This window comes from Bacillus altitudinis 41KF2b (assembly GCF_000691145.1).
Classification (GTDB): Bacteria; Bacillota; Bacilli; order Bacillales; family Bacillaceae; genus Bacillus; species Bacillus altitudinis.
The window spans coordinates 170540-285882 of record NZ_ASJC01000005.1 but is presented as its reverse complement, the minus strand read 5'-3'; the positions used below and the strand labels follow the sequence as shown (position 1 = coordinate 285882).

Sequence of the window (115343 nt, the reverse complement as noted above, 5' to 3'; positions counted from 1 at the left end):
CGCACGGCCCAGTAAGTTCCCCAGCCATACACACCGTCTATTTTTCCATTGTAAAAACCATTGTATTGGAGCCTTGCCTGGAGCTCGACGACATCTTCTCCTGTAGCTCCCCGCTGAATCACTTGATTCGTGAAAGCTTCACTTTTTTCAGCTGTCATCAATGAAGACGCGAGCAGAACAATTGAGAAGATAAGGACGATTTGTTTCATGAAACGAGCTTTGTCCATATTTGATCCTCCTGTACTTTTGATGTTTGAATATATGTTTCTTCCGATCCCTATTTTTATACATTCATCACAGGAGGGAATTGGATGGAAAAGACAAAAAACGCCCTAAAGACGTATAGGACGTTTTCCAATTTAAATTTGTACCATCTTCACCGCACGGGCTTTTTTGGCTTTCCGCAGACCAAACCACCATAAAAAAATCATGAACGGCAACATAATATATCCCCAATTTTTCATGCCAAGAAGAATGAAATCATATAAGCCATGAAAAAGGATAGGAAGTATTAAAGAGAGAATCAGCCATTTTCGCTGCTCTTTTTTATCGGAGAAGCGAGCTTTACCTATATAAAACCCCATCACCACACCAAATAAAGCGTGGCTTGATACAGGCAGCAAGGCACGTGTAAACGCGTACTCTACCCCATGACCCACTAAGTACAGAATATTTTCAAGTGTCGCAAATCCAAGCGAGACACTTGTTCCATAGACAATCCCGTCATAGTGTTCATCAAACTGTACGTGCGCATAGACACTGACCATTAAAATAAACCACTTTAATGATTCTTCTAAAAAACCCGATGTCACAAATGAAATCACGATAGGATTCGTAGCGATATTTTCCTCTTGGAGGACATACTGAATAAACATGGTTGGAAACACAAGTATGACACCTAGCATAAAAGATCTGATGACCATATGAACCGGCTCATTGTCGTATTGATCTTTCAAATAAAAATAACTTAAAAGTGCGATGCCGGGAGCTAAACCTGCTGAAATGATTGCGATCATAATCAGACCTCTTTCCCTACATTATCCTTTATTATCGTACCACGAATCACCCCTTTTTTATATGACTCGAGCCCATTTTCCCAAAAATAATCTTCTATATAATCCCAATTTACATAAAAAAGAACTGAATCCCTTAGAAGGACCCAGTTCTTTTTTTACCCGTTGATTCTTTTGTTGATTTCTTCTGCAATTAACCCACCATGAAATCTTCCATTTTCAATGAAAATTTCGTTGGCGTTGTTACCAGCTGCAATGACCCCTGCAATGAAAATACCTTCTACATTTGTTTCCATTGTTTGTTCATCAAATGCTGGGCGGCCTGATTCTGGATCGATTGTTACACCCATTTTTTCTAAAAATGAATGATCAGGATGATAACCTGTCATCGCAAACACATAATCACTTTTCACTCGATCCGTTTGGCCCTGCTGGTTTGTAAAGACAATATCCTGTTCTGTTATTTCTTTCACCTCTGCACCGAACTCCATTCGAATGGTGCCATTTCGAACAAGCGCTTCAAACTCTGGTAAAATCCAAGGTTTGATGCTGGATGAATATTCAGTTCCTCTATATAAAACCGTCACCCTGCTTCCGCATTTCACAAGTTCCAGGGCAGCATCAACACTAGAGTTCTTCCCGCCGATCACCGTCACATCTTTATCAAAGTAGGGGTGTCCTTCTTTAAAATAATGATACACATGAGGAAGGTCTTCCCCTTTTACATTCATATAGTTAGGATGATCATAGTACCCAGTCGCAATCACAACATAGTCACATGTATAGACGTCTTTTGATGTATTTACCGTAAAACGGCCATCTTTTTTCGTCACAGCGTTTACCTTTTCAAAAGCATTCACACGAAGGCTTTTTCGTCTGACCACCTCTCGGTAATAGGAAAGCGCCTGAATACGAACGGGTTTCCGATTTTCAGTGATAAAAGCGACGTCACCGATCTCAAGCTTTTCACTTGTACTGAAGAAGGTTTGGTGTGTAGGGTAATGATAAATACTGTTGACCACATTGCCCTTTTCAATCACAAGTGCATCAATCCCAATTTGCTTGAATGCAATGGCAGCTGATAGACCGCACGGGCCTCCTCCTATTATGATCGCTTTTTCTTGTTTCATTTGTTCCACTCCTGTCGTTTCACTGCAATAACAATTGCTGGGCTGTTTGATTCTTTGCATGATTCCATAAAAAAATCTCCTATTTAAGGATAGGAGATTTTAAGGCGCGATGCAAATAAGTCGCTTAAATCCAGCCTCTGAATCGAGAAGCTTCAGCCATTTTACGTACACCGACCATATATGCTGCTAGTCGCATATCAATACGGCGGTTTTGCGCCATTTCATAAATATTATTAAATGATTTCACCATCATATCTTCTAAACGAGTTTCTACTTCTTCTTCTGTCCAGTAGAACCCTTGGTTATTCTGAACCCATTCAAAGTAAGAAACAGTCACTCCACCCGCACTTGCAAGTACGTCTGGAACAAGCAGTACACCACGATCTGAAAGAATTTTTGTCCCTTCCAATGTCGTTGGTCCATTTGCTGCTTCTACGACAATTTTGGCTTTAATGTTCGCCGCATTATCTTCTGTAATTTGATTTTCAATGGCTGCAGGTACTAAGATATCACAATCTAGCTCAAGCAGCTCTTGGTTTGTAATTGTATCATTAAATAATTTAGTGACGGTTCCAAAGCTGTCACGTCGGTCAAGCAAGTAGTCAATATCGAGACCATCTTCATCATACAAACCGCCGTAAGCATCTGAAATTCCTACGATTTTCGCTCCGGCATCATACATAAATTTAGCCAAGTAACTTCCTGCATTTCCGAATCCCTGAACGACAACACGAGCCCCATTGATGTCAATTCCTTTTTTCTTCGCCGCTTCTTTGATACAGATCGTTACACCTTTTGCCGTTGCAGTATCACGTCCATGTGAGCCTCCAAGAACAATTGGTTTTCCTGTAATAAATCCTGGCGAGTTAAATTCATCAATTCTAGAATACTCATCCATCATCCATGCCATGATTTGAGAGTTTGTAAACACATCTGGTGCTGGAACATCTTTTGTTGGTCCAACGATTTGGCTAATTGCGCGAACATATCCGCGGCTTAGTTTTTCAAGCTCCCTAAATGACATTTCTCTTGGATCACAGATAATACCGCCTTTTCCTCCGCCATAAGGAAGATCCACAATACCACATTTTAAACTCATCCAAATTGAAAGCGCTTTTACTTCTTTTTCAGTAACGTTCGGGTGGAATCGAATTCCGCCTTTTGTTGGACCGACAGCATCATTATGCTGCGCACGATAACCAGTGAAAATTTTCACCGATCCATCATCCATACGTACTGGAATTTTGACCGTTAATAGGCGAATTGGCTCCTTCAGCAATTCATACACTTCTTGCGGATAGCCCAATTTATCAAGCGCTTTATGTATGACGGTTTGAGTTGACTTTAAAACATCTAGCTTATCTTCTGCGTTATGAGCGGCGTTTTGATCGGCTGCCATTAAAATAAACCCCCTAGAAATCTTTCATGATCTACTGCTCCCTTTCAAGCAATAGTATACACCTTCGTACTGGTAAAGCAAAGGTAAAAAGCGTTTTTTATCAAAATAAAATATCAGCGTTTATAAATATAAAAATGGATATAAAAAAATACTGTTGTTTCATCACAACAGTATTAAATATAATAGAAAAAAGTGATTAAAAATACAGTTGAATCGTTTTCACTGCATCTTCCTGCATGATCACTTTTCCGTATTCTTTTAACCGGTGAATGGTTAATGTCGTCGGAGAACCGAACTCCGCTAAAATAGAAATGACCGTATCTGCAGACAGTTCTTCGAAATCATCTAGGCTGAGAAAATATTGACCTTCATAATGGTAAACTGTACCCCCTAAAAGTCCAATACGACTTAAACTATGGGACAGTTGAATCACATCTTCAAACGAGGCAAATTGATAGAGCACATGCTTGCTCTCGTCGAGCTTGACTTGCATCTCAATGTAATCTTCATCAAACTCATCATCAGCATCTTCCTGCTGACTCTTTGTCACAATGACGACCATCCCCTGCGCCTGAAGAGAAAATACTTCAACAGCAATCGGTCCATTCGCTTCAAAACCGAGCTCCTGATTCGCTTCGTTCATCATGTCTTTAAACAGCTGATGAACTTTGAACGAATCTTTCCAAAGGTCTTCTTTCGTAAGACCTCGGTCTGTCAGATCATCTAGTGTGAGAAAAATTTTGATTTTATTATAATTCAGACGCTCTAGCCGCATAACGTTCCCTCCTGCCTCTTCTAACACACATCATACTGTAGTATATGAGATGATGAGTCATAGGTTCTTAATTTTGTATTCAGTTTACACTGTGTCAAGACGGAAGACAAGCATGAAGCTATGCTTACGGTGACTTTTATGGAAAATATTGATGGGGCATCAACTTAGCGCGTTTTTAGCGGCATTAAATAGATCAGATGGGTTTCTGGTTCTGCTCCAAGACGCATCGGAATCTTTGTTGTTCCGTAACCATTACTAATCAGAAAGAAAGCACCTTTGACTTGGCCTGTTCTTCCTTTTTCATACGGACCAAATTTCCCAATACGAATTTGACCCCCATGGGTATGACCGCTCAAAACAAGATCAATTCCCTCTTCTTCACTCATCAAATGATGCACATCTGGGTTGTGTGATAAAAGGATATTCACGTCTTCTTTGACAAACTCCGGCCGTATCGCTTCATAATCTGCTTTTTCAAGCCGGATATCATCGATTCCGCCTATTTTAATGGGCTGTCCTTCAAAATTCCACACAGCCGTCTCATTTTGCAATGTCGTCACCTGATAGGTATGGAGGAGGTCTTTGAGTTTTTGCTGATGCAGCTCATGGTCGTTATTCCCCCACACAAAATACACCGGGGCAATCCTTGCTAAACGTTTCACATTTTCTTCAACTCTAGCATAAGGGACTCCCTTTTCAGCTAAGTCCCCGCCGATCATAATGACATCAGGCTGCTGCTCTTTTACTTCCGCTAATAAAGTATCACTAATTAGACGGCGATGGGTATCAGAAATAAAGAAAATGACTGCAGGTCGATCTGACTGAAGTCCTTCTATTGTAAAGTAATGCTTTTTGATGTTGTTTTGTTTTGCCGTTTTCACCATTTTCGCTGTTACACACACACCTGTTGTCACAGCCGCTATGGCAGCAGTAAATCCGATGGCATATTTCATTATGAATGACTCCCTTGTATCAGCTTTCTTTTATAAGACGCTTGAATGAAAAAAGACGTTTCAACTGTTTAAACGTCTTTTGCTCATTTATTTACTTTCATAATAGAGATTGATATCATATTGCGTCTGCATGAAGTGGAAAACGGCCTCGCGCTCTTTCCATTGATTTGATTGAGGCCATAAATCTGTGCTTTTCTGTATAATTTCACATCTGAGCTTATGATATTCATCCTCAGCCTTTTCTTCTTTTTTCTTATAATAATACGATGCGTAAAAAGCAAACACTTCAGCCATGATCCAAAACAGAAACACCTCATGGCCAAGCAATGTGGCAATCATCGCTTCCGGCTGCAGGGAGCCCCCGCTATTAGCTGTTATCACAAAATAAAACAGAAGAATCGCAAGTGATAAAAGGGCTGTCCATTGCCACCTTTTGCATTGTTTTGCAAACCCCTCGTATTTGCGCTTCCTTTTGATCAATGTTTCAATCATTTTCTGTGTCGGCTGATCCATATAGCGGCTGATTGCGTGCAATGTCATCACATACACCCTTGTCCCTTTTTTCTACATATGTATGTGCTTTTCGATTCATTCATGTCAAATATTAATTTTCTAATGGGATATTCAATACTTGTCCGCTGTACACGCTATTTCCTTTTAAATGATTGTAAGCTCGAATTTTCTCTTCCCCTGATCGGTTTTGATAATACTTCATGGAAATTCGATACAAGTTTTCCTCTGGTCCAACAGTATGCTGCACGACACGAACAGGTTTTTCTTCCTGCTTCTTCTTCTCTTCTGCTTCTTTTCGCTTTTTCTCTTCCTGCTGTTTTTGAAGAGCGAGCTGTTGCTGCTCACGCTTTTTTGCAGCTTCGGCCTTTTCACGCTCAGCCTTCTCTTTAGCGGCTTGTTCTTTTTTCTTTTGCTCTGCTTTTTCTTTTGAACGCTGCTTTTCTTTATCAGCATCTTTCTTTTTCTTCTCATCATCAGACGCATCCGCTTTGTCAGCGCTTGAATCATTTTTTGTTTCAACAAGTGCTGACGGGACTGGATCTGTGTCAGCACTCGATGTTTTATCAATATAAACACCTTGATTGTTGTTATCGTTAATTTCCTTTGATGTGTAATAAATCAACAGGAAGAAAACCGTGACGACAATAATAGGAAAGATAATAGCCAGTGTCGTAAACAATGGATTACGCACCTTTTTGGTTCGCTGCTTTTTATATTCATGAAAATCTTCTCGTGTAGGAAAGTGAGAGTCATCTGAAGGATGCACTTTTTCTTCTTCAAGATTTTCCTCTACATCATCATGGATGTTTGTCAGCTGCTGCTTTTTTCTCTTCATTCTCGACATTTCTTCCATGTTCATCCCTCCCCCAATATTTAAAACGAATTTGACATGCAAAGACTAGGTCAATGACAAAGTGTGTCATGACAGGAACGAATAAATTTCCTGTCCACTCGTATAAAAGTCCTAAAAAAATACTAATAGAAACCACAAGGATAAACAAGAGTATTTTTGACAAGTAGCGAAAGTGAAGAAGTGCAAACACAATGCTTGCAATCTCCAGTCCAAATTGCTGCTGAACGATCCCGCGAAATAAAATTTCTTCTGAAAAGGCAATGAGCAGCGTTAACCAAACAATATGCAGAATGCTGCGGTTTTTGAACATTTTTTCATTTAATCCGCCATCATCATACATATGAGCCGGAAACACCTTCATGACAATAGCGTCGACAATAATCACAAGCAAAGCGCCGCCAATTCCGTAAGTCAGGATACGCATATCTCGGATCTGCCATAAGGCTGTAAAATCAGTCCAATGATCAAACATAAACATCCCTAGTAAAAAAGAGACAATCAGCATGAGCAGCTGTGTGAAATACAACTGTTCTACTACTTGTCGATCGGTTAATTTTTCAATAATACGGCGATGTTGTTCAATCAATGCTGCGCCTCTTTTGTCAGGTGAAACAGACGATCCAGCTCGGTCTTCCAGTGTTTCATTTCATTCAGCTCCAATGGTTGATCTTTTTTTTCGTAATCAGACAGGTCAAGTCCGCATGAAGAGCAGCAGTTCCCAAAGGAAGCGTCCTCCGTTAGATCAAGCTGCTCATCAAAGTATGATAACAGAGATTGCCTAAAGCAGCGATGGTCAGTGATATGCTCTTTAAACTGCCACACTTTTTTTAGCTTTTTTGTTTGTCTATCCTGCAGCTTTTCTTTCAGCTTCTTCATGAGCAAACGAGGCTGTTCAGTTTGGTACATCGTGTAATAATGCGAGAGCATTCGCGCGCGCGTCTCCTGAAGCCCTGCTTCCATCAATTGTTCACGTAATTTCTTTTCATCATTGATCGGCATATGTGATAATCGGGCTAAGAAAAAATCAATTTCTGGATCATCAAAACCTTCTGCTTGAATCAAATGACTTTGAATATCCGCATCCTCTTCTGTATATAAAAGAACGCTCACACTATTTTTCCCGTCCCGTCCAGCTCTTCCAATTTCCTGCATAAATGCTTCAATTGACTGAGGCGGACTCATATGAATCACAAAGCGTATATTTGCTTTATCAATTCCCATTCCAAAAGCACTTGTACAGCAAATGAGATCAATTTGACCACTGATAAATTGCTGCTGGATCAGCATGCGGTCTCCTGGCTCCATTCCACCATGATAAAACTCTACACGTTGATGCGTTTTTTGTTTCACCAAACTTGAAATATCTTCTGTCATTTGCCGGGTCGGACAATAAATCAGCCCGGGCCCTTGAAGGGTTTCCACAAGCTCCAGTGCTCGTTTCTCTTTTGCTTCTTTCGTTTCATGCGCCTCTTTTAATAGTGCAATATTCGGCCGGTTGACTGAATGAATATGAACATCTGGATGCTCTAGCCGCAACGTTTGCACAGTATCTTTTAAGGTTTGTTTCGTTGCAGTTGCCGTTAGTGCTAAGGCGACAGGATTGCCGAGCGCTTCCCTCCATTCCCCAAGCTTGGAGTATTCCGGGCGGAAATCATGTCCCCATTCCGATATACAGTGAGCTTCATCTACAACGAATAGACCAACATGCATCGCTTTGAGCTGCTCTACCAATACCTCTGACATAAGCGCCTCAGGTGCGACAAATAAAAATTTATATGATGGCAAATGCCGAATAATATGTCTTCTTTCTTGAAAAGACAGTGTACTGTTAAGCGCAGCTACTCGCTTTTCACCGCGCATTTTCATGCGTTCCACTTGATCTTCCATGAGTGATAAAAGAGGTGAAATGATCAGCACTAACCCGTCTGTCAAATAGCCCGGAATTTGATAACAAAGTGACTTCCCGCCACCAGTAGGAAGCATGGCAACCGTATCTTTTTGTTGAAGTACACTTCGAATAATGTCCTCCTGACCTGTTTTGAAGGCATCATAACCAAAGTATCGCATCAGCGTCTGATGAAGCTTATCCACTTGCTTTCACCATCCTTGTCAATGCCAATCGTATTTGAAAATAAGTAAATGAATGCTCGAGACTTTCTTTGATCAGCTTCATCTTGTTGGTTTGGAGCTGACCGGCTACCTCATGTATCGCCTTTTGAGCTTCACTGCTGACATATGGTTCAATCAAGAAGCTCGGCTCATGTATCGAGAGCTCCACAATATGATCTTCAATTGTCGCTTTTTTTAATGAACGAATATGAGCAATTTGATCAATACTGAACCCTTTTTGTACAAGCTCAAGCGTTTTATGAGTAGAGGTGGTCAGCACACGTTTGAATTGAAGATCATCTATCATTCGCTGGATGATCGGTGCCTCACCTTTTTGCGCACATTGAATAAAATAATGGAGCACATTCCAAAAAAGCAAGTAAACATACCATACATCTTCTTTCATCCATTCCGCCATTTGCTGGTACGTCCGTCCGATTCTTTCATTTGAAGTCAATGAATAAACAAAAAGCAGTGCCTCTTGATCAGTTAAATGAGCAAGAAGTGTTTCAAGCTCATGATGGATATCTTCAGAAAGCTTTTTCTTCTGGTGATATTGAGAGAAGAAGGATTTCGTCCAGTTTTGAACCGATATATCTCTTTGAATCGGCACATAGTGTTGTGACCGCGCTGCATGATGTGAAAGGACCTGCACAAGTAAAGACAGCCTCATCCATAATATTTTTGCTTTATCATGATACTTGGCACCATCAAAATAAACTGGCATCGGTTTTTCAGCAAAACGCTGACTTAGCATACTTATTCCTTCATCTGTGGCAATGAATGTATCCTCCGTCTTTCTGATTAAGTGCTGCTCTAGCAGCCTTTTTACAGAGCGATTCAGCTGATCCCTCGTAAAAGCTGGATAGCAGCCGAAGTAGCTAGAAAGCTGAAACAAACTTGCATCCTGTATCGTTTGTGATGATTTTTTCCCTTTAAAAAGATGGTAGACAGCACTAATGGAGCGTTCGCCGTTCAATTTATGTACGCTGTCCATCAACATGACATCCAAGTAATGAATCGTCATTGACCAAAGCACCTGTCTTCCTGACAAAATTCGAATATTTTCTCCCTTTATTTTAACAGATTTCATTGAAGAAGAAATGTTTAAACTCAATTAATGGGGGAAAGTTATGAACAAACCCTTATGTGATAAGCATTCTCAATCACTTTACAGTTGAAATGTGAATTTAAAATCATTACAATAAGGTTTGAGGAAATTGGTTTTTTATCGGTGAAACTAAAAAGGTTAAACCATTTGTTCCATCGAACAATCTGGGAGGTATTTTTTTAACATGGCAAAATATACAATTGTAGACAAAGACACATGTATTGCTTGCGGCGCATGCGGTGCAGCTGCTCCAGACATTTATGATTATGATGATGAAGGCATTGCATTTGTCACGCTTGATGACAATCAGGGGACTGTAGAAGTTCCAGAAGTACTTGAAGAAGATATGCTTGATGCATTTGAAGGTTGCCCAACTGACTCAATCAAAGTTGCGGACGAAACTTTCGATGGTGATCCACTTAAGCATGAATAGGATAAAAGCCCCTTTAAAAGGGGCTTTTTTTATATTAACTATTTTGAAGTCGGCGTTTATTTTCAAACCATGGACGCATTTTGACAAAAATGAAACTAAAGACGATGGTGATGATGATTCCTTTAATCAGGTTAAAAGGCAAGATCCCTGCTGTAATGGTTGCCTTTAGCACATGATCTGACAGGACGGGTGCATTCAAAAACCATGTATAAGCAGGAAGGAACAAGAAATAGTTTAAGATGCTCATCATGACTGTCATGAGTAATGTTCCGAGGATCATGGACCATGCTAACCCTCTTGCTGATTTAATCTTTTTAAAAATAAAAGCCACCGGTAAGATGAATAGTACACCTGCTGTAAAATTCGCTACTTGATCCACAGGCACACCGGACATGCTACCATGAATGAGGTAGTGCAGTAAATTCTTTAAAGCTTCAACAGCAATCCCAGCACCTGGCCCATAAATTAAAATCGCAATAATCGCAGGAATATCACTAAAATCAATTTTTAAATACCCAGGCAGCCCAGGGAAAGGGAAATTCAATAACATTAATACAAATGCGATACTGCTAAGCATGCTGATGACAACTAAACGTTTTACTTTACTTTGATTCAATATTCTCTCTCCTTTTCGATCAAATCTTTCGAAAAGAGGATTGTTCAATTTTAGCCACAAAAAAACCGCTCTGAATACATACACAGGAGCGGGAAATTTAGGCTACACAAATAAACGTATAAACAGACATGTTTTCAACGTTTACGAACCTCCATCTTCTCCCATCCAGACTATACTGTCGGCTTCGGAATCACACCGAATCCTGCCAAAAAAGGCTCGCGGGCTTAGAGACTATGCCTCATCACCGCCGGTAGGGAATTACACCCTGCCCCGAAGATTGATCATTATTCAATTCGACATCATTATATATGATATATGAGCATTTGTACAGATAAAAATCCTGAGCAATTTCATCAGTTTTAAGAAATCGTAAAAAACCTAAAATTTATAATGACAAATGCGTAAAAATTGGGTATCTTTTGTTTAAAGGTGTCCATTCTTGATCAAGACACTAAAAAATGTTCGTGTTTTCTTTTTCGCTTTACTGCTTTAATTTGATTGACACAGTGAAAAGGAATATGGTAAATTATCAGATATTTATGACGTTTATTTTAGGAGGAAATCTTACGATGTTTCGAGTATTAGTCTCAGATAAGATGAGCAATGATGGTCTTTTACCACTATTAGAATCAGATTTTGTTGAAATTGTTCAAAAAAATGTAACAGAAGCAGAAGATGAATTACACACGTTTGATGCCTTACTTGTCAGAAGTGCCACAAAAGTGACAAAAGAACTTTATGAAAAAATGACTTCATTAAAAATTGTTGGCCGTGCCGGTGTGGGAGTCGACAACATTGACATTGATGAAGCAACAAAACATGGTGTGATTGTCATCAATGCACCAAATGGGAATACGATTTCAACGGCAGAGCATACGTTTGCGATGATCTCATCTCTCATGCGTCATATTCCTCAAGCGAATATTTCTGTTAAATCAAAAGAATGGAACAGAGGCGCATATGTCGGTGCTGAGCTTTACGGAAAATCTCTTGGGATTGTTGGCTTAGGCAGAATTGGAAGTGAAATCGCCCAGCGTGCAAGAGCATTTGGCATGACCGTCAACGTATTTGACCCTTTCCTCACAAAAGAACGTGCCGAAAAAATTGGTGTCAATGCAAAATCACTTGATGAAGTGCTTGAAGTATCAGATATTATTACGGTACATACACCTTTAACAAAAGAAACTAGAGGACTTCTCAATAAAGAAACAATCGCAAAAACGAAAAAAGGTGTTCGTCTAGTGAACTGTGCACGCGGCGGTATCATTGACGAACGCGACCTTCTTGAAGCACTTGAAAATGGTCATGTCGCAGGGGCTGCTCTCGATGTATTTGAAGTAGAACCACCTACTGAGAATCCACTTGTGGATCATCCAAACGTCATTGCCACTCCGCATCTTGGTGCATCTACAAAAGAAGCACAATTAAATGTAGCGGCACAAGTCTCTGAAGAAGTTCTTCAATTTGCAAAAGGACTCCCGGTCATGTCATCTATTAATCTACCAGCGATGACAAAAGACGAGTTCAAGAAAATCCAGCCTTATCATCAATTTGCAGGAAAACTTGGACGTCTTGTTTCTCAATCGATGAGAGAACCTGTAAAAGAAGTCAGCATTTCATATGAAGGATCTATCGCAAAACTCGAAACATCATTTATTACAAAAAGTCTGCTTTCTGGCTTTTTGAAAGAGCGTGTCGATTCGACTGTAAATGAAGTCAATGCTGGTATGGTGGCAAAAGAACGCGGCATTAGCTTTAGCGAGAAAATTTCTTCAAGCGAATCTGGCTATGAGAACAGCATTTCCATTGAAGTCAAAGGTGACCTTTCCACCTTTACATTAAAAGCAACGTATATCCCGCATCTAGGTGAACGTGTCGTTTCTATTAATGGTTTCAATATTGACTTTTACCCAGATGGACACCTTGTCTATATTCAGCACACTGACGCACCTGGTGTGATCGGTCAAGTTGGAAAGATTTTAGGCGACCACGATGTGAACATTGCGACAATGCAAGTAGGCCGTAAAGAAAAAGGCGGCGAAGCCATCATGATGCTTTCTTTTGATAAGCACCTTGAAGATGAAATTGTCCAAACGTTAACTAAAGTGAGCGATATTCTTTCTGTACGTCTGATTGACCTATAAAAAAATGGTAAACCTCATGCTTTTGCATGAGGTTTATTTTGTTGAAACGATTAAACGTTCACCTGTACGTATGAGATTCTTTGTCAGTGCATTGATTTTCTTCAATTGATCAACGGTCATTTGATGTGCTTTAGCAATGGACCAGAGCGTGTCCCCTCGTTGTATGACATATGTATGTTTCTCATATCCATCTACATGAAGGGCTGGCTCTTGGAAACGATCTCTTGCAATGATTGTGAGCGGATCTACTGCATCTTCTTTACTAACTGACCAATTACCCCTGTGCACCTCAAAATGCAAATGAGTGCCCCTAGAAGCGCCTGTGTTGCCTATGATGCCGATCGGCTGCCCTGTTTGTACATGGTCACCATTCTTTACAAAACGCGCATTTAAATGCGCATAGACGGTTTCATATCCATTTGGATGCCGAATAAATACAACTTCACCATATGTAGCAGATACATAGGAACGAGTAACCACACCTTCGCTAGCAGCAAAAATGGATTCTCCTTCTGGTGCAGCAATGTCTAACCCCTTATGCGAACCACCTCTTGTCCCAAACAAATCAGTGACTTCACCTTTGATTGGTTCCACCCACTCGGTTGTTTTCTCTGCATGGGCAAACGGTGATAAGGTCAAGAACAAGAAACAGCTAGCACATATGTAGCAATACCTTTTCATCAGTGACTTCCCTTCTTTGAAGTTCTTTTCATGACAGCTTAGTATACCTCAAGGAAGCCCTTTTCTATACATGAAAAAAGAACGCATAAGTTGCGTCCTTTAGCGTTCTTTGATAACAACTGGGTTTGGCAGTGCCGGTACCTCTAGCGGTTCTTTTAATTCATATGGGCCTACTTGATCTGTTCCTGCATTTTGTATCGTGACATCTGTAAAACCGAAATCTTTCGCTGTGAGCAGCAGTCCTTCAATAAGTAAAATATGATCAATTGAGTCCGTTAATTGTGCTGATGCTCCAAACGTGATGGTTGCATGTTTTCCTTTTGATGTCACTTTTTTAATAGGCTCTTCTTTAATGAGTGGATCGAGTCCTGCATCATTCGCCCGCTTCATCGCCTCTACTGCATCTTTATAAGAAGGATAATCATCTTTTGACGGCACCAAAAATGTCCCACTCTTATTTTCTAAAACGTAGTAAGCGTGCTTTGTTTGTTTATTAATTGAAATGGTACCAAGACGGCCATTCGTCCCTAATTGAAGGTGCGAGCCATTGACAGACTTGACCTGTACTTGTTTATATTGGCTCCATTTTAACGTTTCTTTGACCATGTCTTTAAAACGGTTGGCTTCTTTTAATGTATCAAGAGACAAATCATTTTTCAGCTGAAAAATCAGTGTATCCCCTTTTTCACTCACATCCACCATATCCATATAAGCTTGAAGAGGTTTTGTCATTTCAGGCAGCTCCAATTTTTCATATGTATCAAGAAGCGCCTGCACATTATCATGCTTATTTTCTTTTTGAATACTGATTGGGACAACTTGAGAAGTGGATTCATCTATGTATGAAATCGTCATATACTTTTCTTTGTCAGATGCGTAAGCAACATGTGAAGGATCATTTGTGTTTTTTACCGCCTCTAATGTAGCGTTCACCTGTCCTTTTTCAGCACTCGAATCCATTTTCAATTTCTTTATATCTTGAGCAGCCGGCTGAAATAAATGAGGAGAAATCAAAAACGCCATAAATAAGACCACAACGGTTGCGACCGCTGGACCGATCCATCTGGCACTTTTCTTTTTCTTCCCGCTTGCCATCAGCATTTGCTGGTAAATCTGCTTAGATGAACGGTTGTCCTCCACCTTTGGAAGCTGACTGAGTAATACTTTAATTCGTTCTTCGCTCCAATTGGACCTGTTCGTTTTCATTCACTAGCTCCTCCTTCAAAAGCTCCATATGTTTTCGGAGCACTTTCAGGCCTCGGTGCTGCGTTGTTTTGACTTTGCTTTCCGAGAACTTTAGCGCCTTGGCCGTCTCCATGATTGAGTAGCCTTGGATAAACCTTAAAATGATGACGGCTCGTTGATCAATGGTGCAATGATCAAGTGCGGCATAAATTTCTTTGATATTTTCATCCTGTACAGCCAATTCATCTGGGAGCAGGTCTGGATCTTTTACATCCTGTTTATCCCAATCAAACGTGCCGAGCACCCGTTGTCTGATGGTTTGCTGTTTGCGAAACCAGTCAATTGCCACATGCCTTGCAATTGAAAACAGCCATGTTTTCTCGCTGCTTCTTCCTTCAAAAGTTTTATATGAGTGAAGTACCCGAATGTAAACCTCCTGCACGAGATCCTCTGCCTGATTTTTATCTTTTACCATATAAAATAAAAATTGGTACAAATCTTGATGGTACGAATCATATATTTTTTGAAAGGTTTCATGCATAGGAAACCCCTCCGTTCACTTATTTTTGTCGAGTGACTCTCACAAAACGTTACATTACAACTTTATGACAAATATATTACAAGATCGACAATTTGGAAAGGGCTTTTAGTTTAACTTCTCCTTAAAAATATGAAAATAGAAAAAACACTTCATTTTCTTTCGAAAAGAAGTGTTTCTCATGTAACAAGATTCTTCGTCAAGATTAGACGAGTTCCTGCTTTTTTTTCGGAATATAGAAAGTGAAGTGAGTACCTGTTCCAGCTTTACTATGTGCATGAATGGAGCCTTGATGTGCTTCTACGATGTTTTTCACAATCGCAAGACCCAGCCCCGTACCGGAACGTCCTCTTGTTCTTGCTTTATCTGCTTTATAGAACCGTTCAAAAATAAACGGGAGATCCTCTTCAGGAATGCCGCTTCCCGAATCTTTCACATCCATCTTGAGCCCATTTTCCACCGATTGAACTGAGAAGTGAACTTCTCCGCCTTCTGGTGTATGACGAATGGCATTATCGATGAGATTTGTAAAAACCTGTTCTATTTTATCTGGATCAAATACAAAATACGGTTCTTCTACTTGAATTTCATACGTCAGGTTGATTTGTTTTTCTTTCGCAATTCCAAGGAATTTACGGTAGATTTTTTCAGTCAGCTCTTCTGTATCAGTTGATTCAAGATTCAGTGTAATATGACCAGCTTCCATACGTGCGAGATCGAGAAGATCATTCACAAGACGCCCCATTCGAAGTGATTCGTCATAGATAATTTGGGCAATCTCTTTCTTTTCCTCTTCTGATCCGGCAATGTCATCGACAATCGCTTCACTATAGCCCTGCAGCATAGCAATAGGTGTACGGAGTTCATGACTGACATTTGCAATGAAGTCTTTTCTTAGCTTATCCAGTCTTCTCTCTTCTGTCATATCGCGAAGCACCGCAACCGCCCCTCTGACATCTTGCTGGTTATAAAGCGGAGACATGAGAAGAACCCAAGTACGCCCTTGCAGCGTGACTTCGATCATTTGCTCTTTTTCCGTACTGACGGCAGTATGAAACAATTCACGCGCTTCTGGCGGCAGTTCATCCCCATCTTTGATCTTCATATTTTGCTCGTAATACCAAGCCTGCAAGAATCTTTCTGCAGGAGGATTTGTCATGAGGATCGTTCCATCAATATTGATCGTGATGACACCGTCTGCCATACTGCTCAGAATGTTGGACAAATGTTCTTTTTCTTGATTTAAAGCGGTTATATGAAATTTAAGCTGCTTACCCATTTGATTAAAGGCGATCGCCAGTTCCCCAATTTCATCTTGCGTTAAAATAGGAATCTTTGTATCAAATTTCCCTTTCGCCAAATCTTGTGCTCCCTCTCTCATCTTTCTGAGAGGGTAGGTGACACGAGTGGATAAGAAGAAAGCGAAAATTGTCGTCAGCACAATCGCAATTCCGGCTGCGAGGAAGATATAACGCGTCGTATGTTTTGTTGTCTGCTCTACAGCGAGGAGGGATTGAGAAAGAAAGACCATCCCTTTCTTTCCGTTCGCCTCGTAAGGAACACCTACTACAATGCGCTCATCCTTCTGATTGCCTGTATCAGATTCAGCTCGTTTACTGATTTTTTTTCGTTGTGTCAGTGCTTTGTTCAAATCTTTGTCTGCTTCAATTTGTTCTTTTGTGATCGCAGGAAGCTTCCCGCCTTTTTCAGACGAATACCATTCTAGTCCATCCTCTTGAACAATCGCGATACTTGTCAATTTATCAGCTAGTTCTGATGTAATCGATCTTGCAAGTGATTGATCCTCATGGCTTTCTAAAATGACTGCTACTTTGTTGGCCATTTGTGTTAAATCAGACTTTGCTTCTTCCACATGGTAATTCTCAATGAACTCTAAAAGAAGCACAGTTAAAATCGATAAAACAATGAGCACGAGGAAAAGAATGGTTAACCATAGCTTTCCTACGACACTTTTCCACAGCTTCATTCAGCGCCGACCTCAAATTTGTACCCGACACCCCATACTGTCACGATTTTTTTCGCTGCTTCTGGTGACACTTTATTTAGTTTTTCGCGAAGCCTTTTGACGTGGGTATCCACTGTTCTCAGATCCCCAAAGAATTCATACTGCCACACTTCTTTGAGAAGCTTTTCCCTGTCATAGACCTTATCCGGCGTTTTTGCCAAGAAGTACAAAAGTTCGTATTCCTTCGGCGTGAGGCTGACTTCTTTTCCATCTGCTGTGACCCGGTGTGCATCATGATCAATGGATAGATGAGAAAACACAAGAACATCTTTTGTGGTTGTTCCAGTATTGAGATATGACGTTTGAGACGATCTTCTTAACAGTGCTTTCACACGAAGAACCACTTCACGCGGACTGAAAGGTTTGACAATATAATCATCCGTTCCTGCCTCAAAACCTTGCACACGGTTGGCTTCCTCACCTTTTGCTGTCAGCATAATAATTGGTGTGGCTTTTTTATCTCGAATTTGATTACACACTTCGATCCCATCTGTCCCAGGCATCATTAAATCAAGCAAAATGAGGTCATAATCGGTTTGAAGTCCTTTTTGAATGGCCTCATCCCCATTTTCCGCTTCATCAATTTCATAATTTTCCCGTTCTAAATACATTTTTAAAAGGCGGCGAATTCTTGCCTCATCATCGACGACTAATATTTTCGTTTGAGTTGTGTGTTCCATTAGACAATCCTCCTGCTTTCTCCGTTGTTACATACATTTTAACAAAAAGCCGAATCGAATCATAAAAGTTGGCCTTTTTCATGCGATTACGCGTAAGAATGAAGCCCCGCAATCACTAGGTTGACAAAGATGAGGTTAAACATAATGATCGCAAATCCGATTACAGCAAGCCAAGCGGACTTTTCACCATGCCAGCCTCGTGATAACCGAAGGTGGAGATAGGCGGCGTAAAATAAAAATGTAATTAAAGCCCATACTTCCTTCGGGTCCCATCCCCAGAATCTAGTCCATGCAATTTGTGCCCAGATCATCGCAAAAATAAGACCGCCTAACGCAAATACAGGGAATCCTATGGAAACAGCCCTGTATCCAATTTCATCGACTAAATCAAGATTCACCTGTCTTACGAGCGGCTGAAGCAGCGCACTTAGTCGTTTGCGAATGATCAATCTTAGCAGTCCATAAATGATTAGCCCAACGCCAAATGACCACAGCACTGTATTCACCTTTCTACCTGAAAAAACAGGCGGCAGATCAACCACAGGCTCTAAACGATCTTTTGTGATAAGTTCTCCTTTATGAGGTCCTACTAAGGCAGGCAGCTCATAGACCATGACGCTCTCTTCTTTATTTTTATCTACCCAATTAAATTTCGCTTCATACCCTGTCATTCTAAAGATGGACGTGACAGCGATAAATGCAAGGGTGACCACAATCATAAACATGACCAGCTCTAAGCCAAAGGTTTTCTTCCCCGGTTTTGTTTGATCGACATGCTTCAAAAGAAAAATCACACCTGCCACAAAACTGATCGCCAAAATGGCTTGACCAAGCGCTGCTGTCGTGACGTGAATATATAGCCAATTACTTTGAAGCGAAGGAATCAGCGGTGAAATATCCGATGGAAACATGCTTGCATAAGCAATGATTAATAAAGCGATTGGAAGTGTGAATAAACCTAGCACAGACACTTGATAGACAAAATATAAAATAATAAATGCGAGCACCAGCATCATGCCAAAGGCTGTGGTAAATTCAAACAGATTACTGACTGGTGCGTGACCAGACGCGATCCACCTTGAAATAAAATAGCCAAATTGACTCAAAAAACCAATGATGGTGAGCGTTATGCCGATAAGTGCCGCCTTATTTTTGCGCGGACCCTCTTCTTTCTTTTTTCCTTTAATGGCCCCTCCAAAAAAAGGAACTGCCGCTAAATAAAATAGAAAAGCTGCAAATAACAGGTTTTCACTGACTGCCGCCATCTAACCCTTCCCCCTTGCTTTTGCTGATACTTGTTGTATCAGGCAGTTCTTTTTGATCCACTGGCTGTTTGATGCCACTGCCGTGCAGCAACACCTTAAGATCAGACTTTAAGCCGAACCAGTTTTTGTTTGTATGTCCTGCCACAAATACTTTTCCATCCTTTGCCGACAGCCAGATTCTTCTATGCTGCCAGTACATCCCTTGTACGACACCAATCATAAAGATGATTCCGCCAACAATAAGTACCCCGAGTGTTAAGTCTTTTCGAACCGTTAAACCTGTCACGTTTTTTGTTTCAACCCGGTCAAATTTCATTTTATAAAGATTGTTATCAGAACCCTCTACTGTCTCTTGAATCGCGACAAAACTTTTTTCACCTTTTGGTTTTTCAGGAGAGATCATTTCAAATACGAACGCAGGATTATTCGGATTCCTCGTTTTCGTACTAGGTGTGCCATCTTCGTCAAAATAAAAATCAGGCAAATAACTCATCACCTTGACTTTGTAACCGCTACCAAGATCATATTCTGACTTAGGCTCCAGCAGATTAATCTTCACTGTTCCGAAAGATTTCTCAGTATCTTTTCGAATCAGCTGAAAGACCATTTGATCGAGTTCATTTTGTTTAAAATCCACTTGATATAATGAGAAATTGTCAAACTTAAGCGGTTCATTCACTTTAATATCGTGTTCTGTTACCTGCTTCAGCTTGGGCTTTTCACCAAAAACAACTTCCCCTTCACGTTTGTATAAAACGGCATCGGTTTTATAACTTTTGACGACTTGACCATCGCCAGCCTTTTCAATCGCATTTTCAAAGACTTCTTTTTCTTTTTCAGATTCATAGCGGTCAATTGAAAACTCGTTATTCTTTAAGAAGTATTGGCCTCCCGTCCCTGGGATTGGTGCCGTTTCGCCTTCTCTTACCCATAATGTTTCATCCACGTACATTCCCGGAACAAACCGGAGCATGGATCCAATGAGAAATATAATTAATCCAATATGATTGACGTAAGGTCCCCAGCGGGAAAAGCGGCCTTTTTCAGCTAAAATATGTCCATCTTCTTCTCTTACGCGGTAACGCTTTTGTTTCATCTTACTAACGATGCCTTCATATGTATGTTGATCTAATGTTTTGTTTGTTTCGCTGAAAAGACGCTGCCTTCTCATAAAGCCTTCTTTTTTGACAACCCCTTGATTTTTGAGTGCGCGATAAAGTGGAATCACTCGATCAAGGCTGCAAATCACAAGGGAAATTCCGATAGATGCGACAAGGGCTAAAAACCACCAAGAATTATAAAGATCATGGAATCCAAGGATGTAATATAACTTGCCAAACGACCCATATTGCTCCTCATAATAAGTGGAAGCTGATGCACCTGGCGGAATAAACCGCTCCTGCGGAAAAATAGTTCCTAGCGAAGAAGCTAACAGTGTGATGACAATGAGCCACACACCCACTTTTACGGAAGAAAAAAAGTTCCATACTTTATCAACAATCGTTTTGTTGTATGTTTGCGAGCGTCTTGCACTGCCGTCATATCTCATATCAAGCAGCTTTGATGAATTTTTCTCTTTTACTGAAATGGGATTCCCGCATGATTCACATAGAACAGTACCGATTGGATTAATATGTCCACACTCGCACTTTACCTCTTTCATTCTATGACCCCTTTGGTTTAATCAAATTCATATATTCATAGACATTACGTTCTGTCATCGTCCCCTTTATGACTTTGATTACTTTGCCTTCAGGATTAATTAAAAATGTGGTTGGCAGCGGCGTAATATCATATGCCTCTGTCACTTGACGATCTTTGTCCATGGCAACAGGAAAATTCACGCCATAAGCATCCATAAAGTTCTTCACAGCAATATTGGATTCCCCCACATTCACGGCAACAATTTCGACACCGCGATCCTTGAACACTTCATACTGATTTGCCATATAAGGGAATTCCTGCTTACATGGACCGCACCATGTACCCCAAAAATTGAGAAAGACGCCTTTGCCTTTTAAGTCCTTTAATTCAATCCGTTCCCCATCTACCGATTGAAGGACAAAGTTCGGCGCAATAGATCCTTCTTTGACTTGATCCTGTTTGGCAAATACTGAGTTATACATCGTATAACATAGTGCAGCAAGCATCACGAGGAGAATGCCCGTCCGTATGAAAAATCGTCTTTTCTTCATCTGAAGTACCCCTTCCCCATAGACATTCAGGTAAATTATAGCATTCTCCTTCTTTTGATGCTTCTTCATTTTTTGAAGTTTATGTGAAAATTAAAAAGCGCTTTTCCCATGATCCGCAATCGCTCTTAGGCGTTTTACTTCATGCGGCGTCAATTCTCTGCAATCTCCTGGTCTCATACCTTCAATATGAAGGAAAGCATATTGCTCTCTTTTGAGTTTTAAAACGTCGTGGCCGATTGCTTCAAACATGCGGCGAACCTGTCTGTTTCTGCCTTCATGGATGGTTAATTGCACAATACATGTTTGCTTTCGTTTATCAATTGAAAGCATTTTGGCACGGGCAGGTGCTGTTTTTTTATGGTCTAACATGATTCCTTTTTCTAACTTTCTAAGCAATTCTTTTGAAGGGATGCCTTTTAGTTTCGCTGCATACGTTTTATCAATTTGATATTTCGGATGCATGAGCTTATGGGCAAATTCGCCATCATTTGTAATCAAAATTAAACCGCTCGTATCATAATCCAACCGGCCGATTGGATACAGACGCTGCGGAACATCATCAAAGAAGTCTGTCACGACTTTGCGTCCTTTATCATCCTCGGCAGCTGAAATGACGCCGCGCGGTTTATAAAGCATAAAGTAAACCGGTTCTTCTCTTTCAAGCTTTAAGCCATTGACTTCAATTTTATCTGAAGAGCCCACCTTTACTCCGAGCTCTGTCACTGTTTCACCATTAACGGTAACTCGTCCTTCTTTAATTAATTCTTCAGCCTTTCGTCTAGAAGCGACGCCGGCATGGGCAATTACTTTCTGTAAACGTTCCATTTGTCTTTCACCTCATGTACTATCTTACTTGCTTGGCTTGAAACAAACAAGCATTCGTGGAAAAATAAGCGTTTCATCTGTCTAATTTCAACAAAAAAGCTGTTTTCCATCCACGAAATAAAAAAAGCACCTGATTAGGCGCCGCTAAATAACAAACTGACGATAATAATCGATGCAATGATCCCAATCAGGTCTGCTAACAGCCCCACTTTCAGTGCATCTCCCATTTTTTTAATACCAACTGCTCCAAAATAGACGGTTAAAATATAAAGGGTCGTATCTGTTGACCCTTGCATAACGGCGGCAAGCTTGCCGATAAAAGAATCTGGACCATAAGTCGCAATTAAGTCTGATGTCATACCAAGCGCCGCTGTTCCTGATATAGGGCGTATCAAAGCTAGCGGCACCACTTCTGTAGGAATACCAATCGCTGTAAACACAGGTTTCAATAATTCCATGACAAAGTCAAGGGCACCTGATGCTCGGAAAATCGTAATGGCGACAAGCATACCGACTAAATACGGAATGATTGAAAAGGCAATTTGAATGCCTTCTTTCCCGCCTTCTACAAATGTTTCGTACGTCGGTACTTTTTTAATCGTCCCTGCAATCAATATTCCTGCGATGATCAGTGGAATCAAAGCAAGTGACAGCCAGTTAATAAATGCCACAAGATCACCCCCGCCTGCTTCTGCGATAGTGGAAATAGCGATCAATCATAATCGCACCGATACCTGAAATAAGTGTCGCCAAAATGGTTGGACCTACAATATCTGTTGGCTGATCTGCGCCATAGGTCATACGAATGGCAATGACAGTCGTTGGCACAAGTGTGATAGAAGATGTATTGACTGCTAAAAAAGTGATCATAGACCGGCTCGCCTCATTTTTTCCGCCATTTAATGCTTTCATCTGCTCCATCGCCTTAATCCCAAGTGGAGTGGCGGCATTGCCAAGGCCAAAGAAATTTGCCATGAGATTAGACAGAATATACCCCATCGCTGGATGATTCGCAGGAATCTCAGGAAATAGTTTTGAGATAAAGGGCCGGCATAATTTACTAAAGAAATGTAACAACCCCGCTTCTTCTGCGATCTTCATCAATCCTAGCCAGAATACAAGAACACTAATCAACCCAATTGAAATGGTGACCGCTTCTTTTGATCCTTTAAAGACCGCTTCGTTCACTTCATGCATCGTTCCGTTAAACATTGCATAGACAAGACCGATGACCGTGAGGAATACCCAGATCAGATTGACCATGAAGATCCGCCTATCGATGTCTGAAAGACAGACTTAAACATTTCTTGAAAGCTTTTTTGAGGCATTCGGTTGCGTTTATTTTCATAAAAAATGGGGACTTGCTCAATCACCTGACCATCCAGTAAGAACGTCATTTTCCCTACTACATCTGGGATCGCTTCTTTGTTTTTCTCCCATTTCTTTTCAGGCGTCAGCATTTCCGTTTCGATTTCCACTAGTTTTTTCTCATCTTCATTTAAAAAATAGTCCACATCCCGCTTAATAAACGCTTTTTTTTCGTAAAAAGTCCCTTTTAACGAAGCGAGCCTGCCTTTTTCAGCAAGCACATACGTTTTATAGTGATCAAATGCATACTCAAACATTGAGATATGATCCTTCCAATCATCCGGTGCATTAATCGTCACAGCAATGAGCGCAGCATCTCCTTTTGCAGCTGTGGAGACAAGCGTGCGTTTTGCAAGTTTTGTATATCCTGTCTTCCCTCCAGTCGAATATTGATATAAACCAGTGAGCAGCTTGTTTTTGTTTTTCCAATAACCTTCGATTGTTTTTGCTTTATAAAAGGTGGTACCGGCAATTTTTTGATATTGCTGATGCTTCATGGCGTATTTCGTTAAGATTGCCATATCATAAGCTGATGAATAATGGTTTTTATGATCATCGAGTCCATGCGGATTTTGAAAATTCGTATTCTCCATGCCTAGTTCAGAGGCCTTTTGGTTCATCATAAAAATAAACCCTTCTAAGCTGCCGCCAACATGTTCTGCAATGGCAACAGCTGCATCATTTCCAGAGCGCAGCATGAGCCCGTATGTCAAGTCTTCTAAACTCACCTTCTGTCCTTCCTTTAAATAAATCGAAGAACCTTCCGCTTGAATCGCACGTTTTGACACTTTGACCATGTCGTTCATTTTTCCTGATTCAATGGCTAATACAGCCGTCATAATTTTTGTGATACTGGCGATTCTTCTTTTTTCGTGCTCGTCCTTTCCAAATAGGACTCTGCCTGACTGTCCATCTATTAAAATGGCACTTCTCGCACTCACCGATAATGAGACGTCTGCTTGAGCGTGTGAGGAAAAAGGCAGTAAGAGTGTTAATAGAAGAAGGACTGCTGTTCCAATTTTTAAATAGGGCATGTTCATTCACGTCCTTGTCCGTTTTGTACAAGTGTATGCGCGGCTGAAAAAGTTATGATGCCTCGTCCATAAAAAAAAGCAACTCTCATATAAGAGTTGCCTTGTCTTCTTTATACCATTTTCATTTGCTGATGAGATGTTGTATATTCCAGCTCTTCTCTCATCGTTAAAAAATCTTTTTCTAATGAAGAAAACAAACGTTTGACCTCAGCCGATACTTCATAATGGAAAACAATGCAGCTTTTTCCTGTGTAGGCTGAGCGGCTATCTTCATACCATGTATCCTTTTTTGGTGTAAAAAATTCTTCAATACATTGATGATAAATACGATGAAGCGTCTGCTGTGCGGCTTGCTGCGGGAATGTCTGCTGCTGCCTGATTTTCCTACAAACCGCCGCGGCATCCTCGCTATAAACTGCAAGCTTCCGCAATGTACTTAATATGTCACAATAATAGGCTTCCGCTTCCGGGTTTAATCGTTTCAAGCTTGATAAGGTAGCTTCGTTCAGAAAATCATTCACTTCAACTGCAACCTTTGATAAAAAAACGCCTGCTTGATCAACTTGAGCCTTTACATTCATATGTGCCATTTGTTTCGTGTTTACCTTCCCCTCATGGCTTTGTCACCATTTTATCTTTCAAATAAAGATTTTAGACCTAAAATCTTTGTTATATTTTATCATACATTTTTCCTTATTTTGAACTATTTTATCTCTTCAAATGTTTGATTGAAGTTTTCAAAAAAGAGATCAGCCTCTTCTTGCACCCCATCTGCTTCCACATTCTCTGGAAGTGGCGGTAATTCATCTAAGGCTTTTAAACCAAATTGCTCTAAAAAGGTAGGTGTTGTCCCATAAAGGATCGCTCGTCCCGGTCCATCGGCACGTCCTACTTCACAGAGCAGTGCTTTGGCAACTAAACTATGCAGCACTCGTTCTGATTTAACGCCTCTGATCTCCTCGACTTCGCTGCGTGTAATCGGTTGTTTATACGAGACAATGGCGAGCACTTCTAGCGCTGCCTGTGACAAACCTTTCGATGGTGTCTCTACTAATTTTTTTAAATATACGCTGTATTCTTTTTTCGTCAGCAGCATGTATGAATCTGCATATTCAATGAGCTCAATTCCTCGTTCTTGTTTTTGATATTCTTCCTTTACGGCAGACATAATATCAAGCAACGCTGCCTCATCAACTTCAAGAACAGACATGAGCTGTTTTCTTGTTAAGCCTTCGTCACCTGCTGCATATAGCAGCGCTTCTAAGATGGCTTTCCAATTCACGATATCAAGCGTCATGAATCGTTTCACTCCCTATGATATAAATATCTTCAAAGTTTCCTTCCTGCTCTAGCATGATTTGATGGCTCTTCATCAATTCGAGAACAGCAAGAAACGTCACGACAAGGTGTTCCTTTTGATCATGTTGAAATAAAGTCATGAAATTGGTTCGCTTTTTTGTTTTTCTTAAATGGTTCATAATCTCATTCATTTTGTCTTCAATCGGGATTTCTTGTCTTGTAATCTTTGATGGTGCAGGTTTTGTTATTTTTTTGCGGTTCAATACCTTTTGGAACGCACCTAACATATCATACACCGTGACGTGTAAGTTTGTGTCCTTCGCTTCTGCTTCTTTTGCAAATTCACTTAAATCACTTGGTGGTTTTGTGAAGGCGTTTTGCCGCTCTTCTTCACGTTCCTTCAGTTCTTGCGCTGCATTTTTATACTTGCGGTATTCAATTAATTTGCCAATCAGCTCATCACGAGGGTCCTCTTCTTCTTCCATCAGGTCTTCATCAAACAGCTCTTCCTCTTGTTTTGGAAGAAGCATTCTGCTTTTAATGCTGAGGAGAGTTGCAGCCATCACCAAATACTCACTTGCAACATCCAGTTCAAGCTCCCTCATCGTGTGGACATATAATAAATACTGCTCCGTAATTTTAGCGACGGGAATATCATAAATATCAATTTCCAAACGGTTAATTAAATGTAAAAGCAAGTCCAAAGGACCCTCAAACGAATCTATTTTCACCTGATATTCCAGCATTCTTTTCTCACCATTTCTACTGTCTTCTAAGTACCGTTTTCATCGGCTAACCTTTAGTATAAGACACCATAAAGCTCTCGTCCAATATAATTTCGACCATGAGGCAGCAGGCAAAAAAAGAAAAACAGTGGATTCGCCCATACCAATGAGGGCATTTATACATAGAATACCATTGTAATCAGAACTGATAAAAAAGGAGGCCGTAACATTATGGGAGATGGTTATTACTTCGGCGGAGGATTTGCGCTTATTGTTGTGCTGTTCATCTTGCTGATCATCGTTGGCGCGGCTTGGGTTTATTAAAGAAACAGAGCGTCCTTTCATAAAGGGGCGCTCTTTCTTCTTTTCTTTTCGGTATGTTAGACTGATAGTGGAAAAGGAGATGACCGCTGTGTATCCTAAAGCGTACGTGGCTTTTTTACATGAATTTCATACGACAAGAGATTATTTTGAGTGTCATGAAATTCTTGAAGAATTTTGGAAAGAAGATCCTCCTCATCAGCGCAAAAAGTACTGGGTGGGTCTCATTCAGCTTGCTGTTGCTTTGTATCATCAAAGACGAGGAAATGGAAAAGGAGCAAAATGGCTGATTTCAAACAGCCTTCATATATTAGATTCGGACCGGAACGTACTAACAGAATTAGGTCTTGATGAAGAGGCATTTCTTTTACTGCTGAGAACACTGAAAAAGAAAATCGATGAAGACATGCCCTACGAAAGTGTGATGCTGCCAATCCGAGATGAAACGCTTCTTTCTTTATGCCAAGAGATGGCGGAAAAAGAAGGCTTAACCTTCGGACAGGAGAGCAACTTATCCCATACATTCTTAATTGAAAAGCATAGACTGCGTGATCGGACGGACGTATTGCTTGAACGTGAAAAACAGATGGAACGTAAAAAAAGCAGAGGCATATAACCTCTGCTTCAGCGTGTAGACAAACCCTCGCATTCGGTGTCAGTCCTGCGTGCCGGTGCTCACGAATATCGAATTCGCTCCGCTCCAGTACTCGTCCTTCCTAGACTGCAAAGGTTTTCTATCACGCTGAAAAGAAGACAAAGGGCTAAAATAAAGTTCATTTTAGCCCTTTGTCAACAATCTAAAGCAGAGGCATATAACCTCTGCTTTTACATGTGTGATATTTAGTTTGTTTCACTGTGACACTTATGAAAGAAGCCTTGCGTTAATTCATTTGGAATGAGTGTTTTCGTTTTGAATACTTCTTCCACGGCTAATACCATTTCCTTGCCGATGCCTTGGTCACGATGGGACGGATTGACACTAATATGTTCGATTTGTACTTGGTCGTCTGTTTTCAGCACACCAATCGCACCGACGATATCCTCACCATCTTTCCAAAGGAACAGCTGCCGATCTTCATCCATTTCATACGACTTTATCGTCTGCTGAAGCTGTTTGACGTCTTTCTCACCCGGCATAAAGGACAGGAGTCCCATGGCAATTTTTTCAAAAGACCTCTTGTAACGAATTAACATATATACCCCTCAATATTAAAATTATCCTATTTTCCAGCAAATGTCTTATGAATCACTTGCTCATCACACATTATAAACACTTTTAGGCGGTTTTTAAACTCTTTTTCATCAAATTAACGAAACGTTCGATTTAGGTTAGCCATTTCAATAGCAGCTGCAGCCGATTCACTGCCTTTATTTCCAGCCTTTGTACCGGCTCTTTCAATGGCTTGTTCAATAGATTCTGTTGTCAGTACACCAAAGATAATCGGCACCCCTGTTGAGATGGCACTTTGTGCGATTCCTTTAGCCGCTTCATTACAAACATAATCGTAATGTGATGTTGCCCCGCGAATCACGGTTCCAAGTGTAATGACTGCATCATATTTTTTTGTTTCTGCTAGTTTTTTTGCCATATACGGAATTTCAAAAGCCCCTGGCACCCACACGACATCAATATCGTCACCGTTTGCTCCGTGTCTGAGCAATGTATCTTCTGCCCCATCTAGCAATTTACTTGTAATAAAATCATTAAATCTAGCGACGACGATTCCAAACTTTAATCCTTCTGCTACTACATTCCCTTGTATTGTATTCATATGTTCATCATCCTTTTTTGTGATTTTTATTTTGTTTTCATTGTCGTTGTTTGCTTGTTTATATATGCCTGCAATGCTTCAATCGTCAGCATCTTTAAATCGTGTTCTTTTTGAATTTTTTGTAGTTCGGGTACGCGGGCCATGGTGCCATCTGCATTCATAATTTCACATATGACACCCGCTGGCACTGAACCCGCAAGTTTAGCAAGATCAACAGCCGCTTCTGTATGACCTGGTCTTTCTACTACGCCTCCCTCTTTCGCAATAAGAGGGAAAACATGACCTGGGCGGGCAAAATCTTCTGGTTTTGACTCTTTATTTAACATGGCCAAAATGGTCGTTGAGCGCTCAAAAGCACTTATACCAGTTGTCGTTGACGTATGGTCGATGCTCACTGTAAATGCTGTATGATGTGCATCCGTATTTCGCTCGACCATGGGATGCAGATCCAAGTGTTTCGCAATCGAGGCATGAACTGGTGTGCAAATAAGACCTCTTCCATGTAAAGCCATGAAGTTAATGACTTCCGGCGTTGCATGCTCAGCAAGTGCCACAAAGTCTCCTTCATTTTCTCTGTCTTCATCATCTACTACGATAATGATTTCTCCTCGTTTCAGGGCATTTACTGCCTCATCAACTGAATGATACATACAATCGCCTCCTAGAATCCGTGCTCTTTTAAAAATGATGGGGTTAATCGTGATGGCTGCTTTTCGTTTTGCTCTTTTGTTAAAAAGCGATAAATGTATTTACCGATCATGTCACATTCAATATTTACTACATCCCCCATAGATTTAGTCGGGAAAATAGTTCCTTCAAGCGTATGTGGAATGATAGAAACTGTCACATGAGCATCTCGCAAATCGAAAATAGTCAAGCTGACGCCGTCTATTGCGATCGATCCCTTTTTTGTGAGCATATCTGTGAGGGTCTTGTCCATTTTCAAATCATAGTAAATGGCATTACTCTTCTTTTCTACACGGGTAATCACAGCCGTTCCATCAACATGGCCTGAAACAAAATGACCGCCGAATCGTCCATTTGATGACATCGCTCGCTCTAAATTCACTTGGCTACCTGGCGCAAGCTGATCAAGTGATGTCGCTTTGACCGTCTCAGGCATCACATCTGCCGCAAACTGTTCTTTTGTGAAGCTTGTGACAGTGAGACAAACGCCATTGATGGCGATACTATCGCCTAGGTGAACATCTTCTAGTACACGACTGCACTTGATGATGATTTCCATGGCATCTGCGGATCTTTTGCTCAATGACTGAACTGTACCCACTTCTTCAATAATCCCCGTAAACATGTGATCCTCCCTTTCTCTTTCTTTTGTATTTCTCACTTTATGAAAAAGCGATGTTTGGGACATGTGATCGATTGAACACCTTCGTCGCTTTTTATGGTCCATACAAGATGAGGGATCACCTAATAAACACTGCATGCGATGACTATATTGACATACAGAAAGCCCCGGAAAAATTCCGGGGCTGTGGTTTTTTTGCATTAGAAATAAAACTATGATCAACACATATTTTTTGTTCATACATAGCTTTCGTTATCCTTCTCCCATCCAGACTTTCACTGTCGGCTTCAGCTTCTCACTGAATCAACCGTTAATAAATTAACGGGTCACGGGCTGTAAAGCATTTGCTTTATTACCGTCGGTCGGGATTTTCACCCTGCCCCGAAGGATACAATCGATATTTAGCTGTCCTTAGGGGCTATTATAGCGATCCTTGTGGTCAAATGCAACAATCAAGATTTATTCACTTATTCATAAAAAAGCCTCCCTATAGGAAAGGAGACTTGTTAATTGACGACTTTTACTACTTTTATAAGACCGTCTATTCTTTTTTCATTACTAAAGTATGCTTTAATACGATCGCCTTTTTTCAGATCGGCCACATCATCTTCAAATTTCTTCCCGTTAAAAATGATTTTCGTGCCATTTTTGGCTTGACCGTAATACTCATCACCATCAATTTTTGTAATGGTATATTCATAGATTGTGTAATCTTTATCATTATTCGTTAAACTTTCGCCAATGGCTGTTGGCACATCTTCAATTTTCATGCCATTCATGTATAAATAACCTGCGCCTAAACAAAGCAGTAAAACAAATAAGATTGCGATTTTCAATTTGATTTTCCCCATATTTAGAACCTCCATCATCTGCACTTCGCCTATTTGTATGTTCTATTCCTTCTTTTGATGAAATAAAACCAAAAAAGCTGATTTTCATTAATGGTTACTTATATAACGATTCAAATGGACTTTTGGTTCCACCTTTTCATCATTACATATGATACGAATATGCGTTCTTTATTAAGGGGGTCTTTTTTCCTCTTTATCTGTTAGCAGGATGAATAAGATAGACGAGCTTTTTGATTATATTCTTTTCTCTAGTGCGAATAGATCTTCCTCTAACAATTGAGATCTTTGAACAGCGATATTTCGGCTGTCACGAACCCCTTGATTATAATAGTAGCTTCCAAGATATTTTGTGATAAATTCTAATATATTAATGGCTGCTAATTCACCAATCTCCTCTTCTCGTTCTTCGGCAAAGTAACGCTGAATGGCAATCATCATCTGGTTTTTTTCTTCTTTTGTTAATGGTTTCAAAGTATCTCCTGCTTTCTTTCAGCATGATCACACGCTTTTTAGATGTGCACTTCCACTTATTTTTAGAGCTACATATGGTGACACTCACGAATACGAATGTTTGTTCTCTTATCATATCACAAAAACGTGTCCATCACACCCTAAAAGAAAAAGCGTGTTTTAATCAATGGATCAAAATACGCTTTCTTTATATAGACTATTTATTTCAATATGGATAGGATCGTCGCTACAGAATGATCTACAAATGAACGCTCTGGGCGAGATTTCATGAGAACTGTAAGTCCAATAAAAGAAACAACCAGCGCCTGTGCTAAGGCTTTGGCATTCAGACTGCTTTCGAGCTCACCCGAGCGAATACCTTGTACAATTTTTTCTTCAAAAATGACCGAAAGATACATCTGATGCTCTCTTGTGAGAATTTCAAATTTCTCTTCGTGTGGGGCAAGCTCGACTATTGTATTGATGCAGAAGCACCCTTTACTCGGCCCATGTCCATATTCCTCTTCTACTAATTCAGCAAATAATGTATGAAATGCTTCCTTTACAGATAGATTGTTTTGAAGTTTTGTTCGAATGTGGGCAGCATGCTGAGTTGTATATTTGCGTAATGCTGCTTCAAACAATTCCTCTTTATCACCGAACGCTGAGTATAAGCTTGGCCGCTGTATTCCCATTTTTGCAGTTAAGTCGCTTAATGTAGTCGCTCTGTACCCCTTCTCCCAAAAAAGCAACAAGGCCTCATCTAACGCTTTTTCCTCATCAAATTCCCGTTGTCGAACCATTATCAACCCTCATTTCTATCATAAAAATCTCTTCACTAAATCAATCATCTATTTCTTATAACGTTTTTACTCATCGGTACATTATCATTTTATTTTATTGACATATCATTGTCAAACCGACTACGATCTTCACTATATCATCTTGACTTTAAAACGTTTCTATGGTTATCCTTAACAGGAATCATTCTATATCGATCAGTATATTATACTTTTCAGTACAAAAGGAGCGGATGACATGCATGAAAAAAGAAAAGATGAATGCCGTTGAACATTCTGATCTGGAAACGACTCATTTACAAATAACCACCCGATCAACGATGACTCGCAATATGGCTCTACTGTTTGCGACATCCTCCGGGATGGCAGTTGCAAACATATACTTTGCACAGCCATTATTAGACTCCCTCGCATCCGAGTTTGGTATCAGCTATTCAGCCATTGGTATGGTCATTATGATTACTCAGCTTTGTTATGCGCTAGGACTGCTACTGATCGTACCACTTGGTGATCTGTTCAACCAACGGCGGCTCATTGTAGCTCAAATGCTAGCATCCGTGTTATCTCTCGTTCTAGTCGGTATCGCCCCTACCGCCAACGTCCTGTTCATAGGACTAGCTGCGGTGGGACTGCTTGCTGTAGTCACTCAGGTACTCGTAGCATTCGCAGCGACATGGGCCGCTCCTGAAGAACGTGGCCGCATAGTGGGCTTGGTTCAAAGTGGAATTGTGATTGGTATTCTTCTCGCACGCACGTTTGCTGGTGTACTAACCGATCTCGCCGGCTGGAGATCAGTCTATCTCGTTTCCGGCGTGATGATGCTGATCATTACTGGCATGTTGTACCGGTATCTTCCGAGTGCTGACAGCAAGAGAGTCTCCATATCCTATGTGAACTTGCTCGCTTCAATGTTTATATTGTTCAGACAAGAACGAATTCTACGTATTCGTGGCGTACTGGGTTTTCTGATCTTTGTTGTGTTTGGCACGCTGTGGACTTCACTTGTGCTACCTCTCAGCACTACGCCATACAATCTGTCACATACGGCGATTGGTGCATTTGGTCTTGCTGGAGTTGCCGGAGCATTAGGTGCCGCTCGGGCTGGAAGCCTTGCTGATCGAGGCTTAGGACAGTTAACAACGTGCATCGCCCTTGTCCTATTACTCTTTTCATGGTGTTTTATTTTTTTCACTGAATATTCCCTCATTTTATTAATCGTTGGTATCGTCATTCTTGACCTATCTGTGCAGGCCGTTCACGTGACCAATCAAAGTATGATTTTCATGGTCCAGCCTGAGGCGAGAAGCCGGCTGACTGCTGCTTATATGATTTTTTATTCCCTCGGCAGTGCGCTCGGTTCTATTGTATCAACTAACATATACGCAAACGCTGGCTGGAATGGGGTATGTCTATTTGGAGCCTCTATCAGCGCCTTAGCCCTTTTATATTGGATGATCACCTACCGCTTCACGGCACAGATCACAGGAACATCAGATTTAAAATAAAAAACACCGCAATTAAGCGGTGTTAATGGATTAAGCATCGACAACTTCGACTTTTTCCATCCCTTGACCTTGTTCCATGTCAAGAACAGCCTCGATACCAGATGTTACTTTGCCAAAAACAGTGTGAACACCGTTTAAGTGCGGCTGTGGGTCATGTACGATAAAGAATTGGCTGCCGCCAGTGTCTTTACCAGCGTGTGCCATTGATAATGAACCTCTCTCGTGCTGATGAGGGTTTCCTTCTGTTTCACATTTAATTGTGTAACCAGGTCCTCCAGTTCCATTACCGTTTGGATCGCCGCCTTGGCTTACGAACCCTGGGATCACGCGGTGGAATTTCAATCCGTCGTAGAAGCCTTCATTCGCTAATTTTTCAAAGTTTGCTACTGTACCTGGAGCAGCCTCTGGGTAAAGTTCAAACTCAATTTTCTTTCCATTCGTTAATTGTATGTATCCTTTTTTCGCCATTTTTCACATTCTCCTTTCAGGTTAAACAACGCTCATTATAGCACATTTTCGGTGATGTTAAACATCCCCTGCTTACCTAATGTGATTTACCTCTTTTGCCATCATTGATAAAATAAAAGAGCTTGATCCTTTTCTCCTAAGGAAATGATCACAGACTGAGCAAATCACTTCATCATCTTGGAGGTTTCAAACATCTTTAAAAGAAAATTGAAACGTCAGACTGATTTGTTACGTCTATATGATGGAGTACGATTCAAATCATGTACTCAAAAGATGAGTTTCTCACCATCGAGAAACGCTTTCGACTTGAAGGAGGTCAACATGTTTAAAAAAACAATGCTTGGTATGATGGCAGCGCTCCTTTTACTGATTGGTGCGCCAAAAGTCAGCTTAGCGGATGCAGCTGTCGGCGATGTCATCGTCACACTCGGGCAAGACTTAACACCGGCTGATCGCCAGAAGGTGCTTGACGAGTTGAATCCACCTGAAAATGCGACAAAAATTGAAGTAACCAATAAAGAAGAGCACGAATATTTAGGAAAGTATATCCCTCGTTCTTCTATCGGGACGAGAGCCTTATCATCTTCATCCATCACCATTGAAAAATCAGGTACGGGTCTGACCGTGGATACACATAACATTAAGACCATTACAGATGAGATGTATTTAAATGCTTTAATGACCGCAGGCGTGAAAGATGCAAAGGTTGTCGTGACGGCGCCGTTTGAAGTATCAGGTACAGCAGCACTGACAGGTCTATTAAAAGCCTATGAAGTGTCAAGCGACAAAGCCATTCCTGAAGATGTGAAACAGGTAGCAAACGAAGAGCTTGTAACAACATCGAAACTTGGAGACTCTATTGGAAAAGACAATGCTTCTGCCCTGATTGCAAAAATCAAAGATGACATTGCCAAAAATGGAGTTCCTAAAACAACAAAAGAAGTGGAAGAAAAAGTAGATCAAGCCGCTTCTGATTTGAACTTAAATCTAACGCAAGACCAAAAAGATCAACTTGTCTCTCTCTTTGATAAGATGAAAAATATCAATATCGATTGGAAACAAGTCGGATCTCAAATTGATAAAGCAAAAGACAAGATTACAAAATTCATAGAATCAGATGAAGGGAAAAACCTTCTACAGAAGATTTGGGATTTCTTTGTCTCTATTTGGAACGCGATCGTCTCTGTATTTACTGGTGGAAAATAAATGTCATAGAAAAAGCTGCCTGATGATCAGGCAGCTTTTTTTAAGTCGATGATTTCACTTTTGATTGATAAGGTAAATCCAATTTGACAATGTCCTCATATGTCTCACGCTCAACGACAAGCTGCGCTTCCCCATCTTCTACAAATACTACAGCCGGGCGCGGGATGCGGTTATAGTTGTTTGACATGCTATAGCCATAAGCTCCTGTACAAAAGACAGCTAACAAGTCTCCCTGTGATAACTCTGGCAGATCAATATCCCAAATGAGCATATCTCCACTCTCGCAGCATTTTCCTGCAATGGACACAGTTTGATCATGCGTTTGGCTCATTTTATTGGCGCTCGCTGCTTCATATTTTGCTTGATATAAAGCAGGTCGAATGTTATCACTCATTCCGCCGTCAATGGCTACATAATCGCGAATGCCAGGTACATGTTTGGATGAGCCGATCGTATAAAGAGTGGTTCCCGCATCTCCAACAAGGGAGCGACCTGGCTCAATCCAAATTTCAGGCATCTTAAACTCATAGCGGGCTACATTTTCTTTCACCGCTTGAATAATTTTCTCCACGTATTCAGTTGCTGGAAGTGGTTCGTCCTCTTCTGTATAACGGATGCCAAAGCCTCCGCCTAAGTTCAGCACTGTGGAAATAAATCCAAATGATTCTCTCCATTCATCTAGCTTCAAGAAAATCTTATCTGCCGCAAGGACAAAACCAGCTGTATCAAAAATTTGTGAGCCGATATGACAATGAACACCTAAGAGCTCGATCACTTCTGATTTAAGCACTTGTTTGACCGCTTCGTCTGCTTGTCCATTATGAAGATCAAAACCGAATTTTGAATCTTCTTGACCTGTTGTAATATAGTCATGCGTATGTGCTTCAACGCCCGGCGTGATGCGGAGGAGTACTTTCACCTGTTTTGACAGCTCTTGTCCAAGCTGTTCAATGAGGTTGATTTCATAGAAATTATCAACAACAATACAGCCGATTCCATGCGCTAATGCCATATTTAATTCTTCTCTGCTTTTGTTGTTACCATGGAAATGAATTTTTTCTACAGGAAACCCGGCACAAATGGCTGTGTGCAGCTCCCCGCCTGAAACGACATCAAGTGATAAGCCTTCTTCTTTTGCCAGCTGGAACATGGCAATAGAAGAAAACGCCTTACTCGCATATGCCACCTGAGCCTTTAGTTCTTCTTCAATAAATGCTTTCTGAAAGCTTTTTGCACGCTCCCGTATTAAAGCCACATCATATACATAAAGTGGTGTCCCATACGTTTCAGCTAAAGAAACGGCATCAACACCACCAATTTCTAAATGTCCGAGTTCATTTTGTCTGCAAGTGCCGTGTAAATACAATGTCATTCCCTCTTTCTCCGCCTCGGCTGAAAAAAGACAGCTGCACAAGCTGCCTTTTGCCGTTTCTCAAAGTTAAAAATACAATATCACAATCTTCAGCCACTTTCAACGAGCGTTAAGAATTTGGCGGAATTTTTGATCTGTTCTGAGGGTGAACGATGCTTGGCCTTACTTTTGAGCCAGGAACAGACGTCCGAATGAGCACTTGCCATAAAGCCTTTCCATTAAAAGGAATAAACGGCCACATATAAGGCGTCTGTAAGGAACGAATGGATGTTAAATAAATAAGTAACAGCGTAAAACCGATGATCAGTCCATTCAGCTTAAAGATCGCTACTAGTGCTAATATGATCAGTCGGATAATTTTATTAGCGACACTCAGTTCATAACTTGGAGTGGTGAATGTGCCGATAGCTGCTAGCGAGACGTATAATATGACCTCTGGTGTAAATAAACCGACATCAATCGCGATTTGTCCAATTAAAACGGCCGCAATCAAGCCCATGGCAGTCGACAAGGCGGTCGGCGTATGGATCGCCGCCATTCGTAAAAATTCCACCCCAAAATCAGCAAGGAATACTTGGAGAATGACAGGAATATGGGAGGGTTTGTTAAATCCAATATAGCTTAGATTGTCTGGCAGAAGATTCGGTTCTAGAATAAAAAGAAACCAGATCGGCAAAAGAAAAGTAGAACATAAAATGCCTAAAAAACGCACCCATCTTAAAAATGTCCCAACTGCTGGCGCCTGGCGGTATTCTTCAGCATGTTGAACGTGATGAAAAATAGTGGTTGGTGTAATGATGACACTAGGGGATGTATCCGTAATGATAATGACATGCCCTTCTAATATATGGTTAGCGGCTACATCTGGGCGCTCGGTGTATCGCACAAGCGGGAAGGGATTATATCCTTGCTTAATGATAAATTCTTCTATTGTTTTATCAGACATCGTCAGTCCGTCAACTTTAATCCCAGACACTTCTTTTTCGATAATATCAACAAGATCAGGGTCAGCTATGTCTTCAATATAACAAACACAGACGTCTGCTTTAGAACGCTCGCCTACTTTAAGCATTTTGTATCGCAATTTTTCATCCCGCACTCTTCTGCGAATGAGTGCTGTGTTCACAATGATGTTTTCAACAAAGCCGTCTCTTGCACCTCTGACAACCTTTTCTGTATCCGGTTCCTCCGGCATTCTGCCAGGGTAGCTCCTGACGTCAATAATAAATGCGTAATTTTCACCTTCGACAACGACTGCCACAAGTCCAGACAACACTTGATCCACTGCTTCATCAAGCGTTTCAACTTTTGAGACTTGCTGATTGACAAGACGGTTTTCTACCACACGTGCAAGATCATCTGATTCAGGTTCGTTGTCATTGATTTCAATCAGTTCTTTTAATAAATAGATCACATATTGTGTATCACATAATCCATTTACATAGTAAAGCTGGATTTCCTGATCATGGACATAAATTTTCCGAACGCCAAGGTCAAAGCTGAGACCCATCCCGACATTGTCTTTGAAAAAATCTTCATTTTTCTTCGGATCTCGGTACACGTGTACCTTGTCTTTCTTCATGGAAACCGCTCCTTTCTAAAATTAATTCGACTGCCTTCATTGTGATGGGGGACCCTTTGCTTAGATCATCTTTCCGTCCCATCTTGCCAATATCTCCAATGCCGACAACAATCGGAAGCTGTAGTGAATCGAGACAATACACTGTATCTCCACTCATTTTGTGTGGTTCCATTTCTGGAAGTCCATGTTTGTCAACGCCGTATTCTGTCAGTTCACCTTCCCGGTCAATGGAGACATGTACCTTTGTCCATTCCGCTTGATGGGTTTTAGATGCCACTGCAATGGCGCCAATCACTTCAATTTCAGGGTGACGTGCTACGTGCTTCATCGCCGTCTCCCCTGTTCCTTCACCTGTTAAGCCAGAATCATCAAACATGACAAACACTGGGTCATACGGCGTTTTTAAAATCATCTGGACCAGTTCTGGTCCTGTTCGTTTGCTCGGATTCCCTTTTGAGCTGGAAATACATCTTCCGCCGACTTTCTTTGCGACAAGCTCAATCGTTTTGGCAGCATATATATCTCCGTCTGTCACTAAAATGACTTTGCGTCTTTGCCCCATATTAGGTTATCCTTTCGGTTTAAAGATAAGTGCAATGATAAATGAAAATAAAATTGCAGCTGATATTCCAGCAGAGGTTAACTCAAAAATCCCAATTCCGATTCCAATAAATCCGTGGACATCAGCCTGATGCATCGCCCCATGAAGCAAGCTATGACCAAAGCTTACGATAGGGACGGTAGCACCCGCTCCTGCAAATTCAATAAATTTATCATAAATACCAAACCCGTCTAAAATCGTCCCCGCCACAACAAAGGTGGTCATGACATGTGCCGGTGTGAGTTTCAGTACATCAAGTAAAAGCTGGCCGATCACGCAAATCAGTCCGCCTGCAACAAAAGCAATCAAATAATCCATTAGCTTTCTCCTCCTGCACGCTCAAATACAACTCCATGCGCAATGGTTGGAATGGTCTCTTTTTGCTGAACCATCATTGGGCTGAGAAGCGCCCCGGTTGCCACAACCAATACTCTTTGCAAATTCCCTGCTTTCATTTCTTGAAAGATGTGACTGAATGTCACGACAGCTGAGCAGGCACAGCCGCTGCCTCCAGCGAATACATTTTGATCAGGTGTGTATATGATTAATCCGCAATCATCATGCTTCCGTCCAAGCTGAATGCCATCTTCTTTGAGAAGATCCTTTAAAATAGGCGATCCAATTCCAGATAGATCTCCTGTTAAGATGAGATCATAATCATCTACTGTTCTTCCTAAGTCTTCTAAATGTTGTTTGATTGTGTCTGCCGCTGCAGGCGCCATAGCCGAACCCATATCGAATGGATCTGTAATCCCAAGATCCATCACCCGTCCGACGGTGGCACTTGTAATTTGAATTTGGGAAGGTTCTTGGCTGATGACGACAGCACCGCTCCCTGTCACTGTACTTGTTGCTGTATCGGGTTTTTGCCCGCCATATTCTGTTGGATTACGAAATTGCCGCTCTGCTGTCGCGTTGTGACTGCTTGTGGCAGCAAGCGCTCTATTGGCAAAGCCACCATCTACTAGCGCTGAGGCAATGGCGACTGATTCCATAGATGTGGAGCAGGCACCAAATAAACAAAGAAACGGGATTTTGAGTTCTCTTGCCACATAGTTGGCTGTCACGTTTTGGTTCAGTAAATCTCCTGCCAGCAAAAGGTCAATATCACTTTTTTGCAAATTCGCTTTTGATAAGGCCATTGATATGGCATCATCCATGAGCTGCCTTTCAGCCATTTCCCAGTTCTTTTGATAACAGTGCATTTCATCATAAGTTTTATCAATGAGATGACCGATTGGGCCTTCTTTTTCTTTCGGTCCTGCAGCTGTTCCTTCCGCATTCACATAAAGCTTGTGTTCAAATACCCAAGATTGCTTACCTGTTAGTTTCACGTTTTATTCCTCCTACGAAAACATCTTTTCCAAGACGTATCGAATAATCCCTACGACATATGCCGAGACGACACCAAACACAATGACGTTCCCAGCCAGTTTAAACATGTTGGTCGCTACACCTAACACAAGCCCTTCACTTTTATGCTCAAGAGCCGCACTTGTCATACTGTTTGCAAATCCTGTCACCGGTACAGCTGATCCCGCTCCAGCAAACTGGCCGATTCTATCGTAAATACCAATACCAGTTAAAATAGAAGAAATTAAAATAAGGGTTGCCACCGTTGGATTCCCTGCTGTCTTTTCATTAAAATCGAAAAAGGTAATATAGAAATTTTGCAATCCCTCGCCTATCGCACAAATCAAACCGCCGACAAGAAAAGCCTTGATGCAGTTTAGTACATAAGGAGGTTTCGGCTGATACGTTTTCACTTTAGATGGATAGTTCTCTTTTAAACTTGACACTTGTTGTTCCCTCCACATTTTTAAATATAAATAAGCCAATGAAATAACGAGCCAAACACCTTCCCTAAGACGATGGCCATGAGCAGCAGCACAATTTTCCCGTCCATTCCAATTCTTTTCGTTAAGATAGGAAGTACATTTAACACTTCAGTGAGTGCGGCTGCAAGCATGCCGACAAAAATGCCAGATAAAAGACCGATCGGAAGCGCTAGCCATTTGGATAAATGCAAATGGACTTGACTTAAAGTAGCCCAGCCGCCAACGACCGCTCCACTTATCACGGCAGCCTCATATCCTTGAATGAAACGCTGCGTTTTCGTTAATTGCATTAATCGAGGGATAATACCAAGCACTGTGAGAAACGCCACAAATCCTGCCCCTACCGTTAAACCGCCGCCGAGCCCAACAAGCACCACAAAAAGCCATTTACCGATCATGAATATCTTTCAATGTTTCTTTGTTTTCATTGAGTGCGACATAATGATCAAGATCGAGCTGATATTTAAACATTTCCACTTCAAGCGGACTTGGCTCTTCGTTTAAACGCTTTTTAAACACATGATTGAAAAATAAAATCATGCCAAAACCGAGTCCAAAGCTATATGGAATTTGTAATAAATAAGGATGCTCAACCGTGTTTCCAGTAATCATCTCGTAAAGGCGGATATGAACAAGCCGCATACTAACATCCTCATGGAAATTCATGATGGCAAGGGCCGCTCCGACAAATAAGAGGAGCCATACAAACACGAATAATACGGGGGACAGCTGGCGTTTGCCTGTGTCTATTTCAACAATGGCTTCTGAGCCTCCGACCGTTTGAATGTCGATGTCAGGCCACGCTTTTTTGATCGTTTTGACCACATGCATGATATCTAACACAACGATGTGACGATCCTTTTTGCTGACATGGTATATCGGCATTTTGCTCAACTTTTGCACAGCACTGTCATCTCCAGTGATTTGGGCAATATCCTCTAAATAAATAAGCTGATCATTACCAGTCTTAATCCGATGGCGCAGCCGAATAAAGATTTGTCCGTCCATCCAAGTCACTTCCTATACGATGGGTTAAAAATAGTATGTGGTGAAAAATGGTTCTCATACTGAAAGAACTTGATTTACCGGTAATTACCACACAAAAAAAGCCAGCCGAATTGGCTAGCTGTCTTTTTGATCCATTTGCATTTGGATTTGTTTTAAAATCTTCTTTTCAAGCCGTGAGACTTGCACTTGGGAAATTCCGAGTCTTTCTGCTACTTCTGATTGTGTTTGGTCTTTATAATACCTTAAATAGACAATCAGTTTCTCGCGCTCTTCTAATTCTTTAATCGCCTCTTTCAGCGCAATTTTATCAAACCATCTTTCTTCTGAATGATCGGCAATTTGATCGAGCAACGTAATCGGATCGCCGTCATTTTCATACACGGTTTCATGAATAGATGATGGTGAGCGGACCGCTTCTTGAGCGAGGACAACATCCTCAGGTGTGATGTCCAGATATTCAGCGATTTCCTGAACAGTCGGCATTCGTCCATGAGATTTAGACAATTCGTCCCTTGCCCGCCTAATTTTATTTCCAAGTTCCTTTAAGGACCTGCTGACTTTGACGGTTCCATCATCACGAATGAAACGCTGAATTTCACCAATGATCATTGGAACGGCATAGGTCGAAAACTTCACATCATAAGACAAATCAAATTTATCAACAGATTTCAGCAGGCCAATACAGCCTATTTGGAACAGATCATCTGGTTCATATCCTCTATTTAAAAAGCGCTGAACAACGGACCAAACAAGACGCATGTTTTTTTCTACGAGGAGGTCTCTTGCTTGTTGATCTCCGTCTTGGCTTTTTTTGATGAGCTGTTTCACTTCATCATTAGACAGCTGTGCTTTTTTTGCTTGCTTTTTTACCTCCACATCCATATGAGCAGCTCCTTAATTACAAAGCGCTTTGCTTTTTGATAGATGCTTTGTTAAGCGGATCGTTGTGCCCATTTCTGGAGATGAGTCCACCATGACATCATCCATAAAGTTCTCCATGATCGTAAAACCCATCCCGGAACGCTCTAAATCTGGTTTCGTCGTAAAAAGCGGCTGCCTTGCTTCCTCAAGATCTGAAATGCCCATGCCTTCGTCTCGAATCGTCAGATACACAATATGGTCATCCAGTGTGACGCTAATGTGCACCTTGCCGTCTGGATTCCCGTCATACCCGTGAATGATCGAGTTCGTGACCGCCTCTGATACGACTGTTTTGATTTCTGTTAGCTCATCTAATGTTGGATCGAGCTGAGCGATGAATGCTGCCACCGTTACTCTCGCAAAGGATTCGTTTTGACTTAAAGCAGAAAAAGTCAGATTCATTTCATTTGTCATGATGCCACCCCCAATGTTTGCAGCGCAGTTTGCTCTGAAGGCTCCATACGAATAATTTTAAACAAGCCGGACATATCAAATAAACGGTTCACCGCCGGCGAGATCGCACAGACGACCATTTCACCGCCAAGCTGTTTAATTTCTTTGTATCTTCCTAAAATCACTCCGAGCCCAGAGCTGTCCATAAACGATAAATCAGCTAAATTCAGCACGATGTGGCGAATGTCCTCTGTTTCCAAATAATTCGTCACCTTTTGTCTCAATGTCTCTGCGGAGTGATGATCAAGCTCCCCTGTCAACCGAATGCAAAGTACGCTCTCTTTTATTTGAAAATCAATACCAAGGCTCATCTTTTCTTCCTCCTTGCTCTATTTTCGGATAAAGAATGTTTCTCTTTCTTCACATGCAAATCCTTCACCATGACAAAACTAGTGATCATTCGTCACATTTAGATGTTCTTTTCGTTCATAGCAAAAAAGACTGCCAGTTGCAGCAGTCTTTCACCTTTTACTTCCATTTAACAAATTCGGCCATAGCCCGTTTGAAGAACGTCCAAACACCGGCTTTTTCCATATCTTCTTTCGCTTCAACAGGACTTTCATGAAGCACTTTTCCATCTTTTTTCAAGATGATGGTGCCAAGTTTCGTTCCTTTTGAAAATGGGGCTGTGACATCTTGAGTTAATTTAATTTCTTTTTTGATCTGATCGACATTTTCGCCTTTTTTCGTTAGAAGAGAAATCGGTTCAGACGTGACAAGCTGAATTTTTTTCTTTTTCCCTTTGCTCACTTTGATCTCTGCTACGTCTTGACCACGCTTGTACAGAGGATGCGTTGTATATTGACTAAAAGCGTAATCCAGCATTTTGACGACTTGGGCGTTTCTGTCTTTTGGTGTACTTGCGCCGAATACAACAGCAATGACGCGCATATTCCCTTTTTTAGCGGATGCAGTTAGACAGTATTTCGCCTCGCCTGTAAACCCTGTTTTCACCCCATCCACACCTGGATAAAATTTAATGAGACGGTTTGTATTCACAAGCCAGAATTTTTTATCCGTGTTCTGACGAAGATAGTCTTCGTATACACCTGTGAACTTGGTGATCTCTTCATATTTCAACAGCTCTTTTGCCATTTTTGCCATATCATGAGCCGTGCTGTAATGATCTTTTTCAGGAAGTCCTGTTGGATTTTGAAAGACCGTTGAGGTGAGTCCAAGCTCTTTTGCCTTTTTGTTCATTTGCTCAACAAACTGTTCTTCAGATCCAGCAATATGTTCTGCCATGGCAACTGAAGCATCGTTTCCTGACGCAATCGCAATGCCTTTTAGCATGTCTTTAACCGTCATTTCTTCTCCCGGTTCAAGGAAAATTTGTGAGCCTCCCATAGATGCTGCATGATCGCTCGTTCTTACTTTATCAGTCATTTTTAATTTTCCTTGATCCATCGCTTCCATGATGAGAAGCATCGTCATGATTTTGGTCATACTTGCAGGGGCAAGCTTTTCATCACTGTTTTTGTTGTAAAGCACTTTTCCCGTGTCACGTTCCATTAAAATCGCTGATTTGGCTTCATGCGCCAATTCTGATGTTTGTTTTTCTCCTGGCTTTTCAATCTTTTCTTTTGCCATCGCTGATGGTGGAACCATTGAGATAAGGATCATTAAAGTAAACAATGCACATATATGACGTTTCAAGTGGCAGACCTCCATTATCGTAATCCTTTCTATTTTTTCCTCATAAAGGCTGTTTTATTCAGAGATCGTTTGATTGCCATAAAAAAAAGCCCTCTGTTTCATGAACAGAAGGCTTTTTCACACGATCTATGAGAGTTGTTTGACAACATCTTTCACTAAATCAAGGAAACTTGCTTTCACTTTTTCCGTCACTTCGATCACTTCATCATGAGAAAGCGGCTGATCTAAAATACCTGAAGCCGCATTAGAGATGCATGAAATACCAAGTACTTTTATGCCTGCATGACGTGCTACAATCACTTCTGGCACAGTCGACATACCGACTGCATCAGCGCCAAGCGTTCTGAGGAAACGAACCTCTGCCGGTGTTTCATATGAAGGGCCAGTCATTCCTGCGTAAACCCCTTGCTGCACAGATATGCCTAAATGTTTAGCCGTTTTCTCTGCAAGTGCCAGCAAATCTTTATCATACGGTGCAGACATATCAGGGAAACGAACCCCTTGACTGTCGTTTGGTCCAATTAACGGATTGGTCCCCATCATATTGATATGATCTGTAATCAACATAAGATCGCCAGGATGGAAGGACGTATTCACACCGCCCGCTGCATTTGTCACAATACATGTTTCAATGCCGATTTCTTTCATTACACGGACAGGAAATGTCACCTGCTTCATATCATACCCTTCATAGTAATGGAAACGTCCTTGCATGGCACAAACGACCGTGCCTTTCAGCGTTCCAATGACGAGCTGGCCTGCATGCCCTTCTACTGTTGAAACAGGGAATCCAGGAATATCTTCATATTTCAATTTGATTGGATTTTCAATCTCATCGGCTAAAATGCCAAGACCTGAACCTAAAATCAATCCAACTGTTGGTACATATGTCGATGCTTGTTTAATATATGCCGCCGCTTCTGAAAACTGTGCTCCCACGTGATTTCCCCCTATTTGAGTTTAGATAAAAAGCTTGTTCCGTATTTTGGCAGCGTTGATTTAAAATTATCTGCTACCGTTGCCCCAAGATCAGCAAATGTTTTCGCTGTTGGTAGCTCATTCGCTTCTTGATGCTTTTTGCTGTAAGCAATAAGCGGAACGTATTCTCTTGTATGATCTGTTCCGTGATGAACCGGGTCATTTCCGTGATCTGCTGTGATCACAAGCAGATCATCCTCTTTTAATAGATCAAACACTTCAGGTAGACGTGCGTCAAATTCCTCTAGTGCCTTACCGTAGCCTTCTGGATCTCTTCTATGTCCATAAAGCGCGTCAAAATCGACCAGATTTAAGAAGCTCAGCCCAGTAAAGTCTGATTTCAGCGTCTCAACTAGCTTGTCCATTCCATCCATGTTGGATTTCGTTCTGAGTGAAGAGGTGATTCCTTCTCCATCATAAATATCAGAGATTTTTCCGATCGCAATGACATCTAGTCCATCATCTTTCAATTCATTCATGACGGTACGGTCGAATGGTTTTAATGCATAGTCATGACGATTTGGTGTTCTAACAAATGCCCCCGGCTCCCCGACAAATGGACGAGCGATGATGCGCCCTACCATATATTTTTCATCTAAAGTCAGTTCACGTGCGATTTCGCAAATGCGGTAAAGTTCGTCTAATGGCACAACTTCTTCGTGTGCAGCAATTTGCAGCACAGAATCTGCTGAAGTATAAACGATTAAATCGCCTGTTTTCATATGCTCTTCGCCAAGCTCATCAAGAATTTCTGTACCAGACGCTGGTTTATTTCCAATGATGCCGCGCCCTGTTTTTTCTTTTAATTCATTTAACAGTTCATCTGGAAAGCCGTCTGGAAAGACTTTAAATGGTGTGTCGATGTAAAGACCCATGATTTCCCAATGCCCTGTCATTGTGTCTTTCCCGTTGGATGCTTCTTGCATTTTCCCATAATACGCAAGCGGTTTTTCGTCCGCTGGAATTCCTTTAATTTCTTTAATATGACTTAGCCCAAGCTTCGCCATATTCGGCATATGAAGCCCGTTCATTTTTTCAGCAATATGTCCAAGTGTATCTGCACCTACATCATTAAAATCAGCAGCATCAGGTGCTTCCCCGATTCCTACTGAATCCATCACAATGAGGAAAATACGTTTATACTGATAATCAGGCATAAAAAAGCGCCTCCTTCAATATTCTTGTCCTTTCACCTTTCACAACTGGAGAGGTCAGACATCTCAAGTATAAACCGTTTTCAAGTCAATTGACAACCATAAACGGTCCAAACATAAAAAAGCATGATACACGTTCACCGTGCCATGCTTTACTTATGCCCTTGGATGGAATTTGTGATACACGTCTTTTAATCTTGTTTTTGTGACATGTGTGTAAATTTGTGTAGTAGAAATATCGGCATGTCCGAGCATTTCCTGTACGGCTCTAAGATCCGCACCGTTTTCAAGCAAATGTGTCGCAAATGAATGTCTGAGCGTATGAGGCGTCAATTCTTTTTGAATACCTGCTTCTATGGCTCGTTTCTTTAAGTTCTTCCAAAAGCCCTGCCGCGACATTTTTTTTCCGTGATGGTTCAGAAACAAAGCATCGGCCGGCTGTTTTTTGAGCAGCTTGTTTCTGCCTTTTTCTATATACACTTCAATCGCACTTGCAGCAGCTTCACCAATAGGCACGATCCGCTCTTTTCTTCCTTTTCCAAAACAGCGGATAAACCCCATGGTCAGATGCACATCTGCAAGAGTCAGATCAAGCATTTCACTTACGCGAATACCTGTTGCATATAAAAGTTCGAGCATGGCTTTGTCACGGTAGTCAAATGGTGTTTGCTGCTTAGGTGTATCGAGCAGTTTTTCTACCTCATCTAATGATAGAACTTTCGGTAATTTCCGCTCTGTTTTTTGTGATTCAATGTTCCATGACGGGTCATCTGTTGTCACTTTTTCACGGAGCAAAAATTGATGAAAGGAGCGTATCGATGATAGATGACGGACGGACGTTTTACTCGATTTCCCCTCGTCTTTTAACTGTTTTAAATAATGAATAATATGAAGGCGTGTGACGTCTTTTACATCTGTCAATTGTTCATGCGTCATTAAAAAAGACAAATAGCTCTGTAAATCTCTTTTATAAGAGACAATGGTATTTTCAGAGAGTCCTCTCTCTACTGTCATAAAATGAATAAAGTCGGATAATTGATCCTTCAATGGTTTCTACTCCCCGTTTTGATAAAAATAAATCAATCGATCCTGCCAGCTGTCTTGTTTCGGCTGATCCATTTCCATCACTTTTATCGCTGCACCTTCTGGTTTATCATAACGATGATAGCTTTCATATTCTGAATTTATCCATATCATAGCATAATAGAACAGGACGGTAAAACCAGTGAACAAGATAAATACTTTCATTACTTCCCCTGTTGTTTTGAGCCATTTTCGCATGTTCTTCATGTCCTTTCTCGTGTTCTCATTACTTCAGCATATGCCAGGTGGGACAAGGAATATACAGCGAACATGCAAAAAACCTTTTCATTTTGAATGAAAAGGTTCCAATTCGGATTATTTGCCGGATTCATCATCATGACACCGGTGGCAAATACCATGGAATGTCAATCTATGATCCTTAATTTTAAATTTCCAGTCGCGTTCAATAATCTCTTCAACATCTTCTAATAAATCATCTTCTATCTCATCGACTGTCCCGCATTCCATGCAGACAAGATGGTGATGGAAGTGAGCGGCCCCTTCTTTGCGAAGATCATATCGCGAAACGCCGTCTCCAAAGTTAATTTTATCAACAACTTTCAGTTCAGTAAGCAATTCTAACGTCCGATAAACAGTAGCAAGACCAATTTCAGGAGACTTCTCTTTTACGAGGAGGTATACATCTTCTGCACTTAAATGGTCTTCTTCATTCTCAAGCAGTACTCTTACTGTTGCTTCACGCTGTGGCGTGAGCTTATAGCTGGAAGAATGAAGCTGTTTCTTAATTCGATCAATCCGATTTTCCATTGACTTTCCCTCCTACGCCACATTACTTGATCATTATATCAAATGATGTGCAGAGAGCCAACTATAATCATTTTAAATTGATAAATAAATTGATTATTATTTAATAACGATTATAAAATCATCAAAACAGAACACCTGCCAGCTTTTTCATCAACATGAATGATAAGTATGATTCAAAAAAGGACGAAAGAGCAGCGAGGGTTAAAATCATCAGTAGAACAGAAGCATACCGGCCAAACCAATGGATTGGCGCTTGACTGATGGTTTTTTTCATAAAAAGCTGACCAATTAAACGAATGGAGAACGCAATCGCACAAGTTCCGATCACTAAATACGCAGGAATGAGCAAGATATTTTGAGGAAGCACCGAGACAAAAGATAGAAAAAAACCGCTAAGCCCCATTTGATTGACCAAAAAACCGACAGTAAACCCAACTACAATCCCTTTTAAAAAGATCATAAGAAAAATAAGCGGCAGGCCAATGATGGAAATTCCGAGTATCCACATGAGGCCCAAATATTTCATATGATGTAAAAAGCTTTGCAAAAACATTTCTTTTGATTCTGCTGCTTTCTCATTCGTCAGTTGACCAAAAAATTGATTTAAATAGTAGAATAAATCCTCTTTCTGACTCATTGTCATACTATTGACGATAATGGCTCCAAAAATGACGCCCATTAAAAATAGTACAGAAACAAACAAATAAATCGATAAATGATCTTTCACGTGCTGAAGAAGATGTTCTTTCCAAGACTTTTTCCGCATGCGCCTTCCTCCCAAATAGTAAAGGTTACTAGATTCTATGAGAGAGCAGACGAAACATGACAGTTTTATAAAAAGAAAAACGAGAAAGCAGCTGTACACTGCTTTCTCGTTTCCTTTATCGTGCAGCTTTTTGTACGTTCACAAGCCCAGCGCCATAATAAAAAGGTTCGCCAAGTTTTGTTGCCGTTTTTGTCAGCCTTTCACGCACTTCATCATTTGTCAGATTCGGATGTTTTGATAGAATGACTGCCGCAGCACCAGCTACATGAGGTGATGCCATAGACGTTCCACTCTTATATCCATATTCGTTATGAGGAATGGTACTTAATGTTGAAACACCTGGTGCTGATACTTCCACTTCTTCCCCAACAGAGGAATCAAAGGCTCTTTGCTTTCGTTGATCCACAGATGCGACTGCCATGACAGAGCTGTATTTGGCCGGGTAATCTATCGTATTAAGTGACCCGTAGCTCCCAGCATTTCCTGCAGATGCGACAATGAGAATCCCGTTGTCATAAGCTCGATCTACCGCTTCTTTCAGCGCCTCCGATTCACTTGCTCCCCCCATACTAATATTGATAACATCCATCTCATTCTCAATCGCCCATTCAATGCCTTTAATGATCCAGCTATAGTAGCCGTCACCATTTTCATCTGCCACTTTCACCGCATAGATCGAAGCTTTTGGTGCCACACCAACGACGCCTACTTTATTATCTAATGCTGCGATCGTGCCTGCAACGTGGGTTCCGTGTTCATGCGGGTCAATGAGCGGATCGGACTCTGTTGGAACAAAGCTGACACCACCAGTTACATGTAAATCTTCATGCTTGCCGTCGATTCCACTGTCAAGAACAGCTACTTTGACATTCTGTCCGGCATATCCTCGTTTATGTACCTTTTGTGCTTTAATGCTTTTGATACCATAAGGGACGCTTTGACCGCTTGTTTTTGCTTTTTGGTCTTCCTCAATAAAAGTAACTTCTTTTGCTTGATGTAGTTTTTCTTTTGATGCTTCGTTCAACGAAACTTTCATCATATCTATTTTCTCTATTGATTCTTTCACATGACCGCCGGCTTTTTCAACAAGCTGTTTTTGTGTTTTGTCTTGAACGGAAGAAGAAAAACCGATCATATACTCTTTTTTTGCTTGATCCTTTGCAGATACATCTGATGCGCCGAATGTCATCGATGCCAGTAGCATACTTGCCATACAAAGCCCTGCTCCAAATGATTTGACCTTCACGATACCCACTCTCCCTTTCATTTCTTTTTGTCATTTAACTACATTTTTAGACAAAAAGAAACGACCGTTTGTCCTATTTTTTAAAATTTTTCCAATTATTTGATCTACTTGTCACAAAAAAGCAAAATAAAAATGCTTATGATCCTGTTCATAGCGATCATAAGCATTCCTGCCTTTATGTTTTTTCATCATATGCTGCAAGGCTTCTTGTTTTGTTTTTGTCTTTCTTTCGTGTGTACTAAAATGCGGCATATTTCCTCTCGATTGTTCTGTATTTCGGCTGTGCTGCCTTTGAAGGTGTTCTCTCTTTTTCTTTGCTTTGCTTTTTCCCATTTCGCAAAACCCCTTTCGTTGTCGTTATGATACATGAAAGAACCTAAAAAAGATAGACGTAGACACGCCTATCTTTCTTTTCTCACCATATCAAGATGCGGAATTCCATCCTCATCATAACAATCTGAGACAGCTTCGAAGCCAAACGATTCGTAGAACGATTTCAAATAAGCCTGTGCTTGGATTTTAATCTTTGTTTCGCCTAATTCACTGAGCTTTTTTATCGCCTGATCGAGCAGGATCTTCCCGTAACCCTTTTTTCGGCCGGTCTTCGTCACAAGGACACGGCCAATGGATGCCTCTTTGTACATGATCCCGCTTTGGAAAATGCGGCAATAAGCCACAATCGTGCCGTTCTCTTTGGCGATGACATGCAGCGCCTCTTGATCACGATGATCAATTTCAGGATAAGGACATGTTTGTTCTACAACAAACACATTCACTCTTTCCATTAAAATCAGGTAAAGGTCCTCTTTAGACAGTTGTTCAAATGTGTGACATGTCCATTTAAGTTGATTCATGATTGATATCCACCTTACCGTAGACTCCGCCTCCGCCAGCGATCAGTCCAACTTCACCTCTTCTTGCTTTGATGATGTAATCGGCTGTTTTCTCAGGCAGGACCGCTTTTAATTCTTGTTCTGTTGCTTGATGAAGAATATTCATCTCTGTATGAAAGACAGCTTTTAACTTTTCTAACGTTTTGGCTCCAACACCCGGAATAAATTGAAGGGGAAGCTGGTGAACATAAGGAGGCCTTATTCCTTTGTCACTTTCTTGGTCAGCAAGCTCCTTTAACCGCTCACTCACCCCTTTTGTCATTCGGGTATGGCCGCATGCTTGGCACTTTTCTTGCTCCTGACTGTCAGGTCTTATCCCGCATTTCTCACAGGTCGTATGATAATACTTTCCGAGCCGCGGAGCGAGCCCATAATTTCCAGTGATGTTTCTGCCATCTTTTCCTTGAAGCGCTAGCTCAAATTCATCAAAGGAGGCATGATCCATTCGGATCTTCGTATATTCCCGCGCAATTTTCCCTAAAGAATGGGCATCTGAATTTGTTAAAAAAGGATAACGGTTTAGCTCACTTAGCTGGGAGGCCATAGACGTATCACAGCTAAGGCCAAGCTCAACAGCGTCAATGAGTTCTGGATCGAATACTTCGGTTAAAGACGTATTGACCCCTTTGCCGTATAAACTTTTATGCGGCGTAAAAATATGGGCAGGAATAAATAATCCCCCTAGTTCCTTCACCTTATGCTGAAGCGTTCTCCCATCCACATATAACCGCTGTGAACTCAAATGCACATTTTTCATATGAAGAGAAAGCCATGCGGAAAACTCAGACATTTTACGAAGCGTGGGCATAAAGGCAAGCACATGAATCGGACCTTTTGATTGGTCATCATTGATTTCTAGCTCACTGCCTAAAAGCAAAACGGTCTTTCCAAATGATAAACCGCCATCGCTTAGTTCAGTGTACGTGCCTTCCTCTACACCTTCTATCAATTCTTCTAGGACTTCAGGAGATTGTGCATCAATCACACCAATCATCCCCATCCCTTTACTTTGAGACGCTTCAATGAGAATTTGGTCAATGGTCAGTGACCTTGCACCTGTAATTTTGACAGCCCTGCCTGTTCTTGTTCGACCAATATGAATATGGATATCTGCAAAGAATTCCCTCATTTTGTAGACTTAAGTACCTCTTGCAATTGTAAGTATTGAATGGCATAGGCTGTTTTTGCATCATAAATATGTTGTTTTTCGATGAGTTGCAGTGCTTCTTCTAGTGAGACTTCCATCACTTCGACAAATTCATCCTCATCCAGCTCTCGTTTTTCTTCAAGCGGGACGAGCTGATCAGCAAGGTAGATGTGAACAATTTCATCCGCAAACCCTGGTGATGTATAAAAGGCGGTCAGCTTTTGGAGCGCCTGAGTTGTATAACCTGTTTCTTCTTCTAATTCTCTCAGTGCTGTATGTGCCGGCTCTTCTCCTTTTTCTAATTTTCCAGCCGGAATCTCAACGATGGCTCTCTCCAGTGCTTTACGGTATTGCTTGACCAAAATGATTTTATTTTCGTCTGTACGTGCAATGACTGCTACTGCACCTGGATGTTTAATGATTTCGCGTTTGCCTGGTTTTCCGTTCGGCAATTCTACATCTTCAAGAACCAAGTCAATGATTTTTCCGTTATATAATGTTTTTGACGATAATGTTTTTTCTTCAAAGTCCTTCAATTTTGTCAGCTCCTCGTTCTACTTTCACTTTTTACTTCATTCATTTTAACATAGATGTTTTAGGAGAAGCCAAAATGCGGATGCCTGCTTCAATGCGCCTTTTGAAATCACCTAGCTTGAATTCCAGAATTGTTTCACTTAATGTGAAAGGATAGGAGTGTGATTGAATTGAAAAAAAGACGAATTGGCACCTCTGATCTCTTGGTTAGTGAGGCGGCACTAGGATGTATGTCCCTTGGGACTGAAAAAGAAAAAGCGCTCTCTTTATTAGATGAAGCCATTGATCTTGGGATTAACTATTTGGATACAGCTGATTTATATGATTTTGGAACAAATGAGGAAATCGTCGGGGAAGCCATTAAGAACAGACGCCAAGATCTGATTTTGGCCACAAAAGGTGGCAACCGCTTTGAAAATGGCAAACCTGGCTGGGAATGGGATCCTTCAAAAGCATATATAAAAGAGGCAGTGAAACAAAGCCTGAAACGACTTCAAACAGATTATATTGATTTATATCAATTGCATGGCGGCACAATTGACGATCCAATTGACGAAACCATCGAGGCATTTGAAGAATTGGTTGAAGAAGGTGTCATTCGCTATTACGGCATATCGTCGATCCGTCCAAATGTCATTAAAGAATACGCCAAAAAATCAAACATCGTGAGTGTGATGATGCAATATAGTTTACTCGACCGCCGCCCAGAAGAATGGTTTTCTCTTCTTGAAGAACAAAGCATTAGTGTCGTGGCAAGAGGTCCTTTAGCAAAAGGATTATTAACAGAAAAACCCCTTTCGCAAGCAAGTGCGGCGATTCAAAAGAACGGGTATCTTGACTATTCATTTGAAGAGCTCCAGCAAATCATCCCTTCGTTAAAGAAAGTCGCTTATGACCTATCACTGACAGAGCTGTCCATTCAATACTTGCTCAAGCATTCTGCAGTCAGCTCTGTTGTTTTTGGCGCAAGCTCGGTGAAACAGTTAAAAGAAAATGTGGCAGCGGCAAATGCACGTTCATTAAGCGACCAAGAAGTAAAAGCTTTGTCATATTTCACAAAACAGTCTGTGTATGAGACGCATCGTTTGAATCAATAGAAGACAAATGGAAGAACAGCTTGCCACTTATGTTTTGTTTTAATGTATAACCCTATTGATGGTGCGATTCTGAAATGAAGTGATACGAGGGAGTTAGACGTGTTTTCTCTCAGGCTCATGTAGTATGTATTCATCTCAATGATATAACATAAAAAAGGGAGCATCGTAGCTCCCTTTTTTAACTTTTATACTTTCTCCAGTCTAAATGACTTTCATCTAGCAGCTCTGAGAAGCTTTTATTTTTTTCTTTTTCTTTCTGTTGCCGAAGGAGGTCTTGTCGTTTTTGTTCTTCTCTTTTTTCTGTCTCAGCGGCCAGGTTCTGCTTCATTTGAAGGAGCTGCTGTTTCACATCATCCTTTATGCCGTCCTTTAGCTTTGCTTGATCTTGATTGGTCTTTTTCACTTTGCCTCTCTCCTTTTGCTTTAGTGTATCATCCGTTTTATTTGCTCAGCAAGAGTCACGCCAAACTCCCAACATGTGGTATGATCTTCATAGAAACCCTTCGGAAAGGAAGAATCAGCTTGAAGAAGAAATGGCTCGCTATACTCGCCTTGGTATTATTTCCACTCGCTGCAATCGGCATTTTTTTTACCAATAAAATGATGTATATACGAAAATTAACGGATGAAGAGCTCATCAAACGAGAATCAGATGAAGGGCACTATCATCACGAGGAGTTTCAACAGCTGCAAAAAGAGAAAGTTTGTATTCCTTCAGCATTTGGTTACGATCTTCATGGCTATTTTGTACCGCTCCCTCATACAACACGCACCATCGTTCTTTGTCACGGGGTTACCGTCAGTTTGATCAATTCCGTGAAGTATATGAAATTATTCCAAAAGCTTGGATGGAATGTGCTGCTTTATGATCATAGAAGACATGGGATGAGCGGCGGAAAAACAACGAGCTATGGATATTATGAAAAAGAAGATTTGGCTCAAGTCGTCAAGTGGCTGAGAAAAAGACTTGGGGAAAAAGCAATCATTGGGATACACGGAGAATCGATGGGCGCAGTCACAACTTTATTATATGCTGCAAAACCGGATGCAAACGCCAATTTTTACATCGCTGATTGTCCTTTTGCTTCTTTTGAGGATCAGCTTCTGTATCGATTAAAAACAGATTTTCGTCTTTCAGGACAGTGGATTCTTCCACTAAGTAATCAAGTGTTGAAATGGCGGGACGGATACAGCATTCGGCAAGTTTCTCCACTTGATGTAATCGATCAGGTGAAAGAACCTATCCTTTTTATTCATAGTCTCCATGATGACTATATCCCTTGTGAGCAAAGCGAGCAGTTATACGCACGCAAAAAGGGTGATAAACGGCTATTTATTGCGCCACATGGTGCGCATGCGATGTCTTATAGCGACAATAAGGAAGTCTATGAACAAGAGGTCGAAGCATTTCTGGAAGCATTTCAATTTAATCAAAATGAAAGAGGAGAATGAACAGCCGTTCGTCTCCTCTTTTTGCTAACTTATACGATAGTCACCACTGTTGTATGGTGTCTGCCCGCCAGCTCCATATGGCTCTCTTCCGATTGCTGCTGACTCATGACCGATAACCCTGCAGTTGCTGCCAATAAAAGAACTATCAAACTCATTTTCATATAAATGACCTCCATTTTGAATTTTTGATATGGCTTGAATTTTCCTTTCGTAATACCGGGTAGAAACTTCAAATAATCCAAGCTCATTATAATAATGAGCCGCATCAAGTGCCAGTTCCTCAATATCTGGGTATAAACGCTTGTCCTCCAACAAATCTAATGTATCGTCTATGATTTTTATTTCTGCATCAACGTATAATGCTTTTAAAAACTGAAACTTGCAGATGTAAATTTCATCTTCTAATTCACAGGCTTTCATAATACCTTGTTGATAGAGGGTTAATGACTCTTCTATTTGTTTTTGTTTAAACAGGATTTGGGTCAGCATAAATAGTGGGTCTAGAGAGCGATTCAGATGGGTTAAATTCTCCTTTTCAAACACTTCAAGAGAGTCTTTGAGATAGCGACTTGCTGTAGCAAGATCGTTCATTTGGTAATAGCAGTTACCTAAGTTGAAAAGGGCCGAACCTATGACTCGAGGGTTTCCAATTGAGCGTGCTCGCTTTAGAGCATTTTTAAAGTAGGGCAATGCATGTTCATAGCATTTCAAATCATCATAGTTTGCACCGATGACAAATTCACAGTGGATGATTCTCAGCGTGTACGTTCTGTAGGCAGAGTACGTATCTAACGCTTGCAAAGCATAGTGCATCGAAAAGTGGGTTTGTTTCATGTGGTAGTATATTTCTGCTAATTTAAAATAAAATTCTGCTCTTTCTATATCATCTGATATGAGATTGAGCTTTTTTTCTGCGGAACGGTAATAAGCAATGGCGCTCAAATAGTTTCTCTGTTCAAATTCAAACATTCCTGTAAAAAAATGAACATAATATTCAAGCATATCTGTTAATTTGGTCTGCGAATGTTCAATTGTTTCTAGAAGCTTCTTAATCTCCTCATCATTCGAGGCTTTTTTTGCCGGTTCAAAATATTCAAGCATGACCTTATGTCGAAAATCCATCAGCTGGTAAAAAAGCAGCAAGTTCTGATCTTGCTCCATCTCAAGGATTTCCTGCTCGATCTCGGCCTTTAGCTTCTCTGCTTTCATGACATGAAATCCGCAAATCTGCCTATACCATTCGTTTATTTTGATTCCAACCTGAGGCGATGACAGCTTGAGCTTCAATTCACCTTAGCACCTCCCTCCTCATGTACGATACATGTTGTATTCTATCATATTCCCTCGAATGGAAGAAATATGAAATGTCGTTTTTCGTAAAGTTTTCGGTATCCCGCAATAACCGCTTCCATTGCCGATTTTTCGGCATTTACAGTCTCTATTTTTCTCTTTCTACTTTTCTCATTTTGTCGAAATGTTTGTTAAAAATGAATTTTTATCGTTGAAAAATCTCATTTTTCAAATTAGACAGTTCTCCTGTTTGATGAGATGATGATGGCACAAAAAAAGCCCTCTTCAGCAAAGGGCTTATAACACATCTGTTACGTGTTCCATATTCTCTTTTATCCAACTGACTGCTAATTCAAGCGTTGGAAATTCTTCCGTTTCAAATGTGACTTCATCTTGGAGAAGCCAGACGTCCTTTTTTACTGAATCCATTCCACCGATTGACCAGTGCAAAAGGCTATATGGATGATTATTATTTAAAAACGACACCCACGTTTTATTTTGTGCCGTATTTTGTATCACTTTCAGCTTTTGATCCACTACGTTTCCACCTTACTTTACAAGTATACCCATTCTCGGGCTGAGTATTTGTTGAGGACTTTTCAACATAAGTGTATTGGCTTTTTCATTAAAATCAATCGTCATTTCCTCGTCAAAAAACACCTTTTGTGCTGTGTGTATATATAGTTTTAAATGTTGGCTATTTTTAAGTGGTTCCCATTCACCTGTTCTTTCACTTGTTAACCAAAGCATCGGTACGCCACTCACTGCACAGCCACAACCTTCTGAATCGTAGCGAAGCAGTAATTCTTTGGTTTCGTTTCCTGTTTGCTGTTTTTCTATATATGTTTTAGCCAGTTCTGTGATGTGAATATACATGGCGAACATCCTTTTTAAATTGATGCTTACATTGTAACACATAAAACACCATAAAACATGACACACGACTAAATCCGAAAGTCACACTCTTTGAAATACACGCTCTTCTCACTAGGATTATATCTATCTATTGACTCTTTCTGCATCCTGTTTTTTAGAATTATACTGATGACGCTATCCATTTTAAAAGAAGAAACAGGAGGTTTTAGATCGTGAAAAAAAGATTATCTCTCTGCTTTATCGGGGCGCTGATATTGATGTTGAGTTTCACTATGCCAAACACGAAAGCGGCATCTATCCTTGATGAAGTACGAGAAAGCTATGCGACTTATACGGGATCTGGTTACTCAGGGGGCGCCGCTTTATTAGATCCTATTCCCTCTGACATGAAAATTACAGCTTTAAATCCCCATGACTATAACTATAAAGGTGTAAATGCGGCACTTGCAGGGGCTTACCTTGAAGTAACGGGGCCAAAAGGAAAAACCGTTGTGTATGTAACCGATAAATATCCAGAAGGAGCAAAAGGAGCTCTTGATCTTTCTCCTAATGCCTTTACCAAAATTGGCAATATGGAAGATGGGAAAATCCCGATTAGTTGGAAAATTATAAAAGCACCGATTAGCGGAAATGTAGCTTACAGAATAAAAGAAGGTAGCAGTGAGTGGTGGGCTGCGATTCAAGTGCGCAATCATAAATATCCGGTTATGAAAATGGAATATTACAAAGATGGAAAATGGGTGAACATGGAAAAGACAGACTACAACCATTTCCTTGGCTTTCATATGGGGTCTACATCTCTTCCTGTTCGAATCACAGATATCCGCGGGGTCATAGTAAAGGATCAATTACCCGCTCTTCCGTCTACTGCTGCTTCACAGGCCTATATTGTAAAAGGCAATGTTCAGCTTCCTAATTAACGAGGAGAAGAGGCAGCTTATTTAAGAGCTTCCTCTCTTCCTTCTCTATCCCAGCGATATGCCTCATTTTCTATTTCTTTTATGATTTCATTCTTTCCTGCCATATAGCTTTGTATATCTTCCGGATACTGATTTGCTAATTGTTCCTTGACAGACGCATACGCTACAGCTCGTTCTGGCTGGACTCTTAAGTAATCTCGAAACAATAAATGTCTTTTCACATCAGGATGATTTCTTTCATAAACATGGACATGATGCGTACGATTCAAGCCACCCTTTTGAAAAAAACGTCTCCCTTTTATACCATTTTCACCGAGCACTTCGTATCCAAGGTGTTCAAATCTCTCTTTTTTCCTATCAATCTCTTCTATATCGCTTACTTCTATTAATATATCTATAATTGGTTTGGCAACAAGTCCTGTAACTGACGTGCTGCCAATATGGTATCCTTCTATCCAGCTCTTTTGAATGATTTGCTTGAGTCGCTGCTTTTCTTGACGGAATTCTTCATGCCATTCTTTTTTGAATTCGACAACCTCAACCTTGCGTCGCGGTGTCCATTTCATTTTTGATAGGGTGAGCTCTTTTGCCACATGAATCACATTTGTTTCAAAAAACCCCAATTTTTCATATAGCCTTTTTGCAGGGGTGTTTTCTTGCCCTGTGGTCAGTTCTATCGGGACATTCTTCTCCATAATTGTCGACATAAGTCTTGTTCCAATCCCCTGCTTTAGCGCTTTTGGATGAACAGCCAATCGACTAATGATCAAACAATCTTTCAGCTCTTCATAAGAGGCTACACCTAATAAGATATCATCTTGCTGAAAACCAATAAATTGCTCTTTTGCTCTCATGACATCTTGAATATTCTCTTTTAATGGCGGAAGATCAGCATAACCAATTTGTTCAGCTTCTTGTTGGTATGCAGCTAGTTGAATATGTAAAATCTGCTTTGCTACATCACTTATTGTGTGATCTAAATGAACAATCATTTCATTGCCTCCAGCTTCTTTACAAATAACACACGGTCTTCATGAATGCCATCGTAATCTGAAAAGACTGAGATGCCATCTACTGTTTTATCTCCCTTTTCTATCTGAAATCCGAGTTTTGTATGGTAAGCAATGGAGACTTTATTGATAGGAGCTGTGACAGCTTTAATTGTTGTTCTTCCTTCCTTTTCAGCCGCTTCATAAAAAGCTTGATAGAGGATTTTACCTATCTTTAATTTACGGTGATCTGGGTGGACGCCAACAAAGTGAATATAGGCTTCATCCGAATGAGATTGCGATAAAAAACCAACCAAAAAGCCGATCAGCTCTCCCTTTTCAACGACAACAAAACTTGTTTGCTGGAAATGTTCAAAAAAGAGCTTTGGCAATTTTGCACGCAAATCTCTGCCTCCCCACCAGCTTTGAATAACGGATGTGACTGCGTAAAAATCTGACGGTTTCACTTGACGTATCATGATGGCCTCGCCCCTTTTTCCATTTTGGCTTTCCTTTGATTCGTTTTTTCTCAAAAATGCGATTGTTTCAATAGTCTACTGTCTGATCAAATGGTTGTAAAGACAGTATACCCGTCTTTTTTCATGTTCACTTGTTGGTTCTTCGTCTTTCAGCCGTCATCTCCTTTTAAATCTTCACACTTATTTCAAAAAGTTCACTTTTTGTGCGAAAGTTTCATTCATTTGTTATGTTAAGATGGTTCATATAGGAAATGGTACAAATGTTTATTGGAGATGATGAGATTGGTTTGGGTTGTTATTTCGCTTGTTGTATTTAGTCTTTTAAAGCTGCTTGTCACTTCTTTGCCTTCTGGTGTTGTTGAGCGTCTTTTTAGCCGCTACGCCGTACATGCTAAAGTAACAAGTGAGCAAACAAATATTACTTTTCAAGGTCGTTCGCTTGATGAGCAGCGAGCATCTGAAATCATTCAACATTTTAATGATGCGATCTTTATTGAACGCTATTATATTTACCCTGGTGATGAAGAACGCTTTCTTCATCCGAATGAAGGGCCAGCGCCGCTTACTATGCAAACAAAGCTTGGGAAACATGATGTCACCCTTTATCTGTTCCATTATGATGACCATGTGGATGTGGTTCGGCAGTTTACACATAAGCCAAAGAAAAAGCTGATGGCTTATCGTCTGCGTTCTGAACCGCTCCAAACATTCCACAACATGGCACATGCCTAACAATCGTTGCAGCAGACGAGACGAAGTATTCACCACTTCGTCTTTTTTGTATGGTCAGCTTTTGAATGATTTACCAGTATGAATTTCACCTCATGTTGTTTACAATAGATACAGAACATACGTTCTAAGAGGTGAAGTACAATGAATGAACGAGCCATTCTGCTTGTGGATATGCAGTCATTTTATGCATCAGTTGAGAAGGTGGAGGCGCCTCATTTGGAGGATGTGCCGCTCATTGTCTCTGGAGATCCAGAACGAAGAAGCGGAGTCGTCCTGGCAGCCTGCCCTCTCGCGAAGAAACGTGGCGTACAAAATGCATCAAGGTTATGGGAAGCACAGGAGAAATGTCCTGAAGCAGTGGTTGTACGTCCACGTATGCAGCGCTATCTCGATGTCTCTGTCATGATTACAGAACTGCTTGAACAATACACAGACCTTGTCGAGCCATATTCCATTGATGAACAGTTTCTTGATATTACAGGCAGTCTTACACTATTCGGCTCTCCACATGAGATCGCTCAACATATACAAACAACGATTATGAACCAGACTGGCATTTACGCACGTGTGGGCATCGGCCCTAATAAAGTGCTCGCTAAAATGGCCTGTGACCATTTTGCCAAAAAAAACACATCCGGCATCTATGAACTGAGTGCCGACCGGGTTGCTGCTGATTTATGGCCGCTTCCAATCGGGAAATTATTTGGCGTCGGCAAACGAATGGAGCATCATTTGAAACGAATGGGCATCAGTACCATTGGCACACTTGCTACTTATCCGTTAGACCGATTAAAAAAACGCTGGGGAATCAATGGGGAGCTTCTGCAGCGAACAGCTTTAGGACACGATCCCTCCCCAGTCACTATTCACACACATGATCAACAAAAAGCCGTTGGGCATCATATGACCCTTCCCCGTGATTACGCATCTTTTGAGGAGATCAAAGTTGCTCTTCTTGAATTGAGTGAGGAAGTCGCTAGGCGGGCACGTTTTAAGCATTATCTCGGTCAAACGGTGTCTGTTGGTGTAAGAGGGGCTGATTTTTCACATCCAACAGGCTTTCATCGACAAATGAAGCTTCATTCACCGACACAGTATGGCTCAGATATTGCAGAGGCAGCGATTCAGCTATGCCAGCAGCACTGGGATGGCCAGCCCATTCGCAGTGTAGGTATTACCCTCTCACAGCTGCAGCCTGACAGCCACTATCAGCTGACTTTATTTGATCATCATTTGAAGAAAGATCAACTCAGCAAAGTATTTGATGAAATCCATCTGAAATATGGACCTGCGGCATTGCTGCATGCTTCGTCACTGACAAGCGCAGGGCAGGCATATCACCGCGCCGAAAAAATTGGCGGGCATTACAAATAACGGAGGCGAACAAGCATGAATCCCAATAAATTAACACCTGGATACAACATCATGTGGGAATCAAGCCGAATGATGCTACCAGAGCACCGGGAGCAACTACTTGCTCAAAAACGAAAGAAAAAAGAATATACACCTCTACCGCTCAGCTCCGATCAGCTAGAGGAAATGAATGTTTTGATCACACAGTCGATTACCGAGGATCAAGCGATTTGCGTGACATATGTCTCATCCGGCATGAAAGCACAGTTTTGGGGCTGGGTGAAAGCCATTCATTATGAAACACGCCAAATGACAATCGTGAATGACGAAGATGTTCTAAACCTTTCCTTACATCAAATTATTGCCATCGATCTCAATTGATTTTCGCAAAACGAAAACATGATCATTGAAAAACACGCTTCGTTTTTCTGAAAAAATTATGATCCATCAAGGCTTAAAACCTTGAAAACGAGGCATATGCTCTTCGAATGAACGGAACGGTTCAAGCTTCTCTGTCATTTGACGGATGACTCCTCCATCAAATTGTGTATTTAATTTGCACAATTTTTCATGTATGATTGGAACATCTTACAAACTCAGGGGAGACACAGCATGAAAAATAACTTACGCACTTTACATCCACTTAGTTGGACGATCATCATCGGCACGATATTTGGCCGAATGGCGACATCCATGAGCATTCCCTTTTTAGCCGTTTATTTGACACAAGTCAAAGGCGCCTCAGCCTCTTCAGCTGGATTGATCATTGCCGTCAGCTCTCTTATTGGGATTGTTGCGAGTTTTTACGGCGGCTATGTTTCCGACCGAATCGGCAGAAAAAAGGTCATGCTTTTATCCATCTTTGGCTGGACACTTGTCTTTGTTGGCTTCGCGTTTGCAGATGCCATTTGGGTCTTCTTTTTTATGAATGCTTTAAATGGACTGTGCCGGGCGCTGTTTGAACCAACGTCTAAAGCACTCTTATCCGATGTCACCCCATCGAGCATTCGGTTGTTTGTCTTTAACTTACGGTATACGGCCATTAACATTGGTGTCATTTTCGGCCCGCTGCTTGGCTTATATCTCGGGTCATCAAAAACGACTTTTCCATTTCTCGTTGCTGCCCTCATTTACTTGTTGTACGGGTTAACGCTGGCATGGCAATTTCAAAAGCACCCAGTGGCTGCTCCAGAAAGCACCAAACAAATCGGCGTCAAAAAAGCTCTTTCCATTATTCAGAAAGATACGGTCTTTAGCATCATCCTCATTGGCGTTACTTTATGTTCATTTGGCTATTCACACCTAAGCTCAACACTGCCTCAATATTTATCGGCATCTCCTATGATTGAGGATGGCCCTAAACTGTTTGGGTATCTTTTATCCTTAAATGCAGTGGTTGTCATTGTCGTTCAGTACCCGCTGATTATGATCGCTAAGCGCTATTCAACGATTTTGTCGTTAACGACTGGGAACGTGCTTCTAGCAGGCAGTTTGTTTGCCATTGCTTTTTCACAAAGTCTCGGTACGCTTGCTTTTATCATTGTCGTGTTTACGATTGGTGAAGTGCTACTCTTTGCGATGATGGATCTGTTTGTAGACAATATTGCAAAACCTGAAGTGAAAGGGTCATACTTCGGCGCAATGGGGTTTTCTCAGCTCGGCAGCGTCGTCGGACCGTTTGTCGGAGGATTGTGTATTGACTTATTTGGCGCAGCCCATCCCCTTTCTATTTTTTCAGTCTTGGCGATTGTCACCGTTGCAGGCGTTCCGTTTTTACTCATCGGATACTACCGCCTAAAAAAACGAACGGCGGCTGCCGTGGCTGTGAAAGTAAGTGGAGGTCATTAAAAAAACCACTCTCAATTGAGCGGTTTCAGCGTGTAGACAAACCCTCGCATTCTTTGTCAGTCCTGCGCGCTGGTACTCACGAATGTCAAATTCGCTCCGTAAAAGTAGCTGTCCTTCCTAGACTTCAAAGGTTTTCTATCACGCTGAAAAGAAGACAAAGGGCTAAAATAAAGTTCATTTTAGCCCTTTGTCAACAATCTAAAACCGCTCTCAATTGAGCGGTTTTCTTTATACCCTGCGGATGGCGATCTCTTCCACCTTATGCTGATCGCCTTTTTTTAAAATCAAATCGGCTCTATATTTTGTCGGCAAAATATTTTCATATAAATTTGGCCGGTTCACTGTATTCCAAATCGTGCTTGCCATCTGATCTGCTTCTTCATCCGTCAAATCTTTGTATTGATGAAAGAAGGATTCAGGGTCTTGGAAGGCTGTTTCCCGCAGCAAACGGAACCGTTCTTTATACCAGCATTGAATTTGCGTCTCAGCGGCATCTACATAAATCGAAAAATCGAAGTAATCTGATACAAACACGCGCGGCTCATCCTTCAGATCATCCAGTGCCGGTGATTGCAACACGTTGATCCCTTCAATGATCACAATATCTGCATCTTCTACTGTCTCATACACCCCTTCAAGACGGTCATAGGTCAGATGTGAATATACAGGTGCATGCACAGTTTGTTTCCCTGATTTTAATTCATTTAAAAACGAAAGTAGCGCTTTAACATCATAGCTTTCCGGGAAGCCTTTCTTTTCCATCAGCCCTCGATCTTTTAATTCTTTTTGTGGATACAAAAAGCCGTCCGTTGTTACGAGACTCACCTTCAGTCCATCTCCAAGCCTTGATAAAAGTGTTTCAATGATACGTGCTGTCGTGCTTTTTCCGACGGCCACACTTCCTGCAATCCCGATTAAAAAGGGGATTTTCGCATGATGCGGGTAGTTTAAAAAAGCATTTACATGCTGATTTTTTTGTTTTTCTGCAAAAACGTGTAATGTCAGAAAACGAATAAGCGGTATGTAAATATCCCGAACTTCTTCTAGCGATAAGTAGTCGTTTAATCCTTGAAGTGCTCTCACTTCTTCTTCTGAAACAGATACCGGCATATATTCTCCAAGAGCCGCCCATGCCTCTCTCGTATGGCGTGTATATAGTGTATTAAAATCTAGTCGTTCGTCACCCAAAGTCTTTCCCACCAATCTAAACTAAACTCATAACCAAAAAGACGATAATCCGATTGTAGCTTAAAATGAAGGCGCTGTCTTTATTTTTCAACGAAAGTTTGCTTCTTTTGCGAAAAAAAAGCATTAAATAAAGGAAAATGAGGGTAAATAAGAGTATTCAGTTTGATAGATAGAAGGGAGCATACCAAATGAAATATGTGATGATTGGCGGAGATGCAGCAGGAATGAGCTGCGCTATGCAAATATATAGAGAGGATCCAGACGCACATATTGTAGCTTTTGAAAAAGGAGAGATTTTCTCATATGGACAGTGCGGACTCCCCTACTTGATCGGCGGTCTCATTGATCATCACAGGAAACTCATCGCACGCAGCGCTGACACTTTTCGTGATAAATACGGAATTGATGCCAGATGCTTACACGAAGTGACCTCAATCGACCCGGAGCAAAAAACAGTATCGGGTATTCATTCTAAAACAAAAGAACCCTTTACAGAAACGTATGACCGCCTGTTAATTGCGACAGGAGCAAGCCCCGTCACACTTGATCTAGACAGTCATTCCTTAGAAGGTGTCCACGTATTAAAAACAATCCCGCATGCGCTGTCTATTTTAGACAATCTAAAAAAAGACGTCACACATATCACGATCATCGGCGGAGGATATATCGGCTTAGAAATGGCAGAAAATTTAAAAGCGCTAGGAAAAGACGTTCATATCATTCAGCGGGGTGCAACACTTGGCCCAGGCTTTGATCCCGATATGGCAAAATATCTGAAAGAAGAAGCGGACAATCAAGGCATTCAAGTAGTACTTGGTGAAACAGTGCAAAAATTAAAGGGCAAGACACATGTAACAGCTGTTCAAACAGACAAGCAGACCATTGAAACAGATATGGTCATCATCGCCGTTGGTGTCACTCCGCAAACATCCTTTTTAGACAGCACAGGAATTCAGCGACTTCAAAATGGTGCAGTTGTTGTGAATGAATACATGCAGACCAATGTACAAGATATCTATGCGGCGGGTGACTGCGCAGCAACCTATCACCGTATCAAAAAGGAACTGGACTATATTCCGCTCGGCACGACAGCAAATAAACAAGGAAGAATCGCAGGCTTTCATATGACAGGAACAAACCGCGCGTTTCAAGGCGTAACCGGCACAGCGGTGATGAAATTTATGGACGTGACAGCGGGACGAACGGGTTTATCAGAGAAAGAAGCAAAAGACGCGGGCCTTCCTTTCTCCACCATCACCATCGACAGCACTGACCACGCTGGATATTACCCAGATGCAGAGAAAATGAAAGTGAAACTGATTTATAGAAGCGATGATCACACCTTGCTTGGCGCACAAATCATCGGTAAAGAAGGTGTTGATAAACGAATTGATGTCATGGCAACGGCTCTTTATCAAGGGCTGACTGTGACAGACCTTGAAGATTTAGATATTAGCTATGCCCCTCCTTTTAACAGTGTATGGGACCCACTTCAGCAAGCGGCAAGACGAATATAGAAAAAGGAGTGAAGCCATTGACCATTCAACAAATTGCTACTATTGAAATTCCTGTGACTGATATCCCCCGGGCTGTCTCTTGGTATGAACAGATTTTAGAGATGATCGTTCTACATCAATCAGAAGAAGCCGCCATGCTCACTTTTACTCATGGCGAGGGACCTTCTTTTTATCTCGTCAAAACAAAACACGAGAAACGAATCTACTTTATGAACTCTTTTACAGGAGTTCGGCATAGTATGATTGATTTATTTGTGAAGGATTTAAAAAACTTTCACCAGTATTTAAGCGAGCATAACGTCACCGTATCGGATATTCAAATATTAGCTGACCCAGACTTAGGCGGTTTTAGCTTCGAAGATGTTGATGGCAATGTCTTTGGCGTCACCAATATTAAGCCCCATCAAACAAAAAAAGAAACCAGCCTGTGACCGGTTTCTTTTTTTGTTATTTTTTCATCATCGCTTTCCGTGCTGCTTTTTCAAATAAAAACGGGAATAATTGATACAATTTACTGCCAGCATTCATCCATCCTGGTAAATTAATCTCTCTTTTTTTCGTCATCATGGCGGATACGACCTTCCCTGCTACCTTGTCAGCACTGAGCATCATAAAATCAACATTTTTCACATATTCACCACTGCGGTCTGCAATGGTAAAGAAGTCTGTGGCAATCGGTCCTGGATTGACGGTTGTGACATGAATTCCACTGTCTGCCAGCTCCATTCTGAGGCTGTTTGAAAATCCGAGAACCGCATGCTTTGATGCAGAATAGATGGCGGATTTAGGGGTGGCAATTTTGCCTGCCTGTGACGCAATATTGATAATATGTCCCTTCCCTCTTTGTTTCATCTCAGGAAGGACCTTTTTTGTGCAGGCAATTAAACCAAAGACATTGACCTCAAACATCGACACCATTTCCTCAATGGATGCGTCCTCGACGAGATCGAACACACCAAAGCCGGCATTGTTCACCAAAATATCAACAGCACCCACTTGTTGATAGGCTTGATCAATGTCCTCAAGCTGACTGACATCAAGCTGAACGATGTGACATACGCCGCCAGCACTTATAATCTTTTCTTTTACACCTGTGAGCTTTTCAATTCGTCTTGCTGACACAATGATTTCTGCTCCTTCAGCTGCTGCCAAGTACGCCATCTTTTCACCAATACCGCCTGAAGCACCTGTAATCCATATTCTCTTTCCTGTTAGTCGCCCCATTTATTTCACTCCTTCATTTGCTCGATAGTAGAGGGTTCCGTCTTTTTGCACTTCTTCAATTTGTCCAGCCGCTAAAAGCACATCAAGCTGTCCGACTGTCTCAGACATTGTCAGAAATAATGCTTCTTCATACAGACCCGGAAATAAGGTGCGACAAAGATGAAAGGCGGTCATTTCCTTTCGTTGAAGCAGCTGATACATCGTATTTGCCCGTTTTTCCTGTTTTTTAAATCTTTCTTCGATCAATTCGTGATGAGAGGTAATGAGCTGGCCATGCCCTGGATAAATCGTCTGAATGGGCAAATGCAATAAACACTCGAGTGATGCTTTATATTGAAGCAGCGATTTTTGACGTTCTGTTCCTTTCACCGGTGCTTCCATTAACGGATTGGAAGAAATGGTCGTAAGCAGCAGATCACCTCCGATGAAATTCCCTGTTGTTTCATCTAAAAAAGAAAGATGAGATTGTGCATGTCCTGGTGTCTCCAGCACTTGGAAGTGCTCATGTCCCTTCAAACGATCGCCTTCTTTTATGACGTCATCAACATGTGCCGTACATGAATATGTATAGGACTGCCTCACAATTCTTTCACACTCACCTTGACGAAGCGGGACACCTAACTGCTGAAAAAAATCATTCATAAAATGGATTTGACGCTGTTTAAACGCTGCATCCTGACTAATATAGGGCTCATTCAACTCGTGTCCGATGACACGGACATGAGGTTTCATCAGATCTAAAAGACCGACATGATCTGCATGATGATGTGTCAAAACCACTTGATCAATATCATCTATTGATAAATGATGTTCCTTTAATTGCGTGACAAAGGCATGCTGCGCCTCTTGTGTCATCGGTCCGGAATCAACTAAGGTCACGGCATCGCCTTTTAATACATATGCATGGACATCCCCAACCGCAAACGGTGTGGGAATGGATAATTGAATCATTTCTTCTTTCACTTTTATACGTCATCTCCTGATTTTTGTCTCATAGATCATCTGAACTCACTCTTCTTTATTCATTGTATCTTGCAAAGGGCAGACTGTCATGCGGTTTAGATGGTCAATTTTTTTATCTCTCCCTATTGACACAAACTTGTCCATCGTTGCATAATGAACAACAAATATAAGATGCGCGATGACAAGGATTAGTAAGCAAAATAATGATGCAAGAGAGTGAGGTCCGCAGGCTGTAAGGCTTCACCATCCTCTTATTTGCTGAACCTGCCCTTTGAGCTGTTAGGCAAACCTAAACGTTTCCCGCGTTAAGGGACTAGAGCTGAGTATGTATGATTGCATGCTAATTGAGGGTGGTACCGCGAAAAACCTTTCGTCCTTTGCAGACGAGAGGTTTTTTTATTTTCTACAAGGAGGAGCAGCTTATGAGTAAAATTGGATTTATTGGTGCAGGCTCAATGGCCGAGTCTATGATTAAAGGTCTTTTAAAGAGCGGCATTATGTCAAATGAAGATATCATTGTCACAAATAAAACAAATGAAAAACGATTAGAAGAATTACATGCACGTTATGGAGTCAAAACAGATTTCGCGCGTTCCTTTATTTATGAAGAAGCCGATATGCTGGTGTTTGCTTTAAAACCAAAAGATGCGGAAAGTGGCATTTCTGAAGTAAGGCCCCATTTAAATGGACAGCTGATTATTTCTATTTTAGCGGGCATTTCTATTGAAACCATTCAGCATTATGCTGGCGCAAAAACGGCGGTGGTTCGTGCGATGCCAAATACATCAGCAGCCATACAACAATCAGCTACCGGCATTGCTGTCAGTGATGAAGTCACAGAGGCGCAAAAGGAAAAAGCAGTTCAACTGTTTGAAACGATCGGTCATGTGACGGTTTTAGATGAATCACAGCTGAATGCGGTCACAGCCATTGCAGGCAGCGGTCCTGCCTTTATTTATCATTTGATTGAAGGAATGGAGCGAGGTGCATCGGAACTTGGGATGGACCAAGAGACAGCGAAATTGCTCATTTGTCAAATGATTGCAGGCGCTGCAAATATGCTTCAGGATAGCGGTAAGGAACCTGCTGAATTGCGCAAAGAAATTACGAGCGAAGGTGGAACGACAGAAGCAGGACTGAATACCCTTGCTTCCTATCAATTTGAAGAAGCAATTGTCGATTGTGTGAAAACAGCGACAAAACGCGCAGCAGAATTAAACGACATGTTTTCAGCGAGTACGTATAAGTAAGTGAGAAAAGCACCTGCCTTGATGACAGGTGCTTTTCATCTATCACTCGATGCTCTCATGGACATGATGGCTTTGATTTGATCGAGGTGATGAATTTCATGTAAAGCAATGGTTTCAGCTAAAATTTGGACTGTCATCATCCCTTCTTCAGGATGGAGGCCTGAAAAATCCCATGTATCCTTTTCTAATCGCTGCAGTGTTTTGTTTCTGCTTTCTTTTAGGCGTTCAATCAATGCACTGACCTCTTGTGCGGTATACATTTCATAAGCTCTTCCCTTCACATATATCTCTGGATCATATGATGCGAAAAGCGTGTGCTCATTTGATATTGCCTGCTCTATCCGCTCTGACCAGACTTCTTCTGTATCATACAAATGTCCAACAATTTGTTTAATCGACCACTTGCCTTCCCCAAAAGATTCATCTAATGTAGCCTCATCACATGTCCATACTAACTCCTCAAGCTTACGCAAACTCTCATGAAGTGATCTCATGATCTCTGTTTTTGTTAGTACTCCTGTTTTCACTCTCACAATCCCCCTTCAAATATGTAAGTATTATTCTATATCATACTCTATTTCTTTAGACAGAAGGTGATTGATATCAAGAAAAGCCCTATCATGACGATAGAGCTTTCACTTAATTCTTTTCTAATAAAGCATGAATTGTTGATTGTAAGAGCGACGGCAAAACGCCAAAAGAGAATGGGACATGCAGCCGTTCTGTCCATTTGTGCGCATCCTTTCCTAATGGACCAACGTTGATGACAGGAACGTTAAGAGCTTCTTTTTCTCCTTGTGGTAACGAGTAACCTTTTTGGTATAGCGGCATGTTGGCTGTATAATCCTCTATATCTTGATTTTCAAGCTGTAAGTAGCTTAAATCAGATAAACCAGGAAAATATTTGACTTCTTCTACTTCGATTCCATAGATCTCTTTTGCTTCTCTTTGAATCTTCTTTAAGGTCGTTTGAATATGCAGATCATCTGTTGAAGAAACAGATGGGTAAAATGGCGGACTATAAAACAACACAATCAGTGCTCCATCTTCCTTACAAAGGGTCGTCAGTTCTGATACAATTTTGGTTGAAAAATCACGATCCCCTAGCTCACCCCGGTTGGCAAAGGCGTAGTTGACAATTCGCTCGACCTCCTGCTTGCCGGATCGTTCAGCAGCTTTTTCGTACAGCTCATGATACGTTAACACCGTGATGTTTGTATCGATGGGTGTAAAATGTTTAAAGCGTTGAAATGCAGCGGTTTTCTGTTTGAGATTGGCTTCGATTTGGGCTGCTGCTTGTTTCGCAGTTTCATAGAGGAGCCCGTGAAGCTCTTCACTAGAGCGGTTCATCATCAGCACATTAAATAAAGAAACAGCCGTGTGAGGCGTTTGAACAGAGTAAGCTTCTTTCAAATCCTTTTGCATCAAATTGGTCGGAGGTGGTGTCACTTCACCATCTACTTCCTCACAATAATCACTATTCAGTTCTAACAGCCTGTTTAATTCAGATACCATAAAATTTGCATTTAATCCTGAGAAGGGCTCACCTACATGTGTTTCAATTCCTTTGCAGAAAAATCCCGCAAGTACCTTCCCTATACTACCTGTATAGATGTATTGGTGCGCATCCCCGGGATACTTTTCAAACATCGGCTCACTGTTTAAACACGCGGTATAATCAAGGTCATACTTCTGCTTGAGCTCCTTTAGTTTCGGAACAGCCTCCAGCATCCCCTGTGAATTCACTTCTTCATCTGGCACTGTGACGAGCAGAATATTTCCTTCAAACCTCCCCGCCATGGCTCTTTCTAGCATGGAAAGCTGGACAGTCAGGCCTGCTTTCATATCCATGGACCCTCGTCCAAACAGCCAGTCACCTGAAGCTAAATCCTCTCTTGCCCTTTTTGGAAGAAGTGCACTTTTTTGAGAAAAGGACGCCATTAACTCTTCGGGCTTACACGCCATATTTTGAAATTCTCCGTAATCCTCTGTATCCACGACATCAAAATGGCTGAGGAGTAAAACAGTACGTGGCAACGTACTTCGTTTGACAAGTGCCGTTAAAAAATACCGGCCATCTTTCATTGGATGCAAAGCCAAGTGATCAGGATGCTGTTCAAAATACGGCCGCTCCCTCAGCAAGTAATATAAATATTCCGCTAATGCGACTTCTCCCGTTGTACCAGATATGCTTTCATACTGCATAAGAGCTGAGAGTAGCTCCTTTAGTTCACTTTCCGTTTGCCATTTCATCCGTTTATCCCCCTTTGATGTCCATATCTTTCATTATACAAAATCATGTACAAAAGCTATATGGTTTGAGCACCTTTTATGACGAATGTTTGAATGGCTGTTATAATCGGCTATACCATTCTATGAGGAGGCGAAGGTAATTGGAAACAAAGCTTTTTTCACCTTGGACATTAAAAGGTGTCACACTCAAAAACCGCATCGTCATGTCCCCGATGTGTATGTATTCATCCTATGACCGTGATGGAAAATTACAGCCTTTCCACTTTGCACATTATATTTCCCGTGCGCAAGGTCAGGCCGGATTAATTATGGTCGAGGCAAGTGCTGTTTCACCTGAGGGAAGAATTAGTGATCAGGACCTCGGAATTTGGAGTGATGAGCACATTGAAGGATTTGCCTCATTAAACGAACAAATCAAAGCGTACGGAACAAAAACGGCCATCCAGCTAGCCCATGCAGGACGCAAGGCTGAGCTAGATGGTGACATTCTTGCTCCATCCAGCATTCCATTTGACGAGCAATCTAAAACACCTCTTGAGATGTCTATCGATCAAATAAAAGACACAGTTCAGGCGTTTCAAGATGCCGCTGTCCGCGCCAAGAAAGCTGGATTTGACATCATTGAGATTCATGGTGCGCATGGCTATTTGATTAACGAATTTCTCTCACCGCTTGCCAATCACCGGACAGATGAATATGGCGGTTCACCAGAAAATCGTTATCGCTTCTTGAGAGAAGTGGTTGATGCAGTCAATGAAGTGTGGGATGGACCATTATTTGTCCGTGTATCCGCTTCTGATTACACAACAAAGGGACTAGATATTGCAGATTATATTGGCATTGCCGCATGGCTGAAAGAGCAAGGAGTCGATCTAATTGATGTGAGCTCAGGCGCTGTGGTGCAAGCCAGTATTAACACATTCCCCGGCTACCAAGTCACCTTTGCTGAGAAAATAAGAGAAGGTGCCGGCATCCAAACAGCCGCTGTCGGTATGATCACATCTGGTATACAGGCCGAAGAAATTTTACAAAATCAGCGTGCTGACTTGATCTTTATCGGCAGAGAATTTTTACGGGATCCGTATTTCCCAAAAACAGCCGCTAAAGAGCTTCGTACATCCATCGAAAGCCCGCGCCAATACGATCGTGCTTGGTAACATCTCTAAGCAAAAAGGTGTCTATTTTTTGAAATAGGCATCTTTTTTGTTTTTAAGAGAAACATCTTTGCCTTTTGTGCCGTCTTTTAGCTAAAGAACCACTTAGAGGAGATGGAAGAATGAACTCGGCATTGATTGAAAGAACGTATCATATAGATGGACATCACTTTTATACAAAGCATCGTCAAGGGAAAAAGGAAGCCACCATTATTTTTGAAGCAGGATATGGAATTTCAGGCGATACGTGGGCGAATATCGCTCGTGATATTGACCCAGAGCTTGGTGTTTTCTTATATGACCGTTTAGGTAATGGAAAAAGCAGCGAAAGCAAAGAAGGAAGAACTTTGCATGATCTTGCGGATGATTTAGATACACTCTTACATCAAGCCAATATTCAGCCGCCATTTCTCATTGTGGCGCACTCATTTGGCTCTCTTGTCAGCCGCTTATGGGCAAGCCGCAGAAAAGAAGATGTTATCGGTATGGTCCTTCTAGACCCAGCAAGTGAGGAGCAAGAGCAGGTCATTCTGCCGCTCTTATCAAAGGAAGAACGCACTTCATATATGACGCAGTTCACAGCAGAATGTACACATGAGGACTTTGAGCAAATGCTGCGTACGACCAAAGAGGAGCAAACGCATTATGGGATGATGCCCCTTCTTGTCATTTCATCAGGCAAAAGCCGCTTGTTTCATCCAGCACATGAAGCTTGGCTCAGGCTTCATAAACGAATGCTCACATTGTCATCCCAAAGCGGATGGATTCAGGCGCAGAACAGCTCGCACTATATTCATCACGATGAACCACATATTGTGCAGCTTGCGATTTATGATGTATGGTGTGCAGCAAAACAGCCTGCCACTTATTATCAAACAGCCAACTAAAAACAAAAACTCCTTGACCGGACATCAGTCAAGGAGTTTTTTCATTATACCGTTGGTGCTGATTGACTTTTCTCAGACAGCAGCTTTTCAATGCTGACAAGCTGAACGCATAACGTAAAGATGTCAATCGCCTGCTCTAGTTCTTCAAGCGTTGGGAACGTTGGCGCAATACGGATGTTACGATCAAGCGGGTCGTTTCCATAAGGATATGTCGCCCCTGCACCTGTTAGTGTCACACCGGCTTCTTTCGCTTTTTGCACAACAGCTTTTGCACAATGATCGAGTGTATTTAAGCTAATAAAATATCCGCCATTTGGTTTGTGCCACTCAGCGATGCCTGTTCCACCAAGCTTTTCATCAAGGATCGAAAGAACGAGGTCAAATTTCGGCTTAATAATCGCTGCATGCTTTTTCATATGTTCCTTCAATCCTTCTGGATTCTTGAAGAAACGAAGGTGTCTTAATTGATTGATTTTATCTGGCCCAATGGTTTGAACTGATAACTGTTTTTGAATAAAGCTGACGTTGTCCTGACTAGATGCCATCAGTGCAACACCCGAGCCTGGGAACGTAATTTTAGAAGTAGAGGCGAACATAAACACACGGTTTGCATGTCCTGCTTTGTCTACTGCTTGAAAAATATCTTTTAACGTATCAGGCGTATCTGTTAGATGGTGGACTGCATAGGCATCATCCCAAAAAATACGGAAGTCGTCTGCTTTTGTCTGCATGGAAGCAAGACGGTCGACAACCTCATCTGAATACGTAATGCCGTCAGGGTTGCTATATTTCGGTACACACCAAATCCCTTTGATGGCTTCATCTTCTGCAACCAATTTTTCTACCTGATCCATGTCAGGTCCATCCGACTTCATATCTACCGTAATCATCTCTATGTTAAAATGCTCACAAATGGCAAAATGACGATCATACCCTGGGCTTGGTGCTAGGAATTTTACCTTTGGAAGCTTGCCCCAAGGTGTTTTGCTGCCATATACGCCGTGAGTCATGGCACGGGCAATTGTGTCATGCATCATATTTAGGCTAGAATTACCGCCAATGATGATTTGTTCTGGCTTCAGATTGAGCACACTTGCAAAAAAATTCTTTGTTTCAGGAAGGCCTGTCAAGCCGCCATAGTTTCGCACATCTGTACCATCCTCAGCTGTCATTGCATCCTTTGATGTCACGACATCGAGCATGCCCATAGATAAATCGAGCTGTTTTGGTGAAGGTTTCCCTCTAGACATGTCTAAGTGTAAGTTTTTACTTTTGTACGTTTCATACTCTTTTTGTCGTGCTGCATATAGGTCATTTAATTCTGCTTCACTTAACGCTGTAAAACCGCTCATCTTTGATTGTGCCTCCCGTATTCTTCATAGTGTAATTCGTCATTTGTTTTTTCTTCACCATTTTACCACTACCTGAAAAAGAGCGTCATCATAAATATCAAAAAAATCACACAACTATTTTTGACGATTCATCCAATTTTTACAGGGTACGGTCAATAGGAAAAGAAAAGAAATCATGTGCAGCTTCAGTCAGCGGGAATATATCGCGGGCTTCTTTGAGTAATTGTTTCATTGACTCTTCCCCTTGGTACCGTGCACTAATATGAGTCAAAATCAGTCTTTTTGCGCCTGCTTCCTGCGCTGTTTTTGCTGCCTGTTCTGTCGTACTGTGATAATAATTATAGGCTAGTTCTGCATCTTCTTTCCCAAATGTTGCTTCATGGACTAACACATCCGCATTCTTGGCAAGCCTTGTTATATTCTCGCACAAACGGGTATCTCCTGAAAATGCAACGATTCTCCCTTTTTTAGGGGGTTCCAAATAATCGGTTCCATCAATCATTCTTCCATCTTCGAGTGTAACGGTTTCCCCATTTTTCAACTTCTGATACAAAGGTCCAGGTTTTACACCGATTTTTTTTAGGTCTTCGGCTTTTAGTGCACCGGGTACATCTTTTTCCACGACCCGATAACCGTAAGCTGGGATCCCATGAGACACTCGTTTTGCTTCTACTTGAAAGGTATCATCTTCAAAAACGATCCCTTCCTCTATTTCTATGATATGCAGCGGATAAGTCAAATGCGTTTGCGTCGCTGAAAGTGCCGCGTTTACAAAAGCTTTAATGCCGCTTGGACCATATATCGTCAATTTATCCTCTCCGCCTTGAAAGGACCTGCTGCCAAGCAGACCTGGGAGACCATATACATGATCACCGTGCATATGCGTGATAAAGATCTTCTCAATTTTTCTTGGTTTAATCGTTGTATGTAATATTTGATGCTGCGTCGCTTCTCCGCAATCAAAAAGCCACACGGCTTTTCTCTCTTCTAAAAGCTTCAGCGCAGTGCAAGTGACGTTTCTTGTTTTTGCAGGAATGCCTGCACCTGTTCCTAAAAAGAGCAGTTCCATTACGATTTCCTCCTACAGCCGGTATACAATCTCTTCATTCATATAGAATACATGAAGACAGGATAAATGTGAATTCAGCGGAATTTTTGAAAAAAGTCAAACTTGGGCAGAAAAAGTCGAATCAAATGTTTGCTTTACGAACAATGAACCTTTAAAATAAAGAAAATGTACATACATTCTCGGTTTTTACAACAATGCTACGAATAAAGTGAGGTACTTTTCGTGAATACAGAAACTAACTATCCAAAAGCAGTCATTGTCATCTTTGGCGCAACAGGAGACCTTGCAAAACGCAAGCTCTACCCTTCTATACATAGACTTTATCATAGCGGAAAGCTTGGAGATCAATTCGCTGTTGTAGGTGTTGGACGTCGTCCTTGGTCTCATGAAGACCTAAGAGCTGTGGTAAAAGAATCGGTCTCTTCTGATGATGCAGAAGCAAAAGCAGAGGAATTTATTTCTCATTTCTATTACCATGACTTTGATGTCTCAAGCCCTGCTTCCTATCAAGCACTGAACACACTTCTTTCTGGTCTTGAAGATACATACAGTATCCCAAATAACCGGATGTTCTATTTAGCGATGGCACCGGAATTCTTCGGAACCATTGCGAAGTTTTTAAAAAGTGAAGGCGTATCAGAAACGACTGGATGGTCTCGACTTGTCATTGAAAAACCGTTTGGTCATGACCTCCCTAGTGCCAAAACATTAAATGAAGAGATCCGAGATGCATTTACAGAGGATCAAATTTATCGTATTGACCACTACCTCGGTAAACAGATGGTGCAAAACATTGAGGTGATTCGTTTTGCGAATGCGATCTTTGAACCGCTTTGGACAAACCGTTACATTTCAAACATTCAAATCACATCGAGTGAATCATTAGGCGTCGAAGACCGTGCGAGATATTACGAGAGTTCTGGTGCACTGAGAGATATGGTCCAAAACCATATGCTTCAAATGGTTGCACTACTAGCCATGGAGCCGCCGATTAAGCTCAATACAGAGGAAATCCGTAGCGAAAAACGGAAAGCATTGCGTGCGCTTCGTCCTTTCTCGAAAGATGAAGTGGATCAATTCTTTGTCCGCGGACAGTATGATGCAGGAACGATTGATGGCAATATGGTTCCTTCCTATCTTGAAGAGCAAAATGTGGACCCAAACTCCAACACAGAAACATTCGTTGCAGGGAAACTTCTCATCGATAACTTTAGATGGGCCGGGGTACCATTTTACATTCGTACAGGAAAACGTCTAGAAAAGAAATCCACTCAAATCGTGGTGCAATTTAAAGACATTCCGATGAACCTGTACTATGGAAACGGGAATTCCATGCATCCAAACTTACTTGTGATTCACATTCAGCCAGACGAAGGCATTACCCTTCACCTGAATGCTCGCAAGCTTGATGGCGGAACGTATGCTAAACCAATTAAGCTGGACTATCAAACAAATTACAACGACATCATGAATACACCAGAAGCGTATGAAAAGCTGATTCATGACTGTTTGCTAGGTGACGCAACAAACTTTGCCCACTGGGATGAAGTGGCACTGTCTTGGAACTTTGTTGATCCAATTTCAAAAAAATGGGCTGAAACCAAAACGTTAAAACCAAATTACCCTGCTGGTTCTATGGGACCAAAAGAAGCAGATCAGCTTCTTGAAAAAGATGGATATCACTGGTGGAATATATAAAATCAACAAAAAAAGAGCAGTCTCCCGATTGAGGGGGTTCTGCTCTTTTTTTAAAGTCGTGTTTTCGTAATTTCAACCGTTGAAAAATCAAATTTATCATAGCGATGATGGCTAAAGGAATATTCAAACGGCCGGCCTGTGTTTAAATAAGCCACCTGCTCCACTTCTAGCACCGGATCCGTAGGGTCACAGCCTAAATATTGCTGATCAAGCTGATCTGATTTAGCCGCTCTAATTTTTTTGTGCGCTCCTGCCACTTTTAAATGAAGTGTGTTTGTAATGTAGCTATAGATAGACCCCAATAAAACCTCTTCATCTATTCCCTTAATGACATTGACAGGCATAAAGGTTTTTTCTAATACATATGGCTCTTCTTCCACCAAACGGAGCCGAATAATGTCATAGACGGGTGTGCTTGAGTCAATGGATAAATGAGCTGCCACCTCTTCACTTGGAAAATGCACATCAAAGCGAATGATTTGGCTCGTCACGTTTTTATCTGCCATCACTTTCGTGAACCCTTTATTTTCATGACCTGATACGTTGATCGCACCTTGATTTAGCGCTGCCTTCACAATAAATGTGCCATGACCTCTTTTTCTAAAGAGCAGACCTTCCGCCACTAAAAGATCAAGCGCACGCTTCATCGTCATTCTGCTGCATTTAAATTCAGCGGCAAGCGAGTTTTCATCTGGAATGGGTTGATCTTCTGGATAATATGCTGTTCCTATTCTTTTTCTAATTTCTTCTGAAATGAGTTCGTACTTTGTCATCTCACACCACCAACTGACTTGTTTTTTCATATCCTATTATAGCGCTTTCTAGCCTTCCTCTCATTCTACACTAAGCCTAGTGCGCTTAAAAGGTTCGAGCCACTTTCATTTCAACCCTTTCATCTTTACATAAGAAAAATACTTGCCCTTTTCAAGGAAAGAGCAAGTATCTTGATTAGAAACCATTATTCTCTGAAACCGATTGAAACCAGTAGCCACTTTTTTTGATGGTACGTTTCCCGTCTTTCTCAAGGTCCACTGAGACAAATCCATAGCGATTTTTATAGGCATTCGACCATGACCAATTATCCATAAACGTCCACAGGTGATAGCCTTTTACATGACTTCCTTCTTGAATGGCTTGATGCACCCATTTAAGATGCTCAGAAATAAAATCAATGCGGTAATCGTCGTGAATCATTCCTTCTTCATCCTGAAACCGCTCTTCTCCTTCGACACCCATTCCATTTTCAGAAATAAAGCATTCAATATTCCCATAGTCTGTCTGGACTTTTTTCAATATATCGTAAATACCCTTTTCATAGATTTCCCAGCCGCGGTACACATTCATTTTTCTGCCCGGCATTTCAAAAGAATCGAAATAATGGTCTGGCATAAATGGTGCATCAGGGTGAGGCATATGTTCCTTTGCTTTCACTCTTCTTGGCTGATAATAGTTGATGCCGAGAAGGTCGATCGTGTTCTCTTGAATGAGTTCAAGGTCTCCTTCCTCCATAGCCGGCATCAATCCTTCTTTCTTTAACACGTCCACTAGCTTTTCAGGGAAATGTCCTTTCACAGCTGGATCTAGGAAGGACCGGTTAAAGAAGGCGTCAGCCATCTCAGCTGCTTCGACATCCCGCGGATTCTGGCTTCGCGGATACGAAGGAGTAAGGTTCAGGATAATGCCTATTTTCCCATCCTGCTTCATCTCTTTATAAGCCGCAATGGCCTTAGCATTTGATAAAATCTCATGAAATCCAACTTGCACTGCCTTTTGGAAATCAACTTCGTTTGGATAATGGAAGCTATACATATATCCACCCTCTACAGGAACAATCGGCTCGTTATGGGTAAACCATTTTTTCACCCGGTCGCCAAATAGCTGAAAACACAATGTCGCATAGCTGACATAATCTTCTACGACCTGCCTGTTTACCCATCCTCCCGTCTCCTGAAGCGCCATTGGCATATCAAAATGATACAAGTTCACAAACGGTTCAATGTCACTCGCTTTCAGTTCATTGATCACATCATTGTAAAAAGCCACAGCTTCTTCATTAACAGCCCCTTTTCCCTCAGGTAAAAGGCGTGACCATGAAATAGATAGACGAAACGAGTTGTGCCCAATCTCCTTCATGAGGCGGATATCCTCTTTGTATTTACGATAAAATTGCGAGGTTACACCTGGACCGACGCCCTGAAAAAAACGATTCGGCTCTTTTTCAAACCAGTGGTCCCAAATGTTCGGTCCCTTTCCATCTCCTGGATAACTGCCTTCTGTTTGCGTAGCAGAGGCAGAAGATCCCCACCAGAAACCTTCTGGAAATGTATATGATTGACTGTTAGTTTCCATCGACATGTATTGAGTCTCCTTCACCTTTGATGTTTGTTTGTTTCGTTTTTTCTGTCGTGACTATTTTTTCATTTTTCACATTCATACGATCAATAAATTTTAGGAACGGGAACCAAATAACAAACACAATCATTAAATTAAACAGCTGAAGCAGACCGCCCGCTAATGAATTTGTTGCCATGACTCCGCTAATAAAGATCGGTACTGTCCATGGAATATTCACGCCTGTCGGAGGCGGCACAATACCTGCGGCCATCGCAAAATAAGAAATACAAGTAATCACCATTGGCGCCAAAATCCATGGAATGAGAATAAGCGGGTTCATCACAATCGGTAAACCGAAGATAATGGGTTCATTGACGTTAAATAAACCTGGTCCTAAGCCGAGCTTTGCTACTTGTTTCAATTGCTTACTTTTAAGAAAAATTAAAATCGTAAACACAACAGCTAGCGTCATACCGGTTCCACCCATACCCACTGTATAGATTTCGATAAACTGCTTGCTGATGATGTTCGGAACCTCACCTGTTTTTGTGTAGCTTTCTAGATTTTGAATGGACAATGTATTCCAAATCGGGTCCATGACAGAGTTGATAATAATTTGGCCGTGGAGCCCAAAGAACCAAAGAATTTGTATAAAGAAAATAGCGATCAAGGTCGGAATGATACCGCTTCCAAGTCCGACAAGCGGCGCCTGAATCGCATTGTAAATCAAGTCATGCATGTTGGTTTTGAACCCTTGTGTAATGATGATATTGATCAGTAAAAAGGTTGTGAGTGTCAAAGTAGCCGGGATGAGTGCAGCAAAAGACTTAGAAACAGCTGGCGGAACCCCTTGCGGCATATTGATGACAAATTTCTTTTGGACAAAATAGCGATAAATTTCAGCAGACAAAAAGCCTGTGATCATTCCAAGGAACATTCCCTTTGCGCCCAAACGATCGACTGGGATGACGCCTGCAATGGATGCACCGCCCTCTTGTTCTAGTAAAAATGGCGTAAGGAGCAGAAAAGAGGCTAAAGCGATCACACCGCCAAAGACAGCTTCCACATCATAGCTTTTCGATAAATAGTAGCCAATCCCAAATACAACAAACACACTCATAATGCTGATGGTCGCACTAGGTGCAATATTCAGTGCAGACTGAACACCTTCCAGTGCTGTTTGACTCATGATCTTATCTAAAAATGGCAGATTCATTAATACGACCATGATGGAACCAAAAATCGTTAATGGGAACGCAAGCATAAAGGCATCCCTTAATACCCCTAGATAGCGATTGTTGTTCAATCTCCCAGCAATCGGAACCAAAATCGCACTTATTTTATCAAACATTGGTTTCCCCCCTTGTTTACACCCTTTATTGTTTCAGTGATTGCAATATCGGTAAGAGCTCTCCCACAAGCTCTTTTATCGTCATCGTTGACATGAAATGATCTTCGGCATGCATGAGCAGCAAGGAGAATGAAATCGTTTCTCCGCTTGCCTCTTGCTGTACCATTTGAAAATGGATATCATGTGCATTCCGCAAGTCATCTTCCGCTTCTTTGAGAAGGTCAGATGCTACTGTTTCATGACCTTCTCTAAATTGTTTAAGAGATTGAAGCAATTTGCTTCGTGCATTTCCGCTGTGTAAGATCAATTGAAAACTGATTTGTTCTTCCGTGAGTCCTTCGAGTGTTTTCTTTTCCATCCTTTAAGATTCCCCCATCAATGAAACCGCTTGTTCATACGCTTTTTGTCCATCTGCTAGCCCATACGCCTGCATATCGATGACCTCTACTTCAATCCCATATTTTTGAGCTTCTTTTTGAAGATCCCCTTTTAAAAAACTCATTTGTGGTCCAATTAATACAACATCGGCATGTGCCATTTCTTTTCTCGCTTGGTCTTGTCCGACTGCCCAAATCTCTGCTTCTTCCCCTATAGACTCAGCATGTGCCTTCATCTTTGTGACTAGTAAACTCGTAGACATACCTGAACTGCATGCTAATAAAATACGTTTCATTTCTCTCACCCCATTGTTGTAATAAAAGCGCTTCCAGTTAATATTATATATTTTTATTTTTAAATGTCTAGACATTTAATTATATATGTCTGTATTTTATTTTAAAAATGACCGTATCAATACTCACAACAAGCTTTCAGAACAAAAAAGATCTCATCCAGATATGAACGAGACCCCTTTTCTTTTAAAAAATACTCTCCGAATGAACCATAAAGTAGCTTCTTCTTCTGAAGACAGTCTTTGAGAACTTTGTTAAAATAAGTGCTAATGACTTAGCTCATTCAAAAACCCAATTTTTCATCCCATAAATCATGAGAAGTAACTGCCCAGAGATGGAAACAGTTTCTATTCCCACTCAATTTGATGGATAGGTAAACGTCTTTTGCTGCTACTTTTCGAATCTATTCATATCTTTTCAATCAAAAGGAGTGGATATCATGGCAGTCACTCATTTGTGTGAAGCCTGTAAAAGAAACGAGATTGATGTTGTAAAAATTTCTGATGAACCAGCTCAGCCTTATCGATTATGCAATGATTGTCACAGGCGGCTCTTAACCTATTCTTTACGGCCAATTGAATGGTATCACTTAGCGATCATCCACTCTCCAAAGAAATTTTTATTGCACGATGATTTTTATGAAGAAGACGGAGAGGCTTGTCAGCCAGAAGAAGATGTATTGGTCATAGCAGAAGAGAAAATACCCACATTACAAGCGGTTCAACATGATTTGGAGTCTTTATTAGATTTCTCAATCACAAGATGGTTTCTTCAATACGATGTCATCAATGCCCTGAAAAAACACGATACACAAAAAATGTTGATGTCTGTAAAAGCTAGATTTTATGGAACGGAAAATCATGAAGTCAAATCAAGAATGCTGGAGATCGCAGCTGATGTTTTAGGTACTGCAGCTTCGGATTGGGTAAGAGAGCTTTGGGAGAATGATGCCGATAAATTTTTTCATCCGCTTTCTTGGGCAGCAGCCAGTAGTTTACCAGCCGAGGAAGGAATGAGACGTATTTTTGATCAATTGAAATGTGTAAGTGAAAAGGAATTGCCAATGACGGCTCTCTCCAGCCTATATCGTTTCCGTTCACATCACATACTTGATTGGATGGAGTCTCATTGCTCCTCTTTTAACGACAGTTGGGGCAGGTTGGCATCAGCATGCTTTCCAACATGGCTCAGAATGAAATCTTGGCTAAACAAAGGAAGACCTTTCAGTTTAATTGCACTCGATACAATGGCGAACTGTCTAGCAGTTAAAAACGATCCATTTATCGAGGAGTTATCACCTAAAATACTTCGTACAGATATCAATGAAATAGAACCCATTTTATATGATTATCTTCAAAAAGATGGCGTTCCTCGTGTCAAAACGAAAGTAAGCATCATCGTGAAGAACAAAGAAGCCATATTTGAAAAAGGCGAATAAATGGATAAAAGCGTGTGCAATGTTTATGCTCACGCTTTTCACTAGCATGACAACATACTAGATCATAATTTGATGTTGTGTTATCCTCTGAGCCCAGCCCGTGATCAACATATGCACGATTATCCTTTTCCTGCTTGGAATCCCGGGTACTTGGTCATACCGCCGTCTACATATAACGTCAACCCTGTCACATAGCTCGCCTCTTTTGATGCAAGCCAGACAGCACATGCTGCCACTTCTTCAGGCTTTCCGATATAGCCAATTGGTATCAGCTCAATGACGCCCTTTTTCAATGCTGGATCATCAAATTTTTCGGCATTGATGGGGGTATCAATTGCGCCTGGTGCAATACTGTTTACGCGAATTTTTTTAGGGGCATATTCTAGTGCCAGCGTTTCTGTCAAAAGCTTGGCGCCTCCTTTACTTGCTGCATAATGGACAAAATGAGGCCACGGAATTTGCTGATGGACCGACGACATATTAATAATCGACCCCTCGATCCCGTGTTCTGTCATATACTTTAATGCATCACGGCACCCTAAAAACATACCTGTTAAATTGGTGGACATCACTTTGTTCCAGTTATCTAGCGTCATTTCAGTTGAAGGAACTTCATTTTCAATTCCTGCATTATTGATCATGACATCAAGACTGCCATATGTATCAACAGCTTGATCAATCATCGCCTTCATATCCTCTTCTTTTGATACATCCCCTTGAATTTTGACAGCCTGTCCGCCACTTTTTTGAATCTCAGCAATCGTGTCGTCCGGGTTTTCTTTATCTGAGAAATAATTGATCACTACATTGGCTTTTTCTTGTCCAAACCGGCGCGCCATCGCCTGACCTATCCCTGTACCTGCTCCTGTGATGAGAACTGTTTTTCCTTCCAAATCTGGATACATTCGTTTAACCTCCTATTTTGTAAAACCTAGCAGCACACCGCCTGCGATAATCATCAAGCAGCCTGCAATGACAAAGCTTGTTTTTGATGCTTTCTCCTTTAATAAATAAATACCGCCTAAAGTCGAGATGACAATTCCTGTTTGAGACATGGAAAAACTTACTGCTACGCCAATGAGTGGAATCGCCAAAAGAAGCCCTAGATTTCCTGTCGACCACACAAGACCAGCAATGATATTTCTGAACGTATATTTGCTAAACGGGTCTTGCTTTAGACTAATCGCTAACGATGAAAGCAGCATGCCGACAGATTGCGGAACGAGCGCAGACCAGCCATCTATATGAAACCATCTTAAAATGACGACATATCCGACGTAGCCTACGGTTGAGATGAGCAAAATGATGATTCCCTTTTTAAAATTGCCGCCTTCGTTACCGCCACTCTTTTTTTGACCAAGTGATGTCATGACAACGCCAGCAATAATAAATAAAATGGCACAAGAACCAATAAGTATGACCGTCATAGTTTGCCATTCTTTGAAGACGATGACACCAAATAATGTCGTGCTCACAAGCTGCATACCCGTTGATAAAGGAACAGCCTTTGACACCCCTAGAAAGGCGACACTTGAAAGCTGATTCATTTGCCCTATACTCCAAAAGATCCCAGAGATAACGGAAACCGCAAAAATAAGCGGTGTCAGTTCCGGCATTTTGATCAAATAGGCGCCGATTGAAAACAAAAAAGCGCCGAGGGTAATGCCGAGTGTTTGCTGATAAGCATTCCCGCCAAGTTTGACACTAATGAGAACAATACTTCCCCAAAATATCGCTGGGAGAAGTGCATATAAAATGCCCACTTCTATCCCTACTTTCTGTTCTTTTTTACTTAGCATCCCTCTTTTTCGGATTTTTAGCCGAATAGATGTAAACACAAAAAAGACCTTACCAAAGGTAAGGTCACAGCGTGTAGACAAACCCTCGCATTCGGTGTCAGTCCTGCGTGCTGGTGCTCACGAATGTCAAATTCGCTCCGCTCCAGTACTCGGCCTTCCTAGCCTGCAAAGGTTTTCTATCACGCTAAAAAGAAGACAAAGGGCTAAAATCAAGTTCATTTTAGCCCTTTGTCAACAATCTAAGACCTTACCAAAGGTAAGGTCTTTTGAGGTTTTATACTTATTTCATCCATTCAGTATGGAAGACGCCTTCTTTATCTGTGCGCTCATATGTATGTGCGCCGAAGTAGTCACGCTGTGCTTGAATTAAGTTAGCTGGAAGGACAGCTGTACGATAGCTATCAAAGTAAGCTAGTGCACTTGAGAATGAAGGAACAGGAACACCTTGTTCTACTGCAAGTGAAATCACTTTACGAAGTGATGATTGATAGCTTTCTACGATATCCTTGAAGTAAGGATCAAGCAATAGGTTTTTCAATTCAGGGTTACGGTCATATGCTTCTTTGATTTGCTGCAGGAAGGCTGCACGAATGATACATCCACCACGGAAGATCATGGCAATTTCACCGTATTTCAAATCCCAGTTATACTCATCAGACGCTGCTTTCATTTGCGCAAAACCTTGTGCATATGAGCAGATTTTACTCATGAATAGGGCTTTTCTAACCGCTTCGATTAATGCTTGTTTATCTTCAGCTGATTGAGTTGGCTCAGGCCCTTGAATTAATTGACTTGCTTCCACACGCTCATCTTTCATCGCAGAAATAAAACGTGCGAAAACAGATTCCGTAATGATTGGAAGCGGGACACCTAAATCAAGTGAGCTTTGGCTTGTCCATTTTCCAGTTCCTTTTTGGCCGGCTTTATCTAAGATGACATCTACTAGTGGCTGGTTCGTTTCCTCATCCACTTTTGTGAAAATGTCAGCTGTGATTTCGATTAAGTAGCTGTCAAGTTCGCCTTTATTCCACTCTGAGAATACTTCATGAAGCTCACCTGCTGATAATCCAGCGACATGCTTCAAGATAAAATACGATTCAGAGATCAATTGCATGTCTCCGTACTCGATACCGTTATGAACCATTTTGACATAATGTCCTGCTCCATCTGGACCGATATACGTTGTACAAGGCTCACCATCTACTTTCGCAGAGATGGCTTCTAAAATTGGTTTCACTAGCTCGTGCGCTTCTTTTTGACCGCCAGGCATGATAGAAGGACCTTTAAGTGCGCCTTCTTCACCGCCAGAAACACCTGTACCAATGAAGTGAATACCACTTTCCGCAAGCTCTTGGTTACGTCTTTGTGTATCCTTGTAATATGTATTTCCACCATCAATTAAAATGTCACCTTTCTCTAGGTGAGGCAATAATGATTGAATGGTTGCATCTGTTGCTGCACCCGCTTTTACCATTAAAAGAATTTTACGCGGCGTTTCAAGCGATTGAACAAATTCTTCAATGCTGTATGTGCCTACAACGTTTTTCCCTTGTGATTCTTGAAGAAACTCTTCTGTTTTGCTGCTAGATCTGTTATAAACGGACACGGAGAAACCGCGGCTTTCAATATTTAGGGCAAGGTTTTTCCCCATAACGGCTAGTCCAACGACACCGATTTGTTGTTTTGACATAATTCTGACGTCCCTTCTAACACACTATATTGATTACTGCTGAAATGATGTACCCTTTGAAATTACCACAACATCACCTCTTTTATCAAGTTTTCAGGCTAGTCATTTCCTCTTTCGTCCTGAAAAAAGTCTTTATTAAAACTTGTACCACTTGTTTTGCTCTCTTTTTCCTTAATGGTCACTCCTCTTTGAATGAGTGGTTTACCGTATTTTTCTTGCAGTCCGTCTAAAAGAGATTGGAGCGGTTCGTCTTTTGCATCTTCTGTATAAGAGAATAAATCAAGCTGCTTGACGGCTGATTTTCGTTCCACAAGATCGGTCCCCGTCACACCTAAAAGTCTTACTGGCTGGTCATTCCAATGCTTTAGGAATAGCTGCTTTGCCGCCTCAAATAGATCTTCCTTTCGATCAGTTGGATTCGTGAGTGTGACGCTCCGTGTGATATTTTTCCAGCTTGCATACCGAATCATAATGAGCAGCCGATTTGCCATCACTTCTTTTCTTCGTAATCTGGCACTCACCGATTGCGACAGTTTTTCTATTAATGAGACGAGTTCATCTGTATCATCAGAATCGTGAGGAAGAGTGGAAGAATTGCCGACAGATTTAAATTCGTATATTCTTTCTGGGTCGACAATGCCGTCATGCTCTCCGTTTGCTTTTTGCTTTAACCTCGGTCCATTGATGCCTAATAACTCTTTCAGCGCATATTCATTCGCTTTTGCTAAATCTTCAATAGTATGAATTCCGATGGTTTTCAGCTTATCTGCCGTTTTCTGTCCAACCCCATGCATGTCACCTGCAGGGAGCGGCCAGAGCATTGTCGGGACATCTCGTTTACGCAAAATGGTAATGCCCATTGGCTTTTTCCAATTAGACGCCATCTTCGCTAGAAATTTATTCGGTGCAATGCCAATACTCGATGGAAGCATGAGCTCTTCTACGAGCCTCGTTTGAATATCATGAGCGGTTTTCACGGCATGTTCAGCATAAGGTGTATCGGTTACATCAATATAGCCTTCATCAATTGAAACGGGTTCAACTAAGTCACTATATTCTCTTAGTATGGTAAACATCTCTTGTGAGGAGCTGCGGTACCGGTCGAAGTTGGGTGTACGCACAATCAGTCCCGGACACAGCCGCTTCGCTTCCCATAGTGGCATCGGCGGCTTCACCCCGAGTGCTCTTGCCTCGTAGCTGCAGGTTACAACTATGCCTTTGCGCTCTTTTGCATTTCCGCTAATGGCTAAAGGTTTCCCTCTCAAAGAAGGATCATACGCCATTTCTACCGATGCATAAAAACTATTCATATCAATATGAAAAATGATTCGCCCCTTCTTTTGAGAATCAGCCATTTGCTTGCCTCCTTAGGTGATCTACTTTCCTTCACTTCACCGTGATTTCACCTGTTTGTTCCATTAGACATTTCATATGGTGTATAGTACACTGTGAGTAATGAAATGGATGTGATAATCATGATTATTGATACATTCAATGAAGTCTTTTTCCTTGTTGAATTCTTTACGATTATTCTTCCAGCGCTGACCGCCATCGGTATTGCTTTCTTATTAAAAGACTGCCGAATGAACGAGCACCTCGGAGGACATCGTTTAGAAGAGTTGGATGCATCTTGTTTGAATCGAACAGACTTTCTGTTTATCATATATGATCGCATTACAACTTGGATTAGTAAAGTCATTCGAATGAAAAGATCATCAAATGATGATGAAGACCATTCGCTTCCTCTCTCTTATTAGATTTTATTATTGAGGAGGAAACGAATTGAAACGTTTATTGACTATTTGTACGACTTTATTTTTGATGATGGTAGCGTCACCGGCATTTGCTGCCAGTGCGCAAACAAATACAAGCTCTGATGGGTTTTTCCATCATTATTTTGTTCAGCCTTTTTCTGAGTTGATTATCTGGCTTGCGAACTTTTTCCATGATGACTACGGTTTATCTATTATGTTCGTGACATTGATTGTCCGGCTGCTTATTTTCCCGCTTTTTGCAAACCAATTTAAAAAGCAGAGAGTGATGCAAGAGAAAATGGCACTCGTTAAACCTCAGATTGACCAAATACAAAGCAAATTGAAAAAAACGAAAGAACCTGAAAAACAAAAAGAACTGCAAATGGAAATGATGAAAGTATATAAAGACAACAATGTGAACCCGCTGGCAATGGGCTGTCTGCCGATGCTGATTCAAATCCCAATTGTTCTTGGCTTTTACTCAGCAATCCGCTCAACACCTGAGATTGCAACACATTCGTTCTTATGGTTTAACTTAGGACAAACTGATCTTTTGGTGGCGATCTTTGCAGGGGCCATGTATTTCTTGCAATTTTATGTCACACAAAAATTCGCAAAACAATCAGGCACCCAAACAGAAGCTGCACTGAAACAAGCAAAAATCATGGGCGTGATTTTCCCAGTCATGATGCTGTTTCTATCAATTAATGCTCCCGCTGCTCTTCCTTTATATTGGATGACAAGTGGACTTTTACTCACCATTCAAACGATTATTTTAAATGTGATGTACCAAAAATCAAAAACAAAAGCTGCGGCAAACGATTCAATTAACCCAGCAGCTGAATAAATTATAGCCCCTTACCGGAACATGATAAGGAGGCTTTATTTGTCTTCTGTAGAGCGCAACAAATAAAAGATGCGTGAGCTCCGGCACGCAAAATGACCCCTTATCCATGGATAAGGGGCCTTTGTTTATGCCAATTCCTCTTTCAATCGCTCAGGCAATTGATCAAGATCCTCAATTTTCCCTAGAAACTTATTAGGGTCCACTTGTAAAATCATCTTGTTCTCTCTCTCAACGACGCCGAAGAAATATTCAGATGCTTTTGTGTTCATATGAAATGGCTTGATCTCACTTAACTCGATATCAATGATATCTTTTGCATCAGAAACAAGGCAGCCAATCATTTGATCGTTCAATTCAAATAGTAGAACCTTAGACTGTTCGGTTACATCCAGAGGTTTTCCGTGCAGCATGACACCTGTGTCACTGACTGGAATGACCTCTCCTCTTAACGACATGAGTCCTTTAATCTCTTTTGGAAGGTTCGATACTTCTTGTAAATAAGGGACCTTCTCAATTGAGCGTATATGTTCTACGCTGATACCAAAATCCTCTTGTCCCACTTGGAAAATAATGATCTTTTGCGTGCTCACAGAGTCTCCTGCCTTTACGATGGATTTGTCGTTTCTTCGATAATGGCGAGAACCATTTCAGCTGTCTTGACTAATTCTTCAATCGGCATTTTCTCATTTTTCGTATGAATATCTTCATATCCAACAGCTAGGTTGACGGTCGGGATGCCATTTCCAGCAATGACGTTTGCATCACTGCCTCCCCCGCTTGTCTGTAGTTCTGAAGGACGGCCAATTTTCGCAGCCGCTTTTTTCGCCACTTCAACGACTTGATCGCCGTGTGAGAATTTAAAGCCTGGATACATGATGTCAATTTGTACATCGGCACTTCCGCCCATTTCTTTAGCGGTTTTTTCAAAGGCTTCTTTCATTTTCGCTACTTGCGCTTCCATTTTTGCCGGTTCTAAAGAACGTGCCTCTGCCAGAATATCTACTTGATCACAGACAATATTCGTTTGTGTTCCGCCTTCAAAGCGGCCGATATTCGCCGTTGTTTCTTCATCAATACGGCCAAGCGGCATGCTCGCGATCGCTTTTGATGCAATCGTAATCGCAGAGACGCCTTTTTCAGGTGCCACACCTGCGTGAGCTGTTTTTCCGTAAATGGTTGCACGTACTTTCGCCTGTGTTGGCGCAGCCACGATGATGGTACCGACCTTGCCATCTGAATCAAGCGCATAACCATATTTTGCTGTCATCAGTTTCGGATCTAACGCTTTTGCTCCTACAAGTCCTGATTCTTCACCAGCTGTAATGACAAATTCAATCTTGCCATGCGGTACATTTTTCTCTTTTAGGACACGGATCGCTTCAAACATTGCAGCAAGCCCTGTTTTATCGTCAGCACCAAGAATGGTTGTGCCATCTGTCTTGACATAGCCGTCTTCAATGACTGGCTTAACACCATTACCTGGTACAACTGTATCCATATGAGAAGTAAAATAAATCGTATCTGCCTCTTGATTCCCTTCAAGTGTGCAAATAAGATTGCCTGCTCCATGGCCGGTTGTCTCTTTTGAATCATCTTCGACTACATTAAGCCCTAAACCAGTAAATTTCTCTTTTAGGACTTCAACAATTTTTTCTTCATGTTTCGTTTCTGAATCGATTTGAACAAGTTCTAAAAATTCGTCTAATAAGCGTTTCTCATTGATCATGATGATGTTCCTCCTCTTATAGCGGCATGTTTCCATGCTTTTTTAACGGTCTATCTTCTTCCTTACTGCGAAGCAGGTCAAATGAGCGAATGAGCCGCTCTCTCGTTTCATCTGGCATTAAAATATCGTCGATTAATCCTAATTGTGCTGCCTTCATGACACTAGGTTCATTGTCCACCTCACGCAAAGCAGGATGAACAATTTCGTCTGCAAACGATTTTCCCATGACATCAATTTCTGCCTCTGGCCATGCATACACAAAGTCAGCACCTAAGCCCTTACTATTCATCGCAACGTATGCACCGCCAAATGCCTTTCGCAAAATCACAGTGATCTTTGGAACGGTCGCCTCAGCGTACGCATACAGAAGCTTTGCGCCGTGGCGGATAATGCCTGCATGCTCAGCTTTCTCCCCTGGCAAAAAACCAGGAACGTCCACAAGGGTTAAAATGGGAATATGAAATGCATCGCAAAATCGAATAAACCGAGCCGCTTTATCAGCAGCATCGAGGTCAAGGCTTCCTGCCAGCACCTTAGGCTGATTGGCTACAAGACCAATGGAAGACCCTTGTAATCTGGCAAAACCTGTGACGATATTTTTGGAGAAACAACGCTGCGTTTCAAAAAATGAGCCGTGGTCGGTGATCGCTGTCACCACTTGTTTAACATCATAAGTACGTGATGGCTCCTTTGGCAAGATGTTCCCAAGATCGCTCGCATCATGCTTTTGCACCTTACGATGAATGACAGGCCGTCGTTTCGTTGGTATGTACGTTAAAAGCGTTCGAACTGCTTTTAACACGTCTTTCTCATCTTTCCCTGTATAGTGCACATTCCCGCTTGTTTGATGCTGAACTGCTGCACCTCCAAGCCGGTCAGGACAGACCGTCTCTCCTGTTGCTTTTTCTATCACTTTCGGTCCAGTTAAAAACATATGAGCTGTTTGCTCCGTCATGAATACAAAATCCGTCAGTGCAGGTGAATAAACTGCACCTCCCGCACAGGAGCCTAAAATAACGGATATTTGTGGAATTTGACCAGAGTACAGCACATTCCGTTTAAAAATCTGACCGTATCCCTCTAATGATACCACACCCTCCTGAATTCTCGCACCACCTGAGTCTTTTAGACCGATAACAGGCATTTGATTTTTAGCAGCCAAATCCATTAAAGCCGCTATCTTTTTCGCATGCATGTCCCCTAGCGAACCCCCGTACACGGTCGCATCTTGTGCATAAACGCCTACTTGTCTCCCATGAATCAGTCCCGTCCCAGTGACAACGCCATCCCCTAAATGTTCTGAGCGGCAGCCTTTAGCAAATGACTGAATTTCCATAAAGCTGCCTTCATCAAGAAGTTCATGAAGCCGCTGCCGAACAGTCAGCTTTCCTTTGTTTCGGTGAGCTGCTGCTCGTTTTTCACCGCCGCCCCTTAAAGCTTTCTCGCGCCATTCAGACAAGTCATTGAACGATTCATGCATCTTCCTGTTTCTCTCCTTTCAAAGGTTCACACAATTCAATTAGCACACCTGACGTTTCTTTTGGTGAAATAAACGCAATGCGATTTCCGTTCGCACCATTTTGTGCGCCCTTTTGAATGAGCTGCATGCCGAGCTCCTCAAGTTGACTGAGATCAGCCTGAATGTCACCTGACTTTAATGCAATATGATGAAGCCCCTCTCCTCTTTTTATTAAAAAGGTATGTAATGTGCTGTGATCCTCCATCGGTTCAATCAACTCAATGTGCAGATCACCTAGGGAAGCAAAAGATACTTTGACCCCTTGATTCGGAAGTACTTCTATGTCTGAAAATTCCCAGTTAAACAGCCTAGAGAACGTACGTGCTGTTTTTTGAATTGAGAAAACGGCAATGGCTATATGATCGATTTGATTCATCCGTTCACTTCCTTTGTACATCACTTGTCGCCTGCGTAAAAACGAGCTAGAATAAAGAAAGGTGCGCTCGTCGCAAAAACATTTGATTATAGGGGTGCGATATGTCTCAGAAATTCATGAAATTTATGGTATTGCTCATGATTAGCTTACTGTTAATTTCTTCACTTTTAGCAGGAGCGGCAGCCTTTTTATAAAGTGTTGATAAAAAAGCAGACAAGCAGGTGATTCGTTTTTTAACGAATGGCCTGTTTGTCTTTGGCCAGTTTTTCAAATGCATCGCTTGATGTCGTGATCCATACCTTTGTACCAACTGGAAGCTGATCAAATAGCCGTTCTACATCTTGATTATGAAGACGTACACAGCCTGCCGTAATAAATTTCCCTATCGATGTCTCATCACTTGTTCCATGAATGCCATAGGTTCTCCCGTCGGTTCCTCGCGCATCAAATCCAATCCACCTTCGGCCGAGTGGGTTATTCTTCGCACCGCCTTCAATATTTTTTCTTCTGTAATAAGGATCTTTCGCTTTGATCATAATCGTAAATTCACCTTCTGGCGTTAAATCAGCTGTTTTGCCAGTAGAAGCCGGGTAGACTTTTTGAATTTCCCCATGATCAATATACGCAAGCTCGTTCGTTTGTTTATTAATAATGACATACGGGTCTCCTGGAAGCGGGTTTTGCCCGAGCGGCCAGATGGGTGAAAGGGACATGGTCAGCACAGTATAAAATAAAAGACGCATAGGCTCCTCCTTTTTCATTAGATTGACCAATGAAGGAGGAACTCATGCGTCTTTATTCTTTCATCCCTTTAAAATAACTTTTCAACACCAAATATTGTTCCATTTCCCCGAGAAAATGAAAGAGTGCGGCTCTAGCTTCAAATTCTTCACGTGTTTGCGGAAGCGGCAGTGCATCAAACTCTTCTTTCATATCAATCAGGCGTCTTAAGAACTTATGAGCCGTGTTCCCTGGGTGAATATGTTCTCGTAAATCTCTAATATATTCTGCAATGATTTGCCCATGCTCCGTTGTAACAGAAATGGACGTAATTTTCGGAAGCACCCGCTCAATGATTTCAAATTGCTTTTGTCTCATGTTGAAATAATGATAATACAGATTTTCATGTCTTAAGACATGATTTTCAACATCACGGTATGCAAGAGCTTTCGCTTCTTTAATCAATTGATGCGTCTCTGGAATTTCTTTTCCTGTCCAGTCTTGTTTTCCGGTCATTAAATATTGCTCGATTTCTTCAAAGATTTTCGCAAAATTCGCTTCAATTTGTTCACTGTATTGTTTCAGCTTTTTATCAACGCTAGGCATATACAGGTTCATTATGAGTGCGACCCCTACACCAATGGTGATGAGTAAAAGCTCATTCCAGATGAGATGAAGCGTAATGCCTCCAGACATATACAAATGAAGGATAATCACTGAACTTGTGACAATCCCTTCTTTAATCCGAAGCAAGACCGTTGTTGGAATAAAGACGAGCAGCATCAGTCCAATGACGAAAGGATGATACCCAATCAGATCAAAAAATAAATAAGAAAATAAGATGGCAAGACTGCATGCGGCAAAGCGGGCCCCAGATGCGAGGAGTGACCTTTTTTTCGTCACCTGAATACATAGGATCGTAATAATGCCGGCAGCTGAATAGTTTTGCAGACCGAGCATTTGTGCAATGTAAATGGCTAGAGCTGTTCCTAATGCTGTTTTCAGCGTTCGGTAGCCGATTTTAAACATGATGTGATTCACTCTTTTCTGTCTACTTTTGTGAAATGATGAACTTTTTTTACTTTCCCCATTATAATCAAAAAAAGAAGGAGATGTTAAGTCTCCTCCTCGTTTTTTTCATTATAATATTTTTTGTAAGAAATCTTGAGCACGCTGTGAAGACGGAGATTCAAAGAATTCTACAGGATTGGCATCCTCTACAATTTTCCCATCATCCATAAAAATCACACGGTCTGCCACTTCTTTTGCAAAGCCCATTTCATGTGTGACGATCATCAGCGTCATCCCAGATTGAGCGAGCTCTTTCATGACCTCTAATACTTCCTTTACCATTTCTGGATCAAGAGCAGACGTCGGCTCGTCAAAAAGCATGATATCTGGTGTCATTGCAAGAGCACGTGCAATGGCGACACGCTGCTTTTGACCACCTGACAGCCGGTTCGGATAATCATCTTTTTTCTCTAGAAGTCCGACCTTTTTTAAAAGCTCCTCTGCCTGCTTGATGCTGTCTTCCTTCGATTGGTTCTTTACATTCATTGGCGCATACGTAATATTTTCTAGCACTGTTTTGTGCGGGAATAAGTGAAAATGTTGAAACACCATACCAATATTCTCGCGCACTTTTAGTGCATTTGTTTTTGGATTGGTAATTTCCGTCCCCTGAATCGTAATCACTCCAGAAGTCGGTTTTTCAAGTAAGTTAATACAGCGAAGAAATGTTGATTTTCCTGAACCAGACGGCCCGATGACAGCTACCACTTCGCCTTCTTTAATTGTGGTATCAATCCCTTTCAACACTTCATTTTTACCGAAAGATTTTGTGAGTTTCTCTATTTTAATCATTTGATTTTAACTTCCTTTCCACCGATTTGCCGACGAAGGTAAGAATAAGCACGATGACATAATAGATGAGACCCGCAAAAATTAGCGGTTCAAGATAGTTATAGGTGACGGCACCTGCTTGATAGGCTCGTCTCATGACATCGCCAAGTCCAATGACTGTGACAATCGCTGATTCTTTTGTCAGTGTAATCGTTTCGTTCACAAGTGCTGGTGAAATATTTTTGAATGCTTGCGGAAGCAATAAGTCCTTCATCATTTTAGCATACGGGATACCTAAAGCAACGGCCGCTTCTTTTTGCCCTTTATCAATGGCATTGATTCCTGCACGAATGATCTCAGAAACGTACGCCGCCGAGTTTAGTGAAAAGGCGGCTACAGCAGCCCAGTATTGATCAATTTGAAAGCCGAGCAGCTGGGGAAGACCAAAATAAATAATCAAAAGCTGAAGCACAAGCGGTGTGCCTCGGAAGATTGACGTATAAAAATCGGCTAGCCAGATAAGCGGCTTAAATACACTAATTTTACAGAGCGTTAATAAGATTCCTAAAATAAAACCAAGAAACAGTGATACCACAACAATAGAAAGCGTTACTTTAAGACCTTCTAAAATAAAGGGCATCTGAGGTATGACATCTTTAAAATCCATCATGATATTCTCCTTTTTTTCCTTCAGATAAAATCAAAGAATAAACAGGAAAAAAGTTCAACACATGTTGAACTTTTCAGCGCTTTCTACTTGATTTTCATGAATGACGCTGATCCTTTTCCTGACTTACTTTTCATCAGCAAACCATTTTTTAATGAGTTTATCAAGTTCGCCATTATCCTTCATTTCTTTTAATGATTTATTGAATTTCGCTGTTAAGTCGCTATTTTTTTTGAATGCAATGGCTGAACCTTCGTTTGAGCTATTCAATCCAAATGCTTGGAAATCTTTTTCCTTTTTCAAGTAGCCAGCCGCTACTTTATCTTCAATAATAGCTGCATCAAAACGGCCTGCTTTAATTTCTTGAATGATATCAGAAATTTTATTACGATCTTCAACTGTTAAGTTATATTTCTTTTGCAATCCGTTTGCTTCATCTTGCTGGATAGAACCTAATTGAACGCCAACCGTTTTGTCTTTTAAATCTTTCTCTGTTTTTATACCGCTAGATTTTTTAGATACAACCAAGTTTTCAGCGTTGTAGTAAACATCTGAGAAATCAACTTGTTTTTTACGCTTTTCAGTAGGTGTCATGCCTGCAAGCACAATATCAGCTTTATTTGTTTTAAGAGCTGACACGAGGCTTGCAAAGTCCATATCTTGAATTTCTAGCTTGTAGCCGTTCTTTTTCGCTAGAGCTGTAGCAAGGTCGACATCAAAACCGATAATTTTATCACCGTCTTTTGATTCAAATGGCGGATAATCTGCTGAAGTCGCCATAATGAGTGTTTTGTCGTCTCCTGATGCGTTTGAATTATTAGAAGAAGTTCCGCATGCTGCTAATGCAGCTGCAAGACCAGCTGTCATAAGTAATAATAACCACTTTTTCATATGATAATGCCTCCTAGTATTTAAAATCATGAGTAGATTTGAATATTTATTCACTATAATGTATTTTAAACACTTTCTTTTTGATATGCAATAGTATTTTGCTAAAATTATTTTGATTCTTATGTCATGTAAAACAAAAAAACAGACCGATCAAAAGACCGGACTGCCTCTAAATGATTCATTCAAAAGTAACATGTTACACTTCTTCGCAATACTCATCGAAAGCGGCTTGAAGTTTTGACACCACTTCCATCGGTTCATGTCCTTCGATTTCGTGACGTTCGACCATTTTAATGATCTTCCCGTCTTTTAATAGAGCAAATGATGGTGAAGATGGCGGGAAGCCTTCAAAGTATTCACGTGCTCTTGCGGTTGCTTCTTTGTCCTGTCCAGCAAACACTGTGAGCAATTGATCTGGACGCTTATCGTAATGAACAGAATAACCAGCCGCTGGTCTTGCAATACCGCCTGCACAGCCGCACACTGAATTCACCATAACAAGTGTCGTTCCTTTTTTCGTCAGCGCTTCATCGACTTCTTCAGCTGTTGTCAGTTCCGTATAACCTGCCTGTTTAATCTCTTCTCGTGCTTGTTTCACAATATCATTCATAAATAAATTAAAATCAATATTCATAACCGTCCACTCCTTCTACGTACCAAACCATTTTAACTACATCATATCAAGGAAAACGCCGGCGGGCAAATGTCTTGTTTCGCCCCCTTCACTTTTTTCAAACGTCGTTTATGACCTGTGGAATTGGGGAAAAGTGATAGTAAAGTGATGAAAGGGAGAACTGCGTGATGGCACAATTCAAAAAAGCGATACTCATTTATAACGGAAATGCTGGACAAAAAAACATGGAAAAAACACTAGGTCAAACAGTGCCTCTTCTTTCTTTACATATTGATGAACTCATCCTTAAGCCTACAAAACAGCCGAATGATGCCTATCATTTCTGCCGTGAGATGGATGAGTCGGTTGAATTGCTGATTATACTAGGTGGAGACGGAACCGTCCATGAATGTATGAATGGAATTGGCGGTTTAGAAAAAAGGCCAGCTGTAGCGATCTTACCTGGCGGGACGTGCAATGACTTTTCTAGAACGCTAGGCATCCCTCAGCAGATGCCAAAGGCCGCTCAAATGGTGATAGATGGCACTGAAAAAAAGGTCGATTTAATCAAAGCAGATGATCGATACCTTTTAAATTTTTGGGGGATTGGTCTCATCGCAGATACCTCAAACAATATTAATGATAAAGAAAAAGCTGTCCTCGGAAAAATCAGCTACTTCACGAGCGCTCTTCGAACCCTTCAGCAGACAGAACCTTTCTACGTACGCATTGAAACCGAAGAGGAAAACTGGGAAGAAGAAGCTGTGATTGTCCTTGTCATGAATGGGCACTTTATCGGTACAAATAAATTAGATCTGCCAAATGCTTCAATTGATGATGGAAAAGCCGAAATTTTAATTTGCAGAAATACGAGTTTCTCTGCTTTAAAAGAGATTTTTTCAATGAACCGCGAAGAGCTAGAGGATTTTAAAGGTGACTTGTCTCTTATACAAGCATCCCGCATTCATATTCATACAAAAGAGGAAATGGATGCAGATACAGATGGTGAGGTATATATGACTGCTCCTTCTTCCCTTGAAGTATTAAAACAGCATTTGACCTTTATTGTTCCAGCAGAATAAAAAGCGCCTGCATCATTTCGATGCGGGCGTTTTTTTGATATAACGTCTGTATAAATATTCAAGTGCATACCCTAGCAGTGTACCTATAAGAAGGGAAATGCCTAATAAACTATTGGCGACTCCTTTAAATCCACCTATCATCAACAAGCAATAGGCGATTTGAATGATTGAAACGATTGATATGATTAGCAGTAAGCGTTCAGGATGATTGCGTGATTTGGAAATATACCGAAGAAAAGCGAACGCAATGGCTGTTATAAACATCAGACCAATCGTAAGAAAAGCAAAGAAATCTAATCCAGACATCTCATCGCTCCTTTCTGATTGATATGGAAATCCCCCTCTCATTGTGAGAAGGGGACATATAAATGAGCTTAATAGACGGACGTCTCTTCGTCAATGCCTTCAAGAATTTGTTTAATTCTTTGCAGGAATCTACCGCATACAAGACCATCGAGTACTCTATGATCTAATGAAAGACAAAGATTCACCATATCTCTTGCGGCAATCATACCATTTACAATCATCGGGCGCTTTACAATAGATTCTACTTGTAAAATGGCTGCTTGCGGATAGTTAATGATCCCCATTGATTGAACTGAACCAAATGATCCTGTGTTGTTCACAGTGAAAGTGCCGCCTTCCATGTCACTTTGCTTCAGTTTGCCTTGTCTGACCTTGGAAGCAAGTTCATGAATTTCTTTGGCGATTCCCTTAATCGTTTTCTCATCCGCATCTTTAATCACTGGGACAAAAAGAGCGTCATCTGTTGCAACAGCAATGGAGACGTTGATCGCTTTCTTTTGAACAATTTTATCTCCAGCCCACATGCTGTTCATTTCAGGAAATTCCTTTAAGGCCTGAGCCACTGCTTTGACAAAGAATGCAAAGAACGTCAAATTAAAGCCTTCTTTTGCTTTGAATTGATCTTTTAGCTGATTTCTTCTTGTCACAAGGTTTGTCACATCCACTTCCATCATCGTCCAGGCATGTGGAATTTCATGCTTGCTTCTTAGCATATTTGCGGCAATCGCCTGTCTAATCGGTGTGACCGGCAGTTCAACATCTCCAGGCATTGAAGAGATGGAAGGAGCCGCTTTTGCTTGTGACGGCTTCGCAGGCTCTGGTTGACCCGCACTATCACTCACAGGTGCTGCCGTTTCTTGTGCGCCTCCACTTTCGATAAGCTTCAGCAAATCTTTTCTTGTGATTCTGCCGCCAGCTCCCGTTCCTTGAACAGCCGCTAAATCAATTCCGTGCTCATCTGCTAAACGCAGGACTGCCGGAGAGTATCGTTTCTTTTGACTCTGATCCACATTTGTTTGGTCAGGTTCTGGTGCTTCATCTTGCGCAGGCGCCTCTTCTGTTTTCGCACTCTGCTGCGCACTGCCTTCTACTTCAATTTCACAAAACACTTCTCCTACTTGAAGTGTATCACCCTCTGCAGCCGCTAGTTTAGTGATTGTTCCTGTAAAGGATGACGGAACCTCTGCATTTACTTTATCTGTCATAACTTCCGCAATCGGATCGTATTTATTCACATGATCGCCAGGTGAAACGAGCCATTTGCTAATGGTTCCTTCTGTTACACTTTCACCAAGCTGAGGCATTTTCATTTGTTCAGTTGCCACTTTGAAACCCTCCTCTTTCTTAAAACGCCGCTAGTTCTCTCATTTCAGCTTCTACCTTATCCGGATTAACCATGAAGAATTTCTCCATTGTCGGTGCATAAGGCATTGCAGGGATATCAGGTCCTGCTAGACGTTTAATTGGCGCATCTAAATCAAACAAGCAGTGCTCTGAAATGATGGCAGCCACTTCACTCATGATGCTTCCTTCTTTTGTATCTTCTGTTAACAAGAGTACTTTCCCTGTTTTTGATGCCGCTTCAATAATCGCTTCTTGATCAAGCGGGTACACTGTACGTAAATCGAGAATATGAGCAGAAATTCCGTCCTTCGCAAGGCGCTCTGCTGCTTGGAGGGCAAAATGAACACAAAGGCCATATGTAATGACCGTAATGTCATCGCCTTCTCGTTTCACATCCGCTTTTCCAATAGGGAGCGTATAATCCTCTTCAGGCACTTCTCCTTTAATGAGACGGTATGCACGTTTGTGTTCAAAGAACAATACAGGATCTGGATCACGCACTGCGGCTTTTAACAACCCTTTGACATCATAAGGTGTAGAAGGCATCACAATCTTTAAGCCTGGCTGATTGGCAAAAATGGCTTCGACAGATTGTGAATGATAAAGCGCCCCGTGTACGCCGCCCCCGTAAGGAGCACGAATGACCATTGGGCAGCTCCAATCATTATTGGAACGATATCTAATTTTTGCAGCCTCTGAAATGATTTGGTTGATGGCTGGCATAATAAAATCCGCAAATTGCATCTCCGCGATCGGACGCATTCCATACATAGCAGCCCCAATACCTACACCTGCAATCGCTGATTCGGCAAGAGGTGTATCCATGACGCGCGCTTCTCCAAATTGCTCGTAAAGACCCGCTGTTGCTTTAAATACGCCGCCTTTTTTCCCGACATCCTCTCCGAGCACAAACACTTTCGGATCTCGCTCCATTTCTTCTTTCATCGCTAGTGTAATAGCGTCTATATATGACATAACAGGCATTTTTCTTCCCCCTTACTCCGCATACACGTAACGAAGTGCGCTTTCTGCATCGGCATAAGTTGCGTTTTCCGCTTCATCAGTGGCTTCGTTTACGATTTGCATGATTTCTTTTGTCATGTCTTCTTTCATTTCAGAAGTCATGACATTTCCTTCGATTAAGTACGTTTCATATTGAATGAGCGGATCTTTCTTTCTTGCTTCGAGCACTTCTTCCTTTTCTCGATAGCTAGAATCATCGTCATCACTTGAATGCGCAGTTAACCGGTAAGAAATGGTTTCGATCAATGTTGGGCCTTCACCTCTTGCCGCACGGTCTCTCGCTTCTTTGACCGCTGCATACACTTCAAGCGGATCATTTCCATCAACCGTCACACCCGGCATTCCGTACCCTATTGCACGATCTGAAATACGCTCACATGCCACTTGTTTGTCATACGGGACAGAAATCGCATACTTATTGTTTTCACACATGAAAATAACAGGCAGCTTATGCACCGCAGCAAAGTTGGCGCCTTCGTGAAAGTCTCCTTGGTTTGAAGAGCCTTCACCGAACGTGACAAAGCTAACAAAATTCTTTTGCTCTAGACGCCCGGCAAGTGCGATGCCAACCGCATGAGGAACCTGTGTTGTCACAGGCGATGATCCAGTCACAATTCGGTTTGATCTTTGCCCAAAATGACCTGGCATCTGTCTCCCGCCTGAGTTTGGATCGTCTTTTTTCGCAAAACCAGACATCATTAAATCTTTCGCCGTCATCCCGAATGCAAGGACAACCCCCATATCACGGTAATAAGGTAAAACGTAATCCTCTTCCCTATTGAGGGCAAAAGCGGCACCGACTTGCTGCGCTTCCTGTCCTTGACAAGAGATGACGAATGGAATTTTTCCAGAACGGTTTAAAAGCCACATCCGTTCATCAATTTTTCTTGCTAAAAGCATGGTTCTATATATGTCAATCGCTTGTTCATCTGATAATCCTAATTCCTGATGACGCATGTTACTCATCATGTTTCCCTCCTTGATTAAAAATGGATCGCCTTTCCGTCAACAGCCAGTGCTGCCTCGCCAATTGCCTCTGACAAGGTTGGATGCGGGTGGATCGTCTGTCCCACTTCCCACGGAGTTGCATCTAATACTTTGGCTAATCCAGCTTCAGATATCATATCTGTTACATGAGGACCAATCATATGAATCCCTAAGATATCATCTGTCTTTTGGTCAGCAATGATTTTGACAAATCCATCAGACTCTCCAAATACAAGCGCTTTTCCGATGGCCATAAAGGGAAACTTCCCAATCTTGACTTCGTAGCCTTGCTCTTTTGCCGCCTGTTCAGTCAGTCCAACGCTAGCGGTTTCTGGGTGAGAGTACACACATTTAGACACGAGCGTTTCATCAAGCGGCTTTGGATCTTGACCAGCCATATGTTCTACTGCAATCATGCCTTCATGTGATGCGACATGCGCCAGCTGAAGACCGCCAATGACATCACCTATTGCGTAAATATGCGACTCTTTCGTTTGGTAATGCTCATTCACGACAATGCCATGATTTTCTGTCTGGATGTCCGTGTTTTCAAGACCTATGCCTTCCACGTTTGGCACTCGGCCAACTGAAAGAAGCAGTTTCTCTGCTTCAAACGACTGAGTGTCTCCACCTTGTTCCACTTGGATCTTGACCAGATTCTCATGCTTTTCTGCAGTATCTGGCAGAACCTTCGCATTTGTCACTAAGGTGATGCCCTTTTTCGTTAAAAGCTTTTCCATTTCTTTAGAAATATCTTGATCCTCTGTTGGCAAAATGCGATCTGCAAATTCGATCACTGTGACTTTAACACCAAAATCGTTAAGCATGGAGGCCCACTCGATCCCAATCACGCCTCCGCCGACAATCAGCATGGACTGAGGGAGTTCTTGCAGTTCAAGTGCTTCGTCTGATGTAAGGATGTGTGTTCCATCCGCTTCAAGTCCGGGCAGGACGCGCGGTCTTGATCCAGTCGCAATGATGACCTGCTTAGGAATCAGCATTTCATTTTCATCGCCATTCGCCATTTCTACCGAGATGGTGCCCGGCATTGGCGAAAAAATCGAAGGGCCTAGGATACGGCCTATTCCTTCGTATACATCAATTTTTCCTTGTTTCATTAAGTGTTTGACGCCGCCTGCTAATTTGTCGACAATCTCTGTTTTTCTTTTTTGTACGCTTGCAAATTGTAAGGCAATTCCGCTTGCTTCAACGCCAAAATCAGCGGCACGTTTGACCGTTTGATAGACTTCTGCACTTCTAAGCAGCGCTTTAGATGGGATACAGCCTTTATGAAGACATGTTCCACCGAGCTTTGATTTTTCTACGACTGCTGTTTTCAATCCAAGTTGAGAGGCACGAATGGCCGCTACATAGCCGCCTGTGCCTCCACCAAGAATGACGAGGTCATATTCAGTTGCCATGACTTGTCACTCCTTTCTCCGCCTTTTGATCATTTGGGTATTCTTTTGGTGATTCTTCTTCTTTTAAAATGCGAAGCGCCCCTTCTGCTAAGGATTGCAATTCATTTTCACCTGGGTACACAACAACATCTGAAATCCAGTCAATGTATCCTCTAATGCTTGACGTAATTTGTTTGCTGTAGGCAAGGCCGCCTGTTAACACAATGACGTCTACAGCTCCTTTTAAGACCGCACTAGCCGCACCAATTTCTTTGGCAATTTGATAGCACATCGCTTCATAAATAAGCGCCGCACGCTCATCGCCTGCTTCAATCATTCGCTCTACTTTTACTGCATCTGTCGTGCCAAGATAGCCCGCAAGACCGCCTTCGCCAATAATGCGTTTGAGCATTTCCTCTTGCGAATATTCACCAGAAAAGCATAAATTAACAAGGTCACCTGTTGGGAGAGTACCTGCCCGCTCTGGGCTGAAAGGACCCTCACCATGAAGACCGTTATTCACATCAATGACTTTTCCTTTTTGATGTACACCAATCGTAATTCCGCCGCCCATATGGGTAATGATCATGTTCAAATCTTCATAACGTTTTCCAAACGAAGCAGCCGTTTTTCTTGCGACTGCTTTTTGATTTAACGCATGAAAAATGCTTTTCCGCTCAATTGTTGGCAGTCCTGAAATACGAGCAATTGGCTGTAGTTCATCTACGACTACGGGATCAACAATAAAAGCTGGGATGTTAAGACCAAGTGCAATTTCTCGGGCAATGATTCCGCCTAGATTAGAGGCGTGCTGGCCAGCATACCCTTCTTTTAGATCTTCAACCATTTGCTCATTTACTTCATATGTGCCACCTTCAATCGGGCGAAGCAGACCACCGCGTGCGCAAACTGCATCAAACTTTGAGATGTTCATCCCCTGTTCATGCAGTGTTTTTAAAATGGTTTCTTTACGGAATGAAAATTGATCAATGATATGAGGAAACTGCTTGATTTCCTCATCTGTATGTCTTAATGTCGTTTCAAAAATAGATCGTTCATTATGAAACACACCGATTTTTGTTGAGGTAGAGCCAGGATTAATCGTGAGTATACGCCATTCTTTTGTCAGCAAAAACAAAACCTCCGTTTCAACTCATTCATCCATTTAGCGACGACTTAAAATATGTTGACCATTTTGCAGGAATTGGCTTCTTGATTTGCGCATTCTTTCAATTCGCTCTTCAGCCAATCGGTCTGCCGCTTTATAAGTTGGAATGGCATCACGGTTAGAGATTTCAATCACTCGCTCAATGTTTTGGTAAATGCCTTCTACTTTTTTCATTGCACGATCGGCATTATAGCCATAAAGCTCATCTGCAACGTTAATCACACCGCCTGCATTGATCACATAATCCGGTGCGTACACAATGCCCATTTCATGAATAAGATCTCCATGATGTGTTTCTCTCAGCTGGTTATTCGCTGCACCTGCAATGACTTTTGCCTTTAATTTAGGAATCGTCACATCGTTAATGGTTGCACCGAGTGCACATGGTGCGTAAATATCACATTCTTGATCATAAATATCATCAGGGTCTACCGCTTTTGCACCGAAGTCTTCTACAGCTCGCTGAACTGAGTCTTTGTTGATATCAGTAACGATAAGCTGTGCGCCTTCTTCATGCAGGTGTTTACATAGGTTGTAAGCCACGTTTCCAACACCTTGAACGGCAATTGTTTTTCCTTCTAATGAATCTGTACCGAATGCTGCTTTTGCAGCTGCTTTCATGCCTTTATATACACCGTAAGCAGTCACTGGAGATGGGTTTCCTGAAGAACCAAATGCAGGAGAGATGCCTGTGACAAAGTCTGTTTCTTCATGGATAAGATCCATATCTTCTACCGTTGTACCGACATCTTCAGCGGTGATATAACGGCCATTTAATCCTTGAATGTAACGGCCAAAAGCACGGAACATTTCTTCATTCTTGTCTTTTCTCGGATCGCCAATGATGACCGTTTTACCGCCGCCAAGGTTAAGCCCTGCCGCCGCATTTTTATAAGTCATACCTCTTGCAAGACGCAAGGCATCTTCGATCGCTGCTTCTTCATTTTCATATGTCCACATTCTTGTTCCGCCGAGTGCTGGCCCAAGTGTTGTATCATGAATGGCAATGATGGCTTTTAAACCAGACTGTTCATCCTGACAAAATACAAGCTGTTCATAATCGTATTGTTCCATATATTTAAAAAGTTCCATTTTCTATTCCTCCTAATACTTTCACTTAATTTGATGTACAGATGGCAAGTGCAATTGAATAGAGCTTGCTTTCAGCTGAATCAGACCGGCTTGTTAAAGCAATCGGTGCTTTCGCTCCTGCCACCACAGCTCCCACTTTTGCATGAGCAAAGTAGATGAGAGATTTATAAAGAATGTTGCCTGCTTCAATGGTTGGCACAAGCAAAATATCTGCATGACCAGCCACATCACTCGTAATATTTTTATGAGAAGCTGCCGTTTGAGAAATGGCATTATCTAAAGCAAGCGGCCCATCAATCAGACAGCCAGAAATTTGACCTCTTCGATTCATTTGCGCAAGGCTTGCAGCTGTGAGCGTCGAATCCATCGCTGGGTTTACGACTTCTACCGCTGATAATACCGCCACTTTGGGCATATCATTTCCGACAGCTTGTGCGACTTGAACGGAATTCACCGTAATTTCTTTCAGCATATTTAAATCAGGCGCAATGTTCATCGCAGAGTCCGTCACATAGATAAAACGGTCAAAGCCCGGTACTTCGAAGGCAGCAACATGTGAAAGGACACTCGCTGTCCGAAGCCCATACTCTTTATTTAGGACAGCTTTTAACAATATGGCTGTCGGGACATGACCCTTCATGAGAATATCTGCATGATTTTCACTTACTGCCTGAACGGCAATTTTGGCAGATTCTTCGGGTGAATCTGAATGAATAATATCTATCCAGTCTTCATTGATCTCATGCTGTTTGACTAGCTCCTTTAGGTTGCGTTTGTTTCCAACCAGCAGGAAGCGAGCGACTTTTCGTTCGATTGCCATTTTGATGGCATGAAGCACTTCTTCGTCTTCTGCATGAGCCACAGCCGCTGTTTTATTCTGCAGCTGCGAGGCTTTGATAATCAGATCGTCAAGCTTCATACTTGCCCACCTTTCCTTGTGCTCGGTTCCTCTTTTTATATGCAAGTTCCGTGCCAGCTTGAAATGTGTGAAAAATAAACCTTTTCGCAAAGAAATCATGCAATTTCTTGCAGGTTACGTGCATGTTACTGCATGCTATCTTTTGCAAGCTGATACTTATCCATTTTATAGTAAAGATTTCGAATGCTGATCCCTAACGTTTTTGCTGTTTTTGTACGATTGAATTGATGTTTTTCAAGGGTTTGTTTGATCAGCTGCGCTTCAAATGCTTCTACAGCATCCGAGAGCGTCTCCCCCTCAAATTGACTAACAGCCAGTTCCTGCTGCTCTTTTTCATCATGCTCTTCTGACTCCATGAAGGCGATATGTGCTTCATCGATCCATTCTTCTTGCGGATTCAAAAAGATCATAGCTCGTCCAAGCACATTTTCAAGCTCTCTCACGTTGCCTGGCCAGCTATATGATCGAAGTCTATTAAGCGCACGATCTGTTAAGCCACTGACGTTTCGCCCATAGTCTAAATTGATCTTCTGAATGAGGCGTTTACTTAATGATTCAATATCTTCGAGACGCTGTCTGAGTGGTGGAATCGATATCGGGTATCTGTTCATTCGATAATATAAATCCTCTCTGAACTTACCTTCTGCCATCGCCTTTTCAATATTGACATTTGTCGCTGTGATCACACGCACATCGACCGGTATCGCTTTCGTTCCGCCTACCCGAACAATTTCTTTTTCTTGCATGACACGCAGCAATTTCGCTTGTGTACTTGGCGTCATTTCACCGATTTCATCTAAAAAGATGCTGCCTTGATTGGCTTCTTCAAACAGCCCTTTTTTCCCGCCTCGCCTTGCACCAGAAAACGCTCCTTCCTCGTAGCCAAACAGTTCTGACTCTAAAAGAGTTTCTGATAAGGCAGCACAGTTGACACGGACAAAGCGGTTGTACTTGCGATCACTTTCATTGTGAATGGCATGCGCAAACAGCTCTTTCCCAGTACCTGATTCTCCGCGGAGTAAAATGGTTGCGGGCGTTTTTGCGCCCAGCTTTGCCTGCTCAAGCGCGACAAGCATTTGTTCACTTTCTCCAATAATGTCTTCAAATGTGTACTTTGCTTCAAGTGTTCGGATGAGCTGTCTTGCTTTATTTAATTCATTCGTCAATGATTGGATTTCGGATACATCGTGAATGACCCCGACACTGCCTTTTAGAATGCCGTCAACAATAACAGGTGCTACATTGACGATGACATCTTTTTTGTTTGGACCAACCTTCATTCTGACGCCTCGAACAGGTCTTCTTGTTTCAAGCACCTTTAAGTGCATGCTTTCCCCTTCGGAAATATCAGCTCCTGCTGGTTTACCCACGACCTCTTTATCCGTTAAACCGGTCATTTTCGTATAAGCACGGTTGATCAAGATACCTTTCCCCTGCTCATCGACAACCGATATGGCTTCATCTGATGATTGAATAATAGCCTCAAGCATCGTTCTTACTTCTTTGAGGTTCGTTACTTCCTCCGCAAGCTCCACCGCATCTGTAATGTCTTTAAAGATGGATAAAGCACCTAACATTCTCCCCGCGTCATCAATAATCGGCAGACGGGTGGTCACAATTTGAATTTGCTGATTCAAAAATTGCTTTTGATTAAATTCCGGCTCCCTTGACCTTAATATATCGGGAAGTTTCGTGTTCGGAATCACTTCTCGAATGTGACGGCCAATCGCATCCTTTTGCGAGCACCCCACCATTTTGGCAGCCGATCGATTAAACAGGACCACTTCTTCATCCATATTAATAAAAATCATGCCATCATTCGTTGCATTAAAAATGCGGTCATGTTTATAGGTTTGTTCCTTCAATATTTGAATAAGCTGTTGTTTCTCTGCCATTAATTCTGAAATGACGTATGCCATCGAGCTTGGCACAATCACAGCATGCTCTGGTTTTTGTTCAATTAGTTCCTTCAGTACAGCAGAACTGCCTGTGGTTTCAATGATGATATCAATGTCATCTTTTATGTATTCTTTCCAATCCGTCGTCGTCTCAATTCCATTCTTTTTCGCTTCATCCATCCCCGGTGCCTCGAGATCAAGGTCGGCGATCGCAATGATTTGAACCGTATTTGTTTTCAGCAATGTTTCAAGCAGTGCTGATCCACCTTGTCCTGCACCGACAATCAAGACTCTCTGCATCCCGTTACCCCTTTATATGAAAAATTTTGCACACCATATTTTTCCGTTGCAAAAAATTGCACAACACCTATATTACCACGTTTTCCTTTCTTGACAAAATATTTTTTGAATTAGACAATGGAAGTAAATGACGTTTAAGGGGACATTCGATGGGAAGACTACTCGCATTAGTGATTATTTTAATACCTGGAGCCTTTGCAGCACTTGGCATTAAGCTGCTGCGTGACACTGTTTTCGGCATCATCATTGCACCATTTCCATATTTATGGCTGCAAGGAATTGCAGGGTTGTTATTTTTAGGGGGAGGTCTTTATGTTGTTGCAGGATTTATTTTATATAGGGATCGTAAACGAAATAAAGTAACAACTCGTTTTAAGCAAAGGTAATCATGAAAAAGACCCGCTGTTGATAGCAGGTCTTTATTTCATTTCTTCTCTTATTTTGACGGCACGATCAGGAAAATCTGTAAAGATTCCATCAACACCCAAGGTCAACATATTTTTTATTTGCTTCTCACTGTTTACAGTAAACGGTCTGATCACTTGTTGGTCCGCATGGAGAGCGGATACAACTTCTTTTGTCACCCCAGCGCCCTTTATATTCGGATGGTATCCCTTTGCCGGTATTGTTTTTAAATACATCTCCGGCTGATGAATCACATCCATCGTGAGGACCGCCAGTTCAATGTGCGGCATCAGCTTGTGAAAAAGAGCTAAACTGCCGTGATGAAATGATGAGACAAGCACACGATCCTCTATTTGAAAGTGCTCAATTTGCTCTTTTACTTTCTCTTCAATCCCTGGATATCGATAAATAGAGTTTTTTAATTCAATGTTGATCATAAAGGATGGTCGCTGCGTCACTAGCTCTAATACTTCTTCTAAAAGAGGAATGGAGACCGCACCCGTTTCTTCATAGAAAGAATGACTGGCATCCCCTCTTTTTAACTCTTCATATGTATAGTCTTTCACTAACCCTTTCATATTGGTCGTTCGATTCAGCTTTTCATCGTGAATGACAGCCAGTCTGCCGTCTTTGGTGAGCTGAACATCAAGCTCAATTCCATCCGCTCCAGAATGGAGTGCGTGCTCAAAGGCAATCATGGTGTTCTCTGGATAGTTTCCTTTAAAGCCTCTATGTGCAAAAATTTTCGTCATATGCCACCTCTAAATATGATGATTACCTATATTATGACGTGTCTGTTTTCGTTTTTCCAGTTTGAGCACATAAAAAAACCTCTTCTGATTAGAGAGAAGAGGTTGACAGGTAAATTCGATCACGTAATCGCTCTGATGGCTTGCTCTGTCGTCTCTGCGTCAAGAGCAAAAAGGGAAGAAACAACTGCGACTGCTGTAACGATTGTTACACCTAACAACAACTTTTTCATAAGATAACCTCCACTTTCTTTTGAAGTATTTGTGCATCGAATTTCTTTTCAAGAAAACGAATGGCATTTTGATAATCATTTCGTTCCTTGAAGTATTTCGATATTTGTTCAGACAAATCCTCAAGCTCCACATATAATCTATTTTTTTCTATGTAGTCTAATTTTTCAGAGAATACGTCTGCTGCTCCACTATTTTCGCACATCAGATCCAAAATTTCAAATTTTACTATATATTCATTATTTTGGATATCGCAGCTATATTGAATCCCCTCTTTAATATATTCTTTCGCCTCATGATCTCCTAAATGAACTAAGGCATTTGCGAGAACATATAAAGATTGGATGAAATAATGGCTATTGTCGCGATGAATTTGAATGCTCATCCCTTTTTTGGCGTATTGTGCGCTTTTTTCATAATCATGTTTTGCGTAATAAAGAACCGCTAAATTGTGATAGCACTTCCCAATCAGCACTTCATTGTTAATGCGCTTACTTTTCTCAAGTGCCTCTTGGTACTTTTCCTCAGCTTCATCAAACTGTAGTAAATCAATACAGTTGCTCGCATGTAAGATTAAGCTGTCAATCGCCTGTGCGGTATATTCCTCATGCGCTTTAAACGTATCAATGGCTTTTTTAATATGATTAATGGAAATGAAATTTTGCTTCAGTTCGTAATAAATGGAAGCGACTTTATGATGAAAAGTCCCTACTTCAAGATCTTCATTCACACGTTTTAGACGCTGCTCTGCAATCTTATAAAAACTAATCGCCTCATCATATTTTTTGACATAGGCGGCATATTGGCCTTTATAAAAGTAAAAATAAAAATTAATAATGTCATCTGCTTTTTCATCCAGCGTTCCGACACTTTTCATAATCTGATTGGCTTTTTCAATATTTCCAAGTAACATTTCATGTCTGCCGTCGACTAGCTGATAATAAAGAAGAACTTCTCGGTCCTCATCTGTATTTTTTAGCAAATTCTGAATTTTCTCTTTATAGACAGCAGATTTTTCTAGGTCATTCTGAGAAATGACCCTCGTCCACTTGCTAATTTCGTTCGCAACCTCAGCAGAGTGGATTTTCAGCTTTCCCATAACCTCACCCTCTTCTTTTCATTATTATAGCATAGTAAAAGAATGTGAAAATTATTAAATTCGACAATGGGAATATTCAGTTCAAATGGCACAATCTCTAAGAAGCCAGTGACTTTAAAACGCCAATCAATCGGGTCAATAGAAATAGAACTTTCGATCTCATTTGCTTTATTTACCAATTACATAAGACCTTTTCCTCTCATCCTTTTTCTTACGAATGAGCGTTTTCTTCTTCTATAAGCCAGTTGATTAGCGTAGCTGATTACCACTATTTTATGTCCTATTCATTTCTTTCATGCTTTATTTTTCATTTTATTCTGAAAATAAAGCGACCCGTTTGTCCAATTTAAACATTAAAGATGATTTTATCAACATATCCATTTTTTAGCAATATTTTACAAAAATAAAAAAACGCCTCATTGAAGAAACGTTTTTTTATGGACGTTGACTTAGCTTGCTCTATGCTCTAAACGCAGACGATCAGCCACCATCGCAATAAATTCTGAATTGGTTGGTTTGGCTTTTGACATGCTGACTGTGTAACCAAAGAGTGAGGAAATGGAGTCAATATTCCCTCTGCTCCAAGCCACTTCAATGGCATGACGAATCGCTCGTTCTACCCTGCTGGCTGTCGTGTTAAATTTCTTTGCAATGTCTGGGTACAATACTTTTGTAATACTGCCGAGTAGTTCAATATCATTGTACACCATCGAAATGGCTTCTCTTAAGTATAAATAGCCTTTAATATGAGCTGGCACGCCAATCTCATGAATAATTGTCGTAATGCTCGCATCTAAGTTCTTACGTTTCGGTTCAGGTTTGCTGCGAAGGACACTGTTTTGGATAGATGAAGATCGATGGCTGACTTGTGTGCCGTTTCCACTGACTTGACGAATATGACCTACGAGGTTTTCCATATCAAATGGTTTCAAAATGAAATAGGATGCGCCCAAATCAACCGCTTTTTTCGTTACGTCTTCTTGTCCGAAAGCCGTCAGCATAATGACACTTGGCTGTTTGGTCATTTCATTGTTTTCACGGAGGCGTTCCAGTACAGCAAGACCGTCTAAATGAGGCATGATAATATCTAAGAGGAGAACGTCGGGCTCTTTATCTTTAAATAATGTCAGACATTCCTGACCATTATACGCCACGCCAAGTACTTCCATATCTTCCTGTCCCTCAATATACTCTGTCAAAAGGCCAACAAGTTCTCGATTATCATCAGCTACACACACTTTAATTTTCTCCACGTTCTTTCCTCCCCAATGTCGATTCCTTAGTCTTTTGCATTTCTCTTCTGAGTGTTCAATTCGACAAAACCATGCTATCCCCTTTAAAAAAGTTTAATTTTCCGAATAATAGAGCATTATCTAGCTTTTTCTACGTTTTTCTTAATGAATCGACGATTATTGCAATTTGACAATACACTGTTTTCCATTTTGTCGAAAAATCTCTTTTTCCTTATTTTATAACATGATGGGAGAGAAAGAAAGGGTAGAAAAAAACTGCCGGAAGATTCGCGGCAGTTTTTCGTCAGCTTGCTTTTTTGTTTTTTTGATAAAGATCAATTCCTGCTTCTGACAGCATCCATTCAATGTGTACGCCGTATCCGCTTGTCGGGTCATTGACGAACACGTGAGTGACCGCTCCAATGACTTTGCCATTTTGGATGATCGGACTTCCGCTCATTCCTTGAACGATCCCGCCCGTTTTGCTTAATAAGCGCTCATCCGTTACTTTAAGCACCATTCCTTTTGTTGCCGGGAATTTTTGCGGTGTTGTGCTGACGATTTTAATATCAAATTTCTCTACTTTATCATGGTCCACAACCGTTAATATTTCGGCTGGACCTTCTTTTACTTCACTTGATAACGCGACTGGAAGTGGTTTGTCTGCTACATGATTTTCAAGTTTTTCGGTTAACGTACCAAATATACCGAATGGACTGTTACGTGA

General features: G+C 41.3%; 128 protein-coding genes, 2 riboswitches and 1 other annotated feature (2 of these 131 running past the window's edge). Of the genes, 25 read left to right on the top strand and 103 right to left on the bottom strand.

What is annotated here, in order from left to right; translation table 11 throughout:
* The 11 genes from sleB to BA79_RS11640 all read right to left on the bottom strand — a co-directional run.
* Positions 1-158, bottom strand: partial view of a spore cortex-lytic enzyme gene (gene sleB / locus BA79_RS11690; protein ID WP_411801802.1) — the start only. It extends 694 nt beyond the left edge of the window; 158 of the gene's 852 nt are visible here — the first part of the coding sequence; the start codon lies at positions 156-158; its stop codon lies beyond the left edge, outside the window.
* A 201-nt stretch (positions 159-359) separates the two neighbouring features.
* Positions 360-1016 (bottom strand): glutamic-type intramembrane protease PrsW, encoded by a 657-nt coding sequence (gene prsW / locus BA79_RS11685; RefSeq protein ID WP_008344507.1) that lies wholly within the window; start codon positions 1014-1016, stop codon positions 360-362.
* Positions 1017-1171: 155 nt separating this feature from the next.
* Complete coding sequence (locus tag BA79_RS11680; protein WP_035702895.1) at positions 1172-2143, bottom strand: YpdA family putative bacillithiol disulfide reductase; 972 nt, start codon at positions 2141-2143, stop codon at positions 1172-1174.
* A 124-nt stretch (positions 2144-2267) separates the two neighbouring features.
* Positions 2268-3542 (bottom strand): Glu/Leu/Phe/Val family dehydrogenase, encoded by a 1275-nt coding sequence (locus tag BA79_RS11675; protein WP_007500982.1) that lies wholly within the window; start codon positions 3540-3542, stop codon positions 2268-2270.
* Positions 3543-3738: 196 nt separating this feature from the next.
* Complete coding sequence (locus BA79_RS11670) at positions 3739-4317, bottom strand: genetic competence negative regulator (protein ID WP_007500984.1); 579 nt, start codon at positions 4315-4317, stop codon at positions 3739-3741.
* 164 nt (positions 4318-4481) lie between these two features.
* Positions 4482-5270, bottom strand: a complete 789-nt coding sequence (locus BA79_RS11665; RefSeq protein ID WP_035702893.1) for a metallophosphoesterase — start codon at positions 5268-5270, stop codon at positions 4482-4484.
* Positions 5271-5357: 87 nt separating this feature from the next.
* Entirely contained in the window at positions 5358-5810 is a 453-nt protein-coding gene (locus BA79_RS11660; protein WP_007500988.1) for a DUF2663 family protein, read from the bottom strand.
* 64 nt (positions 5811-5874) lie between these two features.
* Positions 5875-6636 carry a LysM peptidoglycan-binding domain-containing protein gene (locus BA79_RS11655; protein ID WP_017367515.1) on the bottom strand — a complete coding sequence of 254 codons (762 nt, stop codon included), beginning with the start codon at positions 6634-6636 and terminating at the stop codon, positions 5875-5877.
* Positions 6581-7222, bottom strand: coding sequence for a CPBP family intramembrane glutamic endopeptidase (locus tag BA79_RS11650; RefSeq protein WP_017359770.1), 642 nt, complete (start codon positions 7220-7222; stop codon positions 6581-6583). Before BA79_RS11650 ends, BA79_RS11655 begins: the two co-directional genes overlap by 56 nt.
* Positions 7219-8727, bottom strand: coding sequence for a RecQ family ATP-dependent DNA helicase (locus BA79_RS11645; protein ID WP_035702886.1), 1509 nt, complete (start codon positions 8725-8727; stop codon positions 7219-7221). The genes BA79_RS11650 and BA79_RS11645 overlap by 4 nt, the downstream gene beginning before the upstream one ends.
* Complete coding sequence (locus BA79_RS11640; protein WP_035702884.1) at positions 8720-9772, bottom strand: YpbB family protein; 1053 nt, start codon at positions 9770-9772, stop codon at positions 8720-8722. Before BA79_RS11640 ends, BA79_RS11645 begins: the two co-directional genes overlap by 8 nt.
* Positions 9773-10040: 268 nt before the next feature.
* Here BA79_RS11640 and BA79_RS11635 point away from each other — a divergent pair, with 268 nt between their 5' ends.
* A complete protein-coding gene (locus BA79_RS11635; protein WP_008344492.1) occupies positions 10041-10289 on the top strand; it encodes a ferredoxin in 249 nt (82 codons plus the stop codon).
* A gap of 34 nt (positions 10290-10323) precedes the next feature.
* Here the strand turns inward: BA79_RS11635 and fmnP are convergent, their stop codons facing one another.
* Positions 10324-10905 carry a riboflavin transporter FmnP gene (gene fmnP, locus BA79_RS11630; RefSeq protein WP_008344490.1) on the bottom strand — a complete coding sequence of 194 codons (582 nt, stop codon included), beginning with the start codon at positions 10903-10905 and terminating at the stop codon, positions 10324-10326.
* A gap of 149 nt (positions 10906-11054) precedes the next feature.
* A riboswitch (FMN riboswitch) is annotated at positions 11055-11187 on the bottom strand.
* Between the two features lie 287 nt (positions 11188-11474).
* On the opposite strand from fmnP, the gene serA reads away from it, so the two are divergent.
* Positions 11475-13049 carry a phosphoglycerate dehydrogenase gene (gene serA / locus BA79_RS11625; RefSeq protein WP_008344488.1) on the top strand — a complete coding sequence of 525 codons (1575 nt, stop codon included), beginning with the start codon at positions 11475-11477 and terminating at the stop codon, positions 13047-13049.
* Positions 13050-13082: 33 nt separating this feature from the next.
* Here the strand turns inward: serA and BA79_RS11620 are convergent, their stop codons facing one another.
* The 15 genes from BA79_RS11620 to BA79_RS11550 all read right to left on the bottom strand — a co-directional run bounded on the left by BA79_RS11620 (position 13083) and on the right by BA79_RS11550 (position 26891).
* A complete protein-coding gene (locus tag BA79_RS11620) occupies positions 13083-13730 on the bottom strand; it encodes a M23 family metallopeptidase (protein ID WP_008344486.1) in 648 nt (215 codons plus the stop codon).
* A gap of 99 nt (positions 13731-13829) precedes the next feature.
* Positions 13830-14936, bottom strand: a complete 1107-nt coding sequence (locus BA79_RS11615; RefSeq protein WP_035702882.1) for a hypothetical protein — start codon at positions 14934-14936, stop codon at positions 13830-13832.
* Complete coding sequence (gene sigX / locus BA79_RS11610; protein WP_007501006.1) at positions 14896-15456, bottom strand: RNA polymerase sigma factor SigX; 561 nt, start codon at positions 15454-15456, stop codon at positions 14896-14898. Before sigX ends, BA79_RS11615 begins: the two co-directional genes overlap by 41 nt.
* A 202-nt stretch (positions 15457-15658) precedes the next feature.
* Positions 15659-17440 (bottom strand): ATP-binding protein, encoded by a 1782-nt coding sequence (locus tag BA79_RS11605; protein ID WP_008344481.1) that lies wholly within the window; start codon positions 17438-17440, stop codon positions 15659-15661.
* Entirely contained in the window at positions 17437-18159 is a 723-nt protein-coding gene (locus tag BA79_RS11600) for a response regulator transcription factor (protein ID WP_003215596.1), read from the bottom strand. The genes BA79_RS11605 and BA79_RS11600 overlap by 4 nt, the downstream gene beginning before the upstream one ends.
* 86 nt (positions 18160-18245) lie before the next feature.
* Complete coding sequence (gene ccsB, locus BA79_RS11595; protein WP_019743082.1) at positions 18246-19424, bottom strand: c-type cytochrome biogenesis protein CcsB; 1179 nt, start codon at positions 19422-19424, stop codon at positions 18246-18248.
* Complete coding sequence (gene resB, locus BA79_RS11590; protein ID WP_035702879.1) at positions 19408-21087, bottom strand: cytochrome c biogenesis protein ResB; 1680 nt, start codon at positions 21085-21087, stop codon at positions 19408-19410. The genes ccsB and resB overlap by 17 nt, the downstream gene beginning before the upstream one ends.
* Position 21088: 1 nt before the next feature.
* Positions 21089-21619, bottom strand: coding sequence for a thiol-disulfide oxidoreductase ResA (resA, locus tag BA79_RS11585; RefSeq protein WP_008344474.1), 531 nt, complete (start codon positions 21617-21619; stop codon positions 21089-21091).
* Positions 21620-21709: 90 nt separating this feature from the next.
* On the bottom strand, positions 21710-22444 hold the full coding sequence (rluB, locus tag BA79_RS11580) for a 23S rRNA pseudouridine(2605) synthase RluB (protein ID WP_035702878.1): 735 nt from the start codon (positions 22442-22444) through the stop codon (positions 21710-21712).
* A gap of 134 nt (positions 22445-22578) precedes the next feature.
* A complete protein-coding gene (locus tag BA79_RS11575; RefSeq protein WP_019743084.1) occupies positions 22579-23115 on the bottom strand; it encodes a spore maturation protein in 537 nt (178 codons plus the stop codon).
* A 4-nt stretch (positions 23116-23119) separates the two neighbouring features.
* Positions 23120-23707 (bottom strand): nucleoside recognition domain-containing protein, encoded by a 588-nt coding sequence (locus BA79_RS11570; RefSeq protein ID WP_007501015.1) that lies wholly within the window; start codon positions 23705-23707, stop codon positions 23120-23122.
* Positions 23695-24846, bottom strand: coding sequence for a D-alanyl-D-alanine carboxypeptidase family protein (locus BA79_RS11565; RefSeq protein ID WP_035702877.1), 1152 nt, complete (start codon positions 24844-24846; stop codon positions 23695-23697). The genes BA79_RS11570 and BA79_RS11565 overlap by 13 nt, the downstream gene beginning before the upstream one ends.
* Before the next feature lie 110 nt (positions 24847-24956).
* Positions 24957-25436, bottom strand: coding sequence for a YpuI family protein (locus BA79_RS11560; protein ID WP_035702875.1), 480 nt, complete (start codon positions 25434-25436; stop codon positions 24957-24959).
* Positions 25437-25549: 113 nt separating this feature from the next.
* The gene (gene scpB, locus BA79_RS11555; protein ID WP_008344462.1) at positions 25550-26143 is read right to left on the bottom strand and encodes an SMC-Scp complex subunit ScpB; all 594 of its coding nucleotides are present in this window, start codon (positions 26141-26143) and stop codon (positions 25550-25552) included.
* Positions 26133-26891: a segregation/condensation protein A gene (locus tag BA79_RS11550; RefSeq protein ID WP_007501021.1), complete on the bottom strand. Its 759-nt coding sequence runs from the start codon at positions 26889-26891 to the stop codon at positions 26133-26135. Before BA79_RS11550 ends, scpB begins: the two co-directional genes overlap by 11 nt.
* A gap of 210 nt (positions 26892-27101) precedes the next feature.
* Here BA79_RS11550 and BA79_RS19095 point away from each other — a divergent pair, with 210 nt between their 5' ends.
* Both BA79_RS19095 and BA79_RS11545 read left to right on the top strand, forming a co-directional pair.
* Positions 27102-27194, top strand: a complete 93-nt coding sequence (locus BA79_RS19095) for a YjcZ family sporulation protein (protein ID WP_008359694.1) — start codon at positions 27102-27104, stop codon at positions 27192-27194.
* An 88-nt stretch (positions 27195-27282) separates the two neighbouring features.
* The gene (locus BA79_RS11545) at positions 27283-27807 is read left to right on the top strand and encodes a DUF309 domain-containing protein (RefSeq protein WP_035702873.1); all 525 of its coding nucleotides are present in this window, start codon (positions 27283-27285) and stop codon (positions 27805-27807) included.
* A 224-nt stretch (positions 27808-28031) separates the two neighbouring features.
* Here the strand turns inward: BA79_RS11545 and BA79_RS11540 are convergent, their stop codons facing one another.
* From BA79_RS11540 to BA79_RS11510, 7 genes are all read right to left on the bottom strand, one after another.
* A complete protein-coding gene (locus tag BA79_RS11540) occupies positions 28032-28385 on the bottom strand; it encodes a GNAT family N-acetyltransferase (RefSeq protein ID WP_008344455.1) in 354 nt (117 codons plus the stop codon).
* Between the two features lie 113 nt (positions 28386-28498).
* Positions 28499-28963: a 6,7-dimethyl-8-ribityllumazine synthase gene (gene ribH / locus BA79_RS11535; protein ID WP_007501031.1), complete on the bottom strand. Its 465-nt coding sequence runs from the start codon at positions 28961-28963 to the stop codon at positions 28499-28501.
* A 26-nt stretch (positions 28964-28989) separates the two neighbouring features.
* Positions 28990-29613, bottom strand: a complete 624-nt coding sequence (gene ribB / locus BA79_RS11530) for a 3,4-dihydroxy-2-butanone-4-phosphate synthase (RefSeq protein ID WP_017359786.1) — start codon at positions 29611-29613, stop codon at positions 28990-28992.
* An 11-nt stretch (positions 29614-29624) separates the two neighbouring features.
* Positions 29625-30275, bottom strand: a complete 651-nt coding sequence (gene ribE, locus BA79_RS11525) for a riboflavin synthase (RefSeq protein ID WP_026050106.1) — start codon at positions 30273-30275, stop codon at positions 29625-29627.
* Between the two features lie 248 nt (positions 30276-30523).
* Positions 30524-30665, bottom strand: a riboswitch (FMN riboswitch).
* Between the two features lie 113 nt (positions 30666-30778).
* Positions 30779-31123, bottom strand: a complete 345-nt coding sequence (locus tag BA79_RS11520) for a hypothetical protein (protein ID WP_008344451.1) — start codon at positions 31121-31123, stop codon at positions 30779-30781.
* A 234-nt stretch (positions 31124-31357) separates the two neighbouring features.
* The gene (locus BA79_RS11515; protein ID WP_035702871.1) at positions 31358-31594 is read right to left on the bottom strand and encodes a DUF2164 family protein; all 237 of its coding nucleotides are present in this window, start codon (positions 31592-31594) and stop codon (positions 31358-31360) included.
* Between the two features lie 200 nt (positions 31595-31794).
* Complete coding sequence (locus BA79_RS11510; protein WP_017359789.1) at positions 31795-32376, bottom strand: TetR/AcrR family transcriptional regulator; 582 nt, start codon at positions 32374-32376, stop codon at positions 31795-31797.
* Between the two features lie 239 nt (positions 32377-32615).
* Here BA79_RS11510 and BA79_RS11505 point away from each other — a divergent pair, with 239 nt between their 5' ends.
* Entirely contained in the window at positions 32616-33878 is a 1263-nt protein-coding gene (locus BA79_RS11505) for an MFS transporter (RefSeq protein WP_035702869.1), read from the top strand.
* A gap of 30 nt (positions 33879-33908) precedes the next feature.
* Here the strand turns inward: BA79_RS11505 and BA79_RS11500 are convergent, their stop codons facing one another.
* Positions 33909-34346 (bottom strand): peptidylprolyl isomerase, encoded by a 438-nt coding sequence (locus BA79_RS11500; RefSeq protein ID WP_008359679.1) that lies wholly within the window; start codon positions 34344-34346, stop codon positions 33909-33911.
* Positions 34347-34667: 321 nt separating this feature from the next.
* Here BA79_RS11500 and BA79_RS11495 point away from each other — a divergent pair, with 321 nt between their 5' ends.
* Positions 34668-35552, top strand: coding sequence for a DUF1002 domain-containing protein (locus tag BA79_RS11495; RefSeq protein WP_008344446.1), 885 nt, complete (start codon positions 34668-34670; stop codon positions 35550-35552).
* A 40-nt stretch (positions 35553-35592) separates the two neighbouring features.
* Here BA79_RS11495 and lysA read toward each other — a convergent pair whose 3' ends face one another.
* The 23 genes from lysA to BA79_RS11380 form a co-directional block, all read right to left on the bottom strand.
* Positions 35593-36918 carry a diaminopimelate decarboxylase gene (gene lysA / locus BA79_RS11490; protein WP_035702866.1) on the bottom strand — a complete coding sequence of 442 codons (1326 nt, stop codon included), beginning with the start codon at positions 36916-36918 and terminating at the stop codon, positions 35593-35595.
* A 115-nt stretch (positions 36919-37033) separates the two neighbouring features.
* Positions 37034-38506 (bottom strand): spore germination protein, encoded by a 1473-nt coding sequence (locus tag BA79_RS11485; protein ID WP_007501043.1) that lies wholly within the window; start codon positions 38504-38506, stop codon positions 37034-37036.
* Positions 38460-39068 (bottom strand): stage V sporulation protein SpoVABEA, encoded by a 609-nt coding sequence (gene spoVAEA / locus BA79_RS11480; protein ID WP_035702864.1) that lies wholly within the window; start codon positions 39066-39068, stop codon positions 38460-38462. Before spoVAEA ends, BA79_RS11485 begins: the two co-directional genes overlap by 47 nt.
* A gap of 6 nt (positions 39069-39074) precedes the next feature.
* A complete protein-coding gene (spoVAE, locus tag BA79_RS11475) occupies positions 39075-39425 on the bottom strand; it encodes a stage V sporulation protein AE (RefSeq protein WP_007501045.1) in 351 nt (116 codons plus the stop codon).
* The gene (gene spoVAD, locus BA79_RS11470; protein WP_008344437.1) at positions 39425-40441 is read right to left on the bottom strand and encodes a stage V sporulation protein AD; all 1017 of its coding nucleotides are present in this window, start codon (positions 40439-40441) and stop codon (positions 39425-39427) included. Before spoVAD ends, spoVAE begins: the two co-directional genes overlap by 1 nt.
* Positions 40442-40453: 12 nt before the next feature.
* Positions 40454-40906: a stage V sporulation protein AC gene (spoVAC, locus tag BA79_RS11465; RefSeq protein ID WP_008344436.1), complete on the bottom strand. Its 453-nt coding sequence runs from the start codon at positions 40904-40906 to the stop codon at positions 40454-40456.
* 20 nt (positions 40907-40926) lie between these two features.
* Positions 40927-41343 carry a stage V sporulation protein AB gene (locus BA79_RS11460; RefSeq protein WP_007501049.1) on the bottom strand — a complete coding sequence of 139 codons (417 nt, stop codon included), beginning with the start codon at positions 41341-41343 and terminating at the stop codon, positions 40927-40929.
* Positions 41333-41953, bottom strand: a complete 621-nt coding sequence (locus tag BA79_RS11455; RefSeq protein ID WP_008344433.1) for a stage V sporulation protein AA — start codon at positions 41951-41953, stop codon at positions 41333-41335. Before BA79_RS11455 ends, BA79_RS11460 begins: the two co-directional genes overlap by 11 nt.
* Positions 41954-42067: 114 nt before the next feature.
* The gene (gene sigF / locus BA79_RS11450; RefSeq protein WP_007501051.1) at positions 42068-42835 is read right to left on the bottom strand and encodes an RNA polymerase sporulation sigma factor SigF; all 768 of its coding nucleotides are present in this window, start codon (positions 42833-42835) and stop codon (positions 42068-42070) included.
* A gap of 12 nt (positions 42836-42847) precedes the next feature.
* Positions 42848-43288, bottom strand: coding sequence for an anti-sigma F factor (gene spoIIAB, locus BA79_RS11445; protein WP_007501052.1), 441 nt, complete (start codon positions 43286-43288; stop codon positions 42848-42850).
* Positions 43285-43638, bottom strand: coding sequence for an anti-sigma F factor antagonist (spoIIAA, locus tag BA79_RS11440; protein ID WP_008344431.1), 354 nt, complete (start codon positions 43636-43638; stop codon positions 43285-43287). Before spoIIAA ends, spoIIAB begins: the two co-directional genes overlap by 4 nt.
* A gap of 157 nt (positions 43639-43795) precedes the next feature.
* On the bottom strand, positions 43796-44950 hold the full coding sequence (locus tag BA79_RS11435) for a D-alanyl-D-alanine carboxypeptidase family protein (RefSeq protein ID WP_202986226.1): 1155 nt from the start codon (positions 44948-44950) through the stop codon (positions 43796-43798).
* Between the two features lie 159 nt (positions 44951-45109).
* The gene (locus tag BA79_RS11430; RefSeq protein WP_008344425.1) at positions 45110-45922 is read right to left on the bottom strand and encodes a purine-nucleoside phosphorylase; all 813 of its coding nucleotides are present in this window, start codon (positions 45920-45922) and stop codon (positions 45110-45112) included.
* A gap of 11 nt (positions 45923-45933) precedes the next feature.
* Positions 45934-47118 (bottom strand): phosphopentomutase, encoded by a 1185-nt coding sequence (gene deoB / locus BA79_RS11425; protein WP_017367531.1) that lies wholly within the window; start codon positions 47116-47118, stop codon positions 45934-45936.
* Positions 47119-47271: 153 nt separating this feature from the next.
* Positions 47272-48162 (bottom strand): site-specific tyrosine recombinase XerD, encoded by an 891-nt coding sequence (gene xerD / locus BA79_RS11420; protein WP_035702861.1) that lies wholly within the window; start codon positions 48160-48162, stop codon positions 47272-47274.
* A gap of 6 nt (positions 48163-48168) precedes the next feature.
* On the bottom strand, positions 48169-48396 hold the full coding sequence (locus BA79_RS11415) for a YqzK family protein (protein ID WP_008344420.1): 228 nt from the start codon (positions 48394-48396) through the stop codon (positions 48169-48171).
* 117 nt (positions 48397-48513) lie between these two features.
* A complete protein-coding gene (fur, locus tag BA79_RS11410) occupies positions 48514-48966 on the bottom strand; it encodes a ferric iron uptake transcriptional regulator (protein WP_003215577.1) in 453 nt (150 codons plus the stop codon).
* 121 nt (positions 48967-49087) lie between these two features.
* Positions 49088-49732 carry a stage II sporulation protein M gene (gene spoIIM / locus BA79_RS11405; protein ID WP_017367532.1) on the bottom strand — a complete coding sequence of 215 codons (645 nt, stop codon included), beginning with the start codon at positions 49730-49732 and terminating at the stop codon, positions 49088-49090.
* 115 nt (positions 49733-49847) lie between these two features.
* On the bottom strand, positions 49848-50978 hold the full coding sequence (locus BA79_RS11400; RefSeq protein WP_081826990.1) for a S8 family peptidase: 1131 nt from the start codon (positions 50976-50978) through the stop codon (positions 49848-49850).
* 111 nt (positions 50979-51089) lie between these two features.
* Positions 51090-51311 (bottom strand): hypothetical protein, encoded by a 222-nt coding sequence (locus tag BA79_RS11395; RefSeq protein WP_035702858.1) that lies wholly within the window; start codon positions 51309-51311, stop codon positions 51090-51092.
* Between the two features lie 68 nt (positions 51312-51379).
* On the bottom strand, positions 51380-51832 hold the full coding sequence (locus BA79_RS11390) for a GNAT family N-acetyltransferase (RefSeq protein WP_008343848.1): 453 nt from the start codon (positions 51830-51832) through the stop codon (positions 51380-51382).
* Positions 51819-53000, bottom strand: coding sequence for a TIGR00375 family protein (locus tag BA79_RS11385; RefSeq protein WP_035702856.1), 1182 nt, complete (start codon positions 52998-53000; stop codon positions 51819-51821). Before BA79_RS11385 ends, BA79_RS11390 begins: the two co-directional genes overlap by 14 nt.
* Positions 52997-53554 carry an NUDIX hydrolase gene (locus BA79_RS11380; RefSeq protein ID WP_017367536.1) on the bottom strand — a complete coding sequence of 186 codons (558 nt, stop codon included), beginning with the start codon at positions 53552-53554 and terminating at the stop codon, positions 52997-52999. The genes BA79_RS11385 and BA79_RS11380 overlap by 4 nt, the downstream gene beginning before the upstream one ends.
* A gap of 168 nt (positions 53555-53722) precedes the next feature.
* Here BA79_RS11380 and BA79_RS11375 point away from each other — a divergent pair, with 168 nt between their 5' ends.
* Positions 53723-54649 (top strand): aldo/keto reductase, encoded by a 927-nt coding sequence (locus BA79_RS11375; protein WP_035702855.1) that lies wholly within the window; start codon positions 53723-53725, stop codon positions 54647-54649.
* A gap of 178 nt (positions 54650-54827) precedes the next feature.
* Here the strand turns inward: BA79_RS11375 and BA79_RS11370 are convergent, their stop codons facing one another.
* Positions 54828-55052: a YqkE family protein gene (locus tag BA79_RS11370; protein ID WP_008343840.1), complete on the bottom strand. Its 225-nt coding sequence runs from the start codon at positions 55050-55052 to the stop codon at positions 54828-54830.
* Between the two features lie 119 nt (positions 55053-55171).
* Here BA79_RS11370 and BA79_RS11365 point away from each other — a divergent pair, with 119 nt between their 5' ends.
* The gene (locus tag BA79_RS11365) at positions 55172-56101 is read left to right on the top strand and encodes an alpha/beta hydrolase (protein ID WP_035390733.1); all 930 of its coding nucleotides are present in this window, start codon (positions 55172-55174) and stop codon (positions 56099-56101) included.
* A 24-nt stretch (positions 56102-56125) separates the two neighbouring features.
* On the opposite strand, the gene BA79_RS11360 is transcribed toward BA79_RS11365, so the two are convergent.
* From BA79_RS11360 to BA79_RS11350, 3 genes are all read right to left on the bottom strand, one after another.
* The gene (locus BA79_RS11360) at positions 56126-57388 is read right to left on the bottom strand and encodes a response regulator aspartate phosphatase (protein WP_024718943.1); all 1263 of its coding nucleotides are present in this window, start codon (positions 57386-57388) and stop codon (positions 56126-56128) included.
* 300 nt (positions 57389-57688) lie between these two features.
* The gene (locus BA79_RS11355) at positions 57689-57928 is read right to left on the bottom strand and encodes a YqkC family protein (protein ID WP_008343836.1); all 240 of its coding nucleotides are present in this window, start codon (positions 57926-57928) and stop codon (positions 57689-57691) included.
* Positions 57929-57940: 12 nt separating this feature from the next.
* Entirely contained in the window at positions 57941-58267 is a 327-nt protein-coding gene (locus tag BA79_RS11350) for an iron-sulfur cluster biosynthesis family protein (protein ID WP_024718944.1), read from the bottom strand.
* Positions 58268-58479: 212 nt separating this feature from the next.
* Here BA79_RS11350 and BA79_RS11345 point away from each other — a divergent pair, with 212 nt between their 5' ends.
* Positions 58480-59187 carry an expansin EXLX1 family cellulose-binding protein gene (locus tag BA79_RS11345; RefSeq protein ID WP_035702853.1) on the top strand — a complete coding sequence of 236 codons (708 nt, stop codon included), beginning with the start codon at positions 58480-58482 and terminating at the stop codon, positions 59185-59187.
* Between the two features lie 17 nt (positions 59188-59204).
* Here the strand turns inward: BA79_RS11345 and BA79_RS11340 are convergent, their stop codons facing one another.
* Entirely contained in the window at positions 59205-60179 is a 975-nt protein-coding gene (locus BA79_RS11340; protein WP_035702851.1) for a GNAT family N-acetyltransferase, read from the bottom strand.
* The gene (locus tag BA79_RS11335; RefSeq protein ID WP_007501073.1) at positions 60176-60655 is read right to left on the bottom strand and encodes a GNAT family N-acetyltransferase; all 480 of its coding nucleotides are present in this window, start codon (positions 60653-60655) and stop codon (positions 60176-60178) included. The genes BA79_RS11340 and BA79_RS11335 overlap by 4 nt, the downstream gene beginning before the upstream one ends.
* A gap of 282 nt (positions 60656-60937) precedes the next feature.
* On the opposite strand from BA79_RS11335, the gene BA79_RS11330 reads away from it, so the two are divergent.
* The 4 genes from BA79_RS11330 (at position 60938) to BA79_RS11315 (ending at position 64588) form a co-directional block, all read left to right on the top strand.
* Positions 60938-61387: a YfmQ family protein gene (locus BA79_RS11330; protein WP_025207577.1), complete on the top strand. Its 450-nt coding sequence runs from the start codon at positions 60938-60940 to the stop codon at positions 61385-61387.
* Positions 61388-61528: 141 nt separating this feature from the next.
* The gene (locus tag BA79_RS11325) at positions 61529-62761 is read left to right on the top strand and encodes a DNA polymerase IV (protein WP_035702849.1); all 1233 of its coding nucleotides are present in this window, start codon (positions 61529-61531) and stop codon (positions 62759-62761) included.
* A 15-nt stretch (positions 62762-62776) separates the two neighbouring features.
* Positions 62777-63121 carry a YolD-like family protein gene (locus tag BA79_RS11320; RefSeq protein ID WP_035702843.1) on the top strand — a complete coding sequence of 115 codons (345 nt, stop codon included), beginning with the start codon at positions 62777-62779 and terminating at the stop codon, positions 63119-63121.
* A 231-nt stretch (positions 63122-63352) separates the two neighbouring features.
* Complete coding sequence (locus BA79_RS11315; RefSeq protein ID WP_035702842.1) at positions 63353-64588, top strand: MDR family MFS transporter; 1236 nt, start codon at positions 63353-63355, stop codon at positions 64586-64588.
* Positions 64589-64816: 228 nt separating this feature from the next.
* Here BA79_RS11315 and coaA read toward each other — a convergent pair whose 3' ends face one another.
* Entirely contained in the window at positions 64817-65776 is a 960-nt protein-coding gene (gene coaA / locus BA79_RS11310; RefSeq protein WP_008342294.1) for a type I pantothenate kinase, read from the bottom strand.
* 188 nt (positions 65777-65964) lie between these two features.
* Here coaA and BA79_RS11305 point away from each other — a divergent pair, with 188 nt between their 5' ends.
* Positions 65965-67293: a CoA-disulfide reductase gene (locus tag BA79_RS11305; protein WP_035702841.1), complete on the top strand. Its 1329-nt coding sequence runs from the start codon at positions 65965-65967 to the stop codon at positions 67291-67293.
* A gap of 8 nt (positions 67294-67301) precedes the next feature.
* The gene (locus BA79_RS11300) at positions 67302-67724 is read left to right on the top strand and encodes a VOC family protein (protein WP_235562250.1); all 423 of its coding nucleotides are present in this window, start codon (positions 67302-67304) and stop codon (positions 67722-67724) included.
* Between the two features lie 16 nt (positions 67725-67740).
* Here BA79_RS11300 and BA79_RS11295 read toward each other — a convergent pair whose 3' ends face one another.
* Both BA79_RS11295 and BA79_RS11290 read right to left on the bottom strand, forming a co-directional pair.
* A complete protein-coding gene (locus BA79_RS11295) occupies positions 67741-68517 on the bottom strand; it encodes an SDR family NAD(P)-dependent oxidoreductase (protein WP_007501086.1) in 777 nt (258 codons plus the stop codon).
* Positions 68518-69480 carry an MBL fold metallo-hydrolase gene (locus tag BA79_RS11290; protein ID WP_035702833.1) on the bottom strand — a complete coding sequence of 321 codons (963 nt, stop codon included), beginning with the start codon at positions 69478-69480 and terminating at the stop codon, positions 68518-68520.
* 169 nt (positions 69481-69649) lie between these two features.
* Positions 69650-69861, top strand: a binding site (T-box leader).
* A 41-nt stretch (positions 69862-69902) separates the two neighbouring features.
* On the opposite strand from BA79_RS11290, the gene proC reads away from it, so the two are divergent.
* Positions 69903-70730, top strand: a complete 828-nt coding sequence (gene proC / locus BA79_RS11285; RefSeq protein WP_008342285.1) for a pyrroline-5-carboxylate reductase — start codon at positions 69903-69905, stop codon at positions 70728-70730.
* Between the two features lie 35 nt (positions 70731-70765).
* Here proC and BA79_RS11280 read toward each other — a convergent pair whose 3' ends face one another.
* Both BA79_RS11280 and BA79_RS11275 read right to left on the bottom strand, forming a co-directional pair.
* Positions 70766-71257, bottom strand: a complete 492-nt coding sequence (locus BA79_RS11280; protein ID WP_035702831.1) for a DinB family protein — start codon at positions 71255-71257, stop codon at positions 70766-70768.
* 112 nt (positions 71258-71369) lie between these two features.
* A complete protein-coding gene (locus tag BA79_RS11275) occupies positions 71370-72983 on the bottom strand; it encodes a M20/M25/M40 family metallo-hydrolase (RefSeq protein WP_035702829.1) in 1614 nt (537 codons plus the stop codon).
* A 140-nt stretch (positions 72984-73123) separates the two neighbouring features.
* On the opposite strand from BA79_RS11275, the gene namA reads away from it, so the two are divergent.
* Positions 73124-74140 (top strand): NADPH dehydrogenase NamA, encoded by a 1017-nt coding sequence (gene namA, locus BA79_RS11270; protein WP_017367553.1) that lies wholly within the window; start codon positions 73124-73126, stop codon positions 74138-74140.
* Between the two features lie 119 nt (positions 74141-74259).
* Positions 74260-75024, top strand: coding sequence for an alpha/beta fold hydrolase (locus BA79_RS11265; protein WP_017367554.1), 765 nt, complete (start codon positions 74260-74262; stop codon positions 75022-75024).
* A gap of 44 nt (positions 75025-75068) precedes the next feature.
* Here BA79_RS11265 and BA79_RS11260 read toward each other — a convergent pair whose 3' ends face one another.
* Together BA79_RS11260 and rnz are read right to left on the bottom strand one after the other, a co-directional pair.
* The gene (locus BA79_RS11260) at positions 75069-76376 is read right to left on the bottom strand and encodes an aspartate aminotransferase type Ic (RefSeq protein WP_035702826.1); all 1308 of its coding nucleotides are present in this window, start codon (positions 76374-76376) and stop codon (positions 75069-75071) included.
* Positions 76377-76515: 139 nt separating this feature from the next.
* Positions 76516-77445 (bottom strand): ribonuclease Z, encoded by a 930-nt coding sequence (gene rnz / locus BA79_RS11255; RefSeq protein ID WP_035702824.1) that lies wholly within the window; start codon positions 77443-77445, stop codon positions 76516-76518.
* Between the two features lie 222 nt (positions 77446-77667).
* Between rnz and zwf the strand changes: the two genes are divergently transcribed.
* Positions 77668-79143 carry a glucose-6-phosphate dehydrogenase gene (gene zwf, locus BA79_RS11250; protein WP_035390764.1) on the top strand — a complete coding sequence of 492 codons (1476 nt, stop codon included), beginning with the start codon at positions 77668-77670 and terminating at the stop codon, positions 79141-79143.
* A 50-nt stretch (positions 79144-79193) separates the two neighbouring features.
* Here zwf and BA79_RS11245 read toward each other — a convergent pair whose 3' ends face one another.
* From BA79_RS11245 to BA79_RS11225, 5 genes are all read right to left on the bottom strand, one after another.
* A complete protein-coding gene (locus tag BA79_RS11245) occupies positions 79194-79916 on the bottom strand; it encodes a GntR family transcriptional regulator (protein WP_017357941.1) in 723 nt (240 codons plus the stop codon).
* Between the two features lie 175 nt (positions 79917-80091).
* Positions 80092-81498 (bottom strand): glycoside hydrolase family 1 protein, encoded by a 1407-nt coding sequence (locus BA79_RS11240; RefSeq protein WP_035702822.1) that lies wholly within the window; start codon positions 81496-81498, stop codon positions 80092-80094.
* Positions 81482-82828, bottom strand: coding sequence for a PTS cellobiose transporter subunit IIC (celB, locus tag BA79_RS11235; protein WP_007501108.1), 1347 nt, complete (start codon positions 82826-82828; stop codon positions 81482-81484). The genes BA79_RS11240 and celB overlap by 17 nt, the downstream gene beginning before the upstream one ends.
* Positions 82829-82853: 25 nt before the next feature.
* The gene (locus tag BA79_RS11230) at positions 82854-83186 is read right to left on the bottom strand and encodes a PTS sugar transporter subunit IIA (protein WP_017357943.1); all 333 of its coding nucleotides are present in this window, start codon (positions 83184-83186) and stop codon (positions 82854-82856) included.
* Between the two features lie 3 nt (positions 83187-83189).
* Complete coding sequence (locus BA79_RS11225) at positions 83190-83501, bottom strand: PTS sugar transporter subunit IIB (protein ID WP_008342261.1); 312 nt, start codon at positions 83499-83501, stop codon at positions 83190-83192.
* Between the two features lie 437 nt (positions 83502-83938).
* Between BA79_RS11225 and BA79_RS11220 the strand changes: the two genes are divergently transcribed.
* Positions 83939-84937, top strand: coding sequence for a hypothetical protein (locus BA79_RS11220; protein ID WP_035702821.1), 999 nt, complete (start codon positions 83939-83941; stop codon positions 84935-84937).
* A gap of 119 nt (positions 84938-85056) precedes the next feature.
* Here BA79_RS11220 and BA79_RS11215 read toward each other — a convergent pair whose 3' ends face one another.
* From BA79_RS11215 to BA79_RS11200, 4 genes are all read right to left on the bottom strand, one after another.
* On the bottom strand, positions 85057-85842 hold the full coding sequence (locus BA79_RS11215; RefSeq protein WP_008342255.1) for a glucose 1-dehydrogenase: 786 nt from the start codon (positions 85840-85842) through the stop codon (positions 85057-85059).
* A 12-nt stretch (positions 85843-85854) separates the two neighbouring features.
* Entirely contained in the window at positions 85855-86700 is an 846-nt protein-coding gene (locus BA79_RS11210) for a GRP family sugar transporter (protein ID WP_024718904.1), read from the bottom strand.
* A 316-nt stretch (positions 86701-87016) separates the two neighbouring features.
* Positions 87017-88426: an NADP-dependent phosphogluconate dehydrogenase gene (gene gndA / locus BA79_RS11205; RefSeq protein ID WP_025207592.1), complete on the bottom strand. Its 1410-nt coding sequence runs from the start codon at positions 88424-88426 to the stop codon at positions 87017-87019.
* Between the two features lie 98 nt (positions 88427-88524).
* Positions 88525-89781 carry a DNA polymerase IV gene (locus tag BA79_RS11200; protein WP_035702820.1) on the bottom strand — a complete coding sequence of 419 codons (1257 nt, stop codon included), beginning with the start codon at positions 89779-89781 and terminating at the stop codon, positions 88525-88527.
* Positions 89782-89901: 120 nt separating this feature from the next.
* Here BA79_RS11200 and BA79_RS11195 point away from each other — a divergent pair, with 120 nt between their 5' ends.
* Both BA79_RS11195 and BA79_RS11190 read left to right on the top strand, forming a co-directional pair.
* Positions 89902-90183, top strand: a complete 282-nt coding sequence (locus BA79_RS11195) for a hypothetical protein (RefSeq protein ID WP_008342247.1) — start codon at positions 89902-89904, stop codon at positions 90181-90183.
* A gap of 25 nt (positions 90184-90208) precedes the next feature.
* Positions 90209-91027 carry a membrane protein insertase YidC gene (locus BA79_RS11190; RefSeq protein WP_035702814.1) on the top strand — a complete coding sequence of 273 codons (819 nt, stop codon included), beginning with the start codon at positions 90209-90211 and terminating at the stop codon, positions 91025-91027.
* Positions 91028-91152: 125 nt separating this feature from the next.
* Here BA79_RS11190 and BA79_RS11185 read toward each other — a convergent pair whose 3' ends face one another.
* From BA79_RS11185 to mce, 4 genes are read right to left on the bottom strand one after another with little or no spacing between them, the layout of a single operon-like run.
* Complete coding sequence (locus BA79_RS11185; RefSeq protein WP_008342245.1) at positions 91153-91617, bottom strand: chemotaxis protein CheW; 465 nt, start codon at positions 91615-91617, stop codon at positions 91153-91155.
* A 14-nt stretch (positions 91618-91631) separates the two neighbouring features.
* Positions 91632-92753, bottom strand: a complete 1122-nt coding sequence (locus BA79_RS11180) for a tripeptidase T (protein ID WP_035390776.1) — start codon at positions 92751-92753, stop codon at positions 91632-91634.
* Positions 92754-92769: 16 nt separating this feature from the next.
* A complete protein-coding gene (locus tag BA79_RS11175) occupies positions 92770-94233 on the bottom strand; it encodes an acyl-CoA carboxylase subunit beta (RefSeq protein WP_035702813.1) in 1464 nt (487 codons plus the stop codon).
* Positions 94226-94648 carry a methylmalonyl-CoA epimerase gene (gene mce / locus BA79_RS11170; RefSeq protein ID WP_035702812.1) on the bottom strand — a complete coding sequence of 141 codons (423 nt, stop codon included), beginning with the start codon at positions 94646-94648 and terminating at the stop codon, positions 94226-94228. The genes BA79_RS11175 and mce overlap by 8 nt, the downstream gene beginning before the upstream one ends.
* Positions 94649-94749: 101 nt before the next feature.
* Between mce and prli42 the strand changes: the two genes are divergently transcribed.
* Positions 94750-94842: a stressosome-associated protein Prli42 gene (gene prli42 / locus BA79_RS19390; protein ID WP_017357951.1), complete on the top strand. Its 93-nt coding sequence runs from the start codon at positions 94750-94752 to the stop codon at positions 94840-94842.
* A 39-nt stretch (positions 94843-94881) separates the two neighbouring features.
* Here prli42 and BA79_RS11165 read toward each other — a convergent pair whose 3' ends face one another.
* From BA79_RS11165 to BA79_RS11140, 6 genes are all read right to left on the bottom strand, one after another.
* A complete protein-coding gene (locus tag BA79_RS11165; protein WP_035702811.1) occupies positions 94882-95391 on the bottom strand; it encodes a L,D-transpeptidase in 510 nt (169 codons plus the stop codon).
* A 52-nt stretch (positions 95392-95443) separates the two neighbouring features.
* Positions 95444-96397 carry an aromatic acid exporter family protein gene (locus BA79_RS11160; protein WP_007501130.1) on the bottom strand — a complete coding sequence of 318 codons (954 nt, stop codon included), beginning with the start codon at positions 96395-96397 and terminating at the stop codon, positions 95444-95446.
* Positions 96398-96508: 111 nt separating this feature from the next.
* Positions 96509-97231 (bottom strand): arginine ABC transporter ATP-binding protein ArtM, encoded by a 723-nt coding sequence (artM, locus tag BA79_RS11155; protein WP_017357952.1) that lies wholly within the window; start codon positions 97229-97231, stop codon positions 96509-96511.
* A complete protein-coding gene (gene artQ, locus BA79_RS11150) occupies positions 97224-97877 on the bottom strand; it encodes an arginine ABC transporter permease ArtQ (protein ID WP_008342239.1) in 654 nt (217 codons plus the stop codon). Before artQ ends, artM begins: the two co-directional genes overlap by 8 nt.
* A 126-nt stretch (positions 97878-98003) precedes the next feature.
* Positions 98004-98768, bottom strand: a complete 765-nt coding sequence (locus tag BA79_RS11145) for a transporter substrate-binding domain-containing protein (RefSeq protein WP_008342238.1) — start codon at positions 98766-98768, stop codon at positions 98004-98006.
* Between the two features lie 196 nt (positions 98769-98964).
* The gene (locus BA79_RS11140; RefSeq protein WP_007501138.1) at positions 98965-99402 is read right to left on the bottom strand and encodes a BrxA/BrxB family bacilliredoxin; all 438 of its coding nucleotides are present in this window, start codon (positions 99400-99402) and stop codon (positions 98965-98967) included.
* 167 nt (positions 99403-99569) lie between these two features.
* Here BA79_RS11140 and BA79_RS11135 point away from each other — a divergent pair, with 167 nt between their 5' ends.
* Positions 99570-100463 carry a YegS/Rv2252/BmrU family lipid kinase gene (locus tag BA79_RS11135; protein WP_035702810.1) on the top strand — a complete coding sequence of 298 codons (894 nt, stop codon included), beginning with the start codon at positions 99570-99572 and terminating at the stop codon, positions 100461-100463.
* Between the two features lie 12 nt (positions 100464-100475).
* Here BA79_RS11135 and BA79_RS11130 read toward each other — a convergent pair whose 3' ends face one another.
* From BA79_RS11130 to BA79_RS11090, 9 genes are all read right to left on the bottom strand, one after another.
* Positions 100476-100769: a YesK family protein gene (locus tag BA79_RS11130; RefSeq protein ID WP_008342236.1), complete on the bottom strand. Its 294-nt coding sequence runs from the start codon at positions 100767-100769 to the stop codon at positions 100476-100478.
* A gap of 68 nt (positions 100770-100837) precedes the next feature.
* Positions 100838-102094 (bottom strand): dihydrolipoamide acetyltransferase family protein, encoded by a 1257-nt coding sequence (locus tag BA79_RS11125; RefSeq protein WP_008342235.1) that lies wholly within the window; start codon positions 102092-102094, stop codon positions 100838-100840.
* A gap of 19 nt (positions 102095-102113) precedes the next feature.
* Positions 102114-103097 carry an alpha-ketoacid dehydrogenase subunit beta gene (locus BA79_RS11120; protein ID WP_007501148.1) on the bottom strand — a complete coding sequence of 328 codons (984 nt, stop codon included), beginning with the start codon at positions 103095-103097 and terminating at the stop codon, positions 102114-102116.
* Between the two features lie 12 nt (positions 103098-103109).
* Complete coding sequence (locus tag BA79_RS11115; protein WP_035702809.1) at positions 103110-104102, bottom strand: thiamine pyrophosphate-dependent dehydrogenase E1 component subunit alpha; 993 nt, start codon at positions 104100-104102, stop codon at positions 103110-103112.
* A gap of 17 nt (positions 104103-104119) precedes the next feature.
* A complete protein-coding gene (gene lpdA, locus BA79_RS11110; protein ID WP_017367571.1) occupies positions 104120-105544 on the bottom strand; it encodes a dihydrolipoyl dehydrogenase in 1425 nt (474 codons plus the stop codon).
* The gene (buk, locus tag BA79_RS11105) at positions 105534-106655 is read right to left on the bottom strand and encodes a butyrate kinase (protein WP_017357958.1); all 1122 of its coding nucleotides are present in this window, start codon (positions 106653-106655) and stop codon (positions 105534-105536) included. Before buk ends, lpdA begins: the two co-directional genes overlap by 11 nt.
* Before the next feature lie 33 nt (positions 106656-106688).
* Positions 106689-107783, bottom strand: a complete 1095-nt coding sequence (gene bcd, locus BA79_RS11100; RefSeq protein ID WP_035390779.1) for a branched-chain amino acid dehydrogenase — start codon at positions 107781-107783, stop codon at positions 106689-106691.
* A gap of 25 nt (positions 107784-107808) precedes the next feature.
* On the bottom strand, positions 107809-108702 hold the full coding sequence (yqiS, locus tag BA79_RS11095) for a phosphate butyryltransferase (RefSeq protein WP_035702808.1): 894 nt from the start codon (positions 108700-108702) through the stop codon (positions 107809-107811).
* Positions 108703-108827: 125 nt separating this feature from the next.
* Positions 108828-110900, bottom strand: coding sequence for a sigma-54 interaction domain-containing protein (locus tag BA79_RS11090; RefSeq protein WP_008342230.1), 2073 nt, complete (start codon positions 110898-110900; stop codon positions 108828-108830).
* 149 nt (positions 110901-111049) lie between these two features.
* Here BA79_RS11090 and BA79_RS11085 point away from each other — a divergent pair, with 149 nt between their 5' ends.
* Positions 111050-111286 carry a DUF2627 domain-containing protein gene (locus BA79_RS11085; RefSeq protein WP_008342229.1) on the top strand — a complete coding sequence of 79 codons (237 nt, stop codon included), beginning with the start codon at positions 111050-111052 and terminating at the stop codon, positions 111284-111286.
* A gap of 33 nt (positions 111287-111319) precedes the next feature.
* Here BA79_RS11085 and BA79_RS11080 read toward each other — a convergent pair whose 3' ends face one another.
* From BA79_RS11080 to spoIVB, 4 genes are all read right to left on the bottom strand, one after another.
* Positions 111320-112057 carry a glycerophosphodiester phosphodiesterase gene (locus BA79_RS11080; protein ID WP_008342228.1) on the bottom strand — a complete coding sequence of 246 codons (738 nt, stop codon included), beginning with the start codon at positions 112055-112057 and terminating at the stop codon, positions 111320-111322.
* Between the two features lie 226 nt (positions 112058-112283).
* Positions 112284-113384 carry a Rap family tetratricopeptide repeat protein gene (locus BA79_RS11075; RefSeq protein WP_007501159.1) on the bottom strand — a complete coding sequence of 367 codons (1101 nt, stop codon included), beginning with the start codon at positions 113382-113384 and terminating at the stop codon, positions 112284-112286.
* Positions 113385-113833: 449 nt separating this feature from the next.
* Positions 113834-114637, bottom strand: coding sequence for a sporulation transcription factor Spo0A (gene spo0A / locus BA79_RS11065; RefSeq protein WP_008342226.1), 804 nt, complete (start codon positions 114635-114637; stop codon positions 113834-113836).
* Positions 114638-114920: 283 nt separating this feature from the next.
* On the bottom strand, positions 114921-115343 hold the end of the coding sequence (spoIVB, locus tag BA79_RS11060; RefSeq protein ID WP_008342225.1) for a SpoIVB peptidase. Its footprint extends 855 nt past the window's final position; the window shows 423 of its 1278 coding nt (coding positions 856-1278); its start codon lies off the right edge, out of view; the stop codon is at positions 114921-114923.

Coding starts and splice junctions, on each gene's coding strand:
- prsW (WP_008344507.1), bottom strand. CDS start 1,016: ATGATCGCAATCATTTCAGCAGGTTTAGCTCCCGGCATCGCACTTTTA.
- BA79_RS11680 (WP_035702895.1), bottom strand. CDS start 2,143: ATGAAACAAGAAAAAGCGATCATAATAGGAGGAGGCCCGTGCGGTCTA.
- BA79_RS11675 (WP_007500982.1), bottom strand. CDS start 3,542: ATGGCAGCCGATCAAAACGCCGCTCATAACGCAGAAGATAAGCTAGAT.
- BA79_RS11670 (WP_007500984.1), bottom strand. CDS start 4,317: ATGCGGCTAGAGCGTCTGAATTATAATAAAATCAAAATTTTTCTCACA.
- BA79_RS11665 (WP_035702893.1), bottom strand. CDS start 5,270: ATGAAATATGCCATCGGATTTACTGCTGCCATAGCGGCTGTGACAACA.
- BA79_RS11660 (WP_007500988.1), bottom strand. CDS start 5,810: ATGACATTGCACGCAATCAGCCGCTATATGGATCAGCCGACACAGAAA.
- BA79_RS11655 (WP_017367515.1), bottom strand. CDS start 6,636: ATGGAAGAAATGTCGAGAATGAAGAGAAAAAAGCAGCAGCTGACAAAC.
- BA79_RS11640 (WP_035702884.1), bottom strand. CDS start 9,772: ATGACGATTCATTACTTGGATGTCATGTTGATGGACAGCGTACATAAA.
- BA79_RS11635 (WP_008344492.1), top strand. CDS start 10,041: ATGGCAAAATATACAATTGTAGACAAAGACACATGTATTGCTTGCGGC.
- serA (WP_008344488.1), top strand. CDS start 11,475: ATGTTTCGAGTATTAGTCTCAGATAAGATGAGCAATGATGGTCTTTTA.
- BA79_RS11620 (WP_008344486.1), bottom strand. CDS start 13,730: ATGAAAAGGTATTGCTACATATGTGCTAGCTGTTTCTTGTTCTTGACC.
- BA79_RS11615 (WP_035702882.1), bottom strand. CDS start 14,936: ATGAAAACGAACAGGTCCAATTGGAGCGAAGAACGAATTAAAGTATTA.
- sigX (WP_007501006.1), bottom strand. CDS start 15,456: ATGCATGAAACCTTTCAAAAAATATATGATTCGTACCATCAAGATTTG.
- BA79_RS11605 (WP_008344481.1), bottom strand. CDS start 17,440: ATGAAGCTGTGGAAAAGTGTCGTAGGAAAGCTATGGTTAACCATTCTT.
- BA79_RS11600 (WP_003215596.1), bottom strand. CDS start 18,159: ATGGAACACACAACTCAAACGAAAATATTAGTCGTCGATGATGAGGCA.
- ccsB (WP_019743082.1), bottom strand. CDS start 19,424: ATGGCGGCAGTCAGTGAAAACCTGTTATTTGCAGCTTTTCTATTTTAT.
- resB (WP_035702879.1), bottom strand. CDS start 21,087: ATGAAAGAGGTAAAGTGCGAGTGTGGACATATTAATCCAATCGGTACT.
- resA (WP_008344474.1), bottom strand. CDS start 21,619: ATGAAGAAAAGACGATTTTTCATACGGACGGGCATTCTCCTCGTGATG.
- rluB (WP_035702878.1), bottom strand. CDS start 22,444: ATGGAACGTTTACAGAAAGTAATTGCCCATGCCGGCGTCGCTTCTAGA.
- BA79_RS11570 (WP_007501015.1), bottom strand. CDS start 23,707: ATGGTCAATCTGATCTGGGTATTCCTCACGGTCATCGGTCTTGTCTAT.
- BA79_RS11565 (WP_035702877.1), bottom strand. CDS start 24,846: ATGCCCTATTTAAAAATTGGAACAGCAGTCCTTCTTCTATTAACACTC.
- BA79_RS11560 (WP_035702875.1), bottom strand. CDS start 25,436: ATGGCACATATGAATGTAAAGGCTCAAGTTGATCAAGCAGGCGTTTTT.
- scpB (WP_008344462.1), bottom strand. CDS start 26,143: ATGACGCTTGATATCGTGAATTGGAAAGCCATCTTAGAAGCGCTGCTA.
- BA79_RS11550 (WP_007501021.1), bottom strand. CDS start 26,891: ATGCTGGAATATCAGGTGAAAATAGATTCGTTTGAGGGTCCTTTGGAC.
- BA79_RS19095 (WP_008359694.1), top strand. CDS start 27,102: ATGGGAGATGGTTATTACTTCGGCGGAGGATTTGCGCTTATTGTTGTG.
- BA79_RS11540 (WP_008344455.1), bottom strand. CDS start 28,385: ATGTTAATTCGTTACAAGAGGTCTTTTGAAAAAATTGCCATGGGACTC.
- ribH (WP_007501031.1), bottom strand. CDS start 28,963: ATGAATACAATACAAGGGAATGTAGTAGCAGAAGGATTAAAGTTTGGA.
- ribB (WP_017359786.1), bottom strand. CDS start 29,613: ATGTATCATTCAGTTGATGAGGCAGTAAATGCCCTGAAACGAGGAGAA.
- ribE (WP_026050106.1), bottom strand. CDS start 30,275: ATGTTTACGGGGATTATTGAAGAAGTGGGTACAGTTCAGTCATTGAGC.
- BA79_RS11520 (WP_008344451.1), bottom strand. CDS start 31,123: ATGGGGAAAATCAAATTGAAAATCGCAATCTTATTTGTTTTACTGCTT.
- BA79_RS11510 (WP_017359789.1), bottom strand. CDS start 32,376: ATGGTTCGACAACGGGAATTTGATGAGGAAAAAGCGTTAGATGAGGCC.
- BA79_RS11505 (WP_035702869.1), top strand. CDS start 32,616: ATGAAAAAAGAAAAGATGAATGCCGTTGAACATTCTGATCTGGAAACG.
- BA79_RS11500 (WP_008359679.1), bottom strand. CDS start 34,346: ATGGCGAAAAAAGGATACATACAATTAACGAATGGAAAGAAAATTGAG.
- BA79_RS11495 (WP_008344446.1), top strand. CDS start 34,668: ATGTTTAAAAAAACAATGCTTGGTATGATGGCAGCGCTCCTTTTACTG.
- BA79_RS11485 (WP_007501043.1), bottom strand. CDS start 38,506: ATGAAGAAAGACAAGGTACACGTGTACCGAGATCCGAAGAAAAATGAA.
- spoVAEA (WP_035702864.1), bottom strand. CDS start 39,068: ATGGGGCAAAGACGCAAAGTCATTTTAGTGACAGACGGAGATATATAT.
- spoVAE (WP_007501045.1), bottom strand. CDS start 39,425: ATGGATTATTTGATTGCTTTTGTTGCAGGCGGACTGATTTGCGTGATC.
- BA79_RS11460 (WP_007501049.1), bottom strand. CDS start 41,343: ATGATCGGTAAATGGCTTTTTGTGGTGCTTGTTGGGCTCGGCGGCGGT.
- BA79_RS11455 (WP_008344433.1), bottom strand. CDS start 41,953: ATGGACGGACAAATCTTTATTCGGCTGCGCCATCGGATTAAGACTGGT.
- sigF (WP_007501051.1), bottom strand. CDS start 42,835: ATGGATGTGGAGGTAAAAAAGCAAGCAAAAAAAGCACAGCTGTCTAAT.
- spoIIAB (WP_007501052.1), bottom strand. CDS start 43,288: ATGACAAATGAAATGAATCTGACTTTTTCTGCTTTAAGTCAAAACGAA.
- spoIIAA (WP_008344431.1), bottom strand. CDS start 43,638: ATGAGCCTTGGTATTGATTTTCAAATAAAAGAGAGCGTACTTTGCATT.
- BA79_RS11435 (WP_202986226.1), bottom strand. CDS start 44,950: ATGATCCTTATCTCAATGGTTCCACCATCAGCGATGGCAAAAGAAAAG.
- deoB (WP_017367531.1), bottom strand. CDS start 47,118: ATGCCTGATTATCAGTATAAACGTATTTTCCTCATTGTGATGGATTCA.
- BA79_RS11415 (WP_008344420.1), bottom strand. CDS start 48,396: ATGCGAAAATGGCTCAAAACAACAGGGGAAGTAATGAAAGTATTTATC.
- fur (WP_003215577.1), bottom strand. CDS start 48,966: ATGGAAAATCGGATTGATCGAATTAAGAAACAGCTTCATTCTTCCAGC.
- spoIIM (WP_017367532.1), bottom strand. CDS start 49,732: ATGCGGAAAAAGTCTTGGAAAGAACATCTTCTTCAGCACGTGAAAGAT.
- BA79_RS11395 (WP_035702858.1), bottom strand. CDS start 51,311: ATGGGAAAAAGCAAAGCAAAGAAAAAGAGAGAACACCTTCAAAGGCAG.
- BA79_RS11390 (WP_008343848.1), bottom strand. CDS start 51,832: ATGAATCAACTTAAATGGACATGTCACACATTTGAACAACTGTCTAAA.
- BA79_RS11385 (WP_035702856.1), bottom strand. CDS start 53,000: ATGAGGGAATTCTTTGCAGATATCCATATTCATATTGGTCGAACAAGA.
- BA79_RS11350 (WP_024718944.1), bottom strand. CDS start 58,267: ATGTATATTCACATCACAGAACTGGCTAAAACATATATAGAAAAACAG.
- BA79_RS11340 (WP_035702851.1), bottom strand. CDS start 60,179: ATGATTGTTCATTTAGATCACACAATAAGTGATGTAGCAAAGCAGATT.
- BA79_RS11335 (WP_007501073.1), bottom strand. CDS start 60,655: ATGATACGTCAAGTGAAACCGTCAGATTTTTACGCAGTCACATCCGTT.
- BA79_RS11325 (WP_035702849.1), top strand. CDS start 61,529: ATGAATGAACGAGCCATTCTGCTTGTGGATATGCAGTCATTTTATGCA.
- BA79_RS11320 (WP_035702843.1), top strand. CDS start 62,777: ATGAATCCCAATAAATTAACACCTGGATACAACATCATGTGGGAATCA.
- BA79_RS11315 (WP_035702842.1), top strand. CDS start 63,353: ATGAAAAATAACTTACGCACTTTACATCCACTTAGTTGGACGATCATC.
- BA79_RS11305 (WP_035702841.1), top strand. CDS start 65,965: ATGAAATATGTGATGATTGGCGGAGATGCAGCAGGAATGAGCTGCGCT.
- BA79_RS11295 (WP_007501086.1), bottom strand. CDS start 68,517: ATGGGGCGACTAACAGGAAAGAGAATATGGATTACAGGTGCTTCAGGC.
- proC (WP_008342285.1), top strand. CDS start 69,903: ATGAGTAAAATTGGATTTATTGGTGCAGGCTCAATGGCCGAGTCTATG.
- BA79_RS11275 (WP_035702829.1), bottom strand. CDS start 72,983: ATGAAATGGCAAACGGAAAGTGAACTAAAGGAGCTACTCTCAGCTCTT.
- BA79_RS11265 (WP_017367554.1), top strand. CDS start 74,260: ATGAACTCGGCATTGATTGAAAGAACGTATCATATAGATGGACATCAC.
- BA79_RS11260 (WP_035702826.1), bottom strand. CDS start 76,376: ATGAGCGGTTTTACAGCGTTAAGTGAAGCAGAATTAAATGACCTATAT.
- rnz (WP_035702824.1), bottom strand. CDS start 77,445: ATGGAACTGCTCTTTTTAGGAACAGGTGCAGGCATTCCTGCAAAAACA.
- BA79_RS11245 (WP_017357941.1), bottom strand. CDS start 79,916: ATGACAAAGTACGAACTCATTTCAGAAGAAATTAGAAAAAGAATAGGA.
- BA79_RS11240 (WP_035702822.1), bottom strand. CDS start 81,498: ATGTCGATGGAAACTAACAGTCAATCATATACATTTCCAGAAGGTTTC.
- celB (WP_007501108.1), bottom strand. CDS start 82,828: ATGTTTGATAAAATAAGTGCGATTTTGGTTCCGATTGCTGGGAGATTG.
- BA79_RS11230 (WP_017357943.1), bottom strand. CDS start 83,186: ATGGAAAAGAAAACACTCGAAGGACTCACGGAAGAACAAATCAGTTTT.
- BA79_RS11225 (WP_008342261.1), bottom strand. CDS start 83,501: ATGAAACGTATTTTATTAGCATGCAGTTCAGGTATGTCTACGAGTTTA.
- BA79_RS11220 (WP_035702821.1), top strand. CDS start 83,939: ATGGCAGTCACTCATTTGTGTGAAGCCTGTAAAAGAAACGAGATTGAT.
- BA79_RS11215 (WP_008342255.1), bottom strand. CDS start 85,842: ATGTATCCAGATTTGGAAGGAAAAACAGTTCTCATCACAGGAGCAGGT.
- gndA (WP_025207592.1), bottom strand. CDS start 88,426: ATGTCAAAACAACAAATCGGTGTCGTTGGACTAGCCGTTATGGGGAAA.
- BA79_RS11200 (WP_035702820.1), bottom strand. CDS start 89,781: ATGGCTGATTCTCAAAAGAAGGGGCGAATCATTTTTCATATTGATATG.
- BA79_RS11195 (WP_008342247.1), top strand. CDS start 89,902: ATGATTATTGATACATTCAATGAAGTCTTTTTCCTTGTTGAATTCTTT.
- BA79_RS11180 (WP_035390776.1), bottom strand. CDS start 92,753: ATGATCAATGAGAAACGCTTATTAGACGAATTTTTAGAACTTGTTCAA.
- BA79_RS11175 (WP_035702813.1), bottom strand. CDS start 94,233: ATGCATGAATCGTTCAATGACTTGTCTGAATGGCGCGAGAAAGCTTTA.
- mce (WP_035702812.1), bottom strand. CDS start 94,648: ATGAATCAAATCGATCATATAGCCATTGCCGTTTTCTCAATTCAAAAA.
- prli42 (WP_017357951.1), top strand. CDS start 94,750: ATGTCTCAGAAATTCATGAAATTTATGGTATTGCTCATGATTAGCTTA.
- BA79_RS11165 (WP_035702811.1), bottom strand. CDS start 95,391: ATGCGTCTTTTATTTTATACTGTGCTGACCATGTCCCTTTCACCCATC.
- BA79_RS11160 (WP_007501130.1), bottom strand. CDS start 96,397: ATGTTTAAAATCGGCTACCGAACGCTGAAAACAGCATTAGGAACAGCT.
- artM (WP_017357952.1), bottom strand. CDS start 97,231: ATGATTAAAATAGAGAAACTCACAAAATCTTTCGGTAAAAATGAAGTG.
- artQ (WP_008342239.1), bottom strand. CDS start 97,877: ATGGATTTTAAAGATGTCATACCTCAGATGCCCTTTATTTTAGAAGGT.
- BA79_RS11145 (WP_008342238.1), bottom strand. CDS start 98,768: ATGAAAAAGTGGTTATTATTACTTATGACAGCTGGTCTTGCAGCTGCA.
- BA79_RS11140 (WP_007501138.1), bottom strand. CDS start 99,402: ATGAATATTGATTTTAATTTATTTATGAATGATATTGTGAAACAAGCA.
- BA79_RS11135 (WP_035702810.1), top strand. CDS start 99,570: ATGGCACAATTCAAAAAAGCGATACTCATTTATAACGGAAATGCTGGA.
- BA79_RS11130 (WP_008342236.1), bottom strand. CDS start 100,769: ATGTCTGGATTAGATTTCTTTGCTTTTCTTACGATTGGTCTGATGTTT.
- BA79_RS11120 (WP_007501148.1), bottom strand. CDS start 103,097: ATGCCTGTTATGTCATATATAGACGCTATTACACTAGCGATGAAAGAA.
- BA79_RS11115 (WP_035702809.1), bottom strand. CDS start 104,102: ATGAGTAACATGCGTCATCAGGAATTAGGATTATCAGATGAACAAGCG.
- lpdA (WP_017367571.1), bottom strand. CDS start 105,544: ATGGCAACTGAATATGACCTCGTCATTCTTGGTGGAGGCACAGGCGGC.
- bcd (WP_035390779.1), bottom strand. CDS start 107,783: ATGGAACTTTTTAAATATATGGAACAATACGATTATGAACAGCTTGTA.
- yqiS (WP_035702808.1), bottom strand. CDS start 108,702: ATGAAGCTTGACGATCTGATTATCAAAGCCTCGCAGCTGCAGAATAAA.
- BA79_RS11090 (WP_008342230.1), bottom strand. CDS start 110,900: ATGCAGAGAGTCTTGATTGTCGGTGCAGGACAAGGTGGATCAGCACTG.
- BA79_RS11085 (WP_008342229.1), top strand. CDS start 111,050: ATGGGAAGACTACTCGCATTAGTGATTATTTTAATACCTGGAGCCTTT.
- BA79_RS11080 (WP_008342228.1), bottom strand. CDS start 112,057: ATGACGAAAATTTTTGCACATAGAGGCTTTAAAGGAAACTATCCAGAG.
- BA79_RS11075 (WP_007501159.1), bottom strand. CDS start 113,384: ATGGGAAAGCTGAAAATCCACTCTGCTGAGGTTGCGAACGAAATTAGC.